This window comes from Bradyrhizobium macuxiense (assembly GCF_001542415.1).
Classification (GTDB): domain Bacteria; phylum Pseudomonadota; class Alphaproteobacteria; order Rhizobiales; family Xanthobacteraceae; genus Bradyrhizobium; species Bradyrhizobium macuxiense.
The window spans coordinates 56,763-172,105 of record NZ_LNCU01000039.1 but is presented as its reverse complement, the minus strand read 5'-3'; the positions used below and the strand labels follow the sequence as shown (position 1 = coordinate 172,105).

General features: G+C 60.0%; 102 protein-coding genes, 1 tRNA gene and 3 pseudogenes (1 of these 106 only partly in view). 26 read left to right on the top strand and 80 right to left on the bottom strand.

All coding sequences use genetic code 11. The features are described from left to right. The 6 genes from nifB to AS156_RS11755 all read right to left on the bottom strand — a co-directional run. Positions 1 to 1,492: the 5' portion of a nitrogenase cofactor biosynthesis protein NifB gene (gene nifB / locus AS156_RS11780; RefSeq protein WP_066503860.1), read on the bottom strand. The gene continues 56 nt to the left of window position 1, outside the view; 1,492 of the gene's 1,548 nt are visible here — the first part of the coding sequence; its start codon is at positions 1,490 to 1,492; its stop codon lies beyond the left edge, outside the window. Positions 1,493 to 1,836: 344 nt separating this feature from the next. Next, entirely contained in the window at positions 1,837 to 2,700 is an 864-nt protein-coding gene (locus tag AS156_RS11775) for an SIR2 family NAD-dependent protein deacylase (protein ID WP_066503858.1), read from the bottom strand. After that, complete coding sequence (gene nifT, locus AS156_RS11770; protein ID WP_066503856.1) at positions 2,697 to 2,921, bottom strand: putative nitrogen fixation protein NifT; 225 nt, start codon at positions 2,919 to 2,921, stop codon at positions 2,697 to 2,699. Before nifT ends, AS156_RS11775 begins: the two co-directional genes overlap by 4 nt. After that, the gene (gene nifS, locus AS156_RS11765; RefSeq protein ID WP_066503854.1) at positions 2,918 to 4,111 is read right to left on the bottom strand and encodes a cysteine desulfurase NifS; all 1,194 of its coding nucleotides are present in this window, start codon (positions 4,109 to 4,111) and stop codon (positions 2,918 to 2,920) included. The genes nifT and nifS overlap by 4 nt, the downstream gene beginning before the upstream one ends. An 11-nt stretch (positions 4,112 to 4,122) precedes the next feature. Beyond that, the gene (locus AS156_RS11760; protein WP_066504130.1) at positions 4,123 to 4,407 is read right to left on the bottom strand and encodes a hypothetical protein; all 285 of its coding nucleotides are present in this window, start codon (positions 4,405 to 4,407) and stop codon (positions 4,123 to 4,125) included. A gap of 17 nt (positions 4,408 to 4,424) precedes the next feature. Continuing rightward, on the bottom strand, positions 4,425 to 4,745 hold the full coding sequence (locus AS156_RS11755) for a HesB/IscA family protein (protein WP_066503853.1): 321 nt from the start codon (positions 4,743 to 4,745) through the stop codon (positions 4,425 to 4,427). 970 nt (positions 4,746 to 5,715) lie between these two features. Between AS156_RS11755 and AS156_RS11750 the strand changes: the two genes are divergently transcribed. The 4 genes from AS156_RS11750 (at position 5,716) to AS156_RS11735 (ending at position 9,351) form a co-directional block, all read left to right on the top strand. Next, a complete protein-coding gene (locus tag AS156_RS11750; RefSeq protein ID WP_066503850.1) occupies positions 5,716 to 5,982 on the top strand; it encodes a type II toxin-antitoxin system RelB/DinJ family antitoxin in 267 nt (88 codons plus the stop codon). A 12-nt stretch (positions 5,983 to 5,994) separates the two neighbouring features. Next, positions 5,995 to 6,267 (top strand): type II toxin-antitoxin system YafQ family toxin, encoded by a 273-nt coding sequence (locus AS156_RS11745; RefSeq protein WP_066503849.1) that lies wholly within the window; start codon positions 5,995 to 5,997, stop codon positions 6,265 to 6,267. Between the two features lie 408 nt (positions 6,268 to 6,675). Then, positions 6,676 to 8,406 carry an ATP-dependent Clp protease adaptor ClpS gene (locus AS156_RS11740; RefSeq protein WP_245312725.1) on the top strand — a complete coding sequence of 577 codons (1,731 nt, stop codon included), beginning with the start codon at positions 6,676 to 6,678 and terminating at the stop codon, positions 8,404 to 8,406. Between the two features lie 354 nt (positions 8,407 to 8,760). Continuing rightward, positions 8,761 to 9,351, top strand: a complete 591-nt coding sequence (locus AS156_RS11735; protein ID WP_066504129.1) for a hypothetical protein — start codon at positions 8,761 to 8,763, stop codon at positions 9,349 to 9,351. 10 nt (positions 9,352 to 9,361) lie between these two features. On the opposite strand, the gene AS156_RS11730 is transcribed toward AS156_RS11735, so the two are convergent. The 15 genes from AS156_RS11730 to ald form a co-directional block, all read right to left on the bottom strand. Beyond that, the gene (locus AS156_RS11730) at positions 9,362 to 9,772 is read right to left on the bottom strand and encodes a Rieske (2Fe-2S) protein (protein WP_066503845.1); all 411 of its coding nucleotides are present in this window, start codon (positions 9,770 to 9,772) and stop codon (positions 9,362 to 9,364) included. A 361-nt stretch (positions 9,773 to 10,133) separates the two neighbouring features. Beyond that, a complete protein-coding gene (fdxB, locus tag AS156_RS11725) occupies positions 10,134 to 10,430 on the bottom strand; it encodes a ferredoxin III, nif-specific (protein ID WP_066503844.1) in 297 nt (98 codons plus the stop codon). Between the two features lie 14 nt (positions 10,431 to 10,444). Next, positions 10,445 to 10,645 carry a CCE_0567 family metalloprotein gene (locus tag AS156_RS11720; RefSeq protein ID WP_066503843.1) on the bottom strand — a complete coding sequence of 67 codons (201 nt, stop codon included), beginning with the start codon at positions 10,643 to 10,645 and terminating at the stop codon, positions 10,445 to 10,447. Between the two features lie 9 nt (positions 10,646 to 10,654). Further along, positions 10,655 to 11,125: a NifX-associated nitrogen fixation protein gene (locus AS156_RS11715; protein ID WP_066503842.1), complete on the bottom strand. Its 471-nt coding sequence runs from the start codon at positions 11,123 to 11,125 to the stop codon at positions 10,655 to 10,657. A 7-nt stretch (positions 11,126 to 11,132) separates the two neighbouring features. Continuing rightward, on the bottom strand, positions 11,133 to 11,528 hold the full coding sequence (gene nifX / locus AS156_RS11710; protein WP_066503841.1) for a nitrogen fixation protein NifX: 396 nt from the start codon (positions 11,526 to 11,528) through the stop codon (positions 11,133 to 11,135). After that, positions 11,525 to 12,931 (bottom strand): nitrogenase iron-molybdenum cofactor biosynthesis protein NifN, encoded by a 1,407-nt coding sequence (gene nifN / locus AS156_RS11705; RefSeq protein WP_066503839.1) that lies wholly within the window; start codon positions 12,929 to 12,931, stop codon positions 11,525 to 11,527. Before nifN ends, nifX begins: the two co-directional genes overlap by 4 nt. 7 nt (positions 12,932 to 12,938) lie before the next feature. Further along, on the bottom strand, positions 12,939 to 14,612 hold the full coding sequence (gene nifE / locus AS156_RS11700; protein ID WP_066503837.1) for a nitrogenase iron-molybdenum cofactor biosynthesis protein NifE: 1,674 nt from the start codon (positions 14,610 to 14,612) through the stop codon (positions 12,939 to 12,941). Between the two features lie 95 nt (positions 14,613 to 14,707). Next, positions 14,708 to 16,264 (bottom strand): nitrogenase molybdenum-iron protein subunit beta, encoded by a 1,557-nt coding sequence (gene nifK / locus AS156_RS11695; protein ID WP_066503835.1) that lies wholly within the window; start codon positions 16,262 to 16,264, stop codon positions 14,708 to 14,710. 70 nt (positions 16,265 to 16,334) lie between these two features. Next, positions 16,335 to 17,837 (bottom strand): nitrogenase molybdenum-iron protein alpha chain, encoded by a 1,503-nt coding sequence (nifD, locus tag AS156_RS11690; protein WP_066503833.1) that lies wholly within the window; start codon positions 17,835 to 17,837, stop codon positions 16,335 to 16,337. Positions 17,838 to 18,308: 471 nt separating this feature from the next. Further along, a complete protein-coding gene (locus AS156_RS11685) occupies positions 18,309 to 19,556 on the bottom strand; it encodes a cysteine desulfurase (RefSeq protein ID WP_066503832.1) in 1,248 nt (415 codons plus the stop codon). Then, the gene (gene sufD / locus AS156_RS11680; protein ID WP_082747445.1) at positions 19,553 to 20,893 is read right to left on the bottom strand and encodes a Fe-S cluster assembly protein SufD; all 1,341 of its coding nucleotides are present in this window, start codon (positions 20,891 to 20,893) and stop codon (positions 19,553 to 19,555) included. The genes AS156_RS11685 and sufD overlap by 4 nt, the downstream gene beginning before the upstream one ends. Before the next feature lie 18 nt (positions 20,894 to 20,911). Next, on the bottom strand, positions 20,912 to 21,664 hold the full coding sequence (gene sufC, locus AS156_RS11675) for a Fe-S cluster assembly ATPase SufC (protein ID WP_066503829.1): 753 nt from the start codon (positions 21,662 to 21,664) through the stop codon (positions 20,912 to 20,914). A 69-nt stretch (positions 21,665 to 21,733) separates the two neighbouring features. Then, entirely contained in the window at positions 21,734 to 23,230 is a 1,497-nt protein-coding gene (gene sufB / locus AS156_RS11670) for a Fe-S cluster assembly protein SufB (protein WP_066503828.1), read from the bottom strand. A gap of 202 nt (positions 23,231 to 23,432) precedes the next feature. Then, positions 23,433 to 23,627 carry a 4Fe-4S binding protein gene (locus AS156_RS40515; protein ID WP_074124755.1) on the bottom strand — a complete coding sequence of 65 codons (195 nt, stop codon included), beginning with the start codon at positions 23,625 to 23,627 and terminating at the stop codon, positions 23,433 to 23,435. A gap of 340 nt (positions 23,628 to 23,967) precedes the next feature. Further along, positions 23,968 to 25,080, bottom strand: a complete 1,113-nt coding sequence (ald, locus tag AS156_RS11665) for an alanine dehydrogenase (protein ID WP_066503827.1) — start codon at positions 25,078 to 25,080, stop codon at positions 23,968 to 23,970. A gap of 399 nt (positions 25,081 to 25,479) precedes the next feature. On the opposite strand from ald, the gene AS156_RS43280 reads away from it, so the two are divergent. Both AS156_RS43280 and AS156_RS11655 read left to right on the top strand, forming a co-directional pair. Next, a complete protein-coding gene (locus AS156_RS43280) occupies positions 25,480 to 25,644 on the top strand; it encodes a hypothetical protein (protein WP_201456027.1) in 165 nt (54 codons plus the stop codon). 19 nt (positions 25,645 to 25,663) lie between these two features. Continuing rightward, a complete protein-coding gene (locus tag AS156_RS11655) occupies positions 25,664 to 26,977 on the top strand; it encodes a DUF2130 domain-containing protein (protein WP_066503826.1) in 1,314 nt (437 codons plus the stop codon). Between the two features lie 167 nt (positions 26,978 to 27,144). Here the strand turns inward: AS156_RS11655 and AS156_RS11650 are convergent, their stop codons facing one another. The 19 genes from AS156_RS11650 to AS156_RS40510 form a co-directional block, all read right to left on the bottom strand. Continuing rightward, positions 27,145 to 28,287 carry an MFS transporter gene (locus AS156_RS11650; protein ID WP_066504127.1) on the bottom strand — a complete coding sequence of 381 codons (1,143 nt, stop codon included), beginning with the start codon at positions 28,285 to 28,287 and terminating at the stop codon, positions 27,145 to 27,147. 486 nt (positions 28,288 to 28,773) lie between these two features. Further along, positions 28,774 to 29,820, bottom strand: coding sequence for a hydrogenase expression/formation protein HypE (gene hypE, locus AS156_RS11645; protein ID WP_066503825.1), 1,047 nt, complete (start codon positions 29,818 to 29,820; stop codon positions 28,774 to 28,776). Beyond that, entirely contained in the window at positions 29,820 to 30,959 is a 1,140-nt protein-coding gene (gene hypD / locus AS156_RS11640; protein ID WP_066503823.1) for a hydrogenase formation protein HypD, read from the bottom strand. The genes hypE and hypD overlap by 1 nt, the downstream gene beginning before the upstream one ends. After that, positions 30,956 to 31,192, bottom strand: a complete 237-nt coding sequence (locus AS156_RS11635; RefSeq protein WP_066503822.1) for a HypC/HybG/HupF family hydrogenase formation chaperone — start codon at positions 31,190 to 31,192, stop codon at positions 30,956 to 30,958. The genes hypD and AS156_RS11635 overlap by 4 nt, the downstream gene beginning before the upstream one ends. 1 nt (position 31,193) lies before the next feature. After that, positions 31,194 to 33,452 carry a carbamoyltransferase HypF gene (hypF, locus tag AS156_RS11630; protein ID WP_066503820.1) on the bottom strand — a complete coding sequence of 753 codons (2,259 nt, stop codon included), beginning with the start codon at positions 33,450 to 33,452 and terminating at the stop codon, positions 31,194 to 31,196. Further along, complete coding sequence (hypB, locus tag AS156_RS11625; protein ID WP_066503818.1) at positions 33,449 to 34,390, bottom strand: hydrogenase nickel incorporation protein HypB; 942 nt, start codon at positions 34,388 to 34,390, stop codon at positions 33,449 to 33,451. Before hypB ends, hypF begins: the two co-directional genes overlap by 4 nt. Continuing rightward, positions 34,390 to 34,731, bottom strand: coding sequence for a hydrogenase maturation nickel metallochaperone HypA (gene hypA, locus AS156_RS11620; RefSeq protein ID WP_066503817.1), 342 nt, complete (start codon positions 34,729 to 34,731; stop codon positions 34,390 to 34,392). Before hypA ends, hypB begins: the two co-directional genes overlap by 1 nt. Beyond that, positions 34,724 to 36,007, bottom strand: a complete 1,284-nt coding sequence (locus AS156_RS11615) for a hypothetical protein (protein WP_245312724.1) — start codon at positions 36,005 to 36,007, stop codon at positions 34,724 to 34,726. The genes hypA and AS156_RS11615 overlap by 8 nt, the downstream gene beginning before the upstream one ends. Beyond that, the gene (locus tag AS156_RS11610; protein WP_066503815.1) at positions 35,931 to 36,791 is read right to left on the bottom strand and encodes a hydrogenase expression/formation protein; all 861 of its coding nucleotides are present in this window, start codon (positions 36,789 to 36,791) and stop codon (positions 35,931 to 35,933) included. The genes AS156_RS11615 and AS156_RS11610 overlap by 77 nt, the downstream gene beginning before the upstream one ends. Next, complete coding sequence (locus AS156_RS11605; RefSeq protein ID WP_160331077.1) at positions 36,788 to 37,177, bottom strand: thioredoxin domain-containing protein; 390 nt, start codon at positions 37,175 to 37,177, stop codon at positions 36,788 to 36,790. Before AS156_RS11605 ends, AS156_RS11610 begins: the two co-directional genes overlap by 4 nt. Positions 37,178 to 37,429: 252 nt before the next feature. Beyond that, a complete protein-coding gene (locus AS156_RS11600; protein WP_066504125.1) occupies positions 37,430 to 37,720 on the bottom strand; it encodes a HypC/HybG/HupF family hydrogenase formation chaperone in 291 nt (96 codons plus the stop codon). Between the two features lie 16 nt (positions 37,721 to 37,736). Next, positions 37,737 to 38,321, bottom strand: a complete 585-nt coding sequence (locus AS156_RS11595; RefSeq protein ID WP_066504124.1) for a HyaD/HybD family hydrogenase maturation endopeptidase — start codon at positions 38,319 to 38,321, stop codon at positions 37,737 to 37,739. Between the two features lie 12 nt (positions 38,322 to 38,333). Next, complete coding sequence (gene cybH, locus AS156_RS11590) at positions 38,334 to 39,065, bottom strand: Ni/Fe-hydrogenase, b-type cytochrome subunit (protein WP_066503811.1); 732 nt, start codon at positions 39,063 to 39,065, stop codon at positions 38,334 to 38,336. Between the two features lie 10 nt (positions 39,066 to 39,075). Continuing rightward, on the bottom strand, positions 39,076 to 40,866 hold the full coding sequence (locus tag AS156_RS11585; RefSeq protein WP_066503806.1) for a nickel-dependent hydrogenase large subunit: 1,791 nt from the start codon (positions 40,864 to 40,866) through the stop codon (positions 39,076 to 39,078). Between the two features lie 9 nt (positions 40,867 to 40,875). Beyond that, positions 40,876 to 41,976 carry a hydrogenase small subunit gene (locus AS156_RS11580; RefSeq protein ID WP_066503805.1) on the bottom strand — a complete coding sequence of 367 codons (1,101 nt, stop codon included), beginning with the start codon at positions 41,974 to 41,976 and terminating at the stop codon, positions 40,876 to 40,878. 737 nt (positions 41,977 to 42,713) lie between these two features. After that, entirely contained in the window at positions 42,714 to 43,694 is a 981-nt protein-coding gene (locus AS156_RS11575; protein WP_066503803.1) for a PDR/VanB family oxidoreductase, read from the bottom strand. A gap of 11 nt (positions 43,695 to 43,705) precedes the next feature. Continuing rightward, entirely contained in the window at positions 43,706 to 44,458 is a 753-nt protein-coding gene (locus AS156_RS11570) for a GntR family transcriptional regulator (protein ID WP_066503802.1), read from the bottom strand. 3 nt (positions 44,459 to 44,461) lie between these two features. Beyond that, positions 44,462 to 45,511, bottom strand: coding sequence for an aromatic ring-hydroxylating dioxygenase subunit alpha (locus AS156_RS11565; protein ID WP_066503800.1), 1,050 nt, complete (start codon positions 45,509 to 45,511; stop codon positions 44,462 to 44,464). 815 nt (positions 45,512 to 46,326) lie between these two features. Then, positions 46,327 to 46,608: a helix-turn-helix transcriptional regulator gene (locus AS156_RS40510; RefSeq protein WP_082747444.1), complete on the bottom strand. Its 282-nt coding sequence runs from the start codon at positions 46,606 to 46,608 to the stop codon at positions 46,327 to 46,329. Positions 46,609 to 47,220: 612 nt separating this feature from the next. Here AS156_RS40510 and AS156_RS11550 point away from each other — a divergent pair. Further along, positions 47,221 to 47,296 (top strand) — tRNA-Ile (locus AS156_RS11550). Positions 47,297 to 47,300: 4 nt separating this feature from the next. Here the strand turns inward: AS156_RS11550 and AS156_RS40505 are convergent. Continuing rightward, a pseudogene (locus AS156_RS40505) lies at positions 47,301 to 47,537 on the bottom strand (site-specific integrase); the annotation flags it as partial. A gap of 336 nt (positions 47,538 to 47,873) precedes the next feature. Between AS156_RS40505 and AS156_RS40500 the strand changes: the two are divergent. The 4 genes from AS156_RS40500 (at position 47,874) to AS156_RS41930 (ending at position 49,710) form a co-directional block, all read left to right on the top strand. After that, positions 47,874 to 48,125 (top strand): hypothetical protein, encoded by a 252-nt coding sequence (locus AS156_RS40500; RefSeq protein WP_082747443.1) that lies wholly within the window; start codon positions 47,874 to 47,876, stop codon positions 48,123 to 48,125. Continuing rightward, positions 48,112 to 48,651 (top strand): hypothetical protein, encoded by a 540-nt coding sequence (locus AS156_RS11545; protein WP_066503796.1) that lies wholly within the window; start codon positions 48,112 to 48,114, stop codon positions 48,649 to 48,651. The genes AS156_RS40500 and AS156_RS11545 overlap by 14 nt, the downstream gene beginning before the upstream one ends. Positions 48,652 to 48,677: 26 nt before the next feature. Next, positions 48,678 to 48,893: a hypothetical protein gene (locus AS156_RS11540; RefSeq protein WP_066503795.1), complete on the top strand. Its 216-nt coding sequence runs from the start codon at positions 48,678 to 48,680 to the stop codon at positions 48,891 to 48,893. Between the two features lie 544 nt (positions 48,894 to 49,437). Continuing rightward, the gene (locus AS156_RS41930) at positions 49,438 to 49,710 is read left to right on the top strand and encodes a hypothetical protein (protein WP_136626145.1); all 273 of its coding nucleotides are present in this window, start codon (positions 49,438 to 49,440) and stop codon (positions 49,708 to 49,710) included. Positions 49,711 to 50,649: 939 nt separating this feature from the next. Here the strand turns inward: AS156_RS41930 and AS156_RS11520 are convergent. The 3 genes from AS156_RS11520 to AS156_RS42785 form a co-directional block, all read right to left on the bottom strand. After that, positions 50,650 to 51,312 (bottom strand): nucleotidyl transferase AbiEii/AbiGii toxin family protein, encoded by a 663-nt coding sequence (locus tag AS156_RS11520; protein WP_245312722.1) that lies wholly within the window; start codon positions 51,310 to 51,312, stop codon positions 50,650 to 50,652. Positions 51,313 to 51,466: 154 nt separating this feature from the next. Continuing rightward, the gene (locus tag AS156_RS11515) at positions 51,467 to 52,294 is read right to left on the bottom strand and encodes a type IV toxin-antitoxin system AbiEi family antitoxin domain-containing protein (RefSeq protein ID WP_066503790.1); all 828 of its coding nucleotides are present in this window, start codon (positions 52,292 to 52,294) and stop codon (positions 51,467 to 51,469) included. A gap of 295 nt (positions 52,295 to 52,589) precedes the next feature. Further along, the gene (locus AS156_RS42785; RefSeq protein ID WP_160331076.1) at positions 52,590 to 52,730 is read right to left on the bottom strand and encodes a hypothetical protein; all 141 of its coding nucleotides are present in this window, start codon (positions 52,728 to 52,730) and stop codon (positions 52,590 to 52,592) included. 643 nt (positions 52,731 to 53,373) lie between these two features. On the opposite strand from AS156_RS42785, the gene nolL reads away from it, so the two are divergent. The 4 genes from nolL to AS156_RS11495 all read left to right on the top strand — a co-directional run bounded on the left by nolL (position 53,374) and on the right by AS156_RS11495 (position 58,694). After that, positions 53,374 to 54,471, top strand: coding sequence for a nodulation factor fucose acetyltransferase NolL (gene nolL / locus AS156_RS11510; protein WP_066503788.1), 1,098 nt, complete (start codon positions 53,374 to 53,376; stop codon positions 54,469 to 54,471). 378 nt (positions 54,472 to 54,849) lie between these two features. Beyond that, positions 54,850 to 57,540: a PAS domain S-box protein gene (locus AS156_RS11505; RefSeq protein WP_066503787.1), complete on the top strand. Its 2,691-nt coding sequence runs from the start codon at positions 54,850 to 54,852 to the stop codon at positions 57,538 to 57,540. Continuing rightward, the gene (locus AS156_RS11500) at positions 57,537 to 58,214 is read left to right on the top strand and encodes a response regulator transcription factor (RefSeq protein ID WP_082747442.1); all 678 of its coding nucleotides are present in this window, start codon (positions 57,537 to 57,539) and stop codon (positions 58,212 to 58,214) included. Before AS156_RS11505 ends, AS156_RS11500 begins: the two co-directional genes overlap by 4 nt. 93 nt (positions 58,215 to 58,307) lie before the next feature. Further along, entirely contained in the window at positions 58,308 to 58,694 is a 387-nt protein-coding gene (locus AS156_RS11495; protein WP_066503785.1) for a response regulator transcription factor, read from the top strand. A gap of 116 nt (positions 58,695 to 58,810) precedes the next feature. On the opposite strand, the gene glmS is transcribed toward AS156_RS11495, so the two are convergent. The 4 genes from glmS to AS156_RS11470 form a co-directional block, all read right to left on the bottom strand. Continuing rightward, complete coding sequence (glmS, locus tag AS156_RS11490) at positions 58,811 to 60,637, bottom strand: glutamine--fructose-6-phosphate transaminase (isomerizing) (RefSeq protein WP_066503784.1); 1,827 nt, start codon at positions 60,635 to 60,637, stop codon at positions 58,811 to 58,813. A 990-nt stretch (positions 60,638 to 61,627) separates the two neighbouring features. Beyond that, entirely contained in the window at positions 61,628 to 62,479 is an 852-nt protein-coding gene (locus tag AS156_RS11480) for an alpha/beta fold hydrolase (RefSeq protein WP_066503781.1), read from the bottom strand. After that, complete coding sequence (locus AS156_RS11475; protein ID WP_136626144.1) at positions 62,466 to 63,734, bottom strand: MFS transporter; 1,269 nt, start codon at positions 63,732 to 63,734, stop codon at positions 62,466 to 62,468. The genes AS156_RS11480 and AS156_RS11475 overlap by 14 nt, the downstream gene beginning before the upstream one ends. Positions 63,735 to 63,832: 98 nt before the next feature. Then, positions 63,833 to 65,092, bottom strand: a complete 1,260-nt coding sequence (locus AS156_RS11470) for a glycosyltransferase (RefSeq protein ID WP_066504121.1) — start codon at positions 65,090 to 65,092, stop codon at positions 63,833 to 63,835. Between the two features lie 670 nt (positions 65,093 to 65,762). On the opposite strand from AS156_RS11470, the gene AS156_RS11465 reads away from it, so the two are divergent. The 3 genes from AS156_RS11465 (at position 65,763) to fcl (ending at position 68,273) form a co-directional block, all read left to right on the top strand. Next, complete coding sequence (locus tag AS156_RS11465; protein WP_136626143.1) at positions 65,763 to 65,942, top strand: hypothetical protein; 180 nt, start codon at positions 65,763 to 65,765, stop codon at positions 65,940 to 65,942. 227 nt (positions 65,943 to 66,169) lie between these two features. Further along, the gene (gene gmd, locus AS156_RS11460) at positions 66,170 to 67,255 is read left to right on the top strand and encodes a GDP-mannose 4,6-dehydratase (protein ID WP_066503776.1); all 1,086 of its coding nucleotides are present in this window, start codon (positions 66,170 to 66,172) and stop codon (positions 67,253 to 67,255) included. Further along, positions 67,236 to 68,273, top strand: a complete 1,038-nt coding sequence (fcl, locus tag AS156_RS11455; protein WP_136626142.1) for a GDP-L-fucose synthase — start codon at positions 67,236 to 67,238, stop codon at positions 68,271 to 68,273. The genes gmd and fcl overlap by 20 nt, the downstream gene beginning before the upstream one ends. 204 nt (positions 68,274 to 68,477) lie before the next feature. Here the strand turns inward: fcl and AS156_RS11450 are convergent, their stop codons facing one another. Together AS156_RS11450 and bioD are read right to left on the bottom strand one after the other, a co-directional pair. After that, positions 68,478 to 69,743, bottom strand: coding sequence for an adenosylmethionine--8-amino-7-oxononanoate transaminase (locus AS156_RS11450; RefSeq protein ID WP_066503774.1), 1,266 nt, complete (start codon positions 69,741 to 69,743; stop codon positions 68,478 to 68,480). Beyond that, the gene (gene bioD, locus AS156_RS11445; RefSeq protein ID WP_066503773.1) at positions 69,734 to 70,375 is read right to left on the bottom strand and encodes a dethiobiotin synthase; all 642 of its coding nucleotides are present in this window, start codon (positions 70,373 to 70,375) and stop codon (positions 69,734 to 69,736) included. Before bioD ends, AS156_RS11450 begins: the two co-directional genes overlap by 10 nt. A 616-nt stretch (positions 70,376 to 70,991) precedes the next feature. On the opposite strand from bioD, the pseudogene AS156_RS45955 reads away from it, so the two are divergent. From AS156_RS45955 to AS156_RS40490, 4 genes and pseudogenes are all read left to right on the top strand, one after another. After that, positions 70,992 to 71,205 (top strand): annotated as a pseudogene (locus AS156_RS45955) (GntR family transcriptional regulator); the annotation flags it as partial. Positions 71,206 to 71,351: 146 nt separating this feature from the next. After that, a complete protein-coding gene (locus AS156_RS11440; RefSeq protein ID WP_066504119.1) occupies positions 71,352 to 71,711 on the top strand; it encodes a Dabb family protein in 360 nt (119 codons plus the stop codon). Positions 71,712 to 71,813: 102 nt separating this feature from the next. Beyond that, positions 71,814 to 73,208, top strand: coding sequence for an aminodeoxychorismate synthase component I (gene pabB / locus AS156_RS11435; RefSeq protein ID WP_066503771.1), 1,395 nt, complete (start codon positions 71,814 to 71,816; stop codon positions 73,206 to 73,208). After that, positions 73,205 to 73,861: an anthranilate synthase component II gene (locus AS156_RS40490; protein ID WP_082747440.1), complete on the top strand. Its 657-nt coding sequence runs from the start codon at positions 73,205 to 73,207 to the stop codon at positions 73,859 to 73,861. Before pabB ends, AS156_RS40490 begins: the two co-directional genes overlap by 4 nt. A gap of 176 nt (positions 73,862 to 74,037) precedes the next feature. On the opposite strand, the gene AS156_RS11425 is transcribed toward AS156_RS40490, so the two are convergent. From AS156_RS11425 to AS156_RS11415, 3 genes are all read right to left on the bottom strand, one after another. Next, the gene (locus tag AS156_RS11425; protein WP_066504118.1) at positions 74,038 to 77,142 is read right to left on the bottom strand and encodes a multidrug efflux RND transporter permease subunit; all 3,105 of its coding nucleotides are present in this window, start codon (positions 77,140 to 77,142) and stop codon (positions 74,038 to 74,040) included. Positions 77,143 to 77,252: 110 nt separating this feature from the next. Then, entirely contained in the window at positions 77,253 to 77,918 is a 666-nt protein-coding gene (locus tag AS156_RS11420) for an FkbM family methyltransferase (RefSeq protein WP_066503769.1), read from the bottom strand. A gap of 459 nt (positions 77,919 to 78,377) precedes the next feature. Next, positions 78,378 to 79,415 (bottom strand): cytochrome-c peroxidase, encoded by a 1,038-nt coding sequence (locus AS156_RS11415; RefSeq protein ID WP_066503765.1) that lies wholly within the window; start codon positions 79,413 to 79,415, stop codon positions 78,378 to 78,380. Positions 79,416 to 81,150: 1,735 nt separating this feature from the next. Between AS156_RS11415 and AS156_RS41925 the strand changes: the two genes are divergently transcribed. Next, entirely contained in the window at positions 81,151 to 81,378 is a 228-nt protein-coding gene (locus AS156_RS41925; protein ID WP_136626141.1) for a hypothetical protein, read from the top strand. Between the two features lie 15 nt (positions 81,379 to 81,393). Here the strand turns inward: AS156_RS41925 and AS156_RS40485 are convergent, their stop codons facing one another. The 15 genes from AS156_RS40485 to AS156_RS11345 all read right to left on the bottom strand — a co-directional run bounded on the left by AS156_RS40485 (position 81,394) and on the right by AS156_RS11345 (position 96,858). After that, positions 81,394 to 81,633 carry a DUF2274 domain-containing protein gene (locus AS156_RS40485; RefSeq protein WP_082747439.1) on the bottom strand — a complete coding sequence of 80 codons (240 nt, stop codon included), beginning with the start codon at positions 81,631 to 81,633 and terminating at the stop codon, positions 81,394 to 81,396. A gap of 4 nt (positions 81,634 to 81,637) precedes the next feature. After that, positions 81,638 to 82,849 carry a TraB/TrbI/VirB10 family type IV secretion system protein gene (locus AS156_RS11405; RefSeq protein ID WP_066503763.1) on the bottom strand — a complete coding sequence of 404 codons (1,212 nt, stop codon included), beginning with the start codon at positions 82,847 to 82,849 and terminating at the stop codon, positions 81,638 to 81,640. Further along, positions 82,846 to 83,880: a P-type conjugative transfer protein TrbG gene (gene trbG, locus AS156_RS11400; RefSeq protein ID WP_082747438.1), complete on the bottom strand. Its 1,035-nt coding sequence runs from the start codon at positions 83,878 to 83,880 to the stop codon at positions 82,846 to 82,848. The genes AS156_RS11405 and trbG overlap by 4 nt, the downstream gene beginning before the upstream one ends. Then, positions 83,877 to 84,560, bottom strand: a complete 684-nt coding sequence (gene trbF / locus AS156_RS11395) for a conjugal transfer protein TrbF (protein WP_066503761.1) — start codon at positions 84,558 to 84,560, stop codon at positions 83,877 to 83,879. Before trbF ends, trbG begins: the two co-directional genes overlap by 4 nt. A gap of 99 nt (positions 84,561 to 84,659) precedes the next feature. Next, positions 84,660 to 85,895 (bottom strand): P-type conjugative transfer protein TrbL, encoded by a 1,236-nt coding sequence (trbL, locus tag AS156_RS11390; RefSeq protein ID WP_066503760.1) that lies wholly within the window; start codon positions 85,893 to 85,895, stop codon positions 84,660 to 84,662. Beyond that, a complete protein-coding gene (gene trbK-alt, locus AS156_RS40480; protein WP_082747437.1) occupies positions 85,892 to 86,263 on the bottom strand; it encodes a putative entry exclusion protein TrbK-alt in 372 nt (123 codons plus the stop codon). The genes trbL and trbK-alt overlap by 4 nt, the downstream gene beginning before the upstream one ends. Then, a complete protein-coding gene (gene trbJ / locus AS156_RS11385; RefSeq protein ID WP_066503758.1) occupies positions 86,260 to 86,991 on the bottom strand; it encodes a P-type conjugative transfer protein TrbJ in 732 nt (243 codons plus the stop codon). The genes trbK-alt and trbJ overlap by 4 nt, the downstream gene beginning before the upstream one ends. Beyond that, a complete protein-coding gene (trbE, locus tag AS156_RS11380) occupies positions 86,988 to 89,429 on the bottom strand; it encodes a conjugal transfer protein TrbE (protein ID WP_066504115.1) in 2,442 nt (813 codons plus the stop codon). The genes trbJ and trbE overlap by 4 nt, the downstream gene beginning before the upstream one ends. Before the next feature lie 10 nt (positions 89,430 to 89,439). Continuing rightward, positions 89,440 to 89,703: a VirB3 family type IV secretion system protein gene (locus AS156_RS11375; RefSeq protein ID WP_066503756.1), complete on the bottom strand. Its 264-nt coding sequence runs from the start codon at positions 89,701 to 89,703 to the stop codon at positions 89,440 to 89,442. After that, the gene (locus AS156_RS11370) at positions 89,703 to 90,029 is read right to left on the bottom strand and encodes a TrbC/VirB2 family type IV secretion system protein (protein WP_066503754.1); all 327 of its coding nucleotides are present in this window, start codon (positions 90,027 to 90,029) and stop codon (positions 89,703 to 89,705) included. The genes AS156_RS11375 and AS156_RS11370 overlap by 1 nt, the downstream gene beginning before the upstream one ends. A gap of 1 nt (position 90,030) precedes the next feature. Beyond that, positions 90,031 to 90,945, bottom strand: coding sequence for a P-type conjugative transfer ATPase TrbB (gene trbB, locus AS156_RS11365; protein ID WP_066503752.1), 915 nt, complete (start codon positions 90,943 to 90,945; stop codon positions 90,031 to 90,033). Between the two features lie 227 nt (positions 90,946 to 91,172). Further along, a complete protein-coding gene (locus tag AS156_RS11360) occupies positions 91,173 to 92,507 on the bottom strand; it encodes an MFS transporter (RefSeq protein ID WP_066503750.1) in 1,335 nt (444 codons plus the stop codon). 134 nt (positions 92,508 to 92,641) lie between these two features. Continuing rightward, positions 92,642 to 93,067, bottom strand: coding sequence for a CopG family transcriptional regulator (locus AS156_RS11355; protein WP_066503749.1), 426 nt, complete (start codon positions 93,065 to 93,067; stop codon positions 92,642 to 92,644). A gap of 6 nt (positions 93,068 to 93,073) precedes the next feature. Next, positions 93,074 to 95,059, bottom strand: coding sequence for a conjugal transfer protein TraG (locus AS156_RS11350; RefSeq protein ID WP_066503748.1), 1,986 nt, complete (start codon positions 95,057 to 95,059; stop codon positions 93,074 to 93,076). Positions 95,060 to 95,094: 35 nt separating this feature from the next. Continuing rightward, the gene (locus AS156_RS11345) at positions 95,095 to 96,858 is read right to left on the bottom strand and encodes a relaxase/mobilization nuclease domain-containing protein (protein WP_066503746.1); all 1,764 of its coding nucleotides are present in this window, start codon (positions 96,856 to 96,858) and stop codon (positions 95,095 to 95,097) included. Positions 96,859 to 97,239: 381 nt separating this feature from the next. Between AS156_RS11345 and AS156_RS11340 the strand changes: the two genes are divergently transcribed. Continuing rightward, a complete protein-coding gene (locus tag AS156_RS11340; protein WP_066503744.1) occupies positions 97,240 to 97,458 on the top strand; it encodes a hypothetical protein in 219 nt (72 codons plus the stop codon). Between the two features lie 172 nt (positions 97,459 to 97,630). On the opposite strand, the gene AS156_RS11335 is transcribed toward AS156_RS11340, so the two are convergent. The 6 genes and pseudogenes from AS156_RS11335 to AS156_RS11310 all read right to left on the bottom strand — a co-directional run bounded on the left by AS156_RS11335 (position 97,631) and on the right by AS156_RS11310 (position 101,906). Then, positions 97,631 to 98,524 (bottom strand): lytic transglycosylase domain-containing protein, encoded by an 894-nt coding sequence (locus AS156_RS11335; RefSeq protein ID WP_082747435.1) that lies wholly within the window; start codon positions 98,522 to 98,524, stop codon positions 97,631 to 97,633. Next, positions 98,521 to 99,033, bottom strand: a complete 513-nt coding sequence (locus AS156_RS11330) for a S26 family signal peptidase (protein WP_082747434.1) — start codon at positions 99,031 to 99,033, stop codon at positions 98,521 to 98,523. The genes AS156_RS11335 and AS156_RS11330 overlap by 4 nt, the downstream gene beginning before the upstream one ends. Then, a complete protein-coding gene (locus tag AS156_RS11325; protein WP_066503741.1) occupies positions 99,030 to 99,494 on the bottom strand; it encodes a DUF2840 domain-containing protein in 465 nt (154 codons plus the stop codon). Before AS156_RS11325 ends, AS156_RS11330 begins: the two co-directional genes overlap by 4 nt. 460 nt (positions 99,495 to 99,954) lie before the next feature. Beyond that, positions 99,955 to 100,338, bottom strand: a pseudogene (locus AS156_RS11320) (replication initiator protein A); the annotation flags it as partial. Between the two features lie 3 nt (positions 100,339 to 100,341). Next, positions 100,342 to 100,620 (bottom strand): helix-turn-helix transcriptional regulator, encoded by a 279-nt coding sequence (locus AS156_RS11315; RefSeq protein ID WP_066503737.1) that lies wholly within the window; start codon positions 100,618 to 100,620, stop codon positions 100,342 to 100,344. 965 nt (positions 100,621 to 101,585) lie between these two features. Then, on the bottom strand, positions 101,586 to 101,906 hold the full coding sequence (locus AS156_RS11310) for a DUF736 domain-containing protein (RefSeq protein WP_066503735.1): 321 nt from the start codon (positions 101,904 to 101,906) through the stop codon (positions 101,586 to 101,588). Positions 101,907 to 102,867: 961 nt separating this feature from the next. Here AS156_RS11310 and AS156_RS11300 point away from each other — a divergent pair. Together AS156_RS11300 and AS156_RS11295 are read left to right on the top strand one after the other, a co-directional pair. Continuing rightward, positions 102,868 to 103,215 carry a type II toxin-antitoxin system prevent-host-death family antitoxin gene (locus AS156_RS11300; protein WP_066503730.1) on the top strand — a complete coding sequence of 116 codons (348 nt, stop codon included), beginning with the start codon at positions 102,868 to 102,870 and terminating at the stop codon, positions 103,213 to 103,215. Further along, a complete protein-coding gene (locus AS156_RS11295) occupies positions 103,212 to 103,844 on the top strand; it encodes a hypothetical protein (RefSeq protein ID WP_066503728.1) in 633 nt (210 codons plus the stop codon). Before AS156_RS11300 ends, AS156_RS11295 begins: the two co-directional genes overlap by 4 nt. A 66-nt stretch (positions 103,845 to 103,910) precedes the next feature. Here AS156_RS11295 and AS156_RS11290 read toward each other — a convergent pair whose 3' ends face one another. From AS156_RS11290 to AS156_RS11265, 6 genes are all read right to left on the bottom strand, one after another. Beyond that, positions 103,911 to 104,456: a hypothetical protein gene (locus tag AS156_RS11290; RefSeq protein ID WP_245312720.1), complete on the bottom strand. Its 546-nt coding sequence runs from the start codon at positions 104,454 to 104,456 to the stop codon at positions 103,911 to 103,913. A gap of 142 nt (positions 104,457 to 104,598) precedes the next feature. Beyond that, positions 104,599 to 105,522 (bottom strand): DUF2493 domain-containing protein, encoded by a 924-nt coding sequence (locus AS156_RS11285; RefSeq protein ID WP_066503726.1) that lies wholly within the window; start codon positions 105,520 to 105,522, stop codon positions 104,599 to 104,601. 332 nt (positions 105,523 to 105,854) lie between these two features. Continuing rightward, positions 105,855 to 106,913 carry a DUF7146 domain-containing protein gene (locus tag AS156_RS11280; protein WP_066503724.1) on the bottom strand — a complete coding sequence of 353 codons (1,059 nt, stop codon included), beginning with the start codon at positions 106,911 to 106,913 and terminating at the stop codon, positions 105,855 to 105,857. Further along, positions 106,913 to 111,235: a strawberry notch-like NTP hydrolase domain-containing protein gene (locus AS156_RS11275; protein WP_066503723.1), complete on the bottom strand. Its 4,323-nt coding sequence runs from the start codon at positions 111,233 to 111,235 to the stop codon at positions 106,913 to 106,915. Before AS156_RS11275 ends, AS156_RS11280 begins: the two co-directional genes overlap by 1 nt. 184 nt (positions 111,236 to 111,419) lie before the next feature. Beyond that, positions 111,420 to 113,537, bottom strand: coding sequence for a ParB/RepB/Spo0J family partition protein (locus AS156_RS11270; protein WP_066503722.1), 2,118 nt, complete (start codon positions 113,535 to 113,537; stop codon positions 111,420 to 111,422). A 109-nt stretch (positions 113,538 to 113,646) separates the two neighbouring features. Continuing rightward, a complete protein-coding gene (locus tag AS156_RS11265) occupies positions 113,647 to 114,603 on the bottom strand; it encodes an ArdC family protein (RefSeq protein WP_066503721.1) in 957 nt (318 codons plus the stop codon). Positions 114,604 to 115,343: the final 740 nt, after the last annotated feature.

The window sequence follows — 115,343 nt, the reverse complement described above, 5'->3', positions numbered from 1 at the left end:
GCAGGATCTCACCGCTTTGCAGCTTGTCGAGATAGCAGCGGAACCAGGCGATCGCCGACTTCTCGATGAACTCATGCGCGTATTGATCGACCGGGTCGATGCCGGCCTCGATCAGCTTGCGTTTCGGGCAGTCGCCGATCTTGGCTACGAACACAGCATGGCAATCCTTGATGGCGCCGATGATAGTCGAAAGCCTATCCTCCTCGCCATATCCGCCCTGGCAGTAGACATCGGCTCTGCGATGGCCGACGAATTTGGCGCCGGATGTCGAGAGTTCGTACACTTGGAATTCCTTGGCATGGCCAAAGTGCTCATTGATCAGGCCCGAGCCCTTGGTCGCCGCCGCAACCAGAAGCGTGATCTCGCTCTTCTGGCCAGCGAGTTCCGCGAGCTCCTCCCGCCTGGCCGCGACCTTGGCCGCGCGCTCATCCTCGACCTTGGCTTGATAGGCCCGGCGCATTTCAGCATCGTAATTGACGTCCATGGCCATGATCCTCTCGGTGGTGAACTCCGCGCTGCGATCCTCTCCGAGCAGGCCGACCGCGTCGGCACGACACTGGCGGCAATGTCGCATCACCTTCGTCTCACCTTCGCAACCATCTTGCAGGGCCTTCAGTTCTTGCGCCGTCGGGCCCCGCTGACCGTTGAGGCCGAATACGGTGCCATGCTCGGGTGCGGAGATCAGCGGCATGATGTTGTGCAGGAAGGCCCCCCGTGCCTTCACCGTTTTGTTGACCTCGACCAGGTGCAGGTCGTTGATTTCAGGAATCATCACCGAATTGACCTTGCACAGGATGCCTCGCTCTGTGAGCATCTGAAGACCTTGCAACTGGCGATCAATGAGGATCCTGGCGGCTTCGATGCCGGTGTAGCGCTTGTGGTTGAAGAAAATCCACGGGTAGATCTTGGCGCCGATTTCGGGGTCGACCGTGTTGATGGTGATGGTGACGTGGTCGATTTTGGCACGAGCGATGCTGTCGACGTGGTCTGGGAGTGCCAGTCCGTTGGTCGATAGGCAGAGCTTGATGTCGGGCGCCGCCCTGGCGACCAATTCGAACGTCTTGAAGGTCTTTTCCGGATTGGCCAAGGGATCGCCGGGGCCGGCGATTCCGACCACGGTCAGCTGCGGAATGCTGGTAGCGACCGCAAGCACTTCCTTCGCCGCCTGTTCAGGAGTGAGCTTCTCGCTCACCACGCCCGGACGCGATTCATTGGCACAGTCGTATTTGCGGTTGCAGTAATTGCACTGGACGTTGCAGGCCGGTGCTACCGCGACATGCATGCGGGCGTAGTGATGATGCGCTTCTTCGCTGTAGCAGGGATGGTTCTTCACCTTTTCCCAGATTGTCTTCGGCAGATCGGCTTGGCCGGCCTGTGATCCGCAGTTCGTCTTGGAGCCGCCGGGCGAGGTGCGGCAACCCTTATGCTCGGCGATCTCACCGATATACTCCGCAACTCCGGCACGTCTTCCGCGCCCCGCGACCGCGTTCATATTCAGTTCTCCCTGGACGGCGAATAGGCTTCTCAGGACGAGGCCTGAGCGAACACAAGGAGAGGAGTTAGCAACCTGCATGCCATCACGGCTGGCGGTGCTGTTTCTGGCCTTTGTCAATGGCTTAGCGGACACGCTCGGCGTTGTTGCAGGCACCGCAATGATGGTGCCGCATGTAGGAAATCCGACACACATCGCTGTTTGCTGGCAGCGCGAGATGCCGGTGAGGCGCACGTGTTCTTCGCGGCCTGAGGGCGACACAGAATCCGCTTTCAACCTCGGCCGCATTTGTCGACCATCTCTGCACACGAGCCGGCGCTGTCGGCCTGAATTTGGCAGCGCCACTAGCTGGCGAGCAACAGCTCCACCGCGCGCGGGAGCTCAATTGCGAGCGGCATCAAGCCTTGCTCGACGAGAAAGCAGAGTTCGTTGCGCGAAAGCGCTTGCGGATCGACAACCATGTAATGGACGTCGGACGAGCGCTTGGTGATCTGCCGGGCGTAAGAGCGCAACAGCTGGTCATTAAAGCGACAGCCGATGAACAGAAAGCTCCGCCCGGTTCGCCTTTCCTTGATGATGTCGGGAATCGGCGTTTGGATGTCGATCTCCGTCAGCACCTCGACATAGTCGGCGTCGGAGATCAGGAAGTTTTTGGCCGGCTGCACGCCGCCATGCGGCTTGTACAGCACCGTCGCCCAATTGCCGGCCGCGGCACCGTCGACCTCTTGGCCTGCCGAATCATAGAAGCGGTAAAAATGGTCCGTATAGAGGCCGGCGCGACTCACACCCTGGACCTCGCCCCATCCATCGCGCTCGCCGAGCGCCGTACGCATGGCGCCGTCGTACCAAGCGTCGACGATGATCGGCGGCGATAGAGACGCAAGGTGATGATGCAGCGCCGTCGGTTCGACCGGTACCGCAAAGGCCTGAGCCATTAACCTCGTCAGGGTGAGACGATGTTTGTTACTCTCGATATATTGTGCGGAGGCCCACACATTGCCCTTCGCCCGGCGCGGCAGTGCGACCTTGGTGGCAAAGAAGGCGGCCAAGGCCTCAGGCGTCGTCGGCACATCAGGCTCGGACAGTTCAGCAAGGCCAGGTCCAAGATAAGGAACAACGCTGCCCGCACTCAGCCTGCCCGCGAGTTCAGTGACAATCGCCTCCGTATCGGCTGCGCTGGCAAAATCGATGCGCGGGGGCACCTTCATCGCTCGTCGCCGCCGTCGCCACGCCTCCTGGCGTTGATCGTAATCGGCAAAGGCGTGTCGCTTGCCATCTCGGGCAGGTCGAGTATCCAGCCATTGGCGATCCTGATCCAACCGCCCCAAAGCGTCTCATACTCGGACTCGACGATCGGCTCTTCGAGATCTTTCTTCGGCACGTAGATCGACAAGCCCGCGTCCGGAGAGCGGCGGATCATGATTTTCATGACGTCAACTCCCTGGACTGCAACGTATCGCTGGGTGGGCTAGAATGCTCCCGCGACATGGCGCGCAGCCGAGCCACGATGCCGGACAGTACGCTCGCGACCTCAGCAACCTCTTCGGCCGTTGTTTCACGCGACAGGGAAAGGCGCACCGCGCCGCGCAGCCTGCTTGCCGGCACGTCCATGGCGCGCAGAACATGCGATGGGTCCAATGAGCCGGAACTGCAGGCCGATGCGACCGAAGCTGCAATGCCGGCACGATTGAGATGATGCACAATGGCTTCGCCCTCGAGATGCTCGAAGGCGATGTTGGTCGTGTTCGTCAGTCGGTTGCCAAGATCGCCAAGCACCGAGCAACCGCCGTTGTGCAGGACGGCCTGCTCCAGACGATCGCGCAAGGAACCAATGCGAGCGCGCTCCGGCTCGAGCCGCTCCGCCGCAAGCTCTGCAGCTTTGCCAAGACCGACGATGCCGGGAACATTCTCGGTTCCCGCGCGGCGCCCGCGCTCCTGCGATCCGCCCCAGATCAGCGGTCTGAATTTTGTGTCTTTGCGCAAATAGAGCGCGCCGACGCCCTTGGGGCCGTGCAGTTTGTGGGCGGACAGCGACAGCATGTCGATCGCACTGTCACTCAGGTCGATGGGCACCTTGCCTATGGCCTGCACCGCATCGGTGTGAAACAGGGCGCCCGCCGCGCGGGTCAACCCGGCCAGGAACTCTACTGGGAAAATCGTGCCGGTCTCGTTGTTGGCCCACATGACCGACGCGATCGCCGTGCGTCGTCCAAGCGCCCTGCGAAACGCCTCGATGTCGAGCCGGCCGCGCGAATCCACGCCGATCACATGCGTTTTGACGCCCCTTGTCGCCAAATGCTCGACCAGTGCAAGATTGGCGGAATGCTCAACCGAGGTCGTGACGATCTCGTTGCGCCCATCCTGGGTTGCAAGCGCAGAGAGGATGGCGGTGTTATTTGCCTCAGTCCCGCCGGAGGTGAACATGATCTCGTGATCGTAGGCACTGCCTAACAATCCCTGCAAGTTGCGGCGCGCCTGCTTCAAGGCGTTTGCGACCTCGCTGCCAAAGGCATGCGCAGAGGAGGCATTGCCGAATTGCTCGGCGAGGTACGGCAACATGGCTTGCACGACGGCGGAATCCACTCGCGTGGTCGCATTGTTGTCGAGGTAAATGGACATTCAGGCCTCGCTCAGTCCCGCGACTTGGCCGCGGCAATCGGGATCACGCTGACGAATTTGCCGAGTTGTTCGATCAGCTGCGCCTGGATGCGTGCGGGCGACCCGCCAGAAAGCCTGCTGAGCACGGAGTTGCCGATCGGCTTGACCATGCTCCTGCCGCCGTCGATCTCGACCGGACGGCCATCCCTGCCATGGCGTTGCGTATTGAGCCGGATCTCCTCAACAGCGGCGCGAGTAAGTTGCTCCCGATCCGTCTTAGCTAGCAGCGGGTGCTTCAGTGGCTCGGGGACAAGCATGCTTTGGTTCCTTGTCATCAACTGAACGATTTGCCGCAGGAGCAGGTCGAGCTGGCATTCGGATTATCGAAGGTGAATCCCGAGCCCTCCAGCTTCACAGCGAAGTCTATGGTCGTTCCGGCGAGGTGATCACGGCTCATGTTGTCGACGAAGACCCTGACGCCGTCACGCTCGATCACGGTCTCGTTGGGCTTCGCCTGCTCGGCGAGGTCCATCGCGTATTTGAATCCGGCACATCCACCGGCCTCAACCATGATGCGTAAACCGCGCGCTGGCTTCGCCGACGTTGCGAGCACGTTCTTGACCGCGTTCAAGGCGCTATCTGTCAGATTAATCATCACTCACCCTCCACTTAACTCAGCTGGCTCATGCGAATTGGCAATTCGCATGCCAGCCCGCCGCCTCTGACAATGTTGGCCTTTTTGGACCGTGCCGTTTGCTTTGCAACGCGTGTCAGCTTCCTGACACCGCTCATGAACGGCGCTGCGACGAGCCGGCAGGTCTTCTGGATTGCGCTGATCGGTGATGTCCGTATTTAAGCTTCTGTGTCCCGATTCGGATGAAGCGAATACAAACCACACCTTGGTCAGTGTTCTCGGTAGGACGACTGAGAGCCAGCGCTTTCCCCAGCGCGCGTAACCAACCTGGCTGTAAAAGAAGCCGCGCACCACGACAGGCGGGTCGAAGAAGTAGCAGCAAGCCGCCAGGTAGAGAGCGGGGATGCCGGCGAATCTTGACCGGCTATGTCGAGTGTCAGAACCTCACGCTGCGGGTGACGTAGAGCCGCTTTGCGCGCCGCGCCAGCGGCTTCTCAAGGAAGCTGGATCACCACGCCGCTGCCATTAACCTGTATGTGGCCCACGACAATCTCTGCCGCATATATGCGGCCCGGGCACTGCGCCAGCGGTCGCGCTTGGGATTTCCGAGCGGGTCTGGACTATCGGAGATTTGCTGGATGCTGTGCTGCCGTTCGAGGCTGAACCGGCCGGCGCGTGTACAACGGAGCTTTCTGGGTAATGGACCGGTGGAAAACCGGATTAGAGGGCGTGTGCCACAGGACACACACATACGTACAACGAGCGGGCAAAGGGACCGATTTGGCCTCTTTTTGCTGATCGCCACGCCACATAAGCTATTGATTTATAACATAAAATTGATCGTTAATTAAATTTTCGTGGTTCTGACGGAACGTGTTGCGAATGTACTGCGTTTGTGATTACGTTATGCGTACAAGGATGTGTACAACATTTGCGATGGTCGTTCGATGATCATTGCGGTGTACGTACCGCGCACCTGGAGAGGTGACACATGGCTAAGACAGCAACAATCAACGCTCGTATTGAACCCGCCGTAAAGACAAAGGCAGAAAGAGTCTTTGCTGCCATCGGGATAAGTGCGTCTGATGCCATCGGTCTTTTCTATCGGCAGGTGGTTTTCAGAAAAGGCCTTCCCTTCGACGTTTGCATCCCCAATGCTACCACCCTTGCCGCTCTTCACGAGGCTGAATCTGGGGGTGGCGAGGTCGTCCATGGGTCCACACAGGACATCTTTGACGACATTCTAAACGAAGGATGATACTCGGAGGGGATGAATCCCCTCCGACTCACAACCCAGTACAAAAAAGATCATAAGCGAGTTAAGAGCCGAGGCTATCGGATGGTGAAGCTCGTCACCATTGTCGATAAACTTCGGAAGAACACGCCGCTATCACCAATTGATGACGATCACCCTCTCAAGGGCCCTTGGGAAGGTTATCGCGGCTGCCATGTGCAGGGCGACTGGTGCTTGATTTATCAGAATAACGATGAGGAATTGGTGCTTGTCCGCACAGGGACGCACTCGGACCTCTTCGGAGAATGAACAGCGCTGCGCATACTGGCGCGTTTTCAGAAAGTGATTTTGAAGGAAAGACCTTCGCGAGGGGGCACAGGCTGAGGCCGAAGTCCCGTTCATCCGCAAATTGGATCGTCATACGATCCGAAGCCAGCTCACGCAGGATGACGAGAGCGACGAACGACGCTCCCGCAACTTTGTAGTCTACTACGTCCAAGTGTCTAGGTCCGAACATAATTCCAGCATGTACCCGGACAGGCGCGACCTCACTTAAGGTAGGTCAGCCAGAGCGACGTCTTAAATTTCCCTTCTGCGAGTGTCCTAACTAGGACAGCACCCGTTGGTCCAGCATGAGCCGCGTTACGGCAACGAATTTGCATCGCGCCTCATGCCGGCGGCCCCGTCCGGCAACCATGTTCGACAAGGACGATCCGCATGAACCATGTGCCCGAAGAACCAGAACGCTCACCGGGGGTTTTGATGGACCCGGCCTGTGTAGATGCTGAATCCATTCGGCTTGTCTTTCATAACGACGACGACACGCCTGTCGGTTTCGTCGTGCGCCTGCTGCGCGAGGTATTCGGGAAGCAGCAGCGGGATGCCAGTGCACTTGCCGAGTTCGTCTGGCAGCACGGCAAGGCCGTCTGCGGCCCCTATCCACCCTCAGTTGCGAAAGCGCTGATCGAGGAAGCACAGAATCGCATTCGGGCCGGAGGATTTCCCCTGCTGATCACGAGCGAAGCCGCTAGCAAGGCGGACACAGCCGAGCTGTCGGACGTGCAATTCGAATATGCCTGTGATGCGCTGGCATGGCACTTTGCCGATTTTCTGCCCGGAGAACTCGCCACCACGGTGCGGCACTTGCCGGCCTACATGCGCGCTGACGTCCAGGTCGCTATCGACAAGCTTTTTGCTGACCCAATCCGCTTCTTCGGCGCGTATGAACGGCATTGGGATGAGGCGCTTTCATTCGCTCGAATGAAACGCCGTGGATCTGATGCGATTTCACTTGTACCGCCCCAATTTGACGAGATCGATACGGGCGAGATGGCGCCAGTCAAATGTTTGCGTAACGGCTTGTGGCTTTGCCAAGCGAGCGAATTCCCCTACGCCGTCGTGCTCTCTCAGGATCGCGAATTTGACGCCGGGGCCCGGATCCGCATCGAAATCATAGTCCCTGCGCGCGATACCGGCGACAGCTTCGTGCAATGCTGCTTTGATGAACTAGAAAGAACCGTCCACTCTACATGCTGCTATCGTGGCAAGATCCTCTCGCTCGACGGAGGCGCGGATTGCCCTGGCCACGTCAGGGGCGTGACGGTACATCGGCTGGCGAAGGTCAAGCGTGAGGACGTCATCTTGCCCGAACGGGCACTCAAGCTGCTCGATCGCAGCGTGTTGGACTTCGTCGATGCGCGCGATGCACTACGCCGGCTCGGCCAGTCGACCCGCAAGGGCATTCTGCTCTATGGTCCGCCCGGCACCGGGAAAACTCACACGATCCGCTATCTCGCTACCAACCTGCCGGGCTACACCACGCTGATCATTACCGCCGAACAGGTCGAGCTGCTGAGCGCCTATATGACACTGGCGCGCCTGCTGCAACCAACGATGGTGGTGATCGACGATGTCGATCGGATCGCCGGCAACCGCAGCATTTGGGCCGCAAGCGAGATATCCTTGCTGAAGAAGCTACTGAATGAATTGGACGGCTTGAGAGACGATGCCGATATCCTCTTCGTGCTCACCACCAACCGTCCCGACCAGCTCGAGGTCACCCTGGCCGATTGCCCCGGCCGTATTAACCAGGCGATCGAGCTGCCGCTGCCGGATGCAGCCAGCCGCGGCAAGCTGATCCGGCTTTACAGCGGGGGTCTGCCGCTTGAGGCGGAGATCGTTGCCGAAGCCGTACGCAGTACCGAAGGGGTCAGTGTCATTTTCATCAAGGAGCTGATGCGGCGCATTACGCAATCAAGCATTGAGCGTGACGGCGGACATTCAGTGAGCGCAACCGATCTCCACGAAGCCCTCGATGATATGTTGTTCGCCGGCGGGCGACTCAACGCGAAGCTGCTCGGCGGCCCCCAAACGATGGTTGCCGGGACACGAAGCGGAGCGACTGGTGAAATCGAACCGCCTCGAAGGTCAAGGAAAGCGCGCCATTAAGCCGAGTGCCTCTTGGCGCGCCGCAAACTCGCACGAGGAGGGCACCGAACGCGGCCGCCAGGATCAGATGGGGGGCTCCAAGGACGCTGGCCGGCAAACGTAAAGCATTGCAATTAGAAAACGATCGGCTTCACGACCGAGCCAAACAAAAAAGGGCAGATCCATTACGCCGGCCATTCAGGTCCGACAATGTCGCGTTCCTGACGCGCTTATCTGTCGATCGCGGCCCAATTGCGCGTTTTTTATCCACGAATACTTCAATGAACCGTCGCGCTTGCAACGGCAAGACCTTTGCATTGTGTGTCTCGCCGGCAAAAAGTGTCCGGCGATCAGCTCGGATTGAGGACGATCTTCATGACTGCAATCGAGAACACCGCGCTCGGCCGCCTAGAGAAGGAGGGTCGCCTACTCAATGCCGTACTTAAAGGCGGGACCACCAAGCCAGGCCGATTTGGTTTCCGCGGCGATATCGCGCTGAAGTTCCAGGCCCAGGTCGCGGACGAGAAGCGGCCGCCGGACTATTCGATCGAACAGGTGCTGACGATCGCGCAGGATGGGGAAAGCACTATTTCTATGCTTGCCGGCTATCTGCACTCCCTCGCTTATCTCGGTGACGTCGCAGACGTGCTTGACGGCGCGCTCAGCCCGGACGGTCGCTACATTATGTTCTGCAACAACATAGACCTGTTGGCGAAATACCGGATCAAGCTGGGCAATGTCACCTTCCACGTGCTGCCATGCGACGAATCCACAGTCTGGAAGGAGATGATGGACCTGGTCGGGGTCAACAAGGATGACATCAAGAAGCTCGACGCGGGCGGCAAACTCGACTACCTGCTCGACGCGGCAAAGGGTCTCGATGCGTCCTATGATGAGATCTCTTACGAAGACGGCCTGAAGAGAATGGCGCCTGTGAAGAACCGCAACGAGAACCGGCCGGTCTGAGCGCGCCGCTTCAGCTCTCGCCGGCGGGATCCTCCTCGACAAGTCGCACGCCGATGACGCATATGTCGCCGTCCAAAACTGTCAGCGCGACCGGCGTGAGTTCTCCGCCCTTACAAGGACCGCCGACGCAGCGGCCGCTGCCAAGCTCGAACGTCGAGCCGTGCTTGCCGCACATCAGCCGGGTTCCATATGGATCGAGGAACTCGTTGCGCTCCCAGTCCAGATTGACGTCGTCGTGTGGGCATTTGTTGAGATAGCCAAGCACCTTCTTGCCCCAGCGTACCACAATGATGGGCCACGGCCTGCGCTTCCCGTCCTCACTGAGGATCATGAGATGGAAGCCGATGGCCCGGCGGCTTGGAATGTCCTCGAAGCCGCAGATCGCATAGACGGTGTGGGGCTGCGCCCCTTGCCTGGTCATAACCATAACCTTTCATGATGATCCCTGCAGGGATCTCAGAGCCACGGATCGTCCAGTTTTTTACGAACGCGCGGCGCCTGAAGTTGCGTCCGCCCCCGATTGGACCGGGGACACAATCGGCCGAGCCGCGCCAGCATTCGCGCAGTCTCGGTCCACCGCCGATGCAGCTCGCGGCCGCCACGAAATCAATCTTCGGGTTTCAACTTTCGGGCTAGCTGTTGGACCAGCCACATTCGCACTTTTGCGACAAATGAGCTTCTTCAGTATTTGCCCGAACCATCAAGCTCATGGCCCTCGGAACCCGGCATTCCACGACACTGCCCGATTGGCCCCCTTCTGGCAGAGGCGGACATAGGCCGCTTCACGCCGCTTCCGCTGCGGCGGAAACGTGGGTCTGGCAATTGGTCGGACAAACCCTGGCGCAGGCGCCACAGCCGATGCAGGCGCCCTGGTCATTCATGACCATAATTTTCTTCTCAACCTCATCATCATCGTCGTCGAGATCGACAAGTTCGCCCTCCTCGTTGATGCCCTTCAATGTCATGACATCACGACCGCAGACCTTGAAGCAGCGGCCACAGCCGATGCACTTCTTGGTATCGATCGCACTCAAGTAGTCCGGCGTCCAGTCGCGGCCGCCGCGCGTTGCAAATGACATGATGGGGATCTCCTCTACGCTTTTGCCAGCGCCTTCAGGTCCTGGCTCCTGCGCTCGAGTTCGGCGTAGGCATCGTGCGCCTTCTGCGCCACCGCCATGATCGAAGTCCAGTTGACGGGCAATTCTTCCGACAGATCGTGCAGATCCATTTTGGCCTGCAACGCTCTGGACGACAGCTTCTTCAATTCTGCTAACAGTATCTCGCGATCGCTCATGTGCGGCCCTCAATAGTTCGCCACATCGGGAAATTTCCTGATCATCTTTATTCCGTCCCGAATGTACTTGTTACCTTCACTGGCAAGCTTTGCGAGATTGTCGAATCCGAAGCGATGTACATCCCGAAGCTGCTTGTTCACCGCGATCAGCCGCCCCCCAATCAGCACCAAGCGACCAAAGCCCTCATGGTGCATCTTCAGCATCGGCTGGATCATCACGTCGGTCGCCTTCTCGATCGAAACGGCGACGGCGTTGAAGAACAGCTCCAGCCGCCAGACCGTATCCGGATCGGGATCGCCGATGACCGGCAGTGCGCGTCGCTTCTCCTTGTCCAGGATATAAGGCTCGAGGAGGTCGAGATCGCTCTTGCCGGCCCAGGCCCCACTCATGTCCTCAGCCCGCCAAATCCTGACCAGCTCTTTGACGAATGGTGCATCGAACCCGCCAGCGGGTTGCATGACGTCTGCAGCCTCGGTCATGTGATCCTCATTCGTCGAAATCGAATGTGCGCTTCTTGTCCTTGGCCAGGGCTTTGCGTAGCCATGGCGGCGGCGTGCCCTTCAGCACGCGCTCGAGCTTTTCCAGCAGTACCTGGATACTTTCTGGCTTGTTGACCTTGATGGGGTGGATCTTTCTGGCCACCACCCGCGCGGCGCCGGAGCCGCCGATGGCACCGACATAGAGGATGGCGCAATCCTTGATCGCCTCGATCTTGGGCGCCAGCTTGTCTTCGTCGCCGTCTTCCTTCAGGTCGCCGTCGAACTGGACCGCTTTGAGAAATACGTGTCCGCCTGGCCCGACCTCGTAGACGGCGATATTCTTCGCCCAGCCAAAATGGGCATCGACGCGCCTGAGATCTTGAGTAGCGAACGCAACTTTCATGCAATCGACCTCTCTACTGCGTCGATGGAGCTCCGCCGGCCGCCCCTTGACGGCAGCGTCGCGCTCCGCCAGCTATCCGGCGTCGGCGCATGATTTGCCTCACGGTCGGCGATCACCAGATTGGCGATCTCGAAGATCAGATTCCGCGTGCCCCGATAGCCGACGGACACCTGGTGTCCTGCCCCGAGCCGGTCAAACATCGGAAAGCCCGCCCGATAGAACGGAATCTTCAGGCGTGTCGCGGCCTGCCGACCATGCGAATGCGTGATCAGCAGATCGCAATCCCTGGTCCTGGCAAGCTCTTCCAGGTCCTCCAGATCGCCGATCTGCACCTCCTTGGTCTTGATCTGCTCCAGCACCGCCGATTGCGTGGTCGTCACGGCCGCGGTCACCTGCGCGCCCATCTCGTGCAGCATGCTGGACAGGTCAAACAACAGGTCAGGCTCTGCGCCGATCGCAAGTCTGCGGCCGCCGATCTGGAAATGCGCGTCCAGCATCGCATCGACAAGCTGCCCGCGCTGGCGCCGATATCTTGACGGCACAGGGCGGCCACTGATTTCGCTCAAAAACGCAATGAAATCATCATTGGGGACCAGGCCGCAGAGTCGTTCAAACAGGCGAAATGGAACCCCGGTCTTCTCTTGCATGGCCTCTGCCGCTCGCCGCATCTGAGCACCGATGGCAATCGTCCAGCCGGCCCGGCCCATGCGCGCGACTTCATCGATCCCAATGCCGCCGATCGTCGTTGCCGTGAAGTGATCGGGGATATGCCCATCCAGCGAACCCGCCAGATCGGGCAGGAAGGATGGCTGCAGGCCGAAATCCTCAAAGATGATCCTCAGCTCGTCGAGGTCACCCGGCGTGAGGTGACATCCGGGAAGGACATTCACCTGCGCAGGATTGCGCACGGTCTCGGCCGCGGGCGCCTCGACCAGCACCTCGACCATGCGCGCGACCGTCTTTCCCCAGCCGTCCTGGAATGCGTCTTTGAAATCGGGCGTCGAGACATAGATCAGAGGAAGCTTGTCGAGTTGTGGATGCTTCTCGCGGATCAGCTTGATATAGGCGTCAACATCATCGCCATTGGTTTCCGTCACCCCGGTCGAACAGATCCCGATAATCTCCGGTTTGGCGCGATTATGGATATTGAGTATAGCCTGCTCGACATTTTCATAGCCGCCGAGCACGGTCGTCACCTCGCTCATGGCTGTGGTCTGCAGCGGCACCGGCTCTCTGAAATGCCGCACAAACAGTGTGAGCCCAAAGGACGTGCATCCCTGCGGGCCGTGCAGAAGCGGCATCGCCCCGCGAAGCCCCATAAAGGCGAATGCGCCGCCGATCGGCTGGCTCATCTTGAGTGGGTTGACCGCACAGGCCTTCTTCGGCGTGGTGACAATGACCATGACGCCCCTATTCCGCGGCCTGCAGCGTGGCCGGCCACCAGGAGATTGGCCTGCCTGCCAGGATGTCCTCGATGCGGCGTCTGCAGCAGCCACCGACCGCTTGGGTGTGCTGTGTGACCGCTTCGACGCTGGTCAGGTTATGTGAGCGGATCGCGTCCTCGATCGTGCCGAGGTCGACCGTGTTGCAGAAGCAAATCCTTCGCGCTCGCGGGGTCTTCTGCGTCAGTGTTTGATCGGCGACGATCTCAATCGGCTGCAGGTCGAGCTGCGCCGTCGTCTTGGTCTGCCAATCGTCGGCCCGACCGTCCCACGGCGGTGGTCGACGCAATTGCTCCCACATCGGGTTGAACAGCGCCTTGTCGATCTCCTCGACCAGCTTGACGATGCCGACATAGCCCATATAGGCGTGGCAGCGCTCCTGGTTGATATCGAGCCAGGGCATCGCCGCTTTCAGCGCGACGAACTGCGACTTGCCGCCCGAGAGCATGATGTCCGCTTTCGCGTCCTTCAGCATCTTGTGCATTTCGCGCGGCGTCATGTCCTCGATCATGTGGGCGTCCTGCCCGATCAAATGCTTGATTCGCTCCTTGTCCTCTTTTGTGGATTTCTTCACGCTGGTTCCGACCAGTTCGAGCCCGGCTTCCTGCAGCGCGGCAACGACCGACCAGGACTTGACGCCACCGGTCATCAGCAAGACCTTCTTGCCTTTGAAGCGCGGCCTGTACGGCTCGATTGCGGCCCGGGCCCGCGCTTCCTCGCGCGCGATCACAGCCTCCGTGCGCCCGATCAGATCTTCCGGCGCGCCGCGCTCGACCAGGAGCCGCGCAATCTCGCGCAGTGCGCCGCTGGAGTCCTGGATGCCATAGAAAGAGCCTTCGAAGAACGGGATGCCGTAACGCTCCTCCATCTTGCGCGCGACATTGATCATCGCCCTCGAACACACCATCATGGCGGCGCGTGCCCGGTGCGAGGAGGCGACTTCGTGATATTTGCCATCACCGGCGATGCAGCACAGGATACGGATGCCGAGTTCGTCAAACAGCGGCTTGACCTGCCAAAGCTCGCCGGACAGATTGTATTCCCCGATCAGATTGATGTCGTAGGGCGTGGTGTAGTCCGGCTCTTGCGTTCCGATAACATGTTCGAGCAAGGCCTCGCCGGCCAGCTTGTTGCCGAGGTTCTTGGACCCGACGAAGCCCGGCGAATTGACTGGGATCACCGGCGTGCCGAACCTTTGCGAAGCGGCCTTACAGACTGCGTTGATGTCGTCGCCGATCATGGCGGGAACACAGGTCTGATAGACGAAAATGGCCGGCGGGTCGCACTTGTCGATGATCTGTTTGATTGCCTTATAGAGCCGCTTCTCGCCTCCAAATACGATATCGGTTTCAGTCAGATCGGTCGTAAAGCCGGTGCGCCACAAGTTCGGACCCGATGATGCCGAGCCGCGATTGTCCCACGAATTACCTTCACACGCGATCGGGCCATGCACCAGGTGGGCGACATCGGTAAACGGTTGCAGCGCGATCTTGGCGCCGTCGAAGGCGCAGCCACCGGCGGCGCTGCCGGGCTGCAACTGCCTGGTGCAGCCCTTGTTCCGCTCGGCCCGCGACTTGGTGACATTCTTGGCGCAGCCCGGCTCGTTGAAGACATCTTGGACCGTGGCTGGTAGCGAACTCATCCGGCTTTTCCTCTTACGCTATCTGCAAGGCTCGTCCATCCCTGCGCTTCTGCCACCGCCGATCTTGTCCGGCGATGGCAGCGCATCGATCGTCATCAACGAATGATGTCGAAGCTAAAATCGGTCTTGCCTAGAACGTTCGTCTTCTTGTCGATCTCGTCGAAGATCTTGTCGAGAATCTTCACCAGTACGTTCATGCCGCCCTGATAGGCCCACACCGGAGAGCGGTGATGGTGATGCCGATCAAAGATCGGGAAGCCGATCCGGATCAACGGAGTGCCGGTATCGCGTTCCAGATACTTGCCATAGGTATTTCCGATCAAAAAATCGACCGGCTCGGAGAACAGCAGCGAGCGCATGTGCCAGAGGTCTCGACCGGGATAGGCGTGGCAGTTGCGCCCGTAAGGCGAGCTCGCAAATAGCGCCCGCATTTTCTCGTCCCAGGCCTTGTTGCCGTTGGTGGCCAGCACATGCGTTGGCTCGGCGCCGAGTTCGAGCAGGAAAGTCGCCAACCCATGGCAGAGGTCCGGATCGCCATAGATCGCGAACTTCTTGCCATGGATATGCGCGCTGGAATCGGCCATCGCGTCGACCAGGCGACCGCGCTCTCGAGCGAGTTCCTCCGGGATCTCCTTGCCGCTGATCCGCGACAACGCCATGAGGAAATCATCCGTTGCGGATACGCCCACCGGATAGTTGAAAGCCAGGACCTCCTGGCCATGGTCGGCGATGAACGGCAGCGTCTTATCCGTGCACCACTGCTGCATGGAGATCGTGGCCTTGGCGTGAAGGGCGTTCGCGGCGTCTTCCAGCGTGGTGCCGCCGTCATACATTCGGAACTCGCCGTCTGTCGGTGTATCGAATACTTCGGAATTGTCGGCGAGGATGGTGTATTCGATACCCATCAGCTCGAAAATGCGCTTGATCTCGCGAAGGTTGCCGACAGTGTAGCCGTCGAAGCCCCCTATGAGGTTGATCTTGCGGTTCGGCTTGCGCTCAAGCTTGTCTGCTGTTCCGGCCTTGCCGTCCCAGAAATGCTCCAGGATTCCCTTGAGTGCATTGTCATAGCCGGTGACATGACTGCCGACGAATGCCGGAGTATGTGCGAACGGAACGTCGAAATCCGCTGGCACTGAGCCTTTTTCCTTCGACGTCTTGATGAAGGCGTTGAGGTCATCACCGATCACCTCCGCCATGCAGGTGGTGGAGACCGCAATCATCTTGGGCTTGTACATATTATAGCTGTTGGCGAGCCCATCGATCATGTTATTCAGGCCGCCGAATACCGCGGCGTCTTCCGTCATCGACGAGGAGACGCAGGAGCTCGGTTCCTTGAAGTGCCGCGACAGATGGCTGCGGTAATAGGCCACGCAGCCTTGGGAGCCATGCACGAAAGGCAGCGTACCCTGGAAACCGACGGAGGCGAACACGGCACCGAGCGGCTGGCAGGCCTTGGCCGGATTTATCGTCAGAGCCTCCCGCGCGAAGTTCTTTTCGCGATATTCTGATGTCTTCGTCCACTCCTTGACGCGTTCGACCTCGGCAGGATCGCGAGGATTTTCAAACTCCTTCTTGTTGTCCAGCATCTGCTGGTATTCCGGCCCGCGAAACAGGTCGAAGTGATCGAGCACATGGTCTGCACTCTGTGCCATGGATAAAAGCCTTTCAGATATCGTGATTAACGTCGCCCCGTCTCTTGGCAGAGAGCAGGGATTGCTTGCATCATTCTGCGGCCAAGAGCTTCGGTCTTGGCACGTCCTTCCAGGGCGCCTTCAATTTCTTCCAAATCGGCGAATTGACCGCCATGTCCATGTCGCGCGCGAAAATCGCAAACCCGTCATAGCCGTGATACGGGCCCGAATAGTCCCAGGAGTGCATTTGCCGGAACGGCACACCCATCTTCTGGAATACATATTTTTCCTTGATCCCCGAGCCGACCAGGTCGGGCTGGATCTTCTCGACGAAGCGCTCGAACTCGTACCCATTGACGTCGTCGTAGATGAGCGTGCTGTCTTTCACGTAGTGCTGGGCGGTGCGCTGGTAGTCGTCGTTGTGTCCGAACTCATATCCGGTGCCGACGACTTCCATGCCGAGATCTTCGTATGCGCCGATCACGTGACGCGGACGCAATCCGCCGACGAACAGCATCACCGTCTTGCCCTCCAGGCGCGGGCGATACTTTGTGATCACGGCGTTCACAAGCGGCTGGTATTTCTCAATCACCCGCTCGGCGCCCTCCTTGATCTTGTCATCGAAATAGCCCGCGATCTTGCGCAGCGATTCTGCGATCTTTGCGGGCCCGAAGAAGTTGTATTCGCACCAGGGAATGCCGAACTTCTCTTCCATGTGGCGCGAGATATAGTTCATCGAGCGGTAGCAATGCAGAATGTTTAGCTTTGCCTTCGGCGTCGCCTCGAGTTCGGCCAGCGAGCCGTCGCCGGACCACTGGGCAATTACGCGCAGGCCGATTTCCTCCAGGAGAATTCGAGACGACCAGGCGTCGCCGCCAATATTGTAATCGCCGATGATTGCGACATCGTAGGGACTCGGCTCGAACCTCGGCTTGCTCTGTGGGTCATCCTTGTCGAAGATCCAATCGCGCACCGCATCATTTGCAATATGATGGCCAAGCGACTGCGATACGCCACGGAAACCCTCGCAGCGGACCGGCACGATGGTCTTGCCGCCGAATTCCTTTGACTTCGCTCTGGAGACCGCCTCGATGTCATCGCCGATCAGGCCGATCGGGCATTCCGACTGGACTGTGATGCCGTTGTTGAGCGGGAACAGTTCCTGGATCTCATCCATGACCTTGATGAGCTTCTTGTCGCCGCCGAATACGATATCCTTTTCCTGGAAGTCGGAGGTGAACTGCAAGGTCACGAAACTATCGATGCCTGTCGTACCCACGTAATAGTTACGGCGCGAGCCCCACGAATATTGGCCGCAGCCAACCGGGCCATGGCTGATGTGAACCATGTCCTTGATTGGCCCCCAGACCACGCCCTTGGAACCCGCGTAGGCGCACCCGCGAATTGTCATCACGCCGGGTATGGATTTGATGTTGGACTTGACCCCGCAGTCCGACCGGCCGGCCTCGTGAATGTTGAGGTGCTTGGCGCGTCGTTTTGCGGTCTTCTCCGGGTAGACCTTCAGCACCTCCTCGATCAGCTCTTTGTTGCGCGCCCTGATCTGTGCGGTGCTATAGGTCGTAGCGAGACTCATTCTGATGTCCTTTAGGATTTCCTGTTACAACGGCGGCTCTTGCCACGACTTTTGCAACCTGCGTGCCAGCAGAGCGTGAACGAAAAACTCGTCGCATTTCCATGTGCTTAGCGTGCACTACGTGTAGGGAGGGACGGTTGTTGCGAACCCGACATCGCACCTCGTCAAGAAAGGCGCCCGTTCGGCCGTGTTCGAAACAAAACAAGGGCAAAGCTCGGCCGTGACATGGGCCAATAAAAACGCCGACGATTAGCGTGATTTGGCCGGGCACGACTTGAGCGGGCTCGACACGAGGCGAGCAAACCGCACGGCAGCTCGGCCTATTCCAGCCTGCCAACAGCAAGGCGCCGAAAGCGGTAAGTGCTCAGCTTCGGTCTGTCGCCGTGCTGCTCACATCTAGCGTGGTCTCACCACCGTCCCGTGCTTACTCTTATCCGACCGCGCTGAGCCAGATTTCGCCAAGTCGGCTGCTCAGGAGAACAGGCGCTCCGCCTTGATCAGCGCGCGTGCCAACGCATCAATCTCTTCATACGTGTTGTAAAGGGCAAAGGAAGCGCGGCACGTCGCAGGCAAGCCAAAGCGCGCGAGTAACGGCATCGCGCAATGGGTCCCGGCGCGCACCGCGACCCCGGAGCGATCGATGACGGTCGCGATATCGTGCGGATGCGCGACCTTCATGTCAAAGGACATGATCGCGCCCTTTTCGGCTGCCGTTCCGATGGGGTGCAGAGAATCGATGCTCTCTAGCTTTTCCTGCGCGTAAGCCAGCAGTGCGCTCTCGTGCCTGCGGATCCGAGCCTTGCCGATCGAATTAATGAAGTCTATGGCCGCGCCCAAGCCGATGGCCTGGACGATCGGCGGCGTGCCCGCCTCGAACCGGTGCGGCGGATCACCATAGATGACGCCGTCGCGCGAAACTTGGCGGATCATCTCGCCGCCGCCATTGAACGGTGGCATTGCCGCCAGATTGGCATATTTGCCGTAAAGCACGCCGATGCCGGTTGGTCCATACAATTTGTGGCCCGTCATGACATAGAAATCACAATCAATGTCGCGGACATCGACATCCAGATGGACACATCCTTGTGAGCCGTCGACCAGCACCGAAATACCGCGGGCATGCGCGAGGCGGGCCACGTCCTTCACCGGTACCAGCGTGCCGAGCGCGTTCGACATCTGGGTGATCGCGACGATTCTGGTGCGCGGGTTCAGGAGCTTCTCGAACTCATCGATCAGGAAGTTGCCCTCGTCGTCGACCGGCGCCCACTTGATCACGGCACCATGGCGCTCCCTGAGGAAGTGCCACGGCACGATGTTGGAGTGGTGCTCCATGATCGAAAGAACGATCTCGTCACCCGGCATGATGCGCTCACGGCCGAAGGTCTGAGCAACCAGATTGATCGCTTCGGTAGCGCTGCGGGTGAAGATGACCTCCTCGGTTCGATGTGCGTTCACAAACCGCGCTACCTTGGCCCGCGCGCCTTCATAGGCCTCGGTCGCCGCGTTGGCGAGGTAATGCAGGCCGCGATGCACATTTGCATATTCGCTGCGATAAGCCTGCATCATGCGGTCGAGCACGGCCCTTGGCTTTTGCGCGGATGCGGCGTTATCGAGATAAACGAGCGGCTGGCCATGGACCGTCGTGGCCAGCGCGGGAAACTCCTCGCGCAGACGCTCGACGTCGTAGCCACCATTGCTAACGGCAGGATGCGTACTCATCGCCGCGCCTTGAACCAGCGCTCGGTTTGCGAAGTCGCAAAATCGCGCAAATTCGCGTTGGCGATCCCCTCGATCGCCTCACCCAGGAACGCCCGGATCAGCAGCGCTTGCGCATCGTTCTCGGACAGACCGCGAGCGCCCAAATAAAACAGGAGACTCTCATCCAGCCCGCCTGACGTCGCTCCGTGACCGCACTTCACGTCATCGGCAAAGATCTCGAGCTCTGGCTTATTGTCGGCCTCGGCCTGGTCCGACAGGAGCAGCGCCCGCATCGTCAGTTTGGCGTCACTCTTCTGCGCGTCGGGACGAGCGATGATTCGCCCCTGGAACACCGAGCGGCCGGCCCCATCGACGACTGCACGAAAATTCTGACGGCTGACGCAATGCGGCGCGGCGTGATCGACCACGAGTGTCGTGTCTGCGTGCTGCTTTTCCATGAGCAGGTTAACGCCGTTCACGCAAAGCTCTGCTCCTTCGCCCGCTAGCGTAATGAAATCCTGATAGCGGCTGACGGCACCGCCGCGGATCATGTCGAACAGATTGAGTTTTGCCCTGGAACCAACTGCGATGATCTCGGAGGAGATGTTGACCGCGTCGGCCGCATCCGCCTTCACGCGAAGATGCGAGAGGCCGGCTTGATTACCAACCAGCACGATCATGACATTGTTGGCTTGATAGCCGCACGCGCTTTCGGCCGAGACAAAGCTCTCCACTACGGTTCCATGAGCACCATCACCGAGGTGCAGATACGAGCGCGTAAAGTGAGATGCCGAGGACGTGGTTGAAACGTGAATGACATGAAGCGGACGCCTCAGCGCCTTGCCTTCCGCGATCGTCACCACGACGCCGTCGGTTGCCATCGCAGTATTGAGCGAGATCATCGCGTCGGTGGTCGTGGACAGCACCAAGCCGGCCATTGCGTCGCTCGCCGAACTCTCCAGAACCTCGCGCAGCGTCTGTACATCGACGCCCTTTCCGAGCTTGGCGACATCAGACAGATTGGGTGCGAACATACCATCAACCAGCACCAGCTTGATCGCGCCTTCGAATGCTGCTTGCTCGACCGCAGCCTGCGCCCGCCTTAGCGCGGACGCGTCCGGTGGCTCCGCGAGCCGTAGCACGTCGCGCATCAATACGCGCAGATCCGTGTACTTCCACTCCTCGACGCGCCGGTGTGGCAGGCCGACCCGCTCATAAGCCTCAAAGGCTCTCGCACGAATATCGGCGATACGGCCCGCGCCGGGCAAACGCCCCTGCGCAGCGGCGAAGACATTGCTCGCCGCCCGCTCTGCATTAGCTTTATCCTCCGGCATAGCCTTAGCCAGAACCAGATCCATCCGAAAATCCCCTGCGCGTCAGGCCGCGTCCTCGAATTGGGCGTAGCCGGAGGCCTCGAGCTCCAGCGCGAGCTGCTTGTCGCCGCTCTTCACAACCCGCCCTTTCGACATCACGTGCACGACGTCGGGTACGACGTAATTCAAAAGCCGCTGATAATGCGTGATCATAATCATTGATCGGTCCGGCGAGCGCATCGCGTTGATACCATCGGCCACGATACGCAGCGCATCGATATCGAGACCGGAATCTATCTCGTCCAGGATGCAAAGATCAGGCTCGAACAGCGCCATCTGCAAGATCTCGTTGCGCTTCTTCTCGCCGCCCGAAAAGCCGACATTGACGCCGCGCTTCAGCATGCTCTGTGGAATGTTGAGTTGCTTGGCGGCCGTGCGAGCCTTTTTCAGGAAATGCGGCGTCGAATATCCGCTTTGGCCACGCGCCTTGCGCTGCGCGTTAAGCGCGGTACGCAGGAAGTTCATGGTGGTCACACCTGGAATTTCTACCGGATATTGGAAGGCAAGAAAGAGTCCCTTGGCGGCGCGCTGGTCCGGTCTCATTGCGAGCAGGTCTTCGCCCTTGAACAGGAGCCGGCCTGCGGTGATCTGATAGCCGGGTTTGCCTGTGATGACATGGCTGAGGGTTGATTTTCCCGAGCCGTTTGGCCCCATGATAGCGTGCACCTTGCCGGCATTGACCGTCAAATCGAGCCCGTGGAGGATTTCGCGTCCCTCGACACAGACGTGCAAATTTCGGACTTCGAGTAACGGCATGCGAGCTATTCCCTGACGACCATCATCGCAGCAGCGAGCCACTTTCGGCAGGGCTCGCTACGTCCATAACTATCCGACCGATCCCTCGAGAGAGATCGAGATCAACTTCTGCGCTTCGACTGCGAACTCCATCGGCAGTTTCTGCAGCACCTCTTTGATGAAGCCGTTGACGACAAGGCTGACAGCCTCCTCCTGCGACATTCCGCGCTGGATGCAGTAGAACAGCACGTCCTCGGAAATCTTCGACGTCGTCGCTTCGTGCTCGAACGTCGCCGAGGAATTCTTGGCCTCGACATAGGGCACGGTGTGCGCGCCGCACTTGTCGCCGATCAGCAGCGAGTCGCATACGGTATGGTTGCGCGCGCCGACGGCGTTCCGATTTGCGCTGACAAGGCCGCGATAGGTGTTCCGCGATTTTCCGGCCGCGATGCCCTTGGAGATGACCCGGCTCGACGTGTTCTTGCCGAGATGGAACATCTTGGTGCCAGAATCGACCTGCTGGAAACCGTTCGAGATCGCGATCGAGTAGAACTCGCCGCGCGAATTGTCGCCGCGCAGGATGCAGCTCGGATATTTCCAGGTGATAGCGGAGCCGGTCTCGACCTGGGTCCAGGAGATCTTCGAATGCTTGCCGCGGCAATCGCCACGCTTGGTGACGAAATTGTAGATGCCGCCCTTGCCCTCCGAATTGCCGGGGTACCAGTTCTGTACCGTCGAATATTTGATCTCGGCGTCGTCGAGCGCCACGAGCTCGACCACGGCGGCATGCAATTGGTTCTCGTCGCGCTGCGGCGCCGTGCAGCCCTCGAGATAGGAGACGTGGGAGCCCTTGTCGGCGATGATCAGGGTGCGCTCGAATTGGCCGGTGTTGCGCTCGTTGATGCGGAAATAGGTCGACAGCTCCATCGGGCAGCGCACGCCCGGCGGCACGTAGACGAACGAGCCGTCTGAGAACACCGCCGAGTTAAGCCTCGCGAAAAAATTGTCTGAGACGGGCACCACCGTTCCGAGGTACTTTTGTACCAGATCGGGATACTCGCGGATCGCCTCCGAGATTGGCATGAAGATAACGCCGGCCTTCTTCAGCTCCGCCTTGAAGGTGGTCGCAACCGACACCGAATCGAACACGGCATCGATCGCAATCTTGCGATTGGCCGACGGCTCACCGCCCGGGGCCGGCTCGACGCCTTCCAGGATCGCGACCTCGCGAAGCGGGATGCCGAGCTTCTCATAAGTCTTGAGGATTTCCGGATCGATCTCGTCGATCGAGGACAGAGGCTTCTTCGGCTTCGGCGCCGCGTAATAGTAGATGTCCTGGTAATCGATGTTCGGATAGTGGACGCGGGCCCAGGTCGGCTCAGTCATCGTCAGCCAGCAGCGATACGCCTGAAGGCGCCACTCCAGCAACCAACCAGGCTCGCTTTTCTTTGCGGAGATGAAGCGAACGGTGTCTTCCGACAGCCCCTTCGGGGCCTTGTCGGATTCGATCAAAGTCTCAAACCCATATCGATACTGATCGACGCCGGTCCGAGCGATGCGCTCAACCGTCTCCCGTGCTGCTACCATGGCCTGCTCCGCTCGCCTTGGGACGATTCCGGCGATTTCCAGCGCCAGCTGCGGCGTGCTCTCCTAGCCGCAAAGGCTATCGCGTAAGTCGCGAGCGCAGGGCTTAAAACCGGCCGAGCCAGGCGACCGATCACATCGCCCACCGTCTCCAATAGCGTCTTGACCTTGCTGCGCACCGAGGACCCGCTCATCGACCACCCCTCTAGGCCGGCACGCAGGTGTCGGGCACCGGGCAGACAGCCGCACATTGCGGCGCGTCAAAATGCCCATCGCATTGGGTGCACTTCGCCGGATTGACCACATAGATGTCGTTCTTGAGACTAATTGCGGCGTTGGGACATTCGAACTCACACGCGCCACAGACGGTGCATTGGGACGCGATTATCTTGTAAGCCATGCGATTCCTAGGACAGGAGATGCGGGACGATTTCATCCCTTCAAGCCTCATGCCAAATCCACGAGCCCTGATTTGTCTAGGCAATTTTCCGTCGCATGTTGCGGCTTGGACAGCTTGTCGCAAACCCTACAGTCCGCAACATAGAGGCTAGATTTCGATGCTGTCTTGTTCAGCGGCGTAGCCGCTTCGCCCACACCGGGCAGCTACCATTGCTGACCGAATTGGCACTGCGTTCCAGCGCAATTCAACCCGCGCTCAAGAGATCGATGGAATCTAAAAAAAGGCCACCCCGAATGGGTGGCCCAAGTCAGGGAGGAAACGCCCTTAGGGGCCTCTGGGATCAGGCCGCAGCCTGTTCGATCGGTGAGAATGGCAGGCCGAGGCTCTCGGCCACAGCCTTGTAAGTCAGCCGGCCCCGATGGACATTGAGGCCCGCGCGCAGGTGAGGATTTTCGAGCACGGCTGCAAATCCCTTTTTTGCGAGCGCCAAGCCGAATGGCAGCGTGGCGTTGTTCAAGGCCTGGCTCGAGGTCAGCGGGACAGCTCCGGGCATATTGGCTACGCAATAATGAATGATGCCGTCCACCTCGTAAGTTGGATCATCGTGGGTTGTCGGGTGTGAGGTCTCAAAGCAGCCGCCCTGATCGATCGCGACATCCACGATTACGGCTCCTGTGCGCATCGAACTCAACATGCCGCGGCTAACAAGTTTCGGTGCGCTGGCACCCGGAACAAGCACCGCGCCAATGACCACGTCCGCCGCAAATACTTCCTCCTCCACGGCATCGATCGTCGAGAACCTGGTACGAACGCGCCCTTCGAAAAGTTCATCCAGCTCACGAAGCCGCGGTATCGAGCGGTCGATGATCGTAACCTCAGCGCCCAAACCGACCGCCATGCGCGCCGCATGCGTCCCGACGACGCCCCCACCGATCACCACGATGCGAGCCGGCGGAACGCCGGGCACGCCACCGATCAACAGCCCCCGGCCGCCCGCATACCGCTTCAGGGCGCTACCTGCCGCTTCGATCGCAAGCCTGCCCGCGACCTCGCTCATCGGTGCCAGCAGTGGAAGGCCGCCATGCGGATCTGTCACGGTTTCGTAGGCGATCGCGGTGCAACCGGATTTGAGCAATCCCTTGGCCTGCTCCGGATCTGGAGCCAGATGCAGATAAGTGAAGACGATCTGGCCCTCTCGAAGCTGCACCCACTCCGACGGCTGGGGCTCCTTGACCTTTACGATCATCTCGCTCGAGGCGAATACCTCGCGCGCGGAGTCCAGAATAGTTGCGCCGGCGTTGCGATAGTTGTCGTCGCTTGCGCCAATCCCGGCGCCGGCGTTGGTCTCGACCATCACGCTGTGACCGGCTGCCACATATTCGCGGACGGCTCCCGGCGTCAGACCCACGCGATATTCGTGCGCTTTGATTTCCTTGGGAACGCCGAGCTTCATTTGCAATCCTCCCTGCCTCACCGTCCCTTCTAGTCGGAAGGACGCTGCAATACTGATGAGGAGGCGGCCAGATGGTGCAGAAATTCTGCAACGTTTAAGCTGCTGCGCAGGATTTCGGACAAACGTATCCCGGATGGATCGATATGACATCTTTGCGGAGCTTGCCGGAGTCCAGCAACTGTCGAGATCGTGAAACGATCCACAAGGCAACGAAGAAAGTCGGATCGTGAGCGTAAGGAGGACCTTGCCAACCCTTAGCTTGAGGGTTTGGCAACACTCTCGCTGATCTCGATCTGCCGAACGCCAGAGGCACCATCTCAAAGTCGCTGTCGTTGTTCAGCTGAAGCGGCTGATGGCAGAGCGGAAGATGACCAGATTGAACCCGCTGGGCTGATCGACATGAAGCGACCCGGCCCGTCCAAGCTGTTTCGTTGGCGTTTCAAGCTGGTTTCGGTGGAAAAGCCGCTGCGCGTGCTTACGGCATTCGACCAGAACGATGAAATAGCGATAAAGCCATATCGGAAGCGGGGCGAAGCCGGGCGGATCACGTTTATCCCGGCCTAGCCGCAGACCGGGAGGGTTTATGACGTTTAGTGCGACCGCGGCCACCAGCGCCCATGAGCCCACCCTTCATTGTCCGAATTGCAACCACGAGATCCGCCTGACCGAATCGCTCGCCGCCCCGCTTCTCGCGGAAACCCGCCAGCGCTTCCAAGAACAGCTCGCCAGCAAGGACGCCGAGGTGGCGCGCAAGACCGAGGCACTGCGGCAGGAGCGCGAACAGCTTCAGAAGGATCGCGAGCTGATCGACGACCAAGTGGCTCGACGGTTGGCGGCCGAGCGCAACCAACTTGTCGCGATGGAGGCCAAGAAAGCGCGCGATGCGGCCGCGGCGGAACTGCAGGCGCGCGCAACCGAATTGGCCGAGCTCCGGCAGATTCTCGAGGCGAACAATACCAAGCTGGCGGAGGCGCAGCAGGCACAGGCCGCACTTATCCGCAAGCAACGAGCGCTCGATGACGAGAAGCGCGAGCTTGATCTGACGGTTGAGAAGCGTGTCCAGGCTTCAGCTGAACAGATCCAGGTAAAGGCAAGGCAGGAAGCTGACGAAGCCGCGCGACTACGCGTCGCGGAAAAAGACCAGACGATCGAGTCGATGTCCCGCACAATCGAGGAGCTCAAGCGTAAAGCTGAGCAAGGATCACAACAATCGCAGGGCGAAGTCCTGGAGCTTGAGCTGGAAGCTGTTCTTCGTGGCCGCTTTCCAACTGACCTGATTGAGCCAGTGGGCAAAGGCGAACTTGGCGCGGACGTTGTGCAGCAGGTCAATGGCTCTATTGGGCAGCCCGCGGGCATTATCCTCTGGGAATCCAAGCGCACCAAGGCGTGGAGCGACGGATGGCTTGGCAAGCTCCGTGACGATCAGCGCCGCTGCGGAGCCGATACTGCGCTCATCGTATCGCAAGCGCTTCCCAAACATGTCGAGCATTTCGACCTGATCGATGGAATATGGGTGACGCACCCCCGATGCGCTCTGCCGGTCGCGGTGGCCCTTCGTCAGGCACTTATCGACGTGGCCGGCTCGCGCCTTGTGCAGCAGGGCCAGCAAACAAAAATGGAGCAGGTCTACCATTATCTGACGGGGACGAAATTCAGGCAGCGGGTGGAGGCCGTCGTTGAGAAGTTCAACGACATGCGTGATGATCTCGACAAGGAACGAAAATTCATGGGGCGGCAGTGGGCCAAGCGCGAAACGCAGATTTTGGCCGTGGTCGACTCGACGGTCGGGATGGTTGGAGATCTTCAAGCCATCGCGGGCAAGGCCATGCCGGAGATCTCAAGTTTGGACATCCAGCTGCTGGAGAATAGCGTCGAACCGGAGCGAAAGGCAGGATAAATGACTGCCGGCACGCCAGACGCATACTTGACCTCTCGAGCGGCTGCCGCCTGAACGGCCATACACGCCGCCGCTTGTGGAACGTCGCCTTGGAAACATGGCCGCTTGCGAAGGCATCGGATCAACCTATCAAAAGCCGGATTTGCAAGGGGCAGCCACACCACAACTCAGGGACGGCCCGCCATTACAATCGGCGCCGTGAGCGTGACGGTGCACAGGAGCACGCCCAGCATTGCGAATGCCAATGGAAGGCCAGCCATGTTTGCGACGAGGCCGACGATAGCGGGACCGACGAGCAGACCCGTGTAGCCGGCCGTCGTGGTGACTGCGATCGCAAGGAGGGCCGGCATCGTCTTCTGTTTGCCGGCCCGGCGGTACAGCACCGGCACGATATTCGCAGCACCCAATCCGATGAGCAGGCATCCCGCCATGGCAATCGACGCAACTGGCGCCGCTAGCAGCGCCGCGAAACCTGTCATGATCGGCAGAGTTCCGAACATCAATGTGGCGCGATCGCCGAATCGCGTCACGACGGCATCTCCGCCGAGGCGGCCTGCTGTCATGGCAATGGAAAACAGCATGTAACCGAAGCCGCCATGCGCCTTGGAGACAAGACCTCGATCAACGAAAAACAAGGCGCTCCAGTCGAGCATTGCGCCTTCGACAAGAAAGGTCATGGCCGCAAGGATCGCAATGAGCAACACACGGCGATTGGGCAGGACGAGCCTTAGCCGTCGCTCGGTCCGACATGTTGCCAGAAACCGCGGCCAGGCCAACACAATTGCAATCGTCATCAACACCGAACAGATCAATGTTGAAACAAGCGCGTCAGCCCGCAATGAGAGGGAGGTGGTCATAACAGCCGAGCCGGCGACTTCGCCTATGCAGAACTGGGCGTGGAAGCCGGACATTAACGGTCGGCCGGCGGCCCACTCCACTTCCGTCGCGTGAACGTTCATGGCTATATCGATTGAACCAAGCGAAACACCGAAAGCAAACAGCACGGCGCCAAGCCCAAGAGGTGTGCTGGCCACAGCAAGCCACGGCAGGATGAGCGCAAGACCAAGACCACCACAAAGAATGATGGTTTGGCTGCCGTAACGTGCATTCGCCGCGCCGGTCACGAGCACAGCGACGGCTGATCCAACGCCGAGGCAGAGCAACACCAGACCAAGTACGCCATCATCGACCGCAAGCCGCTCCTTGGCGAGCGGCACCAGAGGTGCCCATGAGGCAAAGCCGAATCCGGCAACAAAAAATGCTAATCGGGTCGCGAGCGAGCCGGCTGGCTGATCGGCAAACGATAACACAGGACACTCCGGCGAGAAAAAGCCCGCAAGCGCAGCGCCGACCACCTTTGGGCGCTCGCCTACGGGCAATGCACGGCTCGACGACGATAGGCCGGGCTGAACATCCCACTCGCTGCAAGTGTGATGCCATGGTGAAGAAGACGTGCGCGGCGTCCCGTGGTGTGAGCCTCAGAGCGGCATTGACGCTTCAATAGTGAATTGTCGCGTGCTTTCTCGGATAAACGCGTACGGCCAAAGGCGACCGCGCTGTGCTTGCGCATTGTTCATGACCGTCGCAGGCTCAACAACGCTGGTCGGCTGTGTCGCAAGACGGACAAGGCCGACTGCGCAGCTCCCTGGCCGAGGTCACGCGATACGCGCGGACGCCAAGTAAACACTCAGACCGTGCGTTTTCGACGCGGTGCTCAGATGCCTAGTACAGCGGACGACAGCAATTGAGACGTCCCGGAAGGCCTAACCGACCCTTCGTGCGAGCGCGTGGCGCGCTCAACAAATCCGGGGCAGTTGTTCGCCCGACAACCAATCGACAATTCGTCCGCCGCCAAATCTGGTCGACATCTGCACCAAATGATGATGATCAGCGACCGCCTCGCCGATATCGGCCGCATCGCACCCGAGCGGATGCGCCTTCATGGCGGCAAGCACGGCATCCGCCATATCTGCCGCCACGATTGCAACGAGTTTGCCCTCGTTGGCGACATGGAGCGGATCAAGCCCAAGGAGTTCGCAGGCAGCCGTAACGGCGGGCTTTACCGGGATAGCCTCTTCCTGCAGGCGGAAGCCGAGGCTGGATTGATGCGCAATCTCGTTGAGCGTTGCGGCAAGACCGCCGCGCGTGGGGTCGCGCATCACCCGGATGCTGGCGCCGCCAGCCGCAACCATTACGGCTACGAGATCATGCAGAGCTGCAGAATCCGAGACAATGTCGACCTGGAAAGCCAGGTTGTGGCGTCGCGACATGATCGCAACCCCATGGTCGCCGAGGCAGCCGGAAACCAGGACGCGGTCGCCGATCCTTGCGTTCTCGGCGGACAGATCGAGCCCGTTGGCCAGAACGCCGACTCCCGTCGTCGAGATGAACAGACCATCCGCCTTGCCCCGCTCGACGACCTTGGTGTCACCCGTGATGATGTGAACGCAGGCGGCACGCGCCGCTGCGCCCATTGAATCCGCAATCGCCTTCAGATCCGAAAGTCGGAAGCCCTCTTCAAGGATGAAACTTGCCGCCAGATAGAGTGGACGCGCACCGGCCATCGCGACATCGTTGACTGTGCCGTGCACCGCGAGTGACCCAATATTGCCGCCGGGAAAAAACAGCGGCGAAACCACATAGCTGTCAGTCGTCATCACCATCCTGCCCGAGCGGACACCGAAGGCCGACTGATCGTTGCAACGAGCGAGCCATTCATTGCCGAACGCTTCGTGAAACAGGCCGAGGACCAGCTGCGTCGTGGCGCGCCCCCCGGAACCGTGGGAAAGGTCGATGCACCCGTTCTTGATATCGAGCTTGCGCTGATAGGACTTCACCCGCATCACGCCCGCCGCAGCTGATAGTCGCGGCCCCGGCCATACGTCCAGTGCGCGGCACAGGCGCCTTCCGATGAGACCATGCAGGACCCTATGGGGGTTTCCGGCGTGCAGACCGTTCCGAACAGCTTGCAGTCGACAGGGCTCTTCACGCCACGCAGGATGGCCCCGCACTCACACGCCGGATTGTCGACGACCGGCAGTTCGTGCATCACGAAACGCGCCTCGGCGTCGAATTTGGCGTAAGGCCGTTTCAGCTTCAGCGCGCTATCTTGTATGGGTCCGAGCCCACGCCATTCGAACTCGTCGCGGAGTTCGAAAACGTTAGACACCGCTACCATGGCGCGGTGGTTGCCTTCACGCTTCACCGCACGGCTATATTGGTTCTCCACCTCATATCGGCCGCCATTCACCTGCCGAACCAGCATCAGGATGGCCTGCATCACGTCGAGCGGCTCAAATCCCGCGATCACGATCGGCTCGCCGAATTCTTTTGCCAAGCGGCCGTAGGGCTCCGTACCGATGATGGCGCTGACATGCGCAGGCCCGATAATGCCGTCGATTTCGGCCCGGCCGAGAGCGCGGATATCGGGACTCTCGAGAATGCTTTGCATCGCCGGGGGCGTCAGCACATGGTTGCAGAACACGCTGAGATTCTTCAGCCGCTTCTTCCTGGCAAGCCGGATCATCACTGCCGTCGCAGGCGTCGTGGTCTCAAATCCAATGGCAAAAAAGACCACCTCCTGATCCAACGCCTGTTCGGCAATCCGGATCGCATCGAGCGTCGAATAGACCATCCGAATGTCGGCGCCGAGGGCCCTGGCTCGCAACAGCGATTGCCCTTGCGAGCCGGGCACCCGCATCAGGTCGCCGTAGACACAGAGGGTGACCTGCGGCCGGGCGGCGAGCCGGATCGCCATGTCGATCCGGCTGGCGGGGAGAACACAGACCGGACAGCCCGGCCCGTGGATCAAGCGGACATTCGCTGGCAGCAAGTCCTCCAGGCCATAGCGAAAGATCACATGCGTGTGTCCGCCGCAGAACTCCATGAACCGGTAGGCCCGTTGCGGATCAGCCTCAGTCCCAATCGCCCGCGCGAGCCCCTGGGCGATGGTCTTGTCACGGAATTCGTCGGCATATTTCATGGCCGAAGCTCCTGAGCGACGCTACCTAGTTCCCGCAAGAGCTCCAGCGTCCGCTCGGCTTCTGCGGGGTCGATTTTGGCCAGGGCGTAGCCGACATGGACAAGGACGTAGTCGCCGACCGCGAGATCGTCGATGAGCGCGATCGAAATCTCCAGGCTGACGCCATCGATGGACACGATGGCCATGTCACCGGGAAGGAGTTCGGTGACCTCAGCCGGTACCGAAAGACACATATCAAGCTGTTCCTTCGAGAGCTTGCGGCTGTTCAGCAGTCTGAAGAGCGGCGATCCAGGCTTGTCCGAGGCTCAAGCCACCGTCGTTAGGCGGAACCTGGCGTGGCAGCAGCGGAATGAGGCCGGCCGCCAAGCAGCCGCGCTCGATTTCATCGGCGAGCACCGCGTTCTGGAAGCAACCGCCGCTCAGAACGACGGTTGTGACGCCGGTTGTCTGCGCAGAGCGTGCGGCCCAATCAACGCAGGCTGCCGCGAACGTGCCATGAAACAGCTCGGCTCCCTCGGTGGCGCCGATATCATCTGCAATCAAGCGAGAAAACAGCGGGCGAAATGACAGCACATCGCCATCGATCATCCAACCCGCTTCGAGCACGAAAGTCTGCCGCACACCCGCCTCGAGCTTCATCGCGGCCTCGCCTTCATAACTCTGCGAAGTCGCGACCCCGAGCAGCGCGGCCGCTGCATCGAACAGCCGGCCCGCGCTGGTCGTGGTGGCTCCACAAGGCCGCTCGAGCAACGCCCGCAGATGCTCGGCCTGCGGCTGCGACGCAAAGCGGCGCGCAATTTCATGTCCCCGTCCCTGCATCTGAAGTATCGCGCTCGCCATCCGCCAGGGCTCGCGGGCTGCGCGGTCCCCGCCGGGCATTTGCAAGGGTTCAAGATGCCCAATGCGTCGAAACCGGGCGCCTTCACACAACAAGAGCTCGCCACCCCAGTTGCCGCCGTCGCAGCCATAGCCATGGCCGTCGAGCAGAAGGGCGAGCGCAGGCGCGGTGAGACCATGCTCTGCGATGACCGCAGCAGCGTGCGCGTGATGATGCTGGACAGCGATCAGAGCGCAGCCGCTTGTCTCCGCAAAGCGGGTGGACGCCATGTCGGGATGCAGATCATGGGCCATGACGACAGGCCTGACGTCCAGGGTCGACGTGAGATGGCGGACCGTCTCCTCGAAAACGCGAATGCCTTCAGCCGTATCGAGGTCTCCGATGTGCTGGGAGACGAATGCCTCATTGCCCCGCGTAACGGTGACAGTCGACTTCAGCGCGCCGCCGACGGCGAGCAGGGGCGGCACCGACCTCGCAAGCCGGATCGGTTCGGGAACATAGCCGCGAGCGCGGCGAATGAATTGGCGCCGTCCGGCCACGACCGACACCACGGAATCATCAGCACGCGTCAGGATATCGCGATCATGGGTCACAATAAGATCGGCGATGCCGGCAAGCCGTTGCAGCGCCTTTCCGTTGTCGATCGGAAGCGGTTTGCCTCTGGGATTGGCGCTCGTTGTGACGACGACCGGACTGTGCCCCTTAGGCCTTGCGCCAATCGAACCAAGCGCATGGAAGATAAGGTGATGCAGCGGGATTACGGGCAGCATGACGCCGACGCGCGACAGGCCGGGGGCTATTGCGGCCGCAAGATTGTTGCGCGAGCGCAGCAGAACGATCGGACGGGCGACGGATGCGAGCAGCGCGAGCTCGGCGGCATTCGTCTCTGCAATCTTGTTGGCCTGTTCTAAGGAACCGATCATGACCGCGAACGGCTTCTGGTCGCGCTGCTTCCGCTCACGCAAACGCAATACCGCGTCCTGGCTGGCTGTGTCGCAAAGCAGCTGATACCCTCCAAGCCCCTTTATCGCCACGATCTGGCCGCCGGCGATCGCCGCGGCAATATCATCGATCCCATGACTGAGCCGAGGGCCGCATGTCGGGCACGCGATCGCCTCGGCGTGAAAACGACGGCTCGCCGGATCGGCATATTCGGCCGCACAGGCGGCACACAACGCGAAGCGCCCCATCGCAGTGTTGCGGCGATCATACGGGAGCTGTTCGGCAATGGTGTAGCGCGGGCCGCAATGGGAGCAGTTGATGAAGGGATAGAGGTAATAGCGGCTCGTTGCGTCGAACAACTCATCGAGACATTGCTGGCACGTCGCGGCATCGGCGACGATCCGCGTCGACGACCTGCCCTGTTCGCTGCGGCGGATCGAAAAGCCTTTAGCCCCAAACGCACCGATCTCCTGAACCGAGATTTGGTCGATGCACGCCAATACTGGCCTTTCAAGCGGCAAGGCGGCCACAAACTCGGACGTGCCGTCACCCTCGACCTCGATGATGACGCCGTCGGGATCGTTGGCGACGAACCCGGCGAGCCCATATCGAGCAGCGAGACTATATACATACGGACGAAAGCCGACGCCTTGAACGGCGCCGCTGACGCGCAGGCGCAGACGCGTTCCCGCGCTGGCGATTGCCTCGCTCATGGCGCTGCGCCCACGACAGGATGGATCTGATCTGCCGCTTGTTTCCCAATCCAGGCGTAGAGCGCGGCAAAGCCCTCGCCAGTACGCGCTGAAATCGTCAGCACTTCAATCCTTGGATTGACGCGTCTTGCATACTCGACGGTTTGGCTCAAATCGAAGTCGACCAAGCGCGCCAGATCAATCTTGTTGATCAGCATGAGCGATGAAGCGGCAAACATTTCCGGGTATTTGAGTGGCTTGTCTTCACCCTCGGTGGTCGAGAGCACCACGATCTTGCAGGCCTCGCCGAGATCGAACGCCGCGGGACAGACCAGATTGCCGACATTTTCGATGAAGAGAATACCACGCTTGAGCGAGGGCAAGCGGCGATAAGCCTCGCTGACCATCGCAGCATCGAGATGGCAGCCCTTGCCGGTATTGATCTGAATTGCAGGCACACCGGTCGCGCGAATGCGCTCGGCATCGTTCGAGGTCTGCTGATCGCCCTCGATAACCCCAAGCCGCCAGCTCTGCTTGAGCTCGCTGACGGCGCGGACGAGCAGCGAGGTTTTTCCCGCGCCGGGGCTTGAAACAAGATTGAACACAAGCATGTCATCGGCCAGGAACCGGGCGCGGTTGTCGGCCGCGATCCTATCGTTCTTGCCGAGGATGTCGCGCCCGACCCGAATGACCCGCTCGCGGCTAATGCCCGAAACCGTCAAGCCGGCTGGATCAGCCGCGCAATCCACAAGCGCCCGCCCGCCATGAGTCTGCTGATGGCTGTGATCACGATGGTGATGACGGTGGTGAGAATGATGCAAGTCCTGGCCGGTATGGACATGATCATGGTGGTGATCACCGTGATCATGTGCCTGGCGATGACCATTGGCATGCGCACTGTGCGCATGGGTGCGTTCGGTGGAGGCCACTGCTTCGCTGCAGCCGCATATGGTACACATCAGTCGATCTCCAGCTCCTTGACCCGCATCTCTTCACCCGCAGTCACCTGCAGCTGATAGCTGCCGCAGCAGGGGCACGGCTCGTAGCGCCGGGCAATCGCGACGCTTGTCGAACAGGCCATGCACCAGGCGAGGCCAGGCTGCTCGACGATCTCAAGAACCGCGCCATCGGCGATGGTCCGCGCAGCAACGGCCGCAAAGCTGAACTTCATCGCCTCGGGAGCGACATGACTGAGCGCTCCGATCTCCAGACACACGGTCTTCACCTTCGAAAACGATCGCCGGCGCGCCTCCTCTTCGACAATCTCGATGATGCCCTCACAAAGCGCCATCTCATGCATCTCTGACTTCGCGAAAATTGAGGGTGAAGGCGACGCAAGGGTCGAACGATTCAATCACCCTGCGAATGGCGGCCTGTGCCTGCGGCCTCTTCGTCAGCACCGCACTCTGCAGGCTGCGGACAAGCGGTCCGCGCACGTGGAAATTCAATTCGGTTGGCGCAAGACATTCGAAGCACGACATCTGTCCCTGACGATCGAGCTCAACTGCATGATAGAGACGCCCCCGGGCGCATTCGACCGCGGCCGCACCACGGCGCAGTCCCAGTCCGTAGCTTTCGACGATCGCGTCCTGAGCTGTCTCGATATGAGCACCGGCTTTGAGCCAGGTGCACAGCCCGACGATTTCGGCGATCCGCGCCTTCAGCCGCTCGGCGGGGGGCGACCGGCCTGGCGAGGGCCGTTGACGGACCATTTGGCGGGCCCACGGACCGGTCTCGGGAATCCGGCCCTCCAGGTCGGGACGATGGCAAACCGTCACGTCATTCGCGAGCAGCCATTCAATGATGTCGTGGTCGTCGGCAGCGGATAGAAACGAATGCTGCATCGGCACAGGCTTAAATGCGACTTCGTCGAGCGCGGTGATGCGGAGCGCGAGTGGGCTGCCGCGCATCGGCGCGCCATCTTCATTCGATATGCCGAGCGCAGCCAGCGCGGCTGCGATGCGCGCCGTTGCCTCGCGTGAGACGGGGCCGCAGCCGGCCGTTGCGCCGCCGACAAGCACCGACACGTCCTGCATCAGGGCGCGGACCGCTGCGGCGCTGTTGATGTCCTGCGCGAGATGGGTGACAAGCAGGCTCCGGAGCAGTTCCGCCAGCCGCTCGGCAACGACCAGGGTGATACGGCGCTGTTTCGTAGCAAGGTTGACGCCTACGCCGCGCGCCGCCTCGATCGCGGACAGGAATGCCACTTGGTGCGCGGCCGCACACAATGAAAACAGCCTCGGCAGCGCATTGAGCAATGAACTGGCGGGTTTGCCGGCGAACAGCCGCGCCAGTGGTGGCCGGACCCGCGGCAGGATTTCGACCGCGGCAATTACCTCGCCAGCAAGCGATACGGTGATCTCCATCTGGTTGCGGACGGCGAGGTTCATGCGCGCCCCCATCTGCCCTCTGCCAGATCGTGGACGATCCGGCAGGTGCCGCCCCCCTTGCGCGCGTCGTCTGCGAGATTCTTGCGGACGCCAAAGTTCTCGAAGCTCGTCATTTGAAGTAGGCCTCGATGATTTCCTGCATGCGTTCGCCGGAATCCTCGAAGTCCTCGTCAGCCGCCAGCGCAACCGTCGGCACGCCCCCAACCTCGAGCGTATCCATGATGATGTTGTCCATGGAGTTGAAGAACTGCACCGACCAGATATTCCGGATGCCGGTCGCCTGCACTCGGCACGTGCCGTAGCCACGCGAGGTGAGCCGGATCGGCCCGTTGCCGACGCTTTGCTGCAGAAACGCCTGGTCGACCGGGCTCATCGGAAGGAGCGTGAAATTGATGATGTGCGCGCGCATGCCGGGCCGCCAGGCCAGCGCCCGATCGCGGATTTCCGCGAGCACCGGCAGCACGTTCATCGCGCCTTCCGGCGCCGCTTTGATCGCCAGATCAGTCGACGTCAGGTCGGTTGCCGCCCGCCGCACGATCTGTGGTATCGCGCCGATTTCGATATATTCGTGTGACGGATCATCCCCAATGCATACGCGCCAGATTCCCGCCAGCACCGATTCTTCGATCTGTGCCACTGAGCCATCCGGTAGCGCAACGACACCGGCGATTTCGCCCGTCCCAAGCACGTCGGCAATCAGCTTGCGCTCAAGGTCGCCGAGAGCCGCAAGCTTGAACAGCTGCGTTTGTGCGCCGCTCTTCTGGCGGGCAACGGCAGCAGCGACGTCTGACAACAGTGCGACGGCATTCGGACAATTCCTTGCCAGCTCGACGCCATCGAGCGAAGCGAGCTTGGCGAGCGCGGTAGCAGCCGTCCGCCCGCGATGGCCTGCGTCGAGGCTTTCCGCGCCAGCCGGAAACACGCTCAGCGGACGCTCGGCGCGTTGCGCGGAGGGGAAACCTGTTTTCATGATGCGACGTTCGCCAGTACGGGCTGAGGAATGGCATTCTTGACGACAGCCGCGCTAGGATGCAGGTGATCGATCAGTCTGAAGATGCGCTCGGTACGGATTTTCCAAACCCCGGCCTCTTCGATCGGGCAGCGTGTATCACCCTGGAGCCACCAAATCAGCGTCGACAGGACGCGCAGGCCGAACCGCCTGGCCAGCTTGCCTTCAGCGCTCCTGGCAGTCACCACGCCGACCACACGCCGCCGAAACGCCAGGAACAATTCAGGAGGCGAGACCGTGACGTCGATCGTCGCGATCCAACGCAAAGGATTGCCGGCCGACAGCAGCACCGCGATTATCCCCCAAAGATGGGCCGCGGCCAGCCGCGCGTCGATGCTTGCGATCACGAGGCCGAGCCACGTCAGATCATGCGTTCCCGACTGAAACCCCATCAGGCTCTTTTCTATCGTCCCGTTCCACCTGATGGGGTGTTAGCAAGGTGTGTGCCAATCACTGTCTCGTCGCAGTTTTGCGTTCCGCACGGATCAGCAGCGCAGGGCCGCTTGAGATCTTCGGCGCAGAGCTTGTTTCCGGCACGACACTTGTTATCCGTGAACAATGGCAAGGATGGGCAGCACGGTATCCGCACGCGACGCCGGCTAGCGGAGATGCCCCGGCAGCTGGGGCTCGCGACCGATCAAGTCCGCAAAGAACTGATCGCAATCGTGGCCCTTGAGGGCCGCATCGAGGCCGTCGAGCGCCTGCTCAATCAGCCGCGCCTCATCGTCATCCAGAAGCCGCACTGCGGTATCGATATGGACAAGCACCTTGGCGCCGATTGGCGGCTTGGAGAGCAGTATGACTGAGACGAACCGCGTTTCATTGCCATACTCGCACTGCGCCCGCATGCCGTCGGTCTCAATAATCGTCATTGGCAGGCCAACGCACATCATAACCCGCAAGCCGCTAGATCGGCCGCGCCCTCATCTCATAGTTTGCATGGTCGATATCATTGGCGAGCAGACGTTCCGAGGCGGACAACCACGTGGTCCGCAGTCTTGCCGGCGCTCCCCACTGAACCAGCAGTTCGCAAGCCAGTTCGATCGCAGGCGCAATCTGAGCGCGCACCGGATCGGTCAGCGGCCCGCCCCAATCCTCCAGATCCATCGGCTGACAGCCGATAAGAGCGAGCTCTCGCGGGCAGCGGCCAAGCAGGTCAGCTGCACTCAAGACCTCCTGAAAGCCGGTCTGATGCAGGCTCATCTTCTTGGCGGCGGTGAACCTCGGCACCTCGTCGTCTCGCAGCAGCTTCAAGTGCCCGGGCTGAAGTCCATAGTCGATGGCATCAAACACGATCAGGTAGTCGGCCTCCTCGAGAAAACTAACCAGATAGAGCCCCTGCGTACCGCCATCGAGGATCATGACGTTGTCAGGGACGGTGTAGCGGCGGTGGAACTCTTCCACCACCCGCACGCCGAACGCCTCATCGGCCCACAGGATGTTGCCGATGCCGAGCACCAGGATCCGCTTTGCGCTCTCGGGGGCCAGCATCGGCATCCTCGATCAACCGCGGAATTCGCGCTCGCCCGAAATCATGGAGGAGCGAATGCTCCGGCGCGACACGACGGCTTCCCAGATCACCGCGTAGATGTGGACGAGCGCAAAGCAGACGATCACCCACAGGCCAAGATGATGCCAGGTATGAACATCCTGACTGTTCGGCCAGATCGCAAATACCCAGCCGAACAGCTGATACTGCCAGCTGTCATTGCCGGAGCCCTGCGCATAAAGTGCAAAGCCGGTGACGATCATGAACGCGCTCGTCAGGGTAAACATGAAGAACATCGCGAGGAGAGCTAGCGGATTGTGCCCGACATGTTTCTCCGGCTTGGCCGCAAGGAAAGCGTACCAGCGCAGCGCGTGCCAGAGCTCACTCCAAAAGCACCTGCGCCAAAGCGGCACGTAGAAGATCTGCCTTGCATGGGAGTTTCCCACCAAGGCCAAATAGATGCGCAGCAGGAAGCCGACGGTGAGCACATAACCTGCGGAAAAATGCACAAAACGGATATAGCGGAACACGAGACTGTTGCTTGGCTGTCCCAGCATTGCTGCGGTCCCGGTTCCGATGAAGTAGCCGGTCACGCCCAATACCAGAATGGCTGCCGCATTCACCCAATGCCACAGCCACATCGGCGCTTCATAGAGGTCAACGACATCATGCTCGACGCTGCGATCACGCCGTGCTGCATCGTTGTCAATACGGGTAGTAACGCCTTGCGGCATCTTGTCCAGCACGGCTACCTTCCTATCGAACCTTGACCGACGCCATTTCCTGGCCGTCCGGGCTCATCACGTGGGTCGAGCACGCCAGGCACGGATCAAAGGAATGGATCGTGCGCAAAATCTCCAGCGGCCGCTCTGGATCGGCCATCGGCGTATCGATCAGTGCGGCTTCAAATGCGCCGATATTGCCTTTGGGATCGCGCGGCGAACCGTTCCACGTCGTCGGCACGACGCACTGGTAGTTGTCGATCTTGGTGTCCTTGACCTTGATCCAGTGACCGAGCGCGCCACGCGGTGCCTCGGTGAAACCGTAACCCTTGGCCTCCCTCGGCCAGCTTTCCGGCTTCCACTTGGTGGTATTGGCCGTTGAAGTGTCACCCGCCTTGATGTGGGCCACCAGCTTTTCCTGGAAATAGCGCATCTGATGGGCCGCCCACTGGCATTCGAGGGCGCGCGCTGCGGTGCGGCCGAGCGTCGAGAAAAGCGCCGTCACGGGAAGATCGAGTGTCTTGAGCAGCCTGTCGGTCGGATCCGCGAATTCCGCTTTGCCTTGCGCATAACCGATGATGTATCGCGCCAGCGGTCCTACCTCGACAGCGTTGCCACGCCAGCGCGGCGCCTTGATCCAGGAATACTTGCCGCCCTCATCGAGCTCCCTGATGTCGGTCTTTGCGCCCTTGAAGTTGGCCCCGAGCTGGAAATTCGGCTCGGTGACGCCATCCCAGGGATGCAGCCCGCTGGACTCGTCGGGATACTTGTACCAGGAGTGCGCAACGAATTCCTGGATCTGCTCGGAATCACCGTGATCGATCGGCAGGACCTCGTTGAGATTGCCATCGAGGATGACGCCGCGCGGCAGCTTGAGATTTGCCGCAGAATAATCGTTGGCGGTTTCGGGGATGTCGCCATAGGACATCACGCTCTTGGCCGACAAACCGCCGCCATGGAGCCAGTCTTTGTAGACTGAGCCGATCGCCGCAACGTCGGGCAGATATACCTTTTCGACGAACTCGATCGAACGGTCAATGATCGATGACACGAGGTTGAGCCGCTCCATGTTGATCGCGCCCACCGCACCGGTGCCGTCGACATTGATCGCGCAGGGCACGCCGCCAACCAACCAGTTCGGATGCGGGTTCTTGCCCCCGTAGACGGCGTGGATCTTGACGATCTCCTTCTGGAAATCGAGCGCCTCCAGATAATGCGCCACGGCCATGAGATTCGATTCCGGCGCAAGCTTATAGGCCGGGTGGCCCCAATAGGCATTCTTGAACGGGCCGAGCTGCCCTGAATCGAAGAACTTTGTGAGCCTGATCTGCAGATCCTTGAAATAGCCCGGTGATGAAAGCGGCCAGGACGAGATCGACTGCGCCAATCTCGAGGTCGCCTTGGGATCGGCCTTGAGCGCTGAGACCACGTCGACCCAATCGAGCGCGTGCAGGTGATAGAAATGCACGAGATGATCATGAACCTGCAGGCAAAGCTGCATGATGTTGCGTATCGAGTTGGCATTCTCAGGAATCGTAATGCCGAGCGCGTTCTCAACCGCGCGCACGGAGGTGAGCGCATGGGTGCCAGTGCAGACGCCGCAAATCCGCTCGGTAAACGCCCACGCGTCGCGCGGATCGCGCCCGCGCAGGATGGTTTCGATGCCACGCCACATCGTTCCGCTTGAGACGGCATTGCGGATCACATTGTCCGAATCGAGGTTAACCTCGACACGCAGGTGACCTTCGATCCGAGTTAGCGGATCGACGACAACGCGTTTTCCGGCTCCATCGAGCTTGAACCCATTGGGTGTCTTTACGCCCACCCTCTCCCCCTAGCCTCGATGATTGTCCTGAGCTGCACCATCCCCTTTACGGGTGAGCCGCTTCGCGGCCGTCACCACCGCATGCGCAGCAACGCTAAGACCGACCGCGCCGGCGGCTGCCATGCCGATTTGGTCGGCGGTCTTCTCGATACCGAATTGCTTGATGGTCGTGAGGTGGTCATAAGCCGAGCCCCTGTCCCAGAAGCCGTCTTCGGGGCAGGCGAAGCAACCATGGCCGGACTGGATCGGAAAGGAAATGCCGCCGTTCCACCGAACGGTCGAGCAGGCGTTGTAGGTGGTCGGTCCCTTGCAGCCCATCTTGTAGAGGCAATAGCCCTTGCGCGCGCCCTCGTCGTCCCACTCCTCGACAAATTGGCCCGCATCGAAATGGGGACGCCGATAGCACTTGTCGTGGATGCGCTGGGAATAGAACATCTTCGGACGCCCCTGGCGGTCGAGCTCGGGAAGTTTTCCGAACGTGGTGATGAAGGTCACCACGCCCGTCATGACCTCAGCGATCGGCGGGCAGCCGGGCACCTTGATGATCGGCTTGTTCGTGATCACCTTATCGATCGGCGTCGCCCCTGTCGGGTTGGGCTTGGCCGCCTGCACGCAGCCCCAGGACGCACAAGTGCCCCAAGCGATGATCGCCATGCAATCGTCCGCCATCGATCTGAGCTTTTCGACGAACGGCTTGCCGCCATCAATGCAGAACATTCCGTCTTCGTTCAGCGGTGGGTTGCCTTCGACGGCAAGCACATACTGGCCTTTATACTTGACGCGGGTCTCCTCAAGGATGGCTTCGGCCTGGTGTCCTGCCGCTGCCATGATGGTATCGTCATAATCGAGCGAAATCATCGAGAGCACCGCGTCCTTAACCAACGGATGGGCCGAGCGGATAAAGCTTTCAGAGCAGCAGGTGCATTCGAGCCCATGCATCCAGATCACAGGCAGACGTGGCTTGGTCTCGAGCGCGTTGGCAATATGGCTTGCCGCGAGCGGGCCGAGCCCGAGGCTCACGGCCGTCAAACCGCAGAATTTGAGGAAGCTGCGACGCGTGATACCTTGACGTCTGATCACATTGTAGAACGTTTCCGTTGCCGCGCCCATCGCCCCTCCAATGATCTGTTATCGGCTGTGAGAATTGCTGACGTTCAGATAGCAAGAAGCAGGCCAATCGCACTTGGACAGACCGATACCAAACCATCCCTCTGCCAATTGCGGTGAGATTGGTGAGCCAGCGTTACCGGGCAACTATTCGACCCCACAGCCAGATGACGGTGCGCGCGACGTGCACGAGCGCCTGTACGAAGGATCGGATGGTACAAAAGCGCACGATACCCGGTGATGCCTCCATGACGAGCACCCGGCCGTGAGGTCGCAGGAAGGCACGTTGTACTCGAGCAGATATTCCTGCACGAGGACAAGCGGTGCCGTTGACCGTCCATCCTTTTGGGCCATTCGTGTCTGATTTGAAACGCCGATGTGAGAAACCTCACCAAGCAGCACGATCGTCCGCTGCGGCAGCGGCAAAGGGTCGCTTTTGCTCGTTGCGAACGGATGCAACACTTTCGCGAGCGGCACGCCGACTGCGGAAACAAGAATCGGTGCTTGAAGGACGCCGCACACAACGGGTCAGGAGTTCACAATGAGGTCTGCTCGATTGATCCAGCTCAATGCGACGTTGAAGCGAGGCAAAATTGTAGGATACGGGCCTCGAAAAGGTTCCGGCGCATTTCGTCCGAGCGAGACCAACAGCGAGGCTGTCTATGCGCACCCGCCCGAGCCGCGACGCAGCGGGTCCGGTCGAAACCACGACCGTTGCCGTGGAAGGCGTTGTGGCGAGCCTAGACCGCGTCCGGGCGATGCAGCATATCGACCGTAATGGTGCCGCGGGCGCGCGAGACACATGCGCAGATCTTCTCGTTAGCGCACTTCTGAGTCTCGCTGAAGAAGACGTCACGATGGTCCACCTCACCGTCGATATGGAGCAGGTCGACGGCGCAGACGCCACACTCGCCGCGCCGGCAATCCGAAATGACCTCATAACCGGCCGCATTGAGCGCATCCAGCATCGAGCGATCGCGCGGAATCTCAATTTCGATGCCCAGGTCCGCGAGGCGCACCCGGAAATCCTCGGTCGGCAGCAGCCCGCTCGAACCGAAGGTCTCGTAGCGCAGGTCGGATAACGCACGCCCCGCGCCGGTCCAGGCCCGGCGCGCAGCATCAAGCATCCGCATCGGGCCGCAAAACAGCGTCATGGCATCAGGCGGCAGCGAGGCGAACAAGGCGCCGAACTCGAGGCGGCGCCCTTCGCTGCCCGCATGGACAACAAGGCGCTCGTTCAGCAAGGTGGCCAGAACATCCAGATAGACGGCATCTTCACGCGAACGCACCGCGTAATGCAACGTGAATTCGGCCTTGCGGCGGGCGAGCGCCTGAGCTGCCCCAATCAACGGCGTGATGCCGATGCCGCCAGCGATCAGACAATAATTCCCGCGCGCCCAGTCGATCGGCAGCAGCGAGGTCGGCAATGTGATGGTCAGCCGCGCCCCGGCCGCGAGCGACCACATGTAGCGCGAGCCGCCGCGGGAATCCTCCGCCCGCCGCACCGCGATACGGTAGCCGGCGCGGTCGGCTTCACCGATCAGCGAGTAGGACCGCATCTCGGGGCGGCCATCGACGGTGACGGCGACATCAATATGACTGCCGACCCGGTAGGCCGCACCGTCGAAACTTTCAGGCCTGATCAGGAACTCGCGGATCGAGGAAGTCAGATCGCGAGTCGCAATCAGGGTTGCGGGAATCCAGGTTTCGATGAAGCGCATGCGCTCCTCCTTTAATCGCCTGCAGTCCTGATGAGTGCCAGCCCCGGCAGCAGGTCAAAATGCGTCTTATTCTTGAGCACCAGCCGCAAATTGCGCGACGCCAGCCGCGCGTGCTCGCGCATGATCGCCTCGGCCCGCGCGCCCTCGCGGTTTTCAATTGCGTCGACCACGACGCGGTGTTGATCTTGCGCAATCAAGAGCGTCTCGTGCGCCTGCGGCAGTTCTGATTGGGTCATCACAAAGCCGCTTGGCGAAGCAAACGGCAGCGCGGACGCGCGATCGATCTGTCGGATCAGGGACGGGCTGCGCGACAATTCGGTCAACAGCACATGAAATCGCGCATTCAGCGTGACGTAGGAGGAGAAGGCCTCAATCGAGATCCGATCCCGCTGCACCAGGCTGTCGATCTCGTCGAGACATCCTTTCAGTGGCTCGAGATCGCGCGACGAGACCCCGCGCTCGGCGGCAAAGCGCGCGGCCAGCCCTTCCAGCGCGCCGCGCAGTTCGATCGAATCCAGGACATCTCGCTCGGAGAACCCTTTCACCGTGAAGCCGCCGGAAGGGATCGCTTCCAGAAGCCCTTCCTCCTCCAGCCGAACCAGCGCCATTCGCACCGGGGTGCGCGAGGCGCCGGTCGCCTCCACCGCCTGCAATTCGGAAATCCGCTCGCCCGGGCGCAAATCGCCAGACAGGATCAGATCACGCAGGCGGAGCTGCGCGCGCACGGTCTGTGAGACGGAGCGATCACTGTCTTGCTCGGCCATGCCCTACTCCGCGGCCTGCCGATGTGGCGGCGGATTCTCCGCCTCGATCATGCGATCAATCAGGCGCCGCGCCCACATCGCGCCTGCATCGATATTGAGGTTGTAGAAGACCCGATCGGGGTTTTCATCGATCGCGCGCTGCTGCGCCTCGAGAATGAGCTCGTCCTCGCGGAAGATGCCGGCAACGCCTTCGCGGAGTTCGGTGGTCAGCCGCTGTTCACCTATCCGATAATTGCGCACGAATGCCCAGAAATAGTGACAGCTCGTTTCCGTCTCGGGCGTGATGGTGTTGAGAACAATCCCGTTGACGCCGGCCGAGCGATCGCCTTCGGGCGCGCCGGTTCCGGCGGGCGCAACACCGACGTCGATATTGATGGTGCACGGTGCCGCGAAACGAATGATTTGCCAGCGGTCGACCGGACCAGACTTTTGCAATTGCTTGGCCCAGAACGGCGGCGCGGTAATCCCCTTCATCCAGCGTGTCACGGTCGCGGTCATCTCGCCATGAGTGACGTCGAACGGCGCTTCCGCGATGGCATCATCGCCGATGCTGGCGCCGTGCACGAAGGTTTCGTGCGTCAGGTCCATGAGATTGTCTACGACCAAACGGTAGTCGCATTTGAGGTGAAGGGTCTTGCCGTCGCCGGCCCAGGCAGGATCGTCGTTCCGGTGCATGTCGGGCACCAGTCCTGGGTCGGCCAGCGCTGGATCGCCCATCCACAGCCAGATGAAGCGATGACGCTCGACGACAGGATAAGCACGCACGCAGGCGGAAGGGTTGATCGTCTCTTGCGAGGGCATGAAGGTGCAGCGGCCCTGCGCGTTGAACTTCAGCCCATGATAGCCGCAGACGAGAGTGTCACCCTCGAGCCGACCTTTTGAGAGCGGCACCAGTCGATGCCAGCAGGCATCCTCCAGCGCAGCCACATCCCCGTTGCTGCGGCGATACATCACGATGTGCCTGCCGCAAATCGTGCGCGGCAGTAGCGCCTGTTTCACGTCGGCGTCCCAAGCGGCGGCGTACCAAGCATTCATCGGAAAACAGTGACCCATTCCTCGCTCCTCCTCGCTCACGAATACTCACAGTATACATGTGGCAAATGTTTGTGGTGGATGCGGAGGGAATTGCGCGACATAGCGACTTTAATGGCGCATATATTAATGGTGTCTATGGAATTATTGTATACATAATATCGGGAGATATGATCGCGCCCGCGTCCAGCGGGAAAGCCCCTCTCCAGTGGTTGAGGCCGCACCGGATCTCCTCGGCGAGCTTCGCCTTGGCGAAGATGCGCAAACCGCTCTTCGAGCCGCTAGACTAGCCCATAAGCAACGCCACCCAGGGCTGACTCCTTGGCGCACCGGGCGCTGCGTCGCACTCATCCCGCCAATCGTCGTTTCGATCTTTTCGAGCGCTCCAATTGCGATCGGCGCATTTTCAGAACGGGCCGCGCGCTTCCTCCCAAGCGGCCAGCTCACCTTTGACAGCGGTCCATTCTTTGCCTCCCGGCCATTGCGACTCTGTCGGCCTGCGGATTCTTATGTTTGAGGCGGAATCGCTTCACTAGCGTCACGGCCGCGCGCACACGTTTCGCGCCGTCGTTTTCCAGTGGTTCGTCGATCGAAGCCGTCAGCAGTCTCTTGGATTCGAGCGCCTGAGGATCTGGCACGCGGCTCAGCAAAAACTGCCCCAGCCGGTCGTCATACGGTGCTTTGGTTCGGCTTCGTCTCGGATTGAGATTGCGTCTGCGGAAATCGATCGGCGTGATTTGCTTCGTTTTCCGCTCGCAAGAACAGATATGCACTGGGCCATTGATGCGTTGTACTCCATCTCGCCCCACATGCCGTCGTCTGTCTGTGCGCCGTAGTCAGCGACGTTCCTGGCCCGCGTAAGGGCGCAGCACTGGGAGCTTCCTGGCAGGCAGCACTGTCCCTTTGCGGGGATCTGACGTCGACGTTTTGGCGCCGAGATCGGCCCATGCTTTCAGATCATCCTGCGCGTAGACAACACGACCACCGATCTTTCGATAGGTTGGCCCTGTGCCGTACGTGCGATGCTTCTCGAGCGTACGGCCGGAAAGGCCAAGATAACGCGCGGCCTCTGGTCTACGCAGGAAGCGCGGGGATAGGCCGCCCATCGGATCAGGCATTTGAGAGCTCCAGGATGACAGGCGCGCTACGAACGGCGGCGCCAGCGTGCGATCACCATAGAGAAGCGCGCTCTCGGAGGGGGATAGCGAACATTGAGGGGGCAATTTTCGATATCCCTAAGCAAGAAGGGCTATTTGTCTCGGCGCCGCCCACGCCAGAGGGGTCCAAACGGGAAGCGAACGTGGAGGCGACATCAACTCACTGTCGATTTGGGAGAAGACGCGTATGCGAGCCTGCAGCGTCCGCTTTAACGGTCATTAATACCCAGGGCTTGCAAACACGCTTACTGCGCCTGATGGAAAAGACGCATTTTTCGTGCTAGTATGGGCGGCCGCAGCCAATGAACTTTGTGGGTGCGTACCGAAAGGCAATTCAGTCGACTAAGTCGAAGGGGCTGACCTATACTGAGATCGCGAACAACGTGCCGAAAGTCGCACAGCGAATTTCAACAGCTTGGTTCCGTGGCTTGGTATTCGACTTACCAATGAGGATTTGTGAAATCGTGATCCTGCGCTGCTGAACCGTGGGGTCGGAGATTGCCGAAACCGCACGCCCCCTGTAAACGGAGCCCGCACCGTTGCCGGCCGCGTCATGCGGCCCGCAAGGCGGCGGGGCCTGTAGCTCAATGGTTAGAGCCGGCCGCTCATAACGGTCTGGTTGCAGGTTCGAGTCCTGCCGGGCCCACCAACATTTACGGGGGGGGGCGGCGGCTCTTTTTCAATTTTTCCCGCGCGCGATTTAGGTCAACCACCGTTGCGTTCTGGTTGCGATCCTTCGATGTGATCGCCGCCGCCGCCTCGCGCATGTAGTCGGGATGGTGATGGCCATAGGTATCGAGCAGGACCTTCAGCGACATTCCAAGGAAGCCGGCCGCCTGCCACGGATCCGCGCGACGTTGCATCAACCAGGTCGCCGCGGTGTGGCGCAGCTTCGACCAGGAGCAGCACCAGCAGCTGCACCAGCGCAGGCAAGAGGGCCGCCAATGCCGCAGGCGGCACTCCGCCGCCGATCGCCGATCGCGTGCGCCCCCAGCGCGCGTAGCGCGGCCTGGGCTGGCCTTCATCGGTCCCACCCGGGTTCGGCCGGGTCGCGCCCTTTTCAAGGGAATGCCTTGATTGCCAAAAATAGGTATATCTATCAGCAAGTTACCGGAATCGCCGGGAGGTATTTAAGTGCTACCTTGGAACAATTTCGGCTCAAAGGGCATTAGGCCCCACAAGTTTGTTGACATCTGTCAACACTACGTTAAAGTGGCGAACACGTGATGGCCGCAAGACCGTCGCACCCGAACAAGGAAATCGAAGCCGTGGTTTCCGAGGCGGAGGTAAAGGGCTGGACCTGGCGAAAGGTCAATGGCCATGCTTGGGGCCAGCTGCTTTGCGCTCACCACGATCGAGACGGCTGCCGAATTTCCATTTGGTCGACGCCTAGAAGTCCTGAAAATCACGCCAAACAAATCCGCCGCGTGATCGATCGATGCCCGCACGAAGTGGAGGTCAACGATGAAGACGTTTGAGTTTAGCATCATCGCATCAGGCCTCGATGCGAACGCCGATGGCTTCGAGGATCGGTTCTACAACGCCGGCTGCGATGACGCGCTGATCGCTTTTCAAAAGGGCCACATCATCCTTGATTTTGCCCGGGAGGCGAACACCATCGCTGAAGCCATCGCTTCAGCGGTCGAGAACGTGTGCGCTGCTGGTGCACATGTCGATCGGATCGAACCAGATCCGCTAGTCAATCTGACTGACATCGCCGCGCGCACACAGCTGACGCGCGCGGCCATTTCAAATTACGCCAAAGGCTCGAGAGGGAAGGACTTTCCTTCCCCCGTCGCGCGCGTCACCTCAGATGCTCCTCTGTATGATTGGGCCGAGGTCGCCAATTGGATGGCAGTCAACAAAAAAATACCCGTAGAGGCAGCAGTCTCCGCGAGCGTATTCCAGGAAGCCAACAATGCTATCCAGGCCGGCGAAATCCATTTGGCCGATCGCCTGAAGAAGCGCGAGCAGGAAGAAACGGTTGCATTAGAGGCCGCCTAAACACCGACGACCTAGTCACTGTCAGCATGCGCCGGCGCGCCAGCAAGCAGGAAAGGACGCTCTGTGAGAAAGCCGCCGCTGAGAAAAAGGGCTACACAAAAGCGGATATGCGCGCTGTCAGCGACAATCCGGAATGGACCAAACAGAATTTCGCAAAGGGCAAGCCCTTCGACCAGATCTTCCCCAAGATGCGCAAGGGACGAGGGTCCATCAAGGCGCCGACGAATCGGAAGGCTGGATAGCGTTCGCTCGCCACGCCCTCTCGTGCGACTGGTCGCCGACGCCTGGTGATGCCCGCCTTAGCGTTCGCGAATCGACGATCATATCAATCGCCGTCACCGGCGCCCTCTTCCTGGACCGGCCATCGTGTCGGGCTCCTTGCGCGGGCTTGTGCGTTTCCAAGCCGAGCGGCGGGGCTGTTTCCCGCCTGATTGGGAGATGCGTCATGCGAAAGCGTAGCCGCGGGCCAAGGCATGTTTTAGTCAGGAAGTACCGACGATGGCGCGATGGGAAACTGCAGCGGGTGAAGACCTCACATCGCGGAGTCGACCCCGTGCTATCCGTCCGGACGTCTCGTCTTCAACTGAACCTTGGCTTGGAGGATCCACCGGGCCCGGCCCGATGACCTGCCGGTGACGGCATCTCATTCTCCTCAACGTGGTTGACATCAGCCCCGCGATGTTGCCACTGCGATCGAACACGGGACGCGCCGCAAGATCAGGCTGGCAAACTGGGGAAGCAGAAAGGGCTTGGAAATATGTAACCGATAATGCCGGCGTGCAGCACATGATCAATCTGGACCAAGTGGTCGATAACGTCATCCGTGTCGGGAAGGTCTGGTACGAATCTCACACGATAGATGACGCCATTGCCTTCATCCTTGAAGGTTTCGAGCCCTTGGCGCGCCTTCGCAAAGGAGTTTGGCGTGCGGAGATTTACAAGCAGTCGATCGGCCAACGTGAGTGCATCGCGCAAACCGGTCAGATCGCGCTCGATGCGTCCTCCTTTCGGCTAACGATACTCACACGAAGCTGGCGGTTGATTCCCCGCCAAGCGTAGTAAACCGCAATAGCCGCTACGAAGGCGGTCAAGGCGTCCCCAAGAAACCCGCCCACGAAGCCCAGCCAATCGGACCGATTGCCCTCCCTGGCAATATTGATCGCCCACATCACCCAAAGGGGAAGCAGGAAGAAGGACGCGGCAGTGCCGGCGGCAAAGGCGATCAACGCAACTGCAGCGGATCGAAATCTTGGTTCCATCGGACGAATTTGCCTGGTGGCTTGTCAAGAGTCGAGGGCCGGCGCCTCCTCGTCACAACAGGCCGTGAAAGCCGTTGCCAGGCTACTGCTTCCTGGCCTCTGGCGCCCAGCCAGTTTCGATGAACGCGCAGAACATTGCGGTCAAATTTGACGCAAGCGTCTTGATGGTCATCAACGACCTGCACAACCCACTCTTCAACAACCTTGGAAGGCATCACCTGCCTAACCAGCACCGCAAGCCTTTCATCCGACAGTTCCGGAATCGCACGCCCCCTCGCTTCATTCCGTTTCTGCTCTCGCTTGAAGCTTAAGGCGGGACCCCGACGGCGATCCCGACATCCGTCGATTCTTCGTCAACGAATCCTTGGAAATCGCAGGAGCCATTGGTTCGAAAGCAACGGATTCTTTTCGGCGATATAAACCGGAGCTATTTCTCGTCGCGACGTTTCAAAATTTAGCGAACGCGCATAACGCGGACCGTGGCGAACGAGTTAGTCAGCGGGTCGTCGGCCTGGAGATGGATCCCTTGCCTCGACATGGGCGCGGTGACGTCTCGTTCGCGTCTCGACTCGTCGGTTAGATGCCGGGTTTCCGGCCCAAGTGCTGCGCGACATGTTGCGCTTTCCACCGGAGCGCAGGAAAGGCTTCGATGCGTCTTTTCACATCGTCGTTCGCAGGAAGCGTACCGACTTCGACGCTTCCGCGGTCGTAGAGCGCGTCGAGGAAGGCCAGCTCTCCGTCATCGTGCTTGAAGAGCGGCGCCAGTTTTTTCTTGACATTCCGCTAGGATCCGGTCGCACCATTTCTTCGGGCCGCCCGCCGCGTCAAACACGCCGTTCTTGACCACGGACAGCAGCTTGTTGTTCAGGTCGTTGAGATCGTATTTGTAGTCCTTCAGCGACACCGTGCGCCAATCCAGATCCCTGGAGGCGGCGCCGATCGCAAGCGCTCCGACCTTAACTTGCGTCCAGTCGATGTTTTCGTTCTGCAGCAGCCTCCAGGCGTCGTACAGATCGCGGGAGGCCCGCCGGGCCACCAAGGCGACGATCTTGCCGGCAGCAATTTCGTGGAGGTCGACCACGCCGACGTTCTTCGCTTCGTAGTCGCCGAGCTTTGCGGAATTCAGCCTCTCCCAGCCGAAGAACGGTGTCCGGAAGAGATAGTTCACGTCCACTTCCAGCGTGCCCGGGCGCTGATAGGCCGAGACGTATCTGAAGCGCCACTTGCCGCCGGCATGTTCGCCAGAAGGATCGCGGCCGATTTCGTACCCCTTGCTCTGCAGGAGCGCGGGAAGTCGCTTGTTGATGATCTCGGAATCCCGCAGCATGGCTTCCCTATCCGCGGCACCGACGTAGTTCAGATCGATGTCGACGGAAAGTCGGTCTAGTGCGAGATAGAACAAGTTGAGCGCGGTGCCGCCCTTGAGTGCGAGCAGCTTTCCGAGCTCGCGGTCGACGCGATTTGGTGGAGCACATCTATCAATCGGATGACGCGCTCGACCGAGGCCGGTTGGAAGGAAACGTCGGTGGCAATCTTTTCGAGGCGTTCGATCGAGATCACGGCATCATCTCCGGTGACATCCCTTCGAAGGACGGGCTGAGGAAATCCGGAGGCAGGATGACGTTCCAGCCTTCCTTCGCATGGCCTTGGGCGTCGCCTCCCAACGCGGGTCGCGGTGCCGGCGGGGCGGCACCCTTCAGTTCGTCTAGTACCTGCGTGTCGACGAAGAGATCGTCTTTCCGGCTCTCAAGCCAGGCACCGCACACGCCGACGAGCGTCTGGTTGTCGCGAACGAGCGCGAACTTCGCGAATTTGCCGACGTCGAACGCTTTAACGCTATGGAGCGCGTTTGCGAGTTCCTCGATACCGCCGGTCAGGTCCGGGCGCTCGATGCAGTCGACAAGCGTTCGCTCGACGCCGGTCGCGATAACGTCGAGACCGCGGCGGTCCATCGTGATCGTGCCGGACATTTCCTCGGAGCGACGGCGCAGCGAGGCGGGTTGCACGACGAACCTGACGGGACCAACGAGCGTTTTCATCTCGCCCGGGCGACCTCTGCTTAGCAGTTGGGTCTGAGAGCTTTCCGAATAGGCGAGCCCGTGCAGTTCGAGTGCGGTGTGGTACGCGAGGACACCGTCGGCGCGCATGCGCGATGCGACCAGAATCCGGTCGGGATGGAAGTTCGTTGGATCCAGGTGCGGCGGGACGGAGGCATACACACCCGGCGCGACATGACGTATTCGTCCAGAGGCGGCGTGGTACTTAAGCAATGAGTCCGACGACGAGAGCGGCTGGCCGGGAGACACGGTTTCGCGAAACTCGGTCCGGGTGAAGACCGGGTGTGAAGATAGAAACCTTTCAACTTTCCCTTTCGGGCCTACCATCTCGGCGCGCTCCTTGGGGTATATTATACCCCAAATCGTGCATTATACAATGGCACATAAGTTCAATGCACAGTTTGGGGTATATAATACCTCAAACTCTACAGCGAACGGAATTGCCCGGATACGCCCAACGGAGCACCGTCTCCGATGAACCCAGAAATCAGCGCGAAAGCCTTTGGCTGAAGCGGCCAAACTTTGACGGCAAGCAGCGGACTTCTTGCGTGCGTCCACCGAAGCCGTGATAGAGGCTTCGTCGACATGTTGATGAGGCTCCCTCGCCCGCTGCGGTGCCCTCTCAGCCCACTCGACATGCAGATGCTGCTGCTCGGCGCCACCGGGATGTCATCCCGACATTGGCATGGTCGGCGCCGATCATTTCGGCGCCGATCATATTGCCCACCGCGCGGGCGATCGCGATCATGCCGATCGCGATCATTCCCCTCTTGGCCCATCGGCCGGTTCCGCAGTAGTGCTTGAGCCACCATCGATATCGTTAGCTGGCTTTGGCCTTCACGTATCTGCCGGGCGCTGGCTCGCCTGGAGGGTAGAGGTTACTCCCAAGTTGGGAGCGTGCAGGCAAACGGTCCATCACTGGTTACAACAGCGTTATGGTGCAGTGGCGACGGCCCATATGTCCACCGACATCTTCGCCGTCCCCCCTCTCCCTCGAGGCAACGTGGGGAATGACGTGGAGAAATATGACAACTCAAAAAGCTCAAGTTAATTCAATCGAATTGGGTGACACCCCGGCAGACGAGGGAAAGCGAAATCCGCGCTAGGAGATCCGGACGACACCACACTTGACCTCGCTTGTTCGACGTGAGCGCGGCATCTACTCGCCAGGCGCGATCATCCGAGACGATGGCGCCAACGTGACGCAGCGCCGGCCGGATACTTGAAGTTTTTGGACGAGACACGAGGATTGCGTTGGCTTCCCGCAGCCGACAAGGCCGTGGACACCATTACCCGGTCTGAGTAAACCCCTCGATGCAAAGTCGTCCGCCTAGAGGCCACACAGCTATCGTTAGGGAACGGATAAGTCCGCAACAGTGTTGTGGCACAAGCAAGCCAGAGGTTTTATGCTTCATCACGCAACTCTATCGACGGACCACGGCTCAGACTTGTCCGGAGCGGACAACCGAGATCTGAGCTTTGATTTTGCCAAGGGCATACTCATTATCTTGGTGATCGTTGGACACCTGCTGCAATACGTCGTCTACCGAGGCAACGGCTATTGGGATTCGCCATATTTCAAGTCGATCTACATGTTTCATATGCCTCTCTTTATGGCGATAAGCGGATATCTATCTTCGAGAGCCCTCCTGCGAAAATCATTTGCTCGCAGCGTCAACGAACGCGCAATACAATTGTTGCTGCCAACACTGTTTTGGTATGCCCTTTTGGAGACGGCCAAAGTGGCGGTCTTTTTGCCCTCGAGTAGTATAGTTGACGTAGACGTCTTGAACGATTTAGTCGGCTCATACTGGTTTATATGGGCGACATTTGCTTCTTTCCTTGTCGTAAAGGTTCTTGTAACGATTTTCCGTCGCTCATCGATGTGGATCGTGTGCATGTCTGCGATTGCGGTAGCAGTCTTGCCCGTCACCTTTTCGATAGTGCCCTTGATAAGGTACACTTACCCGTTCTTCTGCCTGGGATTCTTGCTCTCCCAGTCGGCCGAATGCCGGACGCGCGTTCTTCCACGCAAAAAACCTCTCTTGATGTTCTCCCTGGCTGCAATTACTTGCGCGTGCTTTCTTGCTTGGAGCAAAGAAACTTATGTTTACAACAACCTCGCTCTGATTCACGATACTGCCTCGGCCGGGCGAGTGGTGCTGATGTACGCTGGCTCCGCAGCGGCCTCTTGGATCGCGTTTGAAATAATTGTTCAGCTCTGGAAATTCAGTTCCTCAAATCGAATGGCTCGTTTTGTCGCGATGGAGCTTGGCCAGAGCACGCTGCTTCTTTACCTGCTCCAGGGCACGATTTTTCGTCTCATGGATCTGATTCAGTTCGGAGACCTATGGAATCTCTCGACCAGAATCTCCGTTGCCGGCATGCTTGGGGCGTCCATCGTTGTCATCGCGATGACAATTCGCTTCATTGTACGCGACCTCCGATGGTCGTCTCGGATTATAGTCGGAACGTTGCCACGCTCGGAAGCAGTCAAAGCTTAGCCGGCAACCAACTAATCAAGTCCTCTCGGCTCTGTGACAGAAGCAGCAATCTGCGCAACGCCCTGGGCGCCCGTGTAACACGGATTTACAGCAGACCAGTTCACGACGATCCGTTCCAGCAATCGATCGGGGCGGGTGGAGATGCGCGCCAAAAGCTTGAGACGCACGGCTCAGGTACCATTGTGAGCATTCGATAGTGAAAGGTTTAAAAGAACTATACCAACGTTTGTAATGTGCCTTCCTTCGGCTCATGCTGAGTTTAGTGACGGCCGACCATTCTCGGGACAGCCCACAAGTGCTATTCGGGGCTAGAGGAATTGCCGCATTTTTGCCCAACATGTTAACCTCTTCCGCCAGTCAGGGCGGACGGCTACAAGCATGTATAACCAGCTCACCAAGTTCGGACATTCGGCAACGCAGCTTATTTTCGGTGGCATTACGCTGGCGGCGGTGTCGCTAACTTCCGTATACGTTCACAGCCATTTCGCAGCGACAGCTTTTGCCTATCTGGTGGTGATATTGCTGTTTTCGCTCATGGGCAGCTTCATCGCATCGTCGGTGCTTTCCATCGGCTCCGTCGCGGCCTTGGCCTACTTGTTTGCGCCACCAACCTTTAGTCTCCGGATCGATGATCCCCAAGACCTTCCGGTGCTTGTCGCTTTCCTTACCGCATCAATTGTCGGAACGCACCTGATCAGAAGAGTTCGCCACGAACGGGAGACTGCGCGTGAGATCGCAGCCAAGCTACGGCACAGCGAGGCCGATTTGCGCGACCGCGAGAAACGGTGGCGTGCGATCTTTGAGCATAATCCGGTCATGTACTTCATGGTTGATGAAGCCGGAACAGTCCTCAACGTCAACACCTTCGGTGCGACACAACTCGGCTATGCGCCCGAGGAAATAGTCGGTCTATCCGTGCTGAAGATTTTTCGGGACGAAGATCGCGAGGTCGTCCGCAAATGCATCGAAACGTGCCTTACAAATATCGGCCAATCGCACACCTGGGATATCCAGAAGGTCAGGAAGGACGGCTCGGTGCTGTGGGTGCGAGAAAACGCCAAAGCCATGCTGTGGGCTGACGACAAGCCCATCGTGCTCATTGCTTGCGAAGATATCACCGAGCGAAAGCGGACGGTACTTGCTCTGCGGCGGAGCGAAGCCCATCTGGCCCAGGCGCAGGACCTGAGCCACACCGGCAGCTTCGGCTGGAACGTTGCCACCGGCGAGATCTTTTGGTCCAAGGAGTTTTTTCGGATTTTCCAGTATGATCCGGAGATGAAACCAGCTTCGCAACTCGTCCTGGATCGCGTCCACCCAGAAGACAGGGCCTCGGTCCAAGAGACTATGGATCGAGCGTATCGGTTCGAGGATCGAGCGTTTCAAGGCCAGGATTTCGAGCACGAATACCGACTGCTGATGCCCGACGGGTCGGTAAAGCACATTCATGCGCTGGCACGGGCCACGAGAACCGCGTCTGGCGATATAGAGTTTGTCGGGGCAGCAACGGACATCACGGCAACAAAGCAGGTGGAACAGCAACTGCGCCGGAGCGAAGCCTATCTGGCCGACGCGCAGCGGCTCAGTCACACGGGCACCTGGTCCTGGGACTGCCACCGCCGCTGTTTTGCGTATCGCTCCGCCGAAGTCAGCCGTCTGTTTGGCTTCGACCCCGAAGAGCCCGTATCGCTTGAGGCCATCCGGTCGCGCATCCATCCAGACGACTTGGCGCTGCAGCAGGAAGTGCAGCGTCAGGCTATCGAACAGAAGACAGGGAACTTCGAATATGACTTCCGAATCCGCCTTCCCGATGGCGCGATAAGGCACATCCACGCCATTGCGCACGCCGTGGTGGGAAGCGATGGCTCCACCGTCGAGCTCATCGGAACGCATATGGATGTCACCGAGCAACACGCAGCCAGGGAACGGCTAGAAAACACCCTCGCGGCGCTGCGCGAAAGCGAGCAGCGCTTTCGCGACTACGCCGAAACGGCGTCGGACTGGCTTTGGGAAACCGGACCAGACCACCTGCTTACCCAATTTTTGGAGCACGCCGACGCCGCGGGCGTCGTGGCGAAAGGGGTCATCGGCCTGCCCCGCAGGGAAATTGCGCGCGACGTGGAAGAAGAACCCGAGAAGTGGCGACAACATCAGGCGACGCTAGACGCACATCTCCCATTTCGAGATCTGATTTATCGCACCATCAACCGACTCGGCTCTCCGACCTACGTCCGGACCAGCGGCAAGCCCTTTTTTGACGGAAGCGGCAACTTTCTTGGCTACAGGGGCGTCAGCACCGACATCACGGCGATGATTCGGGCAGATCAGGCCGAACAAGAGCTGCGAAAGGCCCAGGCGGAGCTAGCGCATGTGACGCGCGTCACGACGCTTGGGGAGCTGACAGCCTCCATCGCCCACGAAGTAAACCAACCGCTCGCCGCCATCATCAGCAACGCCGATGCGTGCCTTGGTTGGCTGGGTCGCGAGACGCCTGACCTTCCTGCTGCGCGCAGCTCCGTGGAGTGGATCATCGAAGATGCGATCCGGGCAAGCGAAGTGATCCGCCGCATCCGCGCACTTGCGAAGAAAGGTGAGATCGAGATGGTCATGATCGATATCAACGACGTCGTTAAGGACGCCATCGCGCTGGTGACACGCGAGTTGGCAAACCACCAGATTACCTTGCGGACCGAGTTGGCGCAGGCGCTTCCCGCGATTGTGGCGGACCGGGTTCAACTGCAACAGGTGATCATCAATCTCGTAATGAACGGGATCGAAGCCATGCAAGCGGTTAACGACCGCACGCGCGAACTCGCGATCCAGTCATCCCAGGATGATATGGGGCGGGTGCAGCTCTCGGTGACTGATTGCGGCATCGGGATCGCCGAGGATGATATGAACCGCATCCTGGATCCTTTCTTCACCACCAAATCGAGCGGCCTTGGAATGGGTCTCTCGATCTGCCGCTCCATTGTAGAAGCCCATGGAGGGCGCCTGTCAGTCGTCCGCAAGCAAGGGCCGGGCGCGATTTTTCAATTTGTACTGCCATTGCATGAGGAGATTGTATCGTGACTGGGCGCTTTGACTCGCCGCGAGAAAGCAGGAAGGCAACGGAGCCGACAAGTGCGACCGTGTTCGTTGTCGAGGATGACGCCTCGATGCGTCGGTCGCTCGCAAACCTTTTTCAATCGGTGGGTCTGGACGTGGTCACTTTCGGATCAGCCCACGAAATGCTGCAGAGCAACGTTCCGGATGTTGTCAGCTGTCTGGTTCTTGACATCCGTCTACCGGGACAGAGCGGGCTTGAGTTCCAGGCTGAGCTGGCAAAGTCGAACATTCACATTCCGATTATTTTCATCACCGGCCACGGTGACATTCCCATGAGCGTTAGGGCCATGAAGGGGGGAGCAGTCGATTTTCTCACCAAGCCGTTTCGCGAGCAGGAGCTTCTTGATGCGGTGGTGGCGGCGACCGAACGGGATCGCAAGAGACGGGAGGCCGAGCAGACGGTCGCGAACCTGCGCTCTTTGTTCGACAACCTAAGCCCACGCGAGCAAGCGGTATTGAGGCTGGTCGCTACTGGCCTGATGAACAAACAAATAGCCGCTGAGCTCGGGCTCGCCGAGATTACCGTCAAGATCTATCGGGGGCACGTGATGAAAAAGATGCGCGCGCGATCGCTCGCCGATTTGATCAGAATGGCTGAGAAACTCGAACTTCATGCCAACCGCGACGAACAAACCTAAGTATGATTTTACAAGCTCGCCCCTCATGCCCACTTTATCATCCAAGGTGCTGATGCCGTCGGCAAGCGCTTTCCAGCGTCAGGAGGGCTGGTCTTGTCCACGCCTTTGATTTCCATTGTCGATGATGACGCCTCAGTCCGTGCTGCGATAGAGAACCTGCTCAAGTCGCGGGGCTACATCGTCCATACATTTGCGTCAGCCAAGGAATTCTTGGAGTCGCCTCAGCTGGATGAAACGTCCTGTGTAATTACGGATGTGCAGATGTCGGTGATGAGCGGCTTGGATCTGGTCGCAGAGATGCGGGCTCGGGATTACGATGCGCCTTTCATTCTCATCACGGCATTTCCCAATGACCGGGTTCGTGCCGCTGCGCTGGGTGCCGGAGCCATTGGGTTCCTCGCGAAGCCCTTCGCCGCACATATGTTGATCAAGTGCCTTGATACCGCACTGGAGAAGCACCTCGGCGGCGCCGGCACCTGAGCCAACGAGCCGTCCGCCCTACCCTACATCTGATCTGAGCGCCGCTTTGCCAACATGGCGCCCGAACGAACATTGAACATGCAGAACCGCCAGGAGCGCTTCCGGCGACTATCGGCTTATTCGACCGTTACCGATTTCGCGAGATTGCGTGGCTGATCAACGTCCGCGCCCATCAGGATGGCAGTGTGGTAGGCCAAAAGCTGCAGCGGAATAACATAGACCATGGGCGTAAAGGTTGCGGGCATGTCCGGTAGAACAATGGTTACAATAGAGTCCATTGCAGCTTCCGAGGCTCCCTTCGCATCGGTTATCAGGATGACGTTACCACCTCGAGCCGCGACTTCTTGCATGTTCGAGACGGTTTTTTCGAAGAGCCGGTCGTAAGGCGCGATCACCACCACCGGCACGGTCTCGTCGATCAGCGCAATCGGACCATGCTTGAGCTCGCCGGCGGCATAGCCCTCTGCATGAATATAGGAGATTTCCTTCAGTTTGAGCGCACCCTCCATCGCTAGGGGAGACGACGTACCGCGGCCGAGATAGACCACATCGCGCGATTTGGCGATATCATGCGCAAGCTTCTCAATCTGCGGTTCGATGGCCAGTGTTGCCGCAATCAGCGGCGGCACTTCGATCAGCTCGTGGGCAAGCTTGATTTCATCGAATTCGGACAACTCGCCTCGCGCTCTGCCTGCTGCGACCGCAATCGCCGCGATCACCATCAGTTGGCAGGTAAAGGCTTTGGTCGACGCAACACCGATCTCAGGTCCCGCCAAGGTCGGCAGCACGACTTCGCTCTCGCGTGCGATCGTTGACGTCGGCACGTTGACCACCGAGATCGTATGCAGCCCCTGTGCCTTGGCGTAGCGCAACGCCGCCAGCGTGTCGGCGGTCTCCCCAGACTGCGAGATGAAGATCGCGAGATCCCCCTTGCGCAAAGGCGCCTCGCGATAGCGGAACTCGGAGGCCACATCGATCTCGACCGGCACGCGCGCCAGTCGCTCGAACCAGTATTTGGCGACTTGGCCGACATAGCTCGCCGTACCACAAGCCGTGATCCAAATGCGCTGTATGGCGTTAAAGTCGAACGGCAATTTGGAAGGCAATTCTATGCGCTCGCGGACCATATCGACATAGTGCACCAGGGTCTGCCGGACTACTTCCGGCTGTTCGTGTATTTCCTTGGCCATGAAGTGACGATAATTCGTCTTGTTGACCAGGAGCGACGACATGCCATGGCTTGACGCTTCGCGGTGGACGATGCTGCCGCTCGAATCATAAATGACACCGTTCGCACGGGTAAGCACGGCCCAGTCGCCGTCTTCAAGGTAGATGATGCTGTCGGTGAAGGGCGCAAGCGCGATAGCATCCGATCCTAGATATGTTTCGCCATCACCATACCCGATCGCAAGCGGCGATCCCTTGCGCGCGCCGATCATGAGGTCCTCGTGGCCTTTGAACAGAAACGCCAGCGCAAAGGAACCGCGCAGCCGCGGCAACGACGCCTTCACTGCGTCCTGCGGCGAGTAGCCATTCTTCAAATAGGACTCGACAAGATGTGCCACCACCTCAGTATCGGTCTCGGAGACGAAGTCCGCGCCATCCTGTTCCAGTTCGGCACGGAGTACACGGAAATTCTCGATGATTCCATTATGGACGACTGCGACGTTGTCCGCCATATGCGGATGTGCGTTGCGCTCGGTGGGCTTCCCATGGGTGGCCCAGCGCGTATGACCAATACCGGCGTGACCCGACAGTGGATTGCGGTGCAACTTCTCTGCAAGATTTTTCAGCTTGCCCTCGACGCGCCTGCGCTCGAGATGGCCGCCCTCGAGCGTCGCAACGCCCGCGGAATCATATCCGCGATATTCTAGTCGCTGAAGTGAATCGACCAAATGTCCGATGACCGGACCACGACCTAGGATGCCAATAACTCCGCACATACCGACCAATGCGCCCCAACTTCAAACCACGACGTTAACTTCAGAACCACGGAACAATGAATTGATAGCGGAGTCGCTGTAGGGGGCTGGCACGGATAGACCAGGGCTGGATGTTCTTCGTCCAGACATCAGTGTCCTGCAAAGTGCGAGCTAGATCGTTAGTTTTAGCCATCTAGGCTCAATCAGCCTCACCGCTTCTTGGCGCGCACCGCTGGCTAAGCGGAGGCACGGCAGCAGACGAAGGTGGGTCAGATGAGCCGAACGTTCAGGCAAGTCTCGATGATCGCGCATGACAGCCAGTTCGGGCATAACCAGACCCTTCGGGCGATAAGGAAGATCACGGTCGGGTCGCATTGGACGGGCTGCGTGGACACGTCTTGCAAGTCAGCTGGCCCTTGAGATGGAGGGGACTCGATGAAGGCCGACGAACCGCCTGTCCTGCAATAGAACTTCATAATCGCAGCCCCCTCATCTTGCCCCGTCAAGCGCCATTCAAAGTCCTCCCGCCAGATATCTCGAGAACACTCCGCTTCTCACCTTCTCTTCGGATATGTTCTGCCGCTAAATGGCGTGGCTCAATTCCGCTATGCGTCTCGTCATGCGTATCGCGAATATTTTTTCCAGGATCCGTGCCTTAAGGAAGGTGACGCCAGGACTGATGCGAGCCATGCTAGTTCGATAGGGACGAGACTAGGTCACGTGAGAACGATGGCTCAATTGTACGGAGGTAATGCTCTGATATCGAAAAGTTTGAAGAACTATACGAGGGTTTGTAACCGCCTCCTACTGACGCCAGCGCTACCGTGCACAGGGCCACACTATAAGGATCCCCTCGCGTTTCCTGCGGAACGGCACCGGCGCTCTACTTCTCGTACAGACACGCGCGAATGCTATCAAATCCGATCTCACCTAGTTGCGTGAGATTGCAGGCACACGGTCGCGGCTTCCTCGCCGCACCAGCGTTTTCCAGGTTGACTTAAGGCTTCTAAATCAACCTCTGCGCCTGCGGAGACCGACATCCAAGAAGCGATCGAGCATGGCGTTGACCTGATCTGCAACCTCGATCGTGTTGAAATGTCCGGCGAGCATCGTCTTCGCTGTGACCAGCTGTGGACAGATTTCCTTCAGCCGATCGAGGCCGCGCGCCATATTCACCAGCGGAACGTCAGCGGCAATATAGGCCATGGGGACCCTGCAGGCTTTTGCGGCAGGCAGCGGGTCATAGTCCAAAATGGCATTCCGTATCACCGAATAAGCTACATGCTGTGCTATTTTTGAGCACGGCGGAAGCACATAGGTCTCATAGATCGTCTTTCGACGAGCGGCATCATCGAAATCGCAGCCGAGTTCCCACGCGTTCGCCTTTAAGATCGCCAGATAGTCGGATCCGCCTACGCCGTCCAGGAGCGCTTTAACCTGACGAGATTTGCGCAAGATCGGAGACGGCATGACAATTGTATCAATCATGACCAAGCCCGCGGCCAGGTCCGGATAGCGGCCGCACAGTTCGAGCGCGATCCGACCTCCCATACTGTGACCGATCACGACCGGCTTGAACAGCTCTAGGTGATCGCATTGCCAAGCGATATCGTCCGCAAATCCTGCGACAGTATACTCCTGATCGGGTGCATCACTGGAGCCATGTCCCCGAAGGTTGACCGCAACGGTTCGCCGTTTTTGAGCGAAATGGACGAGCTGCGGCGAGAAGATACCGTGGTCGCCTGTCCAACCATTGATCAGGAGCAGCGGCGGGTCTTGCGCGGCAGCAGGTCCGACCTCAACATGCCCCAAACGTATACCGTCGCGATTTAACAAAACGGGCTTGAACTCATGGGAGATCACGGTCTCTCCTCTTGAACCGAGCTTGCATTTGGCTCGACCACGGCGACGCATTGGCTGGAAGAACGACACCAACGTAAGCGGCAACCGCCAATAGCGAAAAAGCAAGCATCACCACCGCCGTCGAAAGTAGCGAATGCCCGTCAAAGAGCGCGACAACCAAGGCACTGGACAATGCGGCGCCTGCTATCTGTACGAATGCTCTTGTCGCGCTGGTGGATCCTGCGATTTCTGGCAAAGGTCGCATTGCCTCGTTGATAGCGTGCGGAGAAATCAGGCCGAACGACGACCCGACACCCACCAAGATCAACACCACCACAACAGCCGATTTGTCTCCCACCAATGCCATGAGAAGCAACGATATTCCCATGATGGTCGAGAGTGTGAGGCCGACCGCAAGCAGCTGCGCGGACGATGCACCTCGACCACAGAAACTCCTGTTGAGCCAGGCGCCGGTCACGATCGACAGCGAAACTGCTCCAACGATCGTACCATAGGCGTTGGGACCGAAAACGTTGGAGAAGAACAGCGATGATCCGGTGACGCAGGCGAACACGGCTCCGGCCGCTGCAGCATTGCAAAGGATGTTTCCGACGCAGACCGGGTGACGCAGCACGCGACGATAATTTCGGACAATCGTCGTAGGCCCGAAGCCAACGCTCGGATCGATCTTGGCACTTTCGCTGAAGAAGGACATCGCCGCGAGCAGAACCAATCCTCCTGCGATGGGCACGACGTATATGGCGCGCAAACCGTGCGCGGGGAGGACAACATCAACCATTGGTGCAACCATCGGAACAACGGAGATTGCCAAAACGACGTTGGTCATCTGTGCCCTTGCGGTCTCGCCGTTGAAGAGGTCCCTCACAATTGCGACCGCAGCAATCCCGATAATAGAAGCACCGATTCCCTGAAGCGCGCGAAAGAACAGGAACAGCGACGGAGAATTGGAGAGAGCGCACCCCACGCCTGCAATTACTACAAGTACGCAGCCGCCTTGAACGATTGGCTTACGGCCGAAGCAATCCGACATCGGTCCGCAAACGAGAAGCGTCGTTCCAAAACTCATGACATAGGCGCTCAGCGCAAAAACGACGTCGCCCGCCGTCGCTCCGAGATTGATCGCTGTCGCCGGCAGACTTAGGGCGATCATGTCAACGCCGAACGCCGACAATGACGCCATAAGAGCCAGCAACGAGGTACATGAGAACGAATCGCGATGAATGAGCAAGGTTTGGTTTCTCTTGATGGGCTTCACGGCTAGCGCAGCGCAGTTTGGCGATGTTCATCCGCGACAGACGGTGCATTCATCGCGCTTTGCCTCACTGATCGTGAAACTGGTACCTGACATGGTCTTCATGAGCAGCTGCGTCGCCGGCGCCCAACAGCCGCAAGAAACTCCATCTCGTTGACGAGGCGGGACCGATCGATATCAGCCCTGATGGCCTCGCCGAGCCTACGGGCTGCGACTTTGAATTCCGGTTCCGTGATCAGCCGCTTGATCGCTGCCGCCATCTCTGGTTCCGAAGCCGTCGGCGGCAACCGAAGCCCTACTCCCTTCGCTTCGACACGGGCCGCGTTAGCCGCCTGGTCACGACCCATTGGCAGAATGAGTTGCGGCAATGCGTTGATCAGTGAACGGGCAACAGTTCCGTGGCCGCCCTGGGAAACGACGAGAGACACGTCCCTCATGATGCAGTCGTGGGAAGCACCGCGCACCAAATGCACGTTCTTCGGAGCGCGAAGTTCGGACACATCCAGATTCGGACCCGTTGTGAAAACGGCTCCCATATCGATGGTTCCAACGGCATTTATAACGCGTTGAAACACGTCACGCTGGCCCTGCGCCCCAGTGCTGCAAGCGATCAACGCGTGGGGACGATCGTGCCGCGCCGGCCAGGACGACTTCCACGATTCTGACCAATTCGGCATATCGAGCAAAGGCCCGACATAACGAAAGTTATCCGGAAGAAAGTCTGCTTCGAAATCGAAAGCCCGACTGACCGCCAGCAGAACTCGATCAGCCTCGTCGAACAGATCCATAGCGTCTGCAAGAACATGAAGACCCAATTCGACCCGGGCGCGATTGAGGATAGAAAGAGATGCATTCATTGCCTTAGTGAGAGCTGCAGAGGCTGCCCTGACTTCGGTACGGTCCTCCTGCGTTTTCGGTCGTCCCAATCCTGAAGTAGCCGGCGGCACCCCTGGCAGGACCCGAATACTGACGTGAGGCGAGAGAAATGCGAAAGGCACGCCGCACGCTCGCGCTCCGAGCGCTGCGCCAAACAGAAGATCGAGGCCGAGAACAGCATCCGTTGGCGCGCGGCTAATCTCGTCGCGAATATCGGCCGCGTAAGCAGAGCAGGGTTCAAAGACGACCTTGCGCATCCGATCTCGCATGTCCGAGATATCTGTTGGGTCTGCCGCCTCACCCATGGGAGCGCGGAGCCATGTCACGAATTCGAAATCGGCGGCTTCGACTTCAGCTCGCATGGTCGGATCGGCCATCACCCGAACATGGTGACCACGCTGGCGCAATCGACGTCCTGCTGTAAGCAGCGGACTGAGATTTCCCAACGTACCCCACGAGGCAAGGAGAAAGTCATAAGAAGTCACCGACACCTCCGTAACGGGTCTCGCATTCGACCGACTGCGGCCCTGGCCGCGCAGCCCGAGAGACAGAAACGTTTCTTACACACATGATCTAGACGCTTGTTGCCGCGCGTGCTTCGGTCACAACCGGTCGCACCAACTACACCGCTTTCACATTAGTTTTCTTTCGCTGGTGAGATGTTCTCGACGTGTTAAATCCAGATCTGCTTCCGACCATCTGGCGCAGGCAACAACCGCTCGAGAGCAACTCGTCTCTGCTTCGCTACGACGCCTTCGCCTTGCTGCGTTCGAGGTACGAAGCTCAAGTGAGGCGTGAAGTTCGACTGTTAACCCGCCCACGAATTGATGACGCCGGCGCGTCGCTTTGGGCATGGTTTCAAGCCTACAACCTAACGCTGCGAGAGATTCAAGTTGTTTTTGCAGGTTTCGCAGACCTCATTTCGTTCTGCGGAGCGAAGCGCCCCCGCTCCCAAGCCTGATTCTCATGAGAGCACTACGCGCCAAATGCAGACGCAGGTTGCAAATGCGGGAACAATCCGCCAATTCCGGAGAATATTTTGCTGCAGATTGGGGGCGCTTGACATTGCCGCTAAGACGAATATGGCGGGCCGGATAGCTCCCTGATCACATTCCATGGCATCTGATAGCCCGTGACTAGATGCGACTTCGGTCCATGGCTATCGCATGCATCGAACGCAGCACGTCCGTATGCATCGAGGTGCAAACCGCAGCGTATCCCGCCGATGACGGCGTGCTGGTGACAGTAGCCGCGGCGGAACGCGACGTACACGCCAACTTCGTGGCCTCAAAACGCATGTGCGGTGAGATCCGTTTGTTGCATGTTGATCTCTGACGCTCCAACCGCGATGTCCTCGGTTCTGACACCTCAACAAATGCTCCGGCTCTGCAATGCCCGATAAATCAATGTATATGATGTGCATGCCGATATGATGTGTATAGTTAGAGTGAAACATCGCTCTCCTCCATGGCACGTGATCGCAGGCCCGCCTATCTAATTCTTTTCGAAGATTAATTCGCAAATGACGTTGCTAGGACGCCTGTTCGCGTAACTAGAAAGCAATGACAGCTCAGGATTCAAAGCGGCGCATTGCGCTGATCACCGGCGTTACCGGGCAGGATGGCGCGTATCTCGCCGAATATCTGCTCGGCCTCGGTTATACCGTGCACGGGATCAAACGCCGGTCGTCCTCGTTCAACACCGCGCGCGTCGACCATCTTTACCAGGACCCGCACGCCGGCAACGTGCCGTTCCTGATGCACTACGGCGACATGACCGATTCGACCAATCTGATCCGGCTGGTGCAGCAGATCCGGCCGTCCGAGATCTACAATTTGGCCGCCCAGAGCCACGTCCAGGTCAGCTTCGAGAGCCCCGAATATACCGCGAATGCCGACGCCATCGGCGTGCTGCGGCTGCTGGAGGCGATCCGCATCCTCGGCATGGAGAAGGAGACCCGGTTCTACCAGGCCTCGACCTCGGAGCTGTACGGGCTGGTGCAGGAGGTGCCGCAGAAGGAGACGACGCCGTTCTATCCACGCTCGCCCTATGGTGTCGCCAAGCTCTACGGCTACTGGATCACGGTGAACTACCGAGAGGCCTATGGCATGTTCGCCAGCAACGGCATCCTGTTCAACCATGAGAGCCCGATCCGCGGCGAGACCTTCGTGACGCGCAAGATTACCCGCGCCGTTGCCCGCATCGAGGCCGGCCTCGAGAACAAGCTCTATCTCGGCAATCTCGACGCCAAGCGCGACTGGGGCCACGCCCGCGACTATGTCGAGGGCATGCACAGGATCCTGCAGGTGGACGAGCCCGGCGACTTCGTGCTCGCGACCGGCGAGACGCGGTCGGTCCGCGAGTTCGTCGAGCTGGCGTTTGCCGAGGTCGGCCGCAGCATCGAATGGCGCGGCAAGGGCGTCGAGGAGGTCGGTGTCGACAAGGCGTCCGGCAACACCCTGGTGCAGATCGATCCGACCTATTTCCGCCCGACCGAGGTCGATCTCCTGATCGGCGACGCCAGCAAGGCGCGCGCCAAGCTCGGCTGGGCGCCGAAGACGCCGTTCGCGCAGCTGGTGAAGGAAATGGTCGAAAGCGATCTCGTCGAGGCCAGGCAGGACGCGGCCAATGGCAAGCACGGCGTTTGAGCTGAAGGGCAAGACGGTCTTCGTTGCCGGCCATCGCGGCATGGTCGGCTCGGCGCTGATGCGCCGGCTGGCGCGCGAGCAGGCCGATCTCCTGACGGTGTCGCGCGGCGAGGTCGATTTGCGCGACCAAACCGCGGTCAACGCCTGGTTTGCCGCGAAGCGGCCGCAGGCCGTGTTCCTCGCCGCCGCCAAGGTCGGCGGCATCGTCGCCAACAACACGTTGCGAGCCGAATTCCTCTACGACAATCTGGCGATCTCGAGCAACGTGATCCAGGCGGCGCACGCCAATGGCTGCGAGAAGCTGATGTTCTTCGGCTCGTCGTGCATCTATCCGCGCCTCGCGCCGCAGCCGCTGCGCGAGGATTCGATGCTGACCGGCGCGCTGGAGCCGACCAACGAGCCCTATGCCATCGCCAAGATCGCCGGCATCAAGATGGCCGAAGCCTATCGCAGCCAGTACGGCGCCGATTTCATCAGCGTGATGCCCACCAACCTCTACGGTCCCGACGACAATTATCATCCCGAATACAGCCACGTCGTCGCCGCGCTGATCCGCCGCTTCCACGAGGCCAAGGTCTCGGGTGCGACCAGCGTCGTGGTGTGGGGCACCGGCACGCCGCGCCGTGAGTTCCTCTATGTCGACGACCTCGCCGACGCCTGCATCCATCTGATGAAGACCTATTCCTCGCCGGACCTGGTCAATATCGGCACCGGCGAGGACATCACCATCGCCGAATTCGCCCTCGTGGTCGCGGCGGTCGTCGGCTATCGGGGCGAGATCAGCTTCGACACCTCGCGCCCCGACGGCACGCCGCGCAAGCTGCTCGACGTCAGCCGGCTCGCCAAGCTCGGCTGGCGCGCCACGACCTCGCTCGAAGATGGTATCGACCTCGCCTACCGGGCGTATCTCGATGAGAAACAGAGATACCGCCAAAGTCGATTTGCTCGTCCCGACCAAAATAGCTACGTCGCTCGCAGCGAGATTGAATTGGCAAAATCCCGCGCCATCAAAAAATAGCGCAGCAAAGGCGCTGCGAATCCGCCGCCGAACATAATCGTCTCACGACTGCAATGGCGCACTTGGAGTTCGTCGCCGTCCAGGACGCATACAGCCGAGCGTTGAGCATTTGCCACAACGAGTGCCGAGATGATGATTCGAAAACGCCATCATCGTACGATTGCTGGGATTACGAGAGCCCACGTTGCGACGCGCATAGCACCTTCAAATCAACGCTTCGGCTGCTTCGCGAATGCCCGTGTAAATGTCGTCGAGATCTGATGCCGTAATGCAGTAGGGCGGCATCACGTAGATGGTGTTACCAAGCGGGCGCAGCAGGAGATTTCGCGCCTTGAAGAAGGCCTGAAGCTTCGGCCCGATGGTCGCGAGATAGCCCGCATCCCCCACCTTCAGATCGAGCGCTGTGATGGTCCCGGTGCGGCGGACATTTGCAAAACGCGGATCTGTGCGGAACGGCTCAATCGCCTGCTCCTGCATAGCGGCGACAGATGCCAGGCGATCACGAGATGCGCTATCTTGCCAAAGATCCAGGTTGGCCTTTGCCGCAGCGCAGGCCACCGGATTCGCAGCATATGAACTCGAGTGAAAGAAGGTACGCGTGCGATCTTTCGAATAGTGCGCGTCAAAAATATCGCCGCGGCAAAGTGTCACCGCGAGGGGAAGCGCACCTCCCGTGATTCCCTTCGAATAGCAGACGATATCTGGCGTGATGTTGGCCTGCTCGCAGGCGAATAAAGATCCAGTGCGGCCCCAACCGGTCATGACCTCATCGGCGATGAAGAGAACGTCAGATGCTTCGCAGATCCGTTTCATCTCCTTGAGCACCCAGGCGGGGTACATCAGCATCCCGCCCGCCCCCAATACGAGAGGCTCGACGATAAAGGCTGCTGGAGTTTCGTTTCGACATACCGACTCGAGTGCATCGAGAGTCGCCTGTTCACGACCACTTGCTGGGAACGGAACCGAGGTCACGTCGAACAGCAGGGGCCCGTAGGCCACGTTGAATAGGCCGCGGGCACCAACCGACATCGCCCCAACCGTGTCGCCGTGATAGGAATGTTGCATCACGACAATGCGTATGCGCTGCTTGCCGATATTATGCCAATAGCCGAGCGCCATTTTTAAGGCGACTTCCACACTGCCCGAACCAGCGTCGGAGAAGAAGACATGGTCGAGACCACGCGGCACGAGTTTCAACAGCAGCGCCGCAACCTCCTCGGCCGGATCATGGGAATATCCGGCAAAGATGATCTGGTTGAGTTTGCCAGCTTGCTCCTGAATTGCTCTGACGATGTGTGGATGGCAATGGCCATGGGTTACGACCCACCAGGAGGAGATTGCATCTACGATGGGGCGTCCATCTGACGTGTAGAGATAAGCTCCATCACCGCGCACGATCTTGATCAATTCGTCTTGAAGCGCGTGTTGCGTGAACGGATGCCAGATCGGCGACCTCTTCTTTAGCGCCATGGCTTGAAATCATCTCGACGGAATGATGCGTTGAACGCGGCCTGCAGCGTGTCTGACGACAGAGGAGCAATCCAGGGCAAACGCCCTAACCAACGGACCCGGCCCATCTCGCAAATTGCCCTCACAGCTTCCGGGTTCTTTTCACCAACGAAAGCTATTCCGAGAATGTCGATGTGACGCTTTCGGAGAGCCTCTATTGAGAGCAGCGACTGGTTAATCGTTCCCAACGCAGTGCTCGCGCAAAGCACGATTGGAAGCCGCCATCGCTCAAAGATGTCGATATAAAGCGTGCTGCCACTCAGCGGTACCATCAGCCCGCCGGCCCCCTCGATCACAAGCTGCCGCTCCCCGGTATCGGGCACATTGAGCGAATCCGCGTCGATGCGAACTTCGTCGATTTCGGCGGAATGATGGGGCGAAGTGGGAGTTCGCAGGCGATAAAGCTCCGGCACGATGCGATCGGATGTGAGACTGCCGAGCCTTGCGACGAGCTCGGTATCGGTCTCTCCCTCGAGGCCCGCTTGAATCGGTTTCCAATAGCTCGCGCCGAGGAGATTGGTGAGCCCCGCGCAGAAAATCGTCGTTCCAATTCCGGCATCCGTGCCAGTCACCACGATCTGCTGCAGCCTCATCGAGCTTCACCTCATATCTCCTCGAACAGAACGTCGAGCATGGACGTCATCCTCGACGACATTGAGCGTCATTGAAATTCGCACACTGGCCGCGCCACCACAATCTAACGTTGAATACATGGCTCGCGGCGGATCATTTCGTCAATCGCACCAGTCGTTTGACAGATCGCGCTCGCCGTAGGCGTGCCATCACTGTACGGATCGGACCGGCCTGCTCGCGCGCTCGAAAGGTGTGCCCTAATTGTCTCAGAAAAGTCCGATACGTACTTGAGGCGGCTCGCGAGTCACCTATCGAAAGGAGGTTAAATGAACCGGCCCGGAAAATGTTCAGCTCGACGCTTTATGACTTTGCAGGTCAAAGCGTCCGGCCAAGACAATGCCACCTCCGCAAATCGGCTCTCGCACGAGCGGCCCCATCGCGTGGTCGTCACAATGCCAAAATGAAGCGGTGAGACCGACCTGTCGTGCCGGCCTCGATGCGCACGCGCAATCACATAGGCGACAAACCGCGCTCGGGTTCGATGTTGAGGATTCCGACGCGTTCGTTGATCATCCTGCCGTGTTCCAGCAGCAGTCGCATCTTTCTCCACTTTGTGCCGTCCAGCGTGACGCGTGATTACTCGCAAGCCTCGACGGACGGCAGCTTGCAAATTCTTCCATTGTGTTCGCGATCGCGCGCTGTAGCAGGCTGGCCATCGTGGAGTGTTCAGGATCACCACCTGAGCCTGCAAGCGCTGCGAGTGCGCAACGTTGACCAAGCCTGTCACCTGCTCGCGCGCCACATTCAGAGGATTGGACGCCTGGCAATTCCCGTGCCCCGGTCAAGATGAAGGTTCTTGCGAGCTTCTGACGCAAGCTCCAGCTGCCGGACGAGGTCAAACCCGGTTCTGTCGTAAGGCGGCGACGCCAGCATTGTGCTGAGCTTGATCCCGAGCTAAGGATGCAGCTGGGTTGCAGCGTCATCTTTTCGGTCACCATGATCCGTCACATCGTGTTCTTCACGGCCAAGAATAGGGCCGATATCGACCAAATCATCGAAGGCCTATCGGTTCTCACTACAGTTCCGCATGCGCGCCGACTTGAAATTGCGCGTAACCGCAAGGGCGATCAGCTCGGCAACGATATCGATGTCATTGTCTATGGTGAGTTCGACAGCGAGAGAGATCTCGCAGCGTACAAAACGCACAGTCTGTATCTGGAAGCGATCCGGCGCGTACGACCACTCAGGGAACTGCGCTTTGCCGCCGATTACGAACTATCAACAGATGTGCATTTCGCTGGAACGGGAGGGTTACGCCAAATTGCTCGGCGCAGCCGACAGGCTGACACGGGCTAATTTGATGTCAGAGGTTTGGTCCGCTTCGGACGAAACCTGACCTTTCTCGGGACGATCGGTTCGAAACCCAAAGCTTGCCAGCCGTCGGTGATCAATAGCACTATGGACGTCCGCGAATTGCAGTGGATCGAGCCTATCAAGGCACTGCGATGGCTTGCCCAGCGGCCACACCTTGCCTTTCTTGATAGCGCGGCGCGGCATGAGGCACTTGGGCGTTATTCATATCTGGCCTGCGAACCGTTCAGCACCTATTTGGTCACCGATGGACAGGCAAGTTGGAACGGAGAGACACTTAAGGGCGATCCATGGGGAGTGCTTCGCAGCCTTCTCGCCAGATACCGAGAAGAGCATCGCCCCGATCTGCCGCCCTTCCAGGGAGGCGCGGCCGGCTTTTTTGGCTACGATCTGAACAGGACATTGGAGCGATCGCCGGCGCCGGAAAATCCCGGCCAGCGTTTGCCCCAATCGATTCTGCATTTCTACGACGTGGTCGTCAGCTTCGACCATCACCACAACAGGTGCTGGATCGTCTCCACCGGATGGCCGGAGCAAGAACCCGCTCGACGAGCCCAGCGCGCGCGTCGTCGCGCCGACGAGTTTGCGGCACTGCTTGCCCGGCCAAAGTCTCCGCGAATTATATTCCCTGGCACGGCGGGCGCATGGCATTCGAACTTCAGCCGTGAAGGCTACGTTGCGGCGGTCAAGCGCGTCGTCGAGTTGATTCTAGCCGGGGACGCATTCCAGGCGAACATTGCGCAACGCTTCAATGCCAGGGTGTCGCCCCTGTTCGACCCGCTCACCTTTTACTGCCAGCTGCGGTCATTGAACCCAGCGCCCTTTGCAGCCCTCCTGCGCTATGGCGAGCTGACCATTGCGTCGAGCTCCCCGGAACGATTCTTGAAATTTGAAGGACGACAGGTCGAAACGCGCCCCATCAAGGGCACGATCGCGCGTTCCGCCGACTCGAAAGAAGATCAGCGCCGAGCTGAAATCCTGCTTGCATCCGAAAAAGACCGTGCCGAGAACATTATGATCGTCGACCTCCTGCGCAACGATCTGTCGCGCGTTTGCACTGCGGATTCGGTCGAGGTTCCAGCGCTGTGCGACCTCGAGTCCTACGCTTCAGTGCATCATCTCGTCTCGATCGTGAGGGGCGAACTTGCCGCAGGCGAGGACGCGGTTAGTCTGCTTCGTGCCTGTTTTCCGGGCGGCTCGGTGACCGGGGCTCCCAAGGTACAGGCGATGAACATCATCGCGGACATCGAGCAGGTAGCGCGAGAGGTCTATTGCGGGGCGATCGGCTTCATCGGCTTCAATGGGCACATGGATACAAACATCGCGATCCGCACTGTGACGATCGATAATGATCTGGCTGTGTTTCATGCAGGTGGCGGGATAACGGCGATGTCGGATCCAGAGGCCGAATACGAGGAGACGCTCGCCAAGGCACAGCGAATCTTTGAGGCCTTTCAGACCACAACACCCGGTGCAATTTGATTGTCATCATCGACAATTACGATTCGTTCGTCTTCAACATTGCCCGCTATTTCCGTAAGCTCGGTGAAGCGACGGAGGTAATCCGGAACGATGCGCTCAGCCTTACCGACATTGTCGCCCTCAGGCCGTGCGCAGTGGTCATTTCGCCCGGTCCCTGCACGCCAATGGAGGCTGGGATATCGACCGCCGTGGTACGCGAACTTTCAGGTCGAGTCCCAATTCTCGGCATTTGCCTTGGACACCAATGTATAGGCAGCGTCTTCGGCGGACGCGTGGTGCGCGCTCGTCGTCCGATGCATGGTCAGTCCTCCAGCGTAACGCATGACGGCCGCGGGCTGTTCAGCGAACTCCCGTCCCCACTTTGCGTCGGTCGCTACCATTCGCTTGTTGTTGAGCTGGATGAAGCATCCAAGCAACATCTCGAGGTAACGGCGCGCTCCGACGAAACCGAGATCATGGCCCTCGCCCATCGATATCAGCCAACCTATGGCGTACAGTTTCATCCCGAATCGATACTGACCCAATATGGGTCCATGCTGCTGATGAGCTTCTTGCAAATTGCAACCGCCTTCGCGAGCAGGAGTATCGACACCCACGAACCGATGGCAACAACTCTTTTGAGGGGCGCATCTGAGCCGCGACCCAGGATATGATCTCGCGCACTGCAGCCGCTGGTTCAATTTGGCTGGCTGGGTGAAGTTCTGCTCGCCGACCTCGGTGACTTGACCGTTCTAGATCAGCAATCGAGCGCCCCCGGGTGGCGGCAGCAATTCGTGGCGCGGGCGGACAGGAAGGGCAATCCGTGGCTGCTGCGCTTGGAGTGACAGCATCATTGATTGGCCAGATGGGCCTCAGCTGCCCCGGTGGGGTCGAGCTCGTCGGCGTTCTTGGCGTGATCGGCACTCGCGTCGGCGCGGTGATCGGACGCGATCGCGACATAAACCGCCGGCAGCACGAAGAGCGTGAACAGCGTGCCGATCGACATGCCCGCGACGAGCACGAGTCCGATCGAGAAGCGGCTCGCGGCGCCCGCCCCCGTAGCGGTCAACAAGGGTAAGAGGCCCATCACCATCGCCGCCGTGGTCATCAAGATTGGACGGAGTCGGACGCGCGCCGCCATCTCGATGGCCGAGCGGCGATCGAGTCTCTCCATGAGCTGCAGCTCATTAGCGAACTCGACCATCAGGATACCGTGCTTGGCAATCAGCCCGACCAGTGTCAATAGTCCGACCTGGGTGTAAATGTTCATGGTTGCAGCACCAAAGAACAGCGGAATCAAGGCGCCAACGATTGCCATCGGTACGCTGATCATGATGATCAGGGGATCGCGCAGACTTTCGAACTGCGCCGCAAGCACCAGGAAAATGATGATGAGTGCAAATGCAAAGGTGATGGCGAGTTGATTGCCCTCCTGCACATATTGGCGGGCCTCGGCAAGGAAGTCGTGGCTGAAGCCTGCGGGTAGTTTCTTTGCCTCCCCGTCCAGGAAGTCCACAGCCTGACCGATCGTGACGCCGGGCATCGGTACAGCCTGGAATGTCGCGGAATTGAGCTGGTTGTAGTGGGTGAGCACGTTCGGATCAGTTGCTGTCTCGATGGAAACCACGGTTGACAGCGGGAGCATCGAGCCTGTCGCAGTCTTCAGAAAATAGCTGCCCAGTGATTCCGGCGTCAGGCGTTGCTCGCGCGCCACCTGCGGGATCACCTGGTAGGAGCGGCCCTGCAGATTGAAGCGATTGACGTAGTTCCCGCCAAGTAGGGTCGCGAGCGCACTACCGACGTTCTGCATGGTAATGCCAAGGTTGTTAGCCTTGGAGCGATCGACTTTGATTCGTACCACCGGCTGGTTGAATTCAAGGTCGGAGTCGCTGACCATGAACAGGCCGCTCATGCGCGTCGCATCCTTCAGCTTCGACATCTGTTCATAGACAGACTGGAAGCCACGCGTCGAGTTGATCACCATCTGCACTGGTAGGCCGCCCGAACCACCCGGAAGCGGCGGCAAGCTAAAGGCAAATGCGTTGATTCCTTCGATTTTGGACAACTCGGCCTGGACTAACGGCTTTAGCGCGATCGATGAGCGCTTGCGCTCGTCCCAAGGCTTGAGCAGCATGCCCGCCATGCCGCCTTGCGGACCGCTAACGCCGTTCAGAACGAAGCGCAGATCGGTCTCGGGAAATTTTTGGAACGCGTTGTCAACCTTCGTGCCGTAGTAGTCCAAGTAGTCGATATTGGCGTATTTCGGCGCCTTGGATATTGCGAATACGATGCCTTGGTCCTCCTCAGGTGCAAGTTCCTTGGAAACATGCGTATAGAGAAAGCCGACGAGGCCGAGCATGGTCAGCGCAAATAGCCCGGTAATCGGGCGATAGTCGAGCGAGCGGTCAAGCTTGCGGCCGTACCAGCGTGTCATGGCGCCGAACAAGCGGTTCACAAATGCTGCAAAGCGCCCCTCCTCAGCACTCTTCAGGAAGACCGAGCACATCATCGGCGACAGCGTCAGCGCGATCACGCCAGACACGATCACCGAACCCGCTAGCGTAAGCGCGAATTCGCGGAACAGCGCACCGGTGAGGCCGCCGAGAAAGCCGATGGGCGCGTACACGGCGGCCAGCGTAATCGTCATGGAGACAACGGGGCCGACAATCTCGCGCGCGCCCTTCGTAGCGGCCTGCATGGGCGGCGCGCCTTTTTCCAGATGGCGATGAATGTTTTCCACCACGACGATCGCGTCGTCCACCACGAGACCGATCGCAAGCACCATCGCGAGGAGGGTCAGGAGATTGAATGAAAATCCGAGCGCCAACATCATGCTGCAGACGCCAATAAGCGACAGCGGAATTGTGACGACGGGGATGATCACCGACCGCAGCGAGGCCAGAAACAGGAAGATGACCAGCACCACGATCACGACGGCCTCAATGAGCGTGTTCCCCACCTCATCGATCGACGATTGAATGAACTTGGTGGAGTCGTAGGCCACTTTCATCTTCAGCGATGGCGGCAGATTGCGCTCCAGTTCGGGAAACAACGCTCGAACACCTCGCACGACGTTCAGCGGATTTCCTTGCGGGCTCGGCTGCACACCGATGAAGATCGCGTGCTCGCCATTCATGGCGACGCTGACGTCTGTGGTCTGCGCAGCAAGCTCGACCGTCGCAATGTCCTCCATGCGCACAAAGCCGCCGTCATTGGCTTTGACGATCATGCGATTGAAGTCCTCGACGCTCCGCAAATCAGTGTCAGCCGTGATATCGGAAAGGATGAAATAGCCCTTGGCCTGACCGGCCGCGGCCTGGAAGTTGTTGGCGACGATTGCAGCCGAAACCTCAGCTGGCGACACTCCGTGTCCCGCCATTCTTGCAGGATCGAGCCATAGCCGCATCGCAAAAGTCTGGCCGCCCAAGATGTCTGCCGCTGCGACACCATCTACGGTTGACATAATCGGCTGCACCACGCGCGAGAGATAGTCGGATATCGCGCTGGCCGTCAGTTCCTCGCTTGAGAAGGCGATATACATGACAGCGGTGGTCTGGCCGGTCGACTTCGTGACGACAGGATCGTTGGATTCCTTCGGGATCAGATATTTGACCGAGTTGACCTTAGAGAGCACTTCAGTGAGCGCCTCGTTGGAATCGAAATTGAGCTTGATGTAGACTTGGATCGTCGAGGTGCCGAGGACCGAGGAGGACGTAATGTAGTCGACGCCCTCGGCCGAAGCGACCGCCTGCTCCAGGGGGGTGGTGATGAACCCCTGGATCATGTCCGCGGAGGCGCCAGGATAAGACGTCGTGATAGTGACGACCGTATTCGACAGCTTGGGATACTGCCGGATTGGCAGAACGGCGGCCGCGCGAAGGCCAATCAGCAGGATCAGCAGACTGACGACGATGGACAACACCGGACGTTTGATGAAAAGCTCGGTAAATGCCATCGCGGCGCTCGCATTCAATAGACCGACGCAAATTCGCCAAGTCAGCGCCCTATCATCAATGCGGCGACTGCGGCTAAGGCCTTAGCGTGAGGAAAGCGGAATCGGTTGCTCTAAAGGCTCGTGTTCCTAAGCAACACATCACCCTCTACCGCGCGAGGATATTGGGCGACCACTTCGAATGAAGGCAGAAGCTTTAGCATGGCTTGAAGGGTCAACTGACCTTCGTAAAGCTCCTTGTCGCTGTATTCGGTATAGATAAAGCGCGTATTGTTTAGGGTCTGCCTGCCGCCAGCGAAGACATCAGCCTCCGCTCCTTGCACATCCATCCAGATCAAATCAATCTTGCTCAGATTGGCCTCGGCGCACCAGTCGTCCAGGCGTCGCGTTTCAACCGATATCGGGCTATCGAACCGAACCCAATCATACTCGGCAAGATGGTTCTTTGGTCGCCGTATCGATCCAGAGAGGGCCCAATCCTTTGCTTCGCCATCTCCGTTGCTTGGATGAAAGTCGACCCTGCCATTTTTGTCGCTGATCGCGATCTCGAATAGACGCACCTTCTCAAGATAGAGACCCATGTTTTTCTTAAAGCGAGCGATCGCCCGGGGATCCGGCTCGAAGCAGTACAGATGAGCCTCTGGGCAAAGCCGAAGAAAACGTGACGAGTCAGTTCCGTCGTAACTGCCAATGTCCAAGATTACGGGATCTGGCTTCTGAAGGAACGAAACGATACGCTGATGGACCTCCAACGCGGACGCGGGCTCACGTGTTTCCATTTAACTCCGTCCTCACCCCTCAATGGCGCGCAGCAAGATCCATCAAACGTATCAAGTCAGATTGCGGCTTTGTGCCGACCAACGACTACCCTCGAATGATCCAGCTTCGACATCGAAAGTACAAACAACCAGACGAGTGGCTCAATTCTACAGAGGTAAGCGGGCGATATAGAACGGGTTGCAAAACCTATACCAAGGTTTGTAGAAACGGAAGCCGGCATGAGCTTGAGTACAGCGTGATGCCAGCGTTCGGCCGCCAGGCGATCGCCGAGGCCTTGAACTTTGCTGATCGAGAGCTTCGTCGCTCGCGATCAAGGTCCTGCCGCACACGGAAATTCGGACAGTTTGAGAGACCGGAGTATGCTCAATCGGCCCGGGCGACAGCCTACCGAGAACGGATGTAACTGACAGGTCGATCAATTGATAATACGTACGATTCCGCTGCGTTGAAGAACGACACTATCTGCCTAAGGAGGGTGGTGGCGTCTCGTTGGTACGCGTCGGCAGTATCGGATACTCGATCTTAGGTAGCTGCCCGGTCAGCGAATTCAGAAACGCAACAATATCGTTCTCCTCTTTGTCGCTAAGCTTTTCACCGAGTTGGACCTCGCCCATAACGCCCACAGCCTCCTTGAGACTCCAAACCTGACCCGAATGGAAATATGGGGCTCGCAAAGCGACATTCCGTAAGGGCGCAACGCGGAACACGTATTCGTCGCTAGCGACCCTGGTAACTGCGAACCGCCCCTTATCGGCTGTAGGACGCAGTTTGGTATCCGGCTTCTCCATCACACCAAATGGAAAATAGCCCTGCCCACCAATATTAACCCCATTGTGGCAGGACGAGCACCCCTTTTCCATGAACAGCTTCAATCCAACCTTCTGCTGATCGTTGAGAGCGCTGCCATCGCCGTTGAGATACTGATCGAACGGTGCCGCCGGCGTAGTAAGAGTCGCTTCAAAAGCCTCGATCGCCTTGGCGACATTTTCGAAGGTGACCGGCGGCGTACTATCCGGGAAGGCCGTCTTGAACATAGCGACATACACGTTCATGGAGTTTAGCGTACTCATCACGTGATCCGGCGTTGCATTCATTTCTGCTGTCGCCTGCACCGGTCCCTTGGCTTGCTCCTTGAGGTCTGGCGCGCGTCCGTCCCAGAACTGCGCAACATTGAAAACCGCATTATAGACGGTCGGCGCGCGACGCGCGCCCTTTTTCCAGCCGTGACCGACCGAGGTCGGCCCAGCGTCTACGCCGCCGGTGCCAAGATTATGACACGTATTGCAGCTGATGATTCCGCTGGCCGAAAGGCGGGGATCAAAGAACAGCATCTTGCCGAGCTTGACTTTCTCGTCAGTGACAGGATTGTCGTTAACTGCTGGTGTAGCCGAGGGAATTGGCTTGAAAATTCGTCCTGCAGCCAGCATCACATCGTCATGCGCGATAGCATGAGGTGCGACCAGCAGCACAGCCGTAGCGACAGATAGTCTACGCATAATGTAAGGACCTCCAGCTCTCCGAGCTCATTCTACAAATTTCATTGGCCGGTCAGGCGGCAGCGACCGCACCTCCGTCAACGACAATGGACCTCTCGAGGGTGTCGCCCATCACATCCTGATCTCAGATTTCTCGCGACCGTTGGCGCGGGCTGCGAGATCGGAGCCAGCCTCTGCTCGTGGAAGGATCAACGGGCTGTCGGAGGTAAGCCAAGCCACCGACCATGTTTCTTGAGGCACGCACCCATCACTTCTTTCCTGCAACCGTTGCAGGAATTGAGCCAAGCCGAACAGGAGCATCGCTGCAGCGTTTCTCTGTCGGGCGTCGGCGCGCGACAACGTTTGGAGGCTTTACAACTCGGGGGCGTAAGCTTTCGCACAAATGCCGGGCTTGCTGCCGCGTCTATCTCGCAGCAGCTGCGCAATGTCTTCTCTTTATTCCGGATGGTCGCGCTTAACGACGTTCATATAGCTGGTCACTCTTGCCGATTATCGGAGCGAATGTTGCGAGCGCCGTGCGGCGGCACATCTTATGACCGGTTTCGCGCGGGTCGGTTGCTCTCGATGCAAGGCCGACAAAAGAGAAAAGGCGAGCACGACGAACGGAAGAGAACGCATAAGATCAGTTCACCGCGCTATAATCCTGCCGATAGCAATATCTCCCAAACGCCCTTCTGTTTCAGCGAGGAAAGCGCCCCAGCCGGCCAAGTTAAGATCCGAGTTGAAGCGCAAGCTTCTGTACAGAATGTACAAACAATACCTCATCGCCCGCCCGCGGAATTGTGCCCACTTCGCGGAAGTCTGGACGGAGTCGGCCAGGACAAGCCGCTACCGCCACATCGTGGGCGCCCCGGTCAACGCCGCTCGGCCAATTTGCCTGAGGACATTGACCGATGTCTCTCCCCGCGTGGCTGCTTCGAGGAGTTTACAGGCGACGTGAGTTCGGATGCCGATCTCGTGACGGGATACACCTTCACAAACCTCGTCCAGAACCGCACGCAATATGGCAGCCAATTCGGAGTCGACCATTTGAGTGCCCTCAATCTCATAACACTATCATCTGCCTGAGCATGGCGGGGATGGAATTGGTTGAGTGACCGCGCTCGCTGGAATTTTTTTCGATTGGGAGAGGAGTTCACTCTCGAAGAATTACCTTTGGCTGCCGTTCTGCAGAGGTCTTGGATTCCGCGCGGTTTGCGAACAGACAGGCAGCAGAAAATTTCCCTCTCGATGTCCTTTGCGATAATTCAATCTATGAGCCGGCAAAACGCCGGCTTCCGTAACCGAAACACACGCAACGAAGTACATCCTTGATCCCTCAACATCGGTCGTACCGAGCCATTCGTACACGTCTTCTCTGAAGGTTTCGTGGACCAATTGAGACTCACGCAAAAATGCGAGCTAATCGTTCGTAGGAGTCCGAGAAGCGGAATGCGGTGCGCGGCGATGGCGGAGCCGACCAAAATTGTCGGCGTCAATACCAATGAGCTCCGCCCGCGGCGTGAAACCGAGATCCCCGTGCGGAGGGCTTCGACCGAATATCAGTAGGTCCACGGCAGTCGACAAGCACTCATTCGTATTACTCTCGTCCGACTGATACCCCCATAAATGTCTTTGATACCTCATCGGATCACCGCAAGGTCCGCGCGTGGCAGGTAAGCTTGTAGGAAACGCGACTTGGCGGAGGAAAATGCAAACTTGCCGCGTTCTCGGCGGGTCCGGCGAGAACGACATCGTGCCTGCCGTGCTCGCGATCGAGCGCCCAGCGTTCCCGCAACCCGTGAGCGATACATTGCGACGCGTGCGGAGTGGAGACTGCTTGGTTTTCATGTTCGGCGAGGGACCTTCGGCGCGCTGTCTTCTCGACCTCGGCAACATCCTGATTGGCCACGATCATGGCATCGATCATTTCGCCCACTGGGGAGCAGAGAACGAAGAACCCCACGTGTTCAATTTTTATTGACTTGCTGACCGAACGCTATCCAACGCTCGTATCGCGTGCCTGAGATAGACGCCTCAGTTTCGTGAAGCCACGATCAGTGGCCATAAAACGCCCGAGCATCGGCGCAATCAGTTTAAGTGGATCAATCGCCTGACCGGTCTCACGCGCTAGCGCTTCCGCGTATGCGAGAAGATCGCGATGAACCGCCGCGGGCAGTTCGGCAGTTACTCTGACTGGCCTGTCACTGGGAATTTCCGAGATTCTAAGCTTTGGCACGGCATCATCCTTTGTATGGTTCGAGCTGAAGATCGCGGTTGACAATCACCCGAACCGGAAAACCTGGACGGATGGTCAATGTCGGCTGGATGTTGAGACTGCGCCGAACGACTTGCTGGCCAGTTTGGTTCAACGAATCGCCTGCACCGTGCCGCAACGCCTGGATAATTGCGCTGTCGTTGCTGTTCGTGTCGGAGCCGGAGCCAAGCTCTGTTCCGACAGCAAGCAAAGTCGATAGGGCGGCTGCCTTAAACAACTCGCCCCAATGATTGTCGACTTGGTCTTCCAGACCTGCATAACCTGCGTTGTCCGCACCAGGCTGTCGCTCAAGTACGATCGAGCGACCGTTGGGCATGATCAGACGGGTCCAAACCAGCAGCACGCGGGACTGGCCGAAGGCGACCTGGCTGTCATAGATACCGATCAAGCGGGCCCCCTGGGGTACAAGCAAGAACCGTCCGGTGGGAGTATCGTAGAGATTCTCCGTCACCTGCGCCGTGACCTGACCTGGAAGGTCCGATCTGATTCCTGTGATCAGGGCACCGGGAATCACAGTGCCAGCCTGCAAGAGATACGGCGAAGCTGGCTTAGTGATGCGGTCAGGACTCACTGTGCGGCGATCTACGGATGCGTTCACGAAGGCGAGTTTCGTATCTTGACCGTTCTGCGCAGATCCGTCGCCGCTGGTGCTCGTTGAGCTCGGTGCCAGGACACGGTCGCTTCCCGGAGCGGTAGCTGAGGTCGGCCGCATTTCTCTCCCGCTGCTCGAAGCGAACAAATGGCTGATACGGGCTGCTTCGGTCTCCTGGTCCCGGCGCTGTTGGTCAGGATCACCGCCGATCGTCGGCGACGGGCCCTGAGCCGCGAGGATCGGTCGACCGAGGTCCCCAGGAAGCGGCGGACCAAGCTGCGGTATCGGTTGATGTGGAACGCCGGTGTAGTCCTTCGGCAGCGTGGTAATGCCGTCGGCAACGTTGTGATGGTCGGTGCTGTAGAGCTCATCGGCCGCTTGGTTTCGAGGACGATTGTTCTGCAGCGACCACAAGACGGCTCCGCCGATAACGAGCAATGCAACAGCACTCCCTCCCGCCAGGACTTTACGGGATAACCGCGTCACACGCGGACGCTCTGCCCTCAACCGAAAGCTGCTGGATTGCTGGTCTTGTGTCTGCGGCGGAGTGGCTCGTTCGTGTTCGTTTCCATTTGAGGTATTCATGACGACGGCCTCCCGTCAGTCCTGACAATTCTGACCTTCTGCGGATGCTCGCCGCCGAGCCGGAGTTCGGCGGCTGCAAACAGCCGGTCGACAATCAACACGTTGCCGTAGGCGCGATAATTGACGAGTTCGGTCTTGCCGTCAGGTCCGATGACGAACAGCGGTGGCATCTCACCCTGCACGATCCCCTGCGGGAATTCGACATAGACCTTGCGGCCATCGTCATATGCAGCGACCGGTCGCCAGGGCGGGCTGTCCCCTTCAATCGCGTAGCGGGCGATGCGGTGCGCCTGATCCGGAAGAACGGGTCTCAGGGCAACTGAACGCGATCGTTCGCGCACGGTTTCCGGATAGTACCAGGCGACGGATGGCATGTATGGTCGTTCGCGAGAGCGAAGCTCTATCAGGTAGGTGCGCCGGTCGGTATTGATGACAAGATTGGTTTCGATCGATGCGCGGGTCGGCTTGACCAGGATATGGACCCGCCGCGTGTCGCCACTCCCGCTCTCAGTATCGCCCACGACCCAGCGGACGGTGTCACCAGCCGCGATCGGTCCGGATCCCGTCAACTGCTCTCCTTCCTCGAGCGCAATATCCGTGATCTGCCCCGGTGCAGCGTAAATCTGATAAAGCGCCCCGGGACTGTAAGCGTAGATTTGCGCTGCATTGAAATACCCCCGCTTGCGCGGTTCGACTCGGGCCGCGCTGTTCGCCGCCTCAACCCGGCTCACAGGTTCGGGGTCTTCTTTTCCTCCCGACTTGCCGCCGAGCGCCGGCTTCCAGAGCGGTGGAACGTGAAGCGGTCGCGATGTGTCGTCGAGAGGCGCTGAAGGCGTCGGCAACGAAGGGACTTCGGCGTCATAACTGATCTGCGGCGGAATGTAGGTCGCACACCCACCGAGCGCCGATGAACAAAGCAGAAGAGCGGCCAGAATTGCTCGCTTCGAAGTCACGAACGCGGACCTAGGAAAATTTAGCCTGCTGTGCGAGATAGCAAGTTTCGAATGAGTGTCAGACGGCGTCTTGGTCACTGACCCAACTCCTTTGACCAGTTGATGGCGCGGACGTAGATGCCAAGGGGATTCTTGCGTAGGCGTTCGGCGTCGCGCGGCGTCTCGATCACGATGGTGAGAATCGCAGTCCAGCGCTCGGTCGAACTCAACGCGCCGTTATCGTAGCTGCGTTGCGTCCACGCGACCCGAAAGCTTTCAGAAGACGCGCGAATGACGCTGGAGACGTCCACGGAGATCTGCGCCTTGCCCAACCTGGCAAAGGGGTCATTGTTGCGCGCATAGTCATTGAGCGCGGCGGCGCCGCGATCGGTCGTAAAATCGTACGCCCTAAGCCAGTTTTGGCGCAGAACAATACCGTCGGAGGGCAGGCCTCTGACATCCTCGATAAAGCGCGCGAGGTGGTAGGCGATCTGCGCGTCGGTCGGCTGATAGTCGATGTTGGCGGGCGCAACCCTCTGGGCCTGACCGAGATGATCGACTTCAACCACCCAAGGCGTGATCGATCCTCGGCTGGAATGCCAGACGAGGCCCCCGGCAAGGCCGGCGGACAGCATCAAGCAGCCGAACGCCATCAAGCGCCAGTTTTTGGCCTGCACGCGGGCAGACCCAATGCGTTCGTCCCAAACCTGCGCAGCCTTTTGGTAAGGCGTAATCGGTACGGGCATGCGCCCGTAGTGAACGGATGGTCGTTTGAACATTGATAACTGCCCCCTGAGATCAAATGATTGGTTTCGAGTTGTGCGGTGTCCGGGATTGAGGCATCGGCCCGCGGTGTGTGGTAAGGCGCATGCCGCGTGTCAGCGCTCTCCTTCGGACAAGTCGACGGAGGAGCCGCTGGCAGCGTGGTCGCCGGAGCGGACCGCGCGGCCGGCTGTCGACACACTACGCCGAATGATATGGGCGCTTTTCATGCGCCGCGCCCAATCGGGCTGCGCTTTCCCTTCTGCCAAAGTGCTTGCGGCTCGCTCGCCCGCTTGCCCACTGCCGCCAAGCGTAGCCGCTGCGCGACGCAACGGGCTCATGGCCGCCGAAGCGCCCGCCTCCGCGACGCCAGCAAGGCCGCCACTTCGATAGGCGGCGGATGCTCCACTCAAGACGGCGCCGCCACCGCGCGCGGCGCCTGCAATCGCGCCGCCAGCGAGACCAGCACCTGCGACGGCGAGGCCTGCACCGGCGGCAACGACACCGCCAGCGGCAAGTCCCGTACCGGCCGCGGCACCGGCGCCGAGCTGCGGTCCGCCAGAGACCAGGCCGTTTGCGATTCCCGGACCGAAGATGCCGAGGCCGAGCAAGGAGAGCGCCGCAAGGACCAGCGTCATCGCGTCTTCGATGGTTGGCTGGCCGCCAGCAAAGCCAGAGGTGAACTGAGAGAACAGGGTCGATCCAATGCCGAGGATGACGGCCAGGACCAAGACCTTGATTCCGGATGATATGACATTGCCCAACACCCGCTCTGCCGCGAACGCGGTCTTGCCAAACAAGCCGAAAGGAATGAGCACGAAGCCCGCCAGCGTCGTCAGCTTGAACTCGATCAGGGTCACGAAGAGCTGGACCGCCAGAATGAAGAAGGCGAGTAGCACCACGACCCAGGCGAACAGGAGAACGACGATCTGGACGAAATTCTCGAAGAAACTGATGTAACCCATCAGATTCGAGATCGAATCGAGCAACGGTCGGCCGGCGTCGAGACCGACTTGAGCGATCTTCCCTGGTCGCAGGAAATCCGACGCAGATAAGCTCGAGCCGGACGCTTTCAGCCCAAGACCGGCAAAGCTTTCGAAGACGATACGTGCGAGGCTGTTCCAGTTGCCGATGAGGTAGGCAAAGACGCCGACGAAGAGCGTCTTCTTGACGAGGCGCGCGATAACGTCCTCGTCCGTTCCCCAACTCCAGAACAACGCGGCGAGCGTAATGTCGATTGCGGCGAGGGTCGTCGCGAGATATCCGACATCGCTACCCAGCAGCCCGAAGCCGTTATCGATATAGCGCGTAAACGTTTCCAGGAACTGGTCGATAATCCCGCTCCCAGTCATGGCTTGCTCGCCTCAGGTGTTGCCAGGGGCGGATATCCTTGCAGGATCCGGCTCTGATCCTTTGGGGTGGGCGCTACGCTCGCGGCGGAATCATCGTGGCCAGGAACTGCGGCACCATCTGTCTTGCCAAAGAAACGACGCCGGTTTTCGTCCCAAACTTGCTTACAATGCCGGTAAGCCGCCATTTCCTCCGAGGTGACACCGCGGCAGCGCACGAGGTCGGAACTGGTTGCATCTGTCGTCTGCGCTGTCTTCGGCTGCGGCGGCGAATCGTCGCCTCCACGAAGCTGAATCGTGCAGGCAGCGACGACCAATACGCCGATTGTCGTAAGCAGCGACAACGCTTTGAATGCGTTTACGTCGGTCATTGGTGGAACATCCGCACGTCTTGGGATTGATAGCCCTGGCCCGGTGTCAAAAACCGTCGGAGCTGTTCTCGGCCCTGGTCTTGGGCCGCGGCGCGCTGCGCCACTTCAAGACTCTGCGCCCGACCTTGTGCGGTCATGACTGCGGTGAGGTCGGCGAGCTGCTGCGCGCTCAGCGCGAGAATCTGATTGCCGGCCTGCGTTGCCTGCAAGGCACCGCTGGCGCCTTGGCTTGAGGTTACGAGTGCGGACGTTTGGACTCGATTGGTGTCCAGGTTGCCAACGATGCCGGCCTGAACCCGGAGCGCGTCTTGCGTTGCCGCATAAGTATTTTGCCACCGCGATTGAGCGTTTGTGACCAGCAATTGGCTGGACTGGCTGCCGGTGACCGGCGCATAGCTGGTCGAGAACGCGCGATCGATCTGCTGAACATCGTAGGCGATCCGCTGGGCTTGGCTCAGCAATTGCTGGGTGCGCTGGATCGACGATTGCAGTTGCTGCAGCGATGAATACGGCAAGTTTGCCAGATTCCTTGCCTGGTTAATCAACATCTGCGCCTCGTTCTGCAACGAGGTGATCTGGTTGTTGATCTGCTGGAGCTCCCGCGCAGCGGTCAGGACATTCTGAACGTAGTTGTTGGGATCAAAGACGATGAGCGCCCGTGCGGGCACCGCGACGCCAAGCACCAGCGCAATGGTGCCAGCGGCCGCCAATAGGCCAAGACGCCTCATAGCGATTTCTCCACATTTGCAAGATTGGGGATCAAGTCTACGGCCCAGGCGACTCCACGGTGCTGGAGCCAGGCCGGCACGAACCCGTCAGGTCCGTGTTCGGCGAGGAGCCGCGCGATCGCAGCCTGGTCTGTCTTGGAAGAGGCGGCGGTAAATGCGAGCGCGACATCACCAAGGCCAAGTTCGAACATCCGGTTGCCGCGACGCGATTGACAGTAGTAGTCGCGCTTTGGCGTTGCCCGGCTCAGAAGCTCGATCTGCCGGTCATTGAGGCCGAAGCGGCGATAGATGGCAGTAATCTGTGGTTCAATCGCCCGCTCGTTCGGCAGCAACAGGCGCGTTGGGCAGCTTTCGATGATCGCCGGCGCGATCGCGGAGCCATCAATGTCCGAAAGCGATTGGGTGGCGAAGATGACAGACGCATTCTTTTTTCGCAGCGTCTTCAGCCATTCGCGGAGCTGACCGGCAAAATCATCGTCGTCGAGGGCAAGCCAACCTTCATCGACAATCAGGAGTGTCGGCCGGCCATCGAGGCGGTCCCCGATACGATGGAAGAGATACGCCAGCACGGCAGGCGCTGCGCTCGTCCCAATTAGCCCTTCAGTCTCAAACGCCTGGACCGAGGCCTCGCCCAACCGTTCGAATTCGGCATCAAGCAGGCGCCCGGAGGAGCCGCCCAGGCAATAGGGTTGCAGCGCGCGTTTCAGGGAGTTCGATTGCAGCAGGACCGATAGGCCCGTCAGGGTGCGCTCCTGCATCGGCGCCGAGGCGAGCGACGTCAGAGCCGACCACAGATGATCCTTGACCTCCGGCGTGATCTCGATTTTTTCCCGCGCAAGGATCGCGCCGATCCATTCCGTGGCCCATCCACGCTCGGAAGGATCGTCGATCCAGGCCAGCGGCTGCAGCGCAACCGGTTGGGCGTCTCCGTCTGACGATGCGCCGCCGAGATCATGCCAGTCGCCGCCCATCGCGAGCGCGGCCGCCCGGATCGAACCACCGAAATCGAACGCAAAGACCTGAGCATCCGGGTAGCGGCGGAACTGCAGCGCCATCAGTGCCAGCAACACGGACTTGCCAGCCCCTGTCGGCCCCACCACGAGAGTATGTCCGACATCACCGACGTGGAGGGAGAATCGGAACGGGGTCGATCCCTCGGTCTTGCCGAACAGGAGGGGCGGCCCGTTGAAGTGCAAATCCCTCGTCTCACCTGCCCATACGGCCGACATCGGAATTATATGGGCGAGGTTGAGGGTCGAAATCGGCGGCTGCCGCACGTTGGCGTAGACGTGCCCGGGTAGGCTGCCGAGCCAGGCTTCAACGGCGTTCACCGTCTCGATCATGCAGGTAAAATCGCGCCCCTGGATGACCTTCTCGACCAGGCGGAGCTTTTCATCTGCCGCATGGGGATTGCCGTCCCACACGGTGATGGTCGCCGTGACGAAGGCTTGACCAATCTGATCCGAACCGAGTTCCTGCAGCGCCGCATCGGCGTCCAGCGCCTTGTTGTGAGCGTCAGTATCAAGCAGCGTTGACGCCTCGTTGGTCATGACCTCCTTGAGAATGGCGCCGATGGACTTTCTCTTCGCGAACCACTGGCGGCGAATCTTGGTCAGCAGCTTCGTGGCATCAGTCTTGTCGAGCATGATCGCGCGGGTCGACCAGCGATACGAGAATGCGAGGCGATTCAGGTCGTCCAGAATCCCCGGCGTCGTCGCGCCCGGAAAGCCGACGATCGTCAGAACCCGGACATTGGCCGAACCCAGCATCGGCTCGAGCCCGCCGGTCAGCGGCTGGTCGGCCAACAGCGCATCGATGTACATGGGAATTTCCGGCACTCGAACGCGATGACGCTTGGTCGAAATCGTTGAGTGCAGGTAGGTCAGCATGTCCTGATCATCGAGCCAGGCGCATTCGGGCATGAACCCTTCAACGAGCTGCAGCACGCGATTGCTCTGATCGACAAATCCACGAAGCAGCTCGCGCGCGTCGGCTCCAACGGCGCGATCGCGGCCCTCATAGAGCAATCGTTCTGCTCTCGCGGCCCCCTCCTCAGGCGGTAGATAGAGGAAGGTCAGGAAATAGCTGGACTCGTAGTGGGCGCCTGCCTCTTCAAACTGAGCCTTGCGTTCGGCATCGACCAGCGCTGACGCGACATCCGGAAAGCTATTCGGCGGGTAGGCGCCCGCAAAATGACGCTGCGCTTCAACAAATACGGCCCAGCCCGATCCCAGCCGCCGCAAGGCGTTGTTCAAACGGCCGGCGACGGCGACAAGTTCGGCCGGCACCGCGCTGTCGAGGTCAGGTCCCCGGAATTTAGCTGTCCGCTGGAACGAGCCATCCTTGTTCAAGACGATTCCCTCGTCGACGAGGGCAGCCCAAGGCAGGAAGTCGGCGAGCCGGGCGTTAGAATGGCGATATTCGGTGAGATTCATCATGATCAAGGGCTCAGACGTTGAGATGACCGGGAATGCGCAGATGTCGGCGCACCACATCGACAAAGGCTGAATCGCGCTTGGCGGCCCAGACGGCGGCCATATGGCCGAGGAACCAGAGGACGAGACCCGCGATCCAGAGCCGCAATCCAAGCCCAAGGGCCGCGGCAAGTGTGCCGTTGACAATCGCGACCGACCGAGGTGCTCCACCCATCAGGATTGGTTCGGTCAGAGCACGGTGAACGGGCACGAGGAAGCCGACGACAGGTTCATCCATCAAATCACCACACCGCCTCCGAAGGAGAAGAACGACAGGAAGAAACTCGACGCCGCGAACGCAATCGATAGACCGAACACGATCTGGATCAGTCTACGGAAACCGCCCGACGAATCTCCGAACGCGAGCGTCAGCCCGGTCACGACGATAATGATGACGGCGATGATCTTGGCGACCGGGCCTTCTACCGATTGCAGGATCTGATTGAGCGGCTGCTCCCACGGCATGTTCGAGCCAGCCGCCCTTGCCGGCGCCGCCGCCAAAAGAACCGTGCCGAACGCGGCAAGCGAGGCCGCATCCCGAAGAAAGCGAAATTGCTGACGCATGTCAGTCTCCTGCTGATGAAAGGCTGTAGTCGCCGGCAGCACTAAGCCCCTTGACGAGGGCGAGCTCAGCGAGGCGACGGTCAGCACCGCGCCCCGCAAGCACAGCAACGAGGTTGATGGTCTCGGCGATCAGGGCGCGCGGAACCGTGATGACCGCTTCCTGGATGAGTTGCTCGAGCCGACGCAGTGCACCGAGCGCGGTGCCCGCATGAATGGTGCCGATGCCGCCGGGGTGTCCGGTGCCCCAGGCCTTGAGCAGATCGAGTGCTTCTGCACCGCGGACCTCGCCGATCGGGATACGATCCGGACGCAGTCGCAGCGAGGACCGAACGAGATCTGATAGTGTGGCGACACCATCTTTTGTCCGCAAAGCTACGAGATTTGGCGCTTTGCACTGGAGTTCTCGGGTATCCTCGATCAGCACGACCCGATCGGAAGTCTTCGCGACCTCGGCCAACAGCGCATTTGTCAACGTTGTCTTGCCCGTCGATGTCCCACCGGCGACGAGGATGTTCTTGCGCGCGGCGACCGCGCTCTTCAGGATCCTGGCCTGCTCCGAGGTCATGATCTCCTTGGCTACGTAGTCGTCGAGCGTAAACACCGCGACCGCAGGCTTGCGGATAGCAAAAGCCGGTGCAGCAACGACCGGAGGCAAGAGACCTTCGAAGCGCTCCCCGGTGCCAGGCAGTTCGGCAGAAACCCGTGGCGCGCCGGCATGCACTTCGGCACCGACGTGATGCGCCACCAGGCGAACAATGCGCTCGCCATCCGCTGCGGACAGAGTTTCGCCGGTGTCGATCAGGCCATTTGACAACCGGTCAATCCACAGCCGCCCATCTGGATTGAGCATGACCTCGATAATCGTCTCATCTTCGAGGTAGCCGGCAATCGCCGCGCCAAGTGCGCTACGCAGCATTCTCGCACCGCGCGAATTCGCTTCCGATTGAACGGAATGGATTGCCACCGCTGTCCCCACCGAACGAGGGCGTCCACAGAGCACCCTCAGATGGGATAACTACAAAGGCACCAACGGACTTGGCGCAACAAGCCCTTTCGGTGATCGTAGACCGGCGTAGAAAAAGAAAGTCCGCTGAACTGAAATTTGAGACCTACGCGATCGGATAGCTCGCCGTGAGCCGCTGCTCACCACTCCCCATCGTCATCCGCAGGAATCAGTACGACCGAACTCTCATACAAACCAACCGGCTCGACGGCGTCGGAAATGTTAGCCGGCGGGAAGAAGAAAAACGGTCTCATCCACGAAGCGGAGCGTCTGATCCAGGGAAGCGCGAACCAGACTAATGCCACGACCTGCACTGCCACGTTGAGACCGAACGCGACTTGATAGGCGACGATGGGCCTATGTCCATCGATCGTGAACCATTGCTCCAGGATAAGGCCCGTTGCGTACTGTGCGAGAAATGCCCAACCGAAATGCAGAACGTTCAAGGCGCCGTTGGCACGACCGGCAAACTCTAGCGGAAAGTAATCCGCTATCACCGCAAAGCTGACCACAGTTGCCGTTCCGACAATTGCGACAATGGACCAGGGCAAGATGGACGGCAGAGGCACTCGCAGGATCAAGGCCAACTCGGCTGCGATAAACAGCACCGCAACCATCGCTAATATCGTCTCCGCCCCGATTTCTCTTCGTTTGATATGATGGACCGTCGTACCGAACAACCAGGCACCGCCACAAAGTCCTATCGATATTAGGAAGAGCTGCCTGACGAGATTTGCGCGATCGAGCCCCTCTACGTCTGACAGCCACGGCGATGCCCATAACCCCTGGAGGGACCAGGCCGATCCAATGCAAGTCGCCGACAACGGAGCAATACGCCAGAAACGCCTATCGGCGAAAACGGAGCTAAGGGTGATTGGACTTGACGCTGTCGATGGGACAATGCCTCGTTCAGGAACCACGACATAGATGAGGATGGCCGTCGCACCGGTAGCGGCCGCCAGGATCTCAAAGAGCTGCCGCCACCCCATCCAAGCGAGGAGGTGTTCGACAGGAGCCGTAGCGGTCACCGCTCCGAGCGATCCCAGCATGATCATGTAGCCGTTAAGCAAGGCAACTCGTTCCCTGGGAAACCAAAGAACGATGGACTTCAGCCCTGCTGCGAGCGACGCCGCCACACCGAGCCCGATCATTGCACGCGCAATCAAAAGTGACAGGAAACCTGACGATACCGCGAATAGTCCGGTCCCCATCGCGGCGAGCAAGAGCAGAGTGCTCTGGACGCGACGCGGACCAAAGCGGTCCAACAATATGCCGATGGGGATCTGAGCCACCGCGAAAATGAGGAAATGGACTGACGTAAGCAACCCGAGATCAGCAGTCCCAAGCCCGGTATCCGAGCTGAGGTGGTCGGCGATCAAAGCGTTGATTGTTCGAAACAGGTACGAAAGATAGTATCCAGCAGCAAAAGGCAGAAAAACGCGCGCAGTTCGACTCCATGCTATTGAGATTTGCATGCTGGCCCCTTTTGCTCTCAGCTCATTCGGGCCGATAGCGCGTCCAGCTTTTTGTCGGCTCGGCTAAATTGCTGCGGTCGTAGGCTGGCGTAGAAAAAGGAGGGGCCGGCGCGATAAGGTGCCGAGGGCCTCAGTCAGCTTTCGCCGACTGTTTCCTGACGGACGATCTCTTCTGGAATCTCACGCAGGAAGCTCTGCCCTTTTTGCAACCGGCGGCCGAGCGCCTCGACGAATCCTTCAAAACGTTCCCTGCCCTTAAGCTGCGCGGCCGCCTGCGCGTCGTTGGGTAACGGTGGCGTGACCGTCAACCAGAAGCGAATGAAGAGGGCCAAAGTCTCGGCCGTCAGACCGACGTCACGCTCCAGCCTCTGCATCTGACGTGACAGCCGGTCCAGACGCCGAGTGAACGCTGCCTCCCGCCTGTCCGCGCCGTCCGGCGACAGAAATGAAGCGACAGCCGCTTCAACGATTGCAGACCGGGAAAGGTTCTTACGGTCCGCCAGATCCGCGATCTGTTTCAGAAGCTCGGGCGGGAAATATACGTTCATCCGGTCGCGCATATTTCCTCAGAGCTCCATACCGTCATTCGGATCCATGGCGACTTGACGCGCGACACCGCGCATCTGTTTGCGTATGAGCCGGGACTGGCGGACCGCATCCTCGTCGTCGTCAAGAACGACGGAAAATTCTTCTGCCGGCGTCGGTTCGGTTTTCTCCTTGACGATTGCGACGTGATCGGGGAGTTCGGGCTCGCGACGGAGACCGCTGTTCGCGGTGTCTTCCTCTCCTTTCCCCCTGTCACCTGGAAGCGGCGCCGGCTCCAGCTTTTCAAGCGTTGACCATCCGTCCGTTCGCGATGATCGCCCGGATGCCGGCGGATCGGGTGGCGGCAAGACACGCTCTGTAAACCGCTGATCCTCATAATAGCGGACCTTCCTTGCCCGGATCGGCGGCGCGCCCGCCACCATGACGATCTCGTCCATCGACGGAAGCTGCATGACCTCGCCAGGCGTCAAGAGCGGCCTCGCCGTCTCCTGCCGCGAGACCATGAGGTGCCCCAGCCAGGGGTTCAATCTGTGCCCAGCATAATTCTTCATCGCCCGCATCTCAGTCGCCGTGCCCAGCGCGTCGGACACCCGCTTGGCGGTCCGCTCGTCATTGGTTGCGAAGCTGACGCGCACGTGGCAGTTGTCGAGGATCGCGTTATTGGGCCCGTAGGCCTTCTCGATCTGATTGAGCGATTGCGCGATCAAGAAACTCTTGATGCCATACCCCGCCATGAAGGCGAGTGCAGACTCGAAGAAATCAAGCCGCCCCAGCGCCGGGAACTCATCAAGCATCATCAGGATGCGATGCCGGCGGTCGTGGGCATGCAGGTCCTCGGTCAGGCGACGGCCAATCTGGTTCAGCACCAGGCGGATCAATGGTTTGGTCCGTGAGATATCGGAGGGCGGCACTACGAGGTAAAGGGTCGTCGGGCTGGCATCCGTAATCAGGTCGGCGATTCGCCAGTCGCAACGGCGGGTCACCTGAGCCACGACCGGATCTCGGTAAAGCCCGAGGAACGACATCGCCGTGGATAGGACCCCTGAGCGTTCGTTCTCGGATTTATTTAGGAGTTCGCGCGCAGTCGAGGCGACCACGGGGTGAGACCCCTGCTCACCAAGGTGCGGCGTGGTCATCATCGCCTTCAACGTCGCCTCAATCGGCCGCTTCGGGTCGGACAGAAAGGCGGCCACACCTGCCAAAGTCTTGTCCGCCTCAGCATAGAGGACGTGGAGGATGGCGCCGACCAGCAGCGAATGGCTGGTCTTCTCCCAATGGTTCCGCTTATCGAGGGATCCTTCGGGGTCGACCAGGACGTCAGCGACGTTCTGCACGTCACGAACCTCCCACTCGCCGCGCCGGACCTCGAGCAGCGGGTTGTAGGCCGAGGATTTTGGGTTGGTGGGATCGAACAACAGGACACGGCCATGCCGCGAACGAAAGCCCGCGGTCAGCTGCCAGTTCTCGCCCTTGATGTCGTGGACGATGGCCGAGCCGGGCCAAGCCAGCAACGATGGAACGACAAGGCCGACACCTTTACCCGACCGGGTGGGCGCAAAACACAACACGTGTTCTGGTCCATCATGACGAAGGTAGTCGCGGTCGAGCTTGCCCAGCACCACGCCATCCGGACCGAGAAGTCCCGCCGCTTTCACCTCGCGCACATCGGCCCAGCGCGCCGAACCATAGGTCTCGACGTTCTTGGCTTCGCGCGCTCGCCAAACCGACATGCCGATCGCAACCGCAATCGAAACGAAGGTCCCCGAGGCTGCGATGAAGGCACCTTCGACAAAGACCTCTGGTGCATAGGCATCGTAGACGAACCACCACCAGAAAAAGATGGGCGGGCAATAGACTTTGAAGCCCGACAGTTCGAGCCAGGGCCGCCCGAGCTCCGGTTGGTATGCAAGCCGCCAAGCCGTCCACTCGGTTGCTCCCCAGATTGCGAGCAAAACGATCAGGCCGACCACGATCACCTGTCCCCAAAGGATTTTGGTTCCGGACATCCCGAACGCCTTTCCGAGCTGAAATGGTGAGATAGCTAGAGGCCGAGGTCGCGTTTCCGACCAAAACCCCATTCGATGCCGCCGCCGTCCTTCACGACGCCGGTGACGTGCTTGCCCAGCCGCTTTTCCAGTTCGCGAGACCAAGGCACGAGCTGAAAGCCAAGTCCGTTATCGACCATGGCGAAGCGACCCGAGGCGACTGTGATGCGTTGGCGATAGACGCCCGATACATGCTCTCCGGAAGCAGCCTTCATATGAGGCAGGCCGGTGTCGGCCGAGACTTTTGCTGCCAGTTCGTCCAGTTCGCGTCGGCGGAGCGTGTTCAGCAGGTCGCGCTGCAGGATGATGCGCTGGCCCTGCCGCCGCGCCAGCCCCTCCTGAATCAGATGCTCGGTACGGGCTTCCATGGCGTCGCGAGTCTCGCGGCCGAAACCACCCGTGGCGAGCGGCATGGGCTCGCGTTCGACCAGGCGGTGGTCAAGCCAGGTCGCGCCTTTCGCGGCGACCTGCTCAGCAAGATCGAGATCGGAACGGGTCGCGAGGACCAAGGTGGGGCGCGGATCGCCGGCAGGACCGAAGCGCCGGACTTCGACGATACCACCGGTCGGTGGTGCATATTCGAAGGCCTCGATTCCACGGAAGCGAACGTGGTGTGCACGTCCATCCGTTCCGTCGATCAGGACGAAGGCCTCGCCAGTCAGTTCGTCATGCAATCCCCGATCGACCAGCCGTCCGATGATCTGGGACGCCGGTTGTCCACTTTCGATGACGAAGTCGGCAACACCGCGCGGTTCCCCACGCTCGGTAAAGGCGCGGTGCATCGTCTTGATGATGTCGCCGCGCATACCGAGGTCGCGCAGACTACGCTCAGCCTCAAGCCCGACCGTCCATTCCCCTGGTGCCGCGGGTGCAGCGAGGCCGGTCTTCTCCAGATGCTGAAGGCGGCCGACCATCAAGCGGCGGATCTCGGGATCGGACCTGCCGGGATTCTCAGGACGCAGATCGATATAGCCGGTTTCGTCGGCTGCCAGTCGTATCTCCTGATCGAGCCGCGTCCATCGCTCTGCCGTGACTTCCTTCTCCAGCGAAATACGGACTTCATGCTCCGGTTTCGGACCTAGTTCAATGGCGGCAAGTTCCTCGGCGCGCGAACGTAGACCCCGGCTGATGTAGTCGCGGGAGATCACCAGATCGGCTCCCTCCTCATCTATGCCCCGAACGAGAAGATGGACGTGAGGGTTGTCCGTGTTCCAGTGATCAACGGCCACCCAATCCAGCCGCGTGCCGATATCGGTCTCCATCTGCTTAGCAAGGTCGCGGGTGAAGGCCTTGAGATCGGTCATGTCGCCAGCGTCTTCGGGCGAGACAATGAACCGGAAATGGTGGCGGTCGTCCTTGCAGCGTTCCGCGAACGTCGCGCCGTCAGCACGGTCGCTGCGGGCATCGAACATCTCGGCCCTCCCGCCGCTTCGAGTCACGCCATCGCGCTTCAAATATGACAGATGGGCGGTCAGTGGCGCTGAGCGGAAGGCTCGCCCTTTGTGGCGAACAACGCGCGCTTTCACCACGACGCGCCTTGCCGGGCTGAACAACCGGCAGCGACTAAAGGCGAGCCGGCCGCGGCCAAACGTCGAGCGCCCATAGGCCACAGAACGCCTACCAGCCGCGGCCTGTCCCGAGGTGTGTCCGGCTTTCTTTGCTGCGCGCAACACCTGGTTGAAGAAGCTCTTTTGCTTCGGCGCGCGCGTACTGCGGATGCGCCCGGGCCGAACACGCAGATCGCTGTCGCCTGCGGTCATGACCGGACCTCCCAGCAAGCAAGAGCGCACGCCGTGCCGAAAGAACCTTTGATTGCATTCGTCAAAATGCAAGGCGCGGCACGCGCCCCGACCGACCGGCACGGTAGAACCCAAGGCATGTCAATGGCTTGCGGTTCGACCGGCGAGCCCCTTTTATCTCGCCGTCGACCTGTCGTGCTCGCTCTCCGCCCTTCCGGCGTCCCGTCAGCCGAATTGACGAACTGCTGCCGCGGAACTGAATATGCGCAGAACCTGGCGCCGCCGCCGCCTGAGCAGAGGTTTGGGAAGCGCTCGAGATCAGACCCGGCGCAATAGCGACGGTGATCTATTGTAACGAGACTGCTTGACGGTCCATAATCGCGATGTGATGGAGATGGAGAGGTGACGCGATCTTTCCGAAACGGAGCGGATGCCAAACTGCTCACCGAAGCCCTTGCCGCGCTTCGTGAGTTGGTCGCACGAGCGCGGGAAGCTTCCGATGAATCGTTCGATGACGGCCATTCGGTCGATACGTGGAAGAGCGCAGAGTTCAGTGCCGCGATCGAACGTGCCGAAGCAGTGATCGCGAAAGCTCGCAAAGGTGTTCCGCGTACGGAATAGGAGCTCGTGCGGTAGGCGCATTGCCAGCATATACCCAGCGCGAGAGCATCAGGCTCGTCGATATCCGACCTCATGTGCAGGCCTCGGACACATACGTTGTGTTTGCGCTCTGGTTTTGCCGTTTCGCCAATCGTTCCTTGAAGCTCGCCACCGCTAGCCGACCTGCGCCTGATCATCGCGATGCTCCCGAACCTGATCGGGCGACAAACACCCCAGTGGACTTGGGGCCCATCTGCAAAATATCTCGCGACGAGAATGCAGTCGTTGTGTCGCTCGAAGGTACGAACGCTGGCCGATCGCCCCTATGCATGACATCAGATCGTGCAATGAATAACATTGCCGCTGCCGACGACTGCCGGTCGGCGATCCACGTCGGAGGCAGTTCGATGCCCAGCCGGCTTGCAAGCTTGATCACGTAGGCTCGCGTCTCATCAGGCAGGGAATGGCCCGTGAGAAACTCTTCGTAGCGAGTTGGTCCCGCGTTGTACGCGGCAAACACGCCAGGCGAGCCATAGCGACTGAGCAATTCACGCAGATATGCCGTCCCTGCCAGAATGTTGTCGCGCGGATCGAACGGATCGTTGCCTAGGTCATAGCGCAGGCGCAGTTCGGCCCAAGTCGTGGGCATGACTTGCATAAGGCCCATCGCGCCTTTGGGCGATCTGGCGTGCACTTGCCCAGAACTTTCGCTGTCCAGCACAAACCTGATCCAGTCCACCGGGATTGCAAAGCGTCGTGACGCCTCTTCCATAAAAGCGGCGAACGGGATTTGCGCTTGATGGACCGCTCGAGCCGCCGGTCCGTTCTCGGCCAAAGCAACACTATGCGACGCGGTCAGAATAAGCAGCAGTGGCACGACAGCCCAAACACGCACGTCCGACCGAGCTGAGCATGCTGTCGTGCTCACGCCGGTCCAGGGTAAAGCTGCTTCGCGCCGGCCATTCGGCCGCCCTGGATCGCCGCTGCGCGCGCCAGCCCTGCAAATATCGGCCGGGACGGAGGAATGGTCCTGCAATCGATCAAACAGAGGAATGGCGGGGTAGACACGTGGAACACGCACGATCATTCCTCCCATGTCCACACTGGGAGAGCACGACCGATCACGGCCGATACCGGAAGAAATCCAAAATACCGCCCGTCAAGGGAATCGTCCGACTGCCAGTTCATGAGAAAGAGCTCGCCATCGCCGACGACGTGGCAGCCCTGCCATTTCGGCAGCGGGCGGCCGCGCCGGTCGCTATCCCGCGCCTCGCCGACCGCTATTTTATCGACCGAAATCATGAGCCCACTTCTGCAGACGCTCTGCCCTGGCAACGCCAGCACGCGCTTGAGCATGGGGATGCCAATGGGCAGATATCCGCTAAGATCGAGGAAGGTTGCGAGCGGCTCCGGCGGCCGAACGGCGACCAGCTCGGTGACATGGAAGCCCTTCGCCGGTCGTAAGCGATAGAGACCGATTGGCACGCTCGTCGATGCATTCCAAACGTAGAGTGGAAGCGGTTCCATGGCGATTGTCGCGCCGAGCGCAGCAACAGCCCCAAACGTTGCAGTCAGCGTCTTCAGGCGACCCATCATCGCATCACTCTCTGACGACGGAGCCAAGCCTGATGGCGCGCTTTCGTGTAGAAACGCGGGTTTTCGTTGACGGACAGGCGGTTATGAACGTGATGCCAATGATCAGGCGCGACATCAGCTGGATTGATGCCGAGCGCCTCAATGGCATCGGCCGTCTGCAACACTCGTTCGACCTTCGACCAGCCGGAGAGTCTCAGCAAAATCTCTCCGCCGGGCTTTACATACGGCACGGTCGAGCAGCGCTGCCCCGGTGCAGCCGCGCGCAAAATGTCAATCCGCGAAATGACAGTTCCAAAGTCATTGGATGTCCAGCGAACGAAAGCAAAAATGCTGCCGGGTGCAAATGACAGGACACGCCGGTGACGATCGATCTTGCGTTCCTCGACGATGCGACCGAACCGAATGCGGTTTTCGATACGCTTCTCGAGCCACAACACTTCCACTTCGGTGAGGTCGCTCATGCCGCCGCTCCCTGAGGCTGAGACAGGAAGCCGTGAGCTCCGAGTTCGGTAAAGAGCGTGTGTGGCTTCTGCGGGCAAGCAGGACAGCCGGCCTGCATTTGGCAGTCACCTCCAATGCGGCTTGTGATCTGCTGATCAATAAGGTTGCGGTGGCAGACAAACGCCAAGAAGCAACCGCTTAGGCCCGATTTCGGTCCCCGATAGCACGAGGATCGGCTCCCCGATAGCCCGAGGGTTGCGGTCCCCGATAGCACGAGCTGATTCACAGATCGTCCTCCGAATGTGGAATGAGACCGCGCCAACGCAGGCGTGCCGTTAAGCGATCAAGAGGCGTTAATGCGACGCTCATGCCTCGGTTGGGTCCGAATTTGCACGTGAGTTCGACTGATAGCCGGGCAACGTCTGGCGACTGGACGGTTTGTGGTACGTCGCATGCAAGATACTTGAGCGGCGAGAGGATGATCGAGGTCTGCACTGTCGTTGACTGCAGCCTGTTGAGAGCCGCATTCAGCCCGTCATAGTCACCCCCACTGGTGCCGCGCCCAACAAACGCTAGAATCTCGTAAGCCGTCGCAGCCATCAGGCGCGACATCTTCGATACGGCGTCACCGGATTCGACGATCTGGGACGCCGCCCAGATCAGAACGTCCCCACCCCAAATGCCCGCCATGCCGCGTTCCGGCACGGCTTCGGCACGAATTGAGATTGCAGCGGAACGGAAATCGATTGGCACAACTCGCTTCGTTTTCGCGAGCGAAACGAATGGATAGGCCATGAGATCCCGAGCATTGCGCAGCGCGAGCTCGGGGCGGCGGTGGTGCGCTGAGGATTTGTTTGCGGACATGGCTTAGCGCCGCTCTTTGCCCGCATAGGGAATAGGCGCATGCCGCTTTGCGGGCAGCACCGTGCCGACTCCCGGGTCCGAGGTCGATTTCTTCTTGCCCTGTTTGGCCCATGCTGTCAGGTCAGCTACTGAGTAGACTACGCGCCCGCCAATCTTATGATATTCCGGACCGGTGCCGTACGTTCGGTGTTTCTCCAGCGTGCGGCCGGACAAGCTCAGGAAGCGCGCTGCTTCGGGTGTGCGCAGGTATCGCTGCGGCTGATCCGCGCTCCGGTCGGACATTTGAAAAGCTCCGTGATCGTCTTGGGTGCAAGCGAGGGTCGCCGCGCGTCGACGGTCACAATCGCGTAGTAGAAGCGCTTGGGGGGATGGCGAAGATGCCGGGATGATTTTCCGATACCCCCCACGGAGGAGCTAGTCGCCCTTGCGCTTGGGCCGCAGTGGCTTGCGATAGCGCCCACATCAACGCGAGGCCGCTCTGTCCTAGTCGGATCGTTCGATTTGCGCAGATCGTGCGTCATCCAGGCGCGATCGGGAATGCGCTTCTGGGCGAACAGCGCTTCGGCGACGATGCGATAGCTGCCACCGGCAATCTGCAGTGGGCACCCGGATAGCGGCGCTCAGGCGTTCGCGCCGCTATTTGGATAATTGATGAAAGGCGGGACCTGGCGCGCGTCCGACCATCGCGCGCAGCCAGCGTTGCATGGCGAGCGTCGAAACGGCCATCAAACAGCAATTCGGCTGCGTATGACGTGCATGACCAACGGCGACTCATTGGACCAGATGCGGTGTTCCACCGAACCGATGCGGAGCACGGCATGCCAGCCATCGGGCGAGCGACAGAACTGGCCAGCTGCAACATCGAGTTGTGGCGGAGACGCTGACTTGCAAGAAGCAGCTGAGGCGACTGCCGCGACCGGAACGACCGCCGCCAGAAACTCAGGCGCTGCGGCAGCCTCGCGGTCGCAGAAAGAATTGGCTCACCGAGCGGAAATTGGCCGCACCTATGGCAATGCACGCGAGCGAAGCGTCCACGCGGCGGGTATCGACGTTGTCGATCCGCTGCGCGTATCGCGCGTGTTGAGGCAGCCGATCTGCTTACTCGCCCGCCCACAACAAGCGGCAAGCGAAGACCTCGGGGGCTTGTCGAATCGTGGATGCGAATCGCTCGATCCGGCGGCGACGGCTCGCTGTACGGAGAATGAGAGGCCCCGCCCGGCGGACCGGGCGGGGTGTAGTGCAGCGATCTACTCGCCGTTCTTGCGCGGGCGCGACCAGAGGAGCGTGTAGCCCTCACCACCTTCGTCGTCGAACAGGTTGGCGTAGATCGGTGCGTTGAACGAGGGGTCATCGAGCTTGAGCGAGAGGTAATCGCGGCCCTCTTCGGAGCGCTTCGACCAGGCTGCGCCGATCTCGGCTCGGCCCACGTAGATACGGTGGCTGGGAGCGTTGTCGTTGGAGCGGTTGCTCTCGGCGACGATGCGTACGCCCTTGGCTTGCAGGCTCAGGGTGACGATCTCGCCCTGGAAATCGTTGCCCACCTTCTTGAAAGAACCGATGTTAGCCATGTCACTTCTCCTGTTGTGTTTCGAGCCCGCGACCACCGCGGCCTCGATGGCGATCTAAAGGCCGAGGACGATCGGCGACGCACCCGCTTGCGGGCCGGAGCGAAGCGGAGGACGCCGTTGTTGCGACTTTCTTGCCTCGCGAGGAATGGGCGTAGCCTAGGGGAAGAAAGTCGCATCAACGGCGTTGCGGCTCAGACGATCGAGGCGAAGCCGGTCTTCGGCCAGATCAAGCCATCAAAGAGGCCACGTGCGTCCGCGTGCTGAACCGCAATCTCGGGAGAAGACTTGGCGAATCTCGGTTGAGCTGCACAAGAGGTCGGAACGGTTTGGCGCAGAAAGAGAAACAATTTGCCGCAAAGGGCGGTATCGTCCAGGAAAGAACGATCGAGAGCGGCGTACCACGCCACCACATTTGCGTGGGCCGGGCCGAGATCGGCGCAGCCTGGTCGAAGCACGCCGATGAGGGCCGCCCCCTCCCTGCCCTGATTGCGGCAATCCTCGTTTAAAGTACCGATCTACGCGAACCTGTTGGACGACGAAGGATTCTCTCTCTCGCGCGCGTGGCAGCCGCGAGAATGGGTTGGAGCGATTGCCCCACCACCCCGGCCGACTCCAGCGGGCCGCCATCCATGAAAAACGACAGTAGCGGTCAACTGCGTGGCTCTATCGGCCAGTGGCCATTGTCGTGATACCGCTGCCTATATCCGCGGGAAATCAGGACGCCTTCTTCGAGATGCTCACCCGGCGGGCCTCCCTCACGTAGATGGCCCCCGATCGGGAGGGGTACATAGGTCTGCCCAATCCAAGTCCAACGCTTTGCGAACGCGGCATGACTTTCCTTGGGACCGAAGTAGCATCATCGTCTTCCAACGACTTCATGATGTAGCCTCGAATGGAGGCTCGCAATCCGCTTGAAAAACCCCAAAAAATACATAAAATATGTAAAATTAAAGGAGGACCTATGCGGACCTTTTCCTCCCAAGATTTGCAACAGCAATCCGGAGAAATTCAGCGGGCTGCCGTGTCCGGCCCCGTGATAATCATGAATCACGGCAAACCGAGATCGATTGTGATGTCGGTCGACGAATATCGTCGGATCAAACAGAAGGCTGGCGAAGAAGTGGCGCCAGAACTGGAGCGCCCCCGTCCTGTTGTCAGGCGGGTGCCGATGCGGGACCCGCTTGGCTATGCGACCTCCGACCTCAAGAGCCTAGCACTGTCGATGGCCGATGCGGCGTTGAGCGGCCGTAACAAGGAGGCTGTCCGCGCCGAGATTGCCGCCGTCGAACGGAGGCTCGGGATGAAATGACGATCGATGAGCCCGCAGCCGATCACGAGCGTCGGTCACGCATCTTGATTCCGGATACAAGCCCGCTGTCCCTTCTGGCAATGATCGGAAGCGATGCACTGGATTGGCTATTTGTACCGAATGCGGATGTCTGGGTTCCCGACATGGTCAAGGCGGAGGCGACGCGGGCCCCTGATCCTGGCGACGATCAGCGGCTTGAACATCGCGCGACTATCTCGGATTGGTTCAAGCGGAACGAGAATCGCATCCACATCGTCGAGACGCATGAAGGCGTAGAGTATGCGAAAGCAATGGAGACATGGATACTCGCCGGCTCGAAGCCCGAGTTGAAGCCATCGTGGAAAGGACGCGGGGAAAAGAGCGTCCTTCAGGTACTTGACGTCGTCGAAACTTTGCTGGCCGACGGCGAGGCCGCCGTCGTTCTTGTCGACGATAACAAGGCACGAATCGCCATTCAGCTTGAGAACGAATTCGACATTGATTTGATGGGCACCGAAAGTTTCATCACGTGGATGCACGAGAAGTTCAAGATCGCTGATGCCCAGAACGCCTGGGCGGCGATCAAGATCGCTGCCGGCGGCAATGCTCCGGTCACCAATGATGCTGATCCAATATACCTGAGGAAGTGACGGGCACGGGCATGACGAGCTTGCGCCGAACGTCGGGCGCCGAATGGGAAGCGATTCAACCCCAGCTCATCGCGCTTTCGACCTCAGAAGTATGCTCTGAACGAACCTATTCGACGAGGAAGGCGACGAAGGATCATCTCTCGCGTGGCAGCCATGAGAACCGGTTGGGATGGCTCCACCAACCCGGCCGGCTCGAGGCGGACCGCCATTCATGAAAACGGACAAGCGGGTCCACGCCGTGCCGCCAATGCAAACCGCGCCGAGGCAAGCCACGACCTCACGCCAAGCCAGCGAAGGAATCCCGATCTGCGAAAGCGCAAGCATCACATTGTAGCCGGCGATGGCGGCTGGAACAGCGAATGCGATCGCGATCGCGACGCGCAAGCGCCCGGATCGAGTAACCGCGACGGCAGTCTGACCTAAGGCAGTTGTCAGTGCGCCGGCGGCAATTCCGATGAGCAGCGCGCCGATGACGCCGGCGCCGCCATGAAACGCCATCATTCCAATATTCAGTGCGACGAAAAACGGCAAGGCATATACCGCCAGCGCAAAGACCAGCCAGCAGAACAAGCCGATGCCAACGGTGTTGAGGACAAGCCCAAGGGCAAGCATGGTGGTGGCTCCATGTGCAAAGGTGTAACGGTCGCACCTTCCACCACCACCACGGCGCAACCATCGATACATTGTAGAAACGAGGCGGAGTTGCGGCGCGAGCATTCCGCCTTGGCCGCGTTCGAGATGAGTAAGACGGCGCTCACGCGCCGCCGAACTTCCAAACGGGGATACCGAGGCGCTTCGCCTTGTCGGCGAGGTTGTCCTGGATTCCCGTGCCCGGGAAGTGCATGACGCCGATCGGCAGGAGCTCGAGCATGGTGTCGTTGCGCTTGAAGGGCGCCGCCTTTGCGTGCTTGGTCCAGTCCGGCTTGAAGGCAATCTGTGGCACCTTCCGAGTGGTCGCCCATTTGGAGGCGATCAGTTCGGCGCCTTTCGGCGAGCCACCATGGAGCAGGACCATGTCGGGATGCTTTCCATGAACCTTGTCGAGACGATCCCAGATCAGGTGATGGTCATTGAAGTCGAGCCCGCCGGTGAGTGCAATCTTCGGTCCTGGCGGCAACATGACCTCGGTCTCGGAACGACGCTTGGCGGCGATGAAGTCGCGGGAGTCGATCATCGCTGCCGTGAGTGTGCGATGGTTGACCAGAGATCCTGACCGAGGACGCCAGGACGAGCCGGTGTGGGCCTCAAATCGTTCGATCGCCTGGTCGCGGAAGAGTTCCAGGCAATTGCGGCGCTCTATGAACGTGATGCCTTCGGCCGTCAGACGCTCGAGTTCGACCGATCGTACCTCCGAGCCGTTCTGCTCGCGCTGGCTCTTGTGCTGCATCTGTTCGTTGTCGTCGAGCTGGCGTTCGATGCGATCGACGGCGCGATGAAACAGGTTGACGGTCGACCAAAGGAGTTCGTTGAGATCCGGCTCAAGCCGCGTGTCGCTCAAGGTCGCAACCAAGGCGTCGAAGATATCGGCAACCGCACCGGCGATCATCTTGCCCTCGGGAAGCGGTCTTGGATCTGGCTGGTCGTCGAACGGACGGTAGCCGAAGAGCTGCAATTCGCTGAGGACGTGATCGGTTGGAGATGATGCGTGCGGCGGTTCGATGTCGTCATAGTCAGTCATGGGAAGAGGCCCTTGCCGGATCGGCCGCGCCCATCGCGGCCTTCGTGGCGATCACTCAGACGGCGGGCGGAACGGGCCAGAACCCGAAGGGGCCGAAGCGGCAGCGGAGGATGGCGGAGGCCGGCTATTTTGCCTCGCGATGCAAAGCGCGCTGGTCAGATGGCTAAAGTGTCATCTCATAGCCGGCGCGCGGCGGAAAATAGCCGGCCGCAGCCATTGCCGGCCCGGGCCGCATGCCGTCCGATCGCCCTCTAGAAGGCCGAGGTCGCGTCCTCTTCCGGCATTGGCCTCGTCTATGACAGATCTATCACGATCGAGCGAACGACGCTGGCTTATCCCGCGACCACCGTTGACGCATGCAGGAAGCGGTTGTCCTCCGGTGCGAGCTGAATACGTAAGGCCGCTCGGAGGGCCTCGAGACCGAAGACGTGCAGATCTTCGTTGAAGTCTCCGAGCCGGGGCGACAGTGCGATCGCTTCAATGCCGGCGTCTGCCGCGCGCCGGGTCAGAACAGTCTGCACCACATCTCCGGCGGCATCGGCATCGCGCGCGATGTAGAGCCGGCGGAGGCCAGATGGGAGCAACATGGCTGAGAGGTGATTGGCCGAAAGCGCAGCGGCCATCGGCATGGTCGGTAGCGCGCAGCGTAAGGACAGCATGGTCTCGATACCCTCGCCGGCAGCGAGCACGTCGTCCATCACGCCGAAGCGAACGGCGTTGCCAAGGAGGTCGCCCATCGCCCGTCGCGGCGTATCGATCGGAGCCTTGCCCAGACGAACGCGATCAAATCCGTCGGGGTCGAGCCAGGTGCGGTGTACGCCGGTGATCCGTCCATCGAGATCGGTGACGCAGGCGATCATCGCTGGCCAGCTCTCGGTCGGCAAGCGCTCGTCCGATCGGTAGTAGCAGCGTGGGTGAAAGCGCAGGCTGCCGCCGTGGCGCACGCAGGCTATCCCGCGCCGCTGCAGATATGTCTCAACCACGGTCCCTTGGATCGGGCTGGATATCGCAAAGAGGCGGCGGGCGGCCGCTTGCGATCCGGCTGGTACCGCTGGACGATCGGGCTTCGAGACGAATTCCGGCTCGGCACGAGGTAGTTCCAGAAAGCGCCTCGCCTCCTTTGCCACGTCGCGGAAGTCGCGCAGACCAAGACTTTCGCGGATGATATCGAGGAGATCGCCATGTTCTCCAGTCGCAGCATCGGTCCACTTGCCGGCGGGTCCCTTCCGCGATTCCCGGAGCCGCACGAACATCGAGCGGCCCGGCGTATTGTGGACGTCGCCGACCAGCCAGTACCGCCCCTCCCGCTTGCCATTGGAGAGATAGTGTCGGCATACAGCCTCGGCCTCGCGCGCGAGGCGGCATGCCAGTTCGGAGGCATCGCGGGGCATCACGCGGCCTCCCGCCCGCCGATGTGCGCAACTGGATACTGCTCAAGCACCTTCGACAGGATCTCGACGCCGCATGCGTCCGTGGGCACGAACATGCGCAGCTTCCAGGAAATGATCTCCCCGAACAGACCATAAGCTCGCAGTCGATCGCGCATCGTGTCGTTGAATCCCGACAGCTCGATGCGGTATGCGCCCATCACGCGGACACGGCGAAGCTGGAGGTCCTCGGCAAGATCGAGGACTGTCCGCCCCTCCATCAGCGCGGCAAAGGCAGCGTCCGGCGTCAACGTAGGCGCATCAGCGGCAAGGACGTTCGCGACCCAGGCGGCAGAAACCTTGCGGCCGATGATTCGTTCGCCCGCGTCGGTCTGCAGCCGATAGACCCGGGTCGATCCGTTCGGCAGCCGCTTCCAGATGGGCAACAGCAGGCCCGCTACAACATGGATCGTACTCTCCGTGAACTCGGGTACCTCGGCGAACTCCGCCAGCCAGGCGGCGGCAAAGGGTTCTCGATCGGCTTCCACCCAATGGCTTTCCGCCATCATGTTGAGGGAAACGCTCTGCTGCTCCATCGGCCGGATCAGGCGGACGCGCCGCTCGATCTCGCCGTCGTCGAGCATGAAGCTCGGAGCTGGGACCTGCACGGCGGCTCGTCCCGAGCGCTCATTCATCAGCAGGACGCCATGACGATCGGAAAGACGAGCAAGAGCGTCATCCAGACCCACAGGATGGTTGCGCTGGCGCTGGGTAATCGTGAGCAGCCGGGTCTCAGCGCCAGTGCTCTGATGCGCATAAATCGTCCGCCGGTCGGTGACGACAAAGCTCTCGGCGCGGAGTGTTTCCAGTCCGACGTCATAGGTGCTAGAGGCGACGGCGCCCTCGATCCGAGCGGTCAAGAGCTGCTCGAACGCGGTGAACAGGATATTCTGTAGCTCGATGGTGAGCGCCAGCAGCCTATTCAGGAAGGTCGTGATTGGCGGGAGGTCATCCCTGAGTCCGTTGGTATCGGTCAGTTTCAGGCCGGTCGCATCCTCAAAGCGCTCGAGCGAGCAGCCGCCGACTTTGCCTCGCGCGAGCAACGTGTAGAGTTGACGCAATGCATCACGGCCATACTGGCTTTCGAGATTGTCCTCGGGGCGGAACAGGCCCTGCCCTCCGGTCTGGCGCTGGCCGCGCGTGATGGCGCCCAAGGTGTCGAGCCGGCGCGCGATGGTGCTTAGGAAGCGCTTTTCGGCCTTCACATCGGTCGCGATTGGGCGAAACAGCGGCGGCTGCGCCTGGTTGGTCCGGTTTGTCCGGCCGAGGCCCTGGATCGCGGCGTCGGCCTTCCAGCCGGGCTCGAGCAGATAATGGACCCGCAAGCGGCGATTCCGGGCCGACAGTTCGGCATGGTAGCTCCTGCCCGTACCGCCGGCGTCGGAGAACACGAGGATGCGCTTGGTGTCATCCATGAAGGCCGAGGTCTCCGCGAGGTTGGCGGAAGCGGCCCTGTTTTCGACCACCAGTCGGTCGCCCTTGCGAGCGATGCGGCGGGAGCGGCCTGTTACCTCGGCGACCATGTCGGTGCCGAAGCGCTGAATGACCTGATCCAGCGCGCCAGGCACGGGAGGGAGCGATGCGAGCTTCTCGATCAAGCAGTCGCGGCGGGCGAGTGCCTCCCGGCTCTCGACCGGTTGGCCGTCGCGGTAGACAGGCCGGGAGCAGAGATTGCCCTCCTGGTCGGTGAAGGGCTCGTAGAGCTGGACCGGGAAGGAATGGGCGAGATAGTCGAGGACATATTCGCGCGGCGTGATGTCGACGCGGACGTCGGCCCACTCCTCGGTCGGGATCTCGGCGAGCCGGCGCTCCATTAGCGCTTCACCGGTCGACACGATCTGGATGACGGCGGCGTGTCCCGCGTCAAGATCGCGCTCGATCGAGCGGATCAGCGACGGCGTCTTCATCGAGGTTAGCAAGTGTCCGAAGAAGCGCTGCTTGGCGCTTTCGAAAGCGGATCGTGCCGCGGATTTGGCCTGCCCGTTCAGCGTTCCGGTCTCGCCGGTGATGTTGGCGGCCCGCATCGCCGCGTCGAGGTTGTTGTGGATGATGCCGAACGCATCGGCATAGGCGTCGTAGATGCGAACCTGCTCCGGCGAAAGTTGGTGCTCGACGAGTTCGTAGGCCACGCCCTCGTAGGAGAGCGAACGGGCCGCGTAGAGACCGAGCGCCTTGAGGTCGCGCGCCAGCACCTCCATTGCGGCGACTCCGCCCTCCTCGATCGCCTCGACGAATTCGGCCCTGGTGGCGAACGGGAAATCATGCCCGCCCCACAATCCCAGCCGCTGTGCATAAGCGAGGTTATGGACCGTAGTAGCACCCGTCGCCGATACATAGACCACGCGCGCATTCGGCAGAGCGTGCTGGAGCCTCAGGCCCGCACGCCCTTGCTGAGAGGCTGCCTGGTCACCGCGTTCGCCCTTGCCTCCGACCGCATTCTGCATGGCGTGGCTTTCGTCGAAGACGATCACTCCGTCGAAGTCGGAGCCCAACCATTCGACGATCTGCCTGACGCGCGAAAGCTTTTCGCCGCGCTCATCGGTACGCAGCGTAGCGTAGGTGGTAAATAGGATGCCTTCCGAGAGCCTGATCGGGGTGCCCTGACGGAAGCGCGACAGCGGCGTCACGAGAAGCCGCTCCATGCCGAGCGCGGACCAGTCGCGCTGTGCATCCTCGATCAGCTTGTCGGACTTGCTGATCCAGACTGCCCGGCGACGACCCTTGAGCCAGTTGTCGAGCAGGATGCCAGCGACCTGCCGCCCCTTGCCCGCGCCGGTACCATCGCCCAAGAACCAGCCGCGGCGAAACCGGACGGCGTTTCCCGCGTCGTCGCACGCGGCCGCGACGACATCGAAGGTCGCATCGACCGTCCAGGAGCCAGCGAGCAACTCGCAATGCGCTTCGCCAGCGTAGATGACGCTCTCAAGCTGGGCGTCCGACAGGGTGCCATTCGCCACCAGATTGGCCGACAGGTGCGGCCGATAGGAGGGTCTTGGTGGCGCGACGGACGCCATTGCGGCGGACTGCACGAGTTTGGTTGGATGCGCGTGCGCGCCCGGAATGCGGATCGACTGCAATCCGTATTCCTCATAAAGTGCATCTGTGAGCCGGGCGCCCTCCGGCAGCGACCATTCGACTATTTCGTATGCGAGCTCTGTGCCTTCTGGCGCGGCGACTCCCGAAGCAGAGGTTAGGCGTGGCGCGGAAGCGCCAAGGGATCGTGACTTCAAGGGGCTCCTGCCGACGTCGATCACGACCGGGGCTGCAACAGCCAGCCTCGGAGGCACATGCCGGGTTACCCAGTCGAGCAGGATAACGACATCGCCCGCCATGCCGGGAGAGGCCGGAAAGACCGTCGGGTCTGCCGCGGGCTGCTTGTCGATGACAAGCAGCCTAGTATCGATTTGTGTTCCGTGTTTCGCGTAAACGGCTCCGTCGACCGCGGCAGAGAAGACAACTCGCCCGCGTTCCTGAAGGCGAACGAAGGCATCTCGCCATGCCGGATTGTCCGGCCCGAAGCTTGCGGCGGTGATGGCGACCAAACGTCCACCGTCGCAAAGACGCGCCAAGGCCGAAACGATGTGCCGGAGCGCGGCATCCGCCATTCGTCGGTCAACGTTCGCCAGCGCCGAAAACGGAGGGTTCATCAAGACGACACTCGGCAGGACACCTGCTTCGAGATGATCATCGATCTGGGCAGCGTCGATGCGCGTTGTCTTAACGTCGGCGAACAGATGATCGAGCAGCGATGCACGGGACTCGGCTAACTCGTTCAGCAACAGAGCGCCGCCGGCGAGCTCGGCAAAGATGGCGAGCAAGCCAGTCCCGGCGGAGGGCTCCAGAACGCGGTCGGCCGGCCTAATGGCGGCTGCGGTACATGCGGCCAGCCCCAGCGGGATCGGCGTCGAGAATTGTTGAAGCGCCTGGCTGTCCTCGGAACGCAGTGTATGGGTCGGCAGACAGCTCGCGATTTTCCCGAGCATCGGCAGCATCGCGGGCGGCGAACCGGACTTGGTCCGCATGGCCGGACCGAATTTGCGAAGGAATAAAACGGTGGCGGCCTCGCAGGCATCATAGGCGGTCTTCCAGTTCCAGGCGCCTACCGCGTCGGAGGCACCAAAAGCAGCCTCCATGGCTCCGCGCAGGACCGCGGCATCGATGCGATGGCCGCGTTCGAGATCGGTCAAGAGCTGTCGCGCAGCCCTGACCACAGCGGAGGTGATAGTTGCAGCTGCATGCATCGAGAGCGGCGCAGCGCCAGCGCCGCCGGCGAGAGATTCGGTCATGGGGATTTTCTTTCGGAGAGCAGGAACGGGTCGAACCGCCCGGCGCTCTCCTTAAGACCGCGGCGATTCAAACCCTTCCCGGCCCCACTCTCCCTCTCAACCGTTCCCAATAAAAATGGGACCGGTGCTGCACACCGGTCCCCACGCAGCTGCGGGACGGCCGCGGCCACCCCGCTGCACGAAATTATTCAGCCGCGTCGAGCTGTTGCGGATCATCGCTGCGGGCGTTCTGCGGATCCTCCTCGTCGGCCAGGAATTCTGGCAGCGGGCCCGCTTCGCCCTCCTGCTCCACCGACGCAGCACTGGCGTCGAGGAAACGCAGCGGCTCTGGCAACCAGCCCGAGCCATCGAGAAGGCGCTCGGCCTCCTTGGCCATGTCGGCCTTCTTCAGGTGGTCGATCAGTTGCGCGGAAGACTCGCCCTTGGCTTCCCGCACCGCCTCCAGAATGCGAGGCTTGGTGACCCGGCCGAGATAGTTGTCAACGGTCGGTCTCCAGCCAGCCTCCACCATGTCGAGCCCGACGGCGCGCGCCACGACATCGGCCTGGTCGAGCCGTGTGCGAACGCCGTGGGCGGAGACGCGGCCGTGGTTGTAGCGGTTTGCCGGCTCATAGAGGGCGTTGACTGCAAAAGATGCGCAATGAGCGAACAGGGACGCCTGCGCGGCGCCGTCGAGCGCCGCGAGCGCGTCCCAGAGATCGTTCTCGCTCTTCGGCAACCGTGCTTTCCATGACTCATGTCGCGCCTCGACGGCCTTGGCAGACACGCTTTCCCTTAGGCCTGGGGCTTGAGCAGGAAAGGTTGGCGTGCGCAGCCCGATCTCAAGGCAGCTCCCGGACGACGCGAACCGGTAAAAGGCCGTCAGTACGAAGTTGTGCAGGACCGCCTGGAACGCGATCGCGGGGTTTTCCGCCAGCGCATCCCGCAATGCCAGCGTACGGTGCGCCGTCAGTTCGATGATCAGTCGATCCGGCAATGGCCTTGCCGGGTCCTCATCATCCTCCTCCGGTTCGTTCGATGCGCCGGCGACCGAGATCGCTGTGCGAGTTGCGGAAGCACCAGCCTCCTGTCCTTCATCCGGCGACGCATCGGTGCCCCGCTCGACATCGATATCGGCCGCAGGCGCCTCATCCTCAGGCCGAACATAGCCTCGATCGACGAAAAGCCGCCCCTCAGAATCGATGCTGACGAAGACACCGGCTCGGACAATCTCGGCCGGATCGTAAGTTTTCGGCCGGTCTTCGAATGCGGCCAGCGCCGCCTCGATCTCGCCGAGACGCTGGTCGACCTCTTCGGGAAGCTCATCCGCATCCTGATACTCGGATACGAGCTTCGCCTGCTCGGCGTTGAGAGCGTCGATGGTGGCCTGCTCGTCGGCTGCGAGGTCGGCCGGCTTGCCGTCGAGTTCGCGCAAGCCGTTGGTGTGGCCATAGGAGAAATCGACGGCCACTGAGATCCATTTCCATCCCTCGGCCGCGATCGTCTCGGCTTCGGCCTTGAGTTTTTCCGTAACAAGACGGTCGAGCAGAGCGACGTCTTGAAGCCAGCCGCCATCATCGCGCTCGAACAGGTCGCGCAAAACGCCGCCACCTGCCTGCTGGTAAACATCGAGCCCAATGAACTGCACGCGGCGATCGGACGCCCGCACGGTATTTTCGGTCAGCATCCGCCGGATTTGATAGGGTTCATCGTAGCCCGAGCGGCTGACATTCTCCCAGACCTGTTCCTGCCGCGTCTGATCCGCGGTGACAGAAAAGGCCATGAGCTGCTCGAGGGTCATGCCGTCTTCGGCATAGACCTCGTGCAGCTTTGGCGATACGGACGCCAGCCGGAGCCGTTGCTTCACGACGCCCGGTGTCACAAAGTGCCGAGCCGCGATATCCTCCTCTGACAAGCCGGCGCCACTCAAGGTCTGGAAGGCTCGGAACTGATCGAGCGGATGAAGCCCTACCCGCTCGTCGTTCTCGGCAAGCGAGTCGTCTTCAGCGATTCCGCCCTCGCGCACGACGCAAGGAACGGCCTGCGTCTTCGCCATGCGCTTCTGCTTCACGAGAAGTTCCAGCGCCCGATAGCGCCGGCCGCCTGCCGGCACCTCGAACATGCCGGTCTCATTGCCTTCGGCGTCCACAACCGCCCGCACATTGAGACTTTGCAGAAGCGTACGCTGGGCGATACTTTCAGCGAGCTGCTCGATGGAAACTCCAGCCTTGACGCGCCGGACGTTGGATTGGCTGAGCACCAGCTTGTTGAAGGGAATGTCGCGTGAGGGCGACAGCGTGATCTTTTGGACTGCCTTCGTCATGTCGATTCTCCACGACGGGCGGCCGGGAGCCTCTCTCTCGGCCTCGAACCCGTCGCGAAAAACCACAACTTCTCTCTCACTCTCTTTTTCGACCCGGCCGGTGAGCGGTTCACGCAGCCTCCTGGTCCGCGCTCTCGGTCGTCATGTCGACAGCACGTTCCGGCAGGAATCCGAGGAGATAATCCGCGGCCTTGCTGGCTTGCGAAGCAGCTCGCACAATCGCGCGATTGTCCTCGCGGAGCACTTCAAGCCAGGAGCCAATATAGTCGGCGTGGCGCACCGTCGGCACTATACCGAGCGACGCGCAACTGAACGCAGCCGAGATCTCGGCGATGAGTTCCTCGAAGGCGTATTTCTTGGTACCGTAGCCGCCTGACAAGTCACGGTTGAGACGTGACGGGTGGCCACTGGCGTGCCCCAACTCATGCAAGGCCGTTCGATGCCAATTGATCGGCTCGAAATAAGCTTGCGGCGGCGGCACCTGCACATAGTCTTCCGCCGGCACGTAGAATGCGCGGCTGCCGCCGATGCGGAAGTTGATACCGGTCGCCTTGATCAGGGATTCGACCTTTGGCTCGATCAGGCTTGGCGGTGGGGGCGGCGCCGTCGTTGCGATCTCCGCAGGCAAGTCGTCGCACTGATCGGTATTAAACACCGTAAAGCGCTTGAGGAACGGGATGGCCTGCGCTTCGTCTCCGGTTTCGCTCGCGCGCCGCTTTTCGTCGACCGGTACAAAGCGATCGGCATAGACCACGGTAGTCCCGCGCTCGCCCTTGCGGACATGACCACCGAGCGACAACGCCTGGCGGAAGGTAAGCCAGCTCTGGCCTGTGAATGCGCGTTCGGTGGCAGAACCCCAGAGGATCAGAATGTTGATGCCGCTGTATTGACGGCCGGTCGCGGCGCTTTTCGGCATGGCCAAAGAAGCCTTCGCCGCCGCGGTACCCCAAGGCTGCACCCACGGCACTCGGCCGGCCTCAAGTTCGTTGATGATCTTGTTGGTGATTTCGTCATAAAGGTTCGCCCGGTCTTCACCGGAGCGCGCCCGAGGATAACGTCTGGACATCGCGGTTCTCCGCGACGGGCGCCGCGAGCCTCTCTCGCAGCCTGTAACCCGTCACGGCAAAACCCGGGCAGCACTCTTACTCTCAGCCTCTTACGGAAGAATACGATGGCGTGGACGAACGAGAGCCCGCTTTCGCGCTCGGCCACGCACACAACGGTGAGAATGAGAGATCTGCGACGCGGGCCGCTTCGGTCCCATTTCTTCATGGGACCTGGCCTTGAGATGCAGGCCGCAGGCCCCGATCAGGCGTGCGCCAATGGCGCATCGCCTCAACGGAAAATGGCACCCGTAGGAGCGTGAGCATAGCGACGCCGAAGGCGGGACGCGGGACCGAGTGCAGTGACGAGACCGGTCAAGAGGGCACCCGGGAACGGGGCAGTGACAGCGACGCCGGCATACTTCATGACGGCGGGACCCTTTCCCGAGTGCCCCCGGCGAGGAATTCCGCAGTCTCTGCGCGAGGGATCGACGCCGGATGGCCGAGACGCAAAGCGGCTCGGTTCATATGTGGACGGCCCCCGACTTGCAAGGATTGGCTCGGGCAGCATGCTCGGATCGCTTGCGCTCATATGTCCGGCCTGTTTTCGGGTCTTGCGACCACCGGCCAAGATGGGCTTCGCGGACAGTGAGATCCAAACACGAGAGCGGCATTTTCTGCCGGTAAACCGAGCGGAGCATTTCACTGACCGGCTCGCGCCGAACGTACCACCTCTTCCTGTCTTGCAAGTTCCGCCCCAGCG

Coding starts and splice junctions, on each gene's coding strand:
- AS156_RS11775 (WP_066503858.1), bottom strand. CDS start 2,700: ATGAAGGTGCCCCCGCGCATCGATTTTGCCAGCGCAGCCGATACGGAG.
- nifT (WP_066503856.1), bottom strand. CDS start 2,921: ATGAAAATCATGATCCGCCGCTCTCCGGACGCGGGCTTGTCGATCTAC.
- nifS (WP_066503854.1), bottom strand. CDS start 4,111: ATGTCCATTTACCTCGACAACAATGCGACCACGCGAGTGGATTCCGCC.
- AS156_RS11760 (WP_066504130.1), bottom strand. CDS start 4,407: ATGCTTGTCCCCGAGCCACTGAAGCACCCGCTGCTAGCTAAGACGGAT.
- AS156_RS11755 (WP_066503853.1), bottom strand. CDS start 4,745: ATGATTAATCTGACAGATAGCGCCTTGAACGCGGTCAAGAACGTGCTC.
- AS156_RS11750 (WP_066503850.1), top strand. CDS start 5,716: ATGGCTAAGACAGCAACAATCAACGCTCGTATTGAACCCGCCGTAAAG.
- AS156_RS11745 (WP_066503849.1), top strand. CDS start 5,995: ATGAATCCCCTCCGACTCACAACCCAGTACAAAAAAGATCATAAGCGA.
- AS156_RS11740 (WP_245312725.1), top strand. CDS start 6,676: ATGAACCATGTGCCCGAAGAACCAGAACGCTCACCGGGGGTTTTGATG.
- AS156_RS11735 (WP_066504129.1), top strand. CDS start 8,761: ATGACTGCAATCGAGAACACCGCGCTCGGCCGCCTAGAGAAGGAGGGT.
- AS156_RS11730 (WP_066503845.1), bottom strand. CDS start 9,772: ATGACCAGGCAAGGGGCGCAGCCCCACACCGTCTATGCGATCTGCGGC.
- fdxB (WP_066503844.1), bottom strand. CDS start 10,430: ATGTCATTTGCAACGCGCGGCGGCCGCGACTGGACGCCGGACTACTTG.
- AS156_RS11720 (WP_066503843.1), bottom strand. CDS start 10,645: ATGAGCGATCGCGAGATACTGTTAGCAGAATTGAAGAAGCTGTCGTCC.
- AS156_RS11715 (WP_066503842.1), bottom strand. CDS start 11,125: ATGACCGAGGCTGCAGACGTCATGCAACCCGCTGGCGGGTTCGATGCA.
- nifX (WP_066503841.1), bottom strand. CDS start 11,528: ATGAAAGTTGCGTTCGCTACTCAAGATCTCAGGCGCGTCGATGCCCAT.
- nifN (WP_066503839.1), bottom strand. CDS start 12,931: ATGGTCATTGTCACCACGCCGAAGAAGGCCTGTGCGGTCAACCCACTC.
- nifE (WP_066503837.1), bottom strand. CDS start 14,612: ATGAGTTCGCTACCAGCCACGGTCCAAGATGTCTTCAACGAGCCGGGC.
- nifK (WP_066503835.1), bottom strand. CDS start 16,264: ATGGCACAGAGTGCAGACCATGTGCTCGATCACTTCGACCTGTTTCGC.
- nifD (WP_066503833.1), bottom strand. CDS start 17,837: ATGAGTCTCGCTACGACCTATAGCACCGCACAGATCAGGGCGCGCAAC.
- AS156_RS11685 (WP_066503832.1), bottom strand. CDS start 19,556: ATGAGTACGCATCCTGCCGTTAGCAATGGTGGCTACGACGTCGAGCGT.
- sufD (WP_082747445.1), bottom strand. CDS start 20,893: ATGGATCTGGTTCTGGCTAAGGCTATGCCGGAGGATAAAGCTAATGCA.
- sufC (WP_066503829.1), bottom strand. CDS start 21,664: ATGCCGTTACTCGAAGTCCGAAATTTGCACGTCTGTGTCGAGGGACGC.
- sufB (WP_066503828.1), bottom strand. CDS start 23,230: ATGGTAGCAGCACGGGAGACGGTTGAGCGCATCGCTCGGACCGGCGTC.
- AS156_RS40515 (WP_074124755.1), bottom strand. CDS start 23,627: ATGGCTTACAAGATAATCGCGTCCCAATGCACCGTCTGTGGCGCGTGT.
- ald (WP_066503827.1), bottom strand. CDS start 25,080: ATGAAGCTCGGCGTTCCCAAGGAAATCAAAGCGCACGAATATCGCGTG.
- AS156_RS43280 (WP_201456027.1), top strand. CDS start 25,480: ATGAAGCGACCCGGCCCGTCCAAGCTGTTTCGTTGGCGTTTCAAGCTG.
- AS156_RS11655 (WP_066503826.1), top strand. CDS start 25,664: ATGACGTTTAGTGCGACCGCGGCCACCAGCGCCCATGAGCCCACCCTT.
- hypE (WP_066503825.1), bottom strand. CDS start 29,820: ATGCGGGTGAAGTCCTATCAGCGCAAGCTCGATATCAAGAACGGGTGC.
- hypD (WP_066503823.1), bottom strand. CDS start 30,959: ATGAAATATGCCGACGAATTCCGTGACAAGACCATCGCCCAGGGGCTC.
- AS156_RS11635 (WP_066503822.1), bottom strand. CDS start 31,192: ATGTGTCTTTCGGTACCGGCTGAGGTCACCGAACTCCTTCCCGGTGAC.
- hypF (WP_066503820.1), bottom strand. CDS start 33,452: ATGAGCGAGGCAATCGCCAGCGCGGGAACGCGTCTGCGCCTGCGCGTC.
- hypB (WP_066503818.1), bottom strand. CDS start 34,390: ATGTGTACCATATGCGGCTGCAGCGAAGCAGTGGCCTCCACCGAACGC.
- hypA (WP_066503817.1), bottom strand. CDS start 34,731: ATGCATGAGATGGCGCTTTGTGAGGGCATCATCGAGATTGTCGAAGAG.
- AS156_RS11610 (WP_066503815.1), bottom strand. CDS start 36,791: ATGAAAACAGGTTTCCCCTCCGCGCAACGCGCCGAGCGTCCGCTGAGC.
- AS156_RS11600 (WP_066504125.1), bottom strand. CDS start 37,720: ATGTGCGTTGGCCTGCCAATGACGATTATTGAGACCGACGGCATGCGG.
- AS156_RS11595 (WP_066504124.1), bottom strand. CDS start 38,321: ATGCTGGCCCCCGAGAGCGCAAAGCGGATCCTGGTGCTCGGCATCGGC.
- AS156_RS11580 (WP_066503805.1), bottom strand. CDS start 41,976: ATGGGCGCGGCAACGGAAACGTTCTACAATGTGATCAGACGTCAAGGT.
- AS156_RS11575 (WP_066503803.1), bottom strand. CDS start 43,694: ATGCGCTTCATCGAAACCTGGATTCCCGCAACCCTGATTGCGACTCGC.
- AS156_RS11570 (WP_066503802.1), bottom strand. CDS start 44,458: ATGGCCGAGCAAGACAGTGATCGCTCCGTCTCACAGACCGTGCGCGCG.
- AS156_RS11565 (WP_066503800.1), bottom strand. CDS start 45,511: ATGGGTCACTGTTTTCCGATGAATGCTTGGTACGCCGCCGCTTGGGAC.
- AS156_RS40510 (WP_082747444.1), bottom strand. CDS start 46,608: ATGCCTGATCCGATGGGCGGCCTATCCCCGCGCTTCCTGCGTAGACCA.
- AS156_RS40500 (WP_082747443.1), top strand. CDS start 47,874: ATGGCCGCAAGACCGTCGCACCCGAACAAGGAAATCGAAGCCGTGGTT.
- AS156_RS11545 (WP_066503796.1), top strand. CDS start 48,112: ATGAAGACGTTTGAGTTTAGCATCATCGCATCAGGCCTCGATGCGAAC.
- AS156_RS11540 (WP_066503795.1), top strand. CDS start 48,678: ATGCGCCGGCGCGCCAGCAAGCAGGAAAGGACGCTCTGTGAGAAAGCC.
- AS156_RS41930 (WP_136626145.1), top strand. CDS start 49,438: ATGATCAATCTGGACCAAGTGGTCGATAACGTCATCCGTGTCGGGAAG.
- AS156_RS11515 (WP_066503790.1), bottom strand. CDS start 52,294: ATGGTAGGCCCGAAAGGGAAAGTTGAAAGGTTTCTATCTTCACACCCG.
- AS156_RS42785 (WP_160331076.1), bottom strand. CDS start 52,730: ATGATCGCGATCGGCATGATCGCGATCGCCCGCGCGGTGGGCAATATG.
- nolL (WP_066503788.1), top strand. CDS start 53,374: ATGCTTCATCACGCAACTCTATCGACGGACCACGGCTCAGACTTGTCC.
- AS156_RS11505 (WP_066503787.1), top strand. CDS start 54,850: ATGTATAACCAGCTCACCAAGTTCGGACATTCGGCAACGCAGCTTATT.
- glmS (WP_066503784.1), bottom strand. CDS start 60,637: ATGTGCGGAGTTATTGGCATCCTAGGTCGTGGTCCGGTCATCGGACAT.
- AS156_RS11465 (WP_136626143.1), top strand. CDS start 65,763: ATGGCTATCGCATGCATCGAACGCAGCACGTCCGTATGCATCGAGGTG.
- gmd (WP_066503776.1), top strand. CDS start 66,170: ATGACAGCTCAGGATTCAAAGCGGCGCATTGCGCTGATCACCGGCGTT.
- fcl (WP_136626142.1), top strand. CDS start 67,236: ATGGCAAGCACGGCGTTTGAGCTGAAGGGCAAGACGGTCTTCGTTGCC.
- AS156_RS11450 (WP_066503774.1), bottom strand. CDS start 69,743: ATGGCGCTAAAGAAGAGGTCGCCGATCTGGCATCCGTTCACGCAACAC.
- bioD (WP_066503773.1), bottom strand. CDS start 70,375: ATGAGGCTGCAGCAGATCGTGGTGACTGGCACGGATGCCGGAATTGGA.
- AS156_RS11440 (WP_066504119.1), top strand. CDS start 71,352: ATGATCCGTCACATCGTGTTCTTCACGGCCAAGAATAGGGCCGATATC.
- pabB (WP_066503771.1), top strand. CDS start 71,814: ATGGACGTCCGCGAATTGCAGTGGATCGAGCCTATCAAGGCACTGCGA.
- AS156_RS11425 (WP_066504118.1), bottom strand. CDS start 77,142: ATGGCATTTACCGAGCTTTTCATCAAACGTCCGGTGTTGTCCATCGTC.
- AS156_RS11420 (WP_066503769.1), bottom strand. CDS start 77,918: ATGGAAACACGTGAGCCCGCGTCCGCGTTGGAGGTCCATCAGCGTATC.
- AS156_RS11415 (WP_066503765.1), bottom strand. CDS start 79,415: ATGCGTAGACTATCTGTCGCTACGGCTGTGCTGCTGGTCGCACCTCAT.
- AS156_RS11405 (WP_066503763.1), bottom strand. CDS start 82,849: ATGAATACCTCAAATGGAAACGAACACGAACGAGCCACTCCGCCGCAG.
- trbF (WP_066503761.1), bottom strand. CDS start 84,560: ATGTTCAAACGACCATCCGTTCACTACGGGCGCATGCCCGTACCGATT.
- trbL (WP_066503760.1), bottom strand. CDS start 85,895: ATGACTGGGAGCGGGATTATCGACCAGTTCCTGGAAACGTTTACGCGC.
- trbK-alt (WP_082747437.1), bottom strand. CDS start 86,263: ATGACCGACGTAAACGCATTCAAAGCGTTGTCGCTGCTTACGACAATC.
- trbJ (WP_066503758.1), bottom strand. CDS start 86,991: ATGAGGCGTCTTGGCCTATTGGCGGCCGCTGGCACCATTGCGCTGGTG.
- trbE (WP_066504115.1), bottom strand. CDS start 89,429: ATGATGAATCTCACCGAATATCGCCATTCTAACGCCCGGCTCGCCGAC.
- AS156_RS11375 (WP_066503756.1), bottom strand. CDS start 89,703: ATGGATGAACCTGTCGTCGGCTTCCTCGTGCCCGTTCACCGTGCTCTG.
- AS156_RS11370 (WP_066503754.1), bottom strand. CDS start 90,029: ATGCGTCAGCAATTTCGCTTTCTTCGGGATGCGGCCTCGCTTGCCGCG.
- trbB (WP_066503752.1), bottom strand. CDS start 90,945: ATGCTGCGTAGCGCACTTGGCGCGGCGATTGCCGGCTACCTCGAAGAT.
- AS156_RS11360 (WP_066503750.1), bottom strand. CDS start 92,507: ATGCAAATCTCAATAGCATGGAGTCGAACTGCGCGCGTTTTTCTGCCT.
- AS156_RS11355 (WP_066503749.1), bottom strand. CDS start 93,067: ATGCGCGACCGGATGAACGTATATTTCCCGCCCGAGCTTCTGAAACAG.
- AS156_RS11350 (WP_066503748.1), bottom strand. CDS start 95,059: ATGTCCGGAACCAAAATCCTTTGGGGACAGGTGATCGTGGTCGGCCTG.
- AS156_RS11345 (WP_066503746.1), bottom strand. CDS start 96,858: ATGACCGCAGGCGACAGCGATCTGCGTGTTCGGCCCGGGCGCATCCGC.
- AS156_RS11335 (WP_082747435.1), bottom strand. CDS start 98,524: ATGATCGTGCGTGTTCCACGTGTCTACCCCGCCATTCCTCTGTTTGAT.
- AS156_RS11330 (WP_082747434.1), bottom strand. CDS start 99,033: ATGATGGGTCGCCTGAAGACGCTGACTGCAACGTTTGGGGCTGTTGCT.
- AS156_RS11325 (WP_066503741.1), bottom strand. CDS start 99,494: ATGAGCGACCTCACCGAAGTGGAAGTGTTGTGGCTCGAGAAGCGTATC.
- AS156_RS11315 (WP_066503737.1), bottom strand. CDS start 100,620: ATGTCCGACCGGAGCGCGGATCAGCCGCAGCGATACCTGCGCACACCC.
- AS156_RS11310 (WP_066503735.1), bottom strand. CDS start 101,906: ATGGCTAACATCGGTTCTTTCAAGAAGGTGGGCAACGATTTCCAGGGC.
- AS156_RS11300 (WP_066503730.1), top strand. CDS start 102,868: ATGCGGACCTTTTCCTCCCAAGATTTGCAACAGCAATCCGGAGAAATT.
- AS156_RS11295 (WP_066503728.1), top strand. CDS start 103,212: ATGACGATCGATGAGCCCGCAGCCGATCACGAGCGTCGGTCACGCATC.
- AS156_RS11290 (WP_245312720.1), bottom strand. CDS start 104,456: ATGCTTGCCCTTGGGCTTGTCCTCAACACCGTTGGCATCGGCTTGTTC.
- AS156_RS11285 (WP_066503726.1), bottom strand. CDS start 105,522: ATGACTGACTATGACGACATCGAACCGCCGCACGCATCATCTCCAACC.
- AS156_RS11280 (WP_066503724.1), bottom strand. CDS start 106,913: ATGCCCCGCGATGCCTCCGAACTGGCATGCCGCCTCGCGCGCGAGGCC.
- AS156_RS11275 (WP_066503723.1), bottom strand. CDS start 111,235: ATGACCGAATCTCTCGCCGGCGGCGCTGGCGCTGCGCCGCTCTCGATG.
- AS156_RS11270 (WP_066503722.1), bottom strand. CDS start 113,537: ATGACGAAGGCAGTCCAAAAGATCACGCTGTCGCCCTCACGCGACATT.
- AS156_RS11265 (WP_066503721.1), bottom strand. CDS start 114,603: ATGTCCAGACGTTATCCTCGGGCGCGCTCCGGTGAAGACCGGGCGAAC.